At 72.6% G+C, this 82519-nt stretch carries 71 protein-coding genes (1 of these 71 cut by a window edge); 27 read left to right on the top strand and 44 right to left on the bottom strand.

The genetic code is table 11. From position 1 onward, the window contains the following. Positions 1 to 142: 142 nt before the first annotated feature. From ACIF8S_RS25080 to ACIF8S_RS25070, 3 genes are all read right to left on the bottom strand, one after another. The gene (locus ACIF8S_RS25080) at positions 143 to 1909 is read right to left on the bottom strand and encodes an NAD+ synthase (protein ID WP_400001877.1); all 1767 of its coding nucleotides are present in this window, start codon (positions 1907 to 1909) and stop codon (positions 143 to 145) included. A gap of 82 nt (positions 1910 to 1991) precedes the next feature. Continuing rightward, positions 1992 to 2627: a DUF305 domain-containing protein gene (locus ACIF8S_RS25075; RefSeq protein WP_400001875.1), complete on the bottom strand. Its 636-nt coding sequence runs from the start codon at positions 2625 to 2627 to the stop codon at positions 1992 to 1994. Next, positions 2624 to 3292 carry a DUF3105 domain-containing protein gene (locus ACIF8S_RS25070; protein ID WP_400001874.1) on the bottom strand — a complete coding sequence of 223 codons (669 nt, stop codon included), beginning with the start codon at positions 3290 to 3292 and terminating at the stop codon, positions 2624 to 2626. Before ACIF8S_RS25070 ends, ACIF8S_RS25075 begins: the two co-directional genes overlap by 4 nt. Positions 3293 to 3682: 390 nt before the next feature. Between ACIF8S_RS25070 and glnA (ACIF8S_RS25065) the strand changes: the two genes are divergently transcribed. Further along, complete coding sequence (gene glnA / locus ACIF8S_RS25065) at positions 3683 to 5044, top strand: type I glutamate--ammonia ligase (protein WP_400001872.1); 1362 nt, start codon at positions 3683 to 3685, stop codon at positions 5042 to 5044. 119 nt (positions 5045 to 5163) lie between these two features. On the opposite strand, the gene ACIF8S_RS25060 is transcribed toward glnA (ACIF8S_RS25065), so the two are convergent. Next, entirely contained in the window at positions 5164 to 5721 is a 558-nt protein-coding gene (locus ACIF8S_RS25060; RefSeq protein WP_349793377.1) for a DinB family protein, read from the bottom strand. Positions 5722 to 6040: 319 nt separating this feature from the next. On the opposite strand from ACIF8S_RS25060, the gene ACIF8S_RS25055 reads away from it, so the two are divergent. Next, a complete protein-coding gene (locus ACIF8S_RS25055; RefSeq protein ID WP_400001869.1) occupies positions 6041 to 7588 on the top strand; it encodes a polysaccharide lyase family 1 protein in 1548 nt (515 codons plus the stop codon). A 289-nt stretch (positions 7589 to 7877) separates the two neighbouring features. On the opposite strand, the gene ACIF8S_RS25050 is transcribed toward ACIF8S_RS25055, so the two are convergent. The 5 genes from ACIF8S_RS25050 to ACIF8S_RS25030 form a co-directional block, all read right to left on the bottom strand. Continuing rightward, positions 7878 to 8624, bottom strand: coding sequence for a DUF3618 domain-containing protein (locus ACIF8S_RS25050; RefSeq protein ID WP_400001867.1), 747 nt, complete (start codon positions 8622 to 8624; stop codon positions 7878 to 7880). Next, positions 8600 to 9034 carry a phage holin family protein gene (locus tag ACIF8S_RS25045; protein WP_400001866.1) on the bottom strand — a complete coding sequence of 145 codons (435 nt, stop codon included), beginning with the start codon at positions 9032 to 9034 and terminating at the stop codon, positions 8600 to 8602. The genes ACIF8S_RS25050 and ACIF8S_RS25045 overlap by 25 nt, the downstream gene beginning before the upstream one ends. A 1-nt stretch (position 9035) precedes the next feature. Beyond that, entirely contained in the window at positions 9036 to 9692 is a 657-nt protein-coding gene (locus ACIF8S_RS25040; protein ID WP_349793385.1) for a hypothetical protein, read from the bottom strand. 250 nt (positions 9693 to 9942) lie between these two features. Continuing rightward, positions 9943 to 10383, bottom strand: a complete 441-nt coding sequence (locus ACIF8S_RS25035; protein WP_400001864.1) for a VOC family protein — start codon at positions 10381 to 10383, stop codon at positions 9943 to 9945. A gap of 32 nt (positions 10384 to 10415) precedes the next feature. Continuing rightward, a complete protein-coding gene (locus tag ACIF8S_RS25030; RefSeq protein WP_349793388.1) occupies positions 10416 to 10943 on the bottom strand; it encodes a pyridoxamine 5'-phosphate oxidase family protein in 528 nt (175 codons plus the stop codon). 165 nt (positions 10944 to 11108) lie between these two features. Between ACIF8S_RS25030 and ACIF8S_RS25025 the strand changes: the two genes are divergently transcribed. Then, the gene (locus tag ACIF8S_RS25025) at positions 11109 to 14111 is read left to right on the top strand and encodes a bifunctional [glutamine synthetase] adenylyltransferase/[glutamine synthetase]-adenylyl-L-tyrosine phosphorylase (RefSeq protein ID WP_400001862.1); all 3003 of its coding nucleotides are present in this window, start codon (positions 11109 to 11111) and stop codon (positions 14109 to 14111) included. Between the two features lie 17 nt (positions 14112 to 14128). Here the strand turns inward: ACIF8S_RS25025 and ACIF8S_RS25020 are convergent, their stop codons facing one another. Both ACIF8S_RS25020 and ACIF8S_RS25015 read right to left on the bottom strand, forming a co-directional pair. Beyond that, on the bottom strand, positions 14129 to 15001 hold the full coding sequence (locus ACIF8S_RS25020; protein WP_349793392.1) for a phosphatase PAP2 family protein: 873 nt from the start codon (positions 14999 to 15001) through the stop codon (positions 14129 to 14131). Positions 15002 to 15133: 132 nt separating this feature from the next. Next, complete coding sequence (locus tag ACIF8S_RS25015) at positions 15134 to 16168, bottom strand: LacI family DNA-binding transcriptional regulator (protein ID WP_400001860.1); 1035 nt, start codon at positions 16166 to 16168, stop codon at positions 15134 to 15136. 420 nt (positions 16169 to 16588) lie between these two features. Here ACIF8S_RS25015 and ACIF8S_RS25010 point away from each other — a divergent pair, with 420 nt between their 5' ends. The 8 genes from ACIF8S_RS25010 to ACIF8S_RS24975 all read left to right on the top strand — a co-directional run bounded on the left by ACIF8S_RS25010 (position 16589) and on the right by ACIF8S_RS24975 (position 29969). Further along, on the top strand, positions 16589 to 17860 hold the full coding sequence (locus tag ACIF8S_RS25010; RefSeq protein WP_400001859.1) for an extracellular solute-binding protein: 1272 nt from the start codon (positions 16589 to 16591) through the stop codon (positions 17858 to 17860). 96 nt (positions 17861 to 17956) lie between these two features. Next, entirely contained in the window at positions 17957 to 18961 is a 1005-nt protein-coding gene (locus tag ACIF8S_RS25005; RefSeq protein ID WP_400001857.1) for a carbohydrate ABC transporter permease, read from the top strand. A 13-nt stretch (positions 18962 to 18974) separates the two neighbouring features. Further along, positions 18975 to 19889 carry a sugar ABC transporter permease gene (locus ACIF8S_RS25000; protein ID WP_400001855.1) on the top strand — a complete coding sequence of 305 codons (915 nt, stop codon included), beginning with the start codon at positions 18975 to 18977 and terminating at the stop codon, positions 19887 to 19889. A 200-nt stretch (positions 19890 to 20089) separates the two neighbouring features. Next, the gene (locus ACIF8S_RS24995) at positions 20090 to 21781 is read left to right on the top strand and encodes a glycoside hydrolase family 13 protein (protein WP_400001853.1); all 1692 of its coding nucleotides are present in this window, start codon (positions 20090 to 20092) and stop codon (positions 21779 to 21781) included. A 178-nt stretch (positions 21782 to 21959) separates the two neighbouring features. Further along, entirely contained in the window at positions 21960 to 23333 is a 1374-nt protein-coding gene (locus tag ACIF8S_RS24990) for an alpha-amylase family protein (RefSeq protein ID WP_400001852.1), read from the top strand. 147 nt (positions 23334 to 23480) lie between these two features. After that, complete coding sequence (locus ACIF8S_RS24985) at positions 23481 to 23891, top strand: hypothetical protein (RefSeq protein WP_400001850.1); 411 nt, start codon at positions 23481 to 23483, stop codon at positions 23889 to 23891. A gap of 254 nt (positions 23892 to 24145) precedes the next feature. Then, a complete protein-coding gene (gene pulA, locus ACIF8S_RS24980; protein ID WP_400001848.1) occupies positions 24146 to 29554 on the top strand; it encodes a pullulanase-type alpha-1,6-glucosidase in 5409 nt (1802 codons plus the stop codon). A 55-nt stretch (positions 29555 to 29609) separates the two neighbouring features. After that, positions 29610 to 29969 (top strand): 5-carboxymethyl-2-hydroxymuconate Delta-isomerase, encoded by a 360-nt coding sequence (locus tag ACIF8S_RS24975; protein ID WP_400001846.1) that lies wholly within the window; start codon positions 29610 to 29612, stop codon positions 29967 to 29969. A gap of 4 nt (positions 29970 to 29973) precedes the next feature. Here ACIF8S_RS24975 and ACIF8S_RS24970 read toward each other — a convergent pair whose 3' ends face one another. From ACIF8S_RS24970 to ACIF8S_RS24960, 3 genes are all read right to left on the bottom strand, one after another. Further along, entirely contained in the window at positions 29974 to 30420 is a 447-nt protein-coding gene (locus ACIF8S_RS24970; RefSeq protein WP_400001845.1) for a hypothetical protein, read from the bottom strand. Continuing rightward, positions 30417 to 31112 carry a TetR/AcrR family transcriptional regulator gene (locus tag ACIF8S_RS24965; RefSeq protein WP_400001843.1) on the bottom strand — a complete coding sequence of 232 codons (696 nt, stop codon included), beginning with the start codon at positions 31110 to 31112 and terminating at the stop codon, positions 30417 to 30419. The genes ACIF8S_RS24970 and ACIF8S_RS24965 overlap by 4 nt, the downstream gene beginning before the upstream one ends. 64 nt (positions 31113 to 31176) lie before the next feature. Continuing rightward, entirely contained in the window at positions 31177 to 33099 is a 1923-nt protein-coding gene (locus ACIF8S_RS24960) for a hypothetical protein (protein ID WP_400001841.1), read from the bottom strand. Between the two features lie 193 nt (positions 33100 to 33292). Here ACIF8S_RS24960 and ACIF8S_RS24955 point away from each other — a divergent pair, with 193 nt between their 5' ends. Next, a complete protein-coding gene (locus ACIF8S_RS24955; RefSeq protein WP_400001839.1) occupies positions 33293 to 33724 on the top strand; it encodes a hypothetical protein in 432 nt (143 codons plus the stop codon). Between the two features lie 101 nt (positions 33725 to 33825). Here ACIF8S_RS24955 and ACIF8S_RS24950 read toward each other — a convergent pair whose 3' ends face one another. The 8 genes from ACIF8S_RS24950 to ACIF8S_RS24915 form a co-directional block, all read right to left on the bottom strand. Further along, positions 33826 to 35358, bottom strand: coding sequence for a DUF1996 domain-containing protein (locus tag ACIF8S_RS24950; protein ID WP_400001838.1), 1533 nt, complete (start codon positions 35356 to 35358; stop codon positions 33826 to 33828). 213 nt (positions 35359 to 35571) lie between these two features. After that, positions 35572 to 36225, bottom strand: a complete 654-nt coding sequence (locus ACIF8S_RS24945; protein WP_400001836.1) for a response regulator — start codon at positions 36223 to 36225, stop codon at positions 35572 to 35574. Beyond that, positions 36114 to 37475: a sensor histidine kinase gene (locus ACIF8S_RS24940; protein ID WP_400001834.1), complete on the bottom strand. Its 1362-nt coding sequence runs from the start codon at positions 37473 to 37475 to the stop codon at positions 36114 to 36116. Before ACIF8S_RS24940 ends, ACIF8S_RS24945 begins: the two co-directional genes overlap by 112 nt. A 68-nt stretch (positions 37476 to 37543) precedes the next feature. After that, positions 37544 to 38554, bottom strand: coding sequence for an NAD-dependent epimerase/dehydratase family protein (locus ACIF8S_RS24935; protein ID WP_400001833.1), 1011 nt, complete (start codon positions 38552 to 38554; stop codon positions 37544 to 37546). A 130-nt stretch (positions 38555 to 38684) separates the two neighbouring features. Continuing rightward, on the bottom strand, positions 38685 to 39245 hold the full coding sequence (locus ACIF8S_RS24930) for a winged helix-turn-helix domain-containing protein (protein ID WP_400001831.1): 561 nt from the start codon (positions 39243 to 39245) through the stop codon (positions 38685 to 38687). A 280-nt stretch (positions 39246 to 39525) separates the two neighbouring features. Beyond that, the gene (gene glnII / locus ACIF8S_RS24925) at positions 39526 to 40554 is read right to left on the bottom strand and encodes a glutamine synthetase (RefSeq protein ID WP_024882676.1); all 1029 of its coding nucleotides are present in this window, start codon (positions 40552 to 40554) and stop codon (positions 39526 to 39528) included. A 335-nt stretch (positions 40555 to 40889) separates the two neighbouring features. Beyond that, positions 40890 to 41576: a hypothetical protein gene (locus ACIF8S_RS24920; RefSeq protein WP_400001829.1), complete on the bottom strand. Its 687-nt coding sequence runs from the start codon at positions 41574 to 41576 to the stop codon at positions 40890 to 40892. Positions 41577 to 41698: 122 nt separating this feature from the next. Continuing rightward, on the bottom strand, positions 41699 to 42058 hold the full coding sequence (locus tag ACIF8S_RS24915) for an arsenate reductase family protein (protein ID WP_400001828.1): 360 nt from the start codon (positions 42056 to 42058) through the stop codon (positions 41699 to 41701). 232 nt (positions 42059 to 42290) lie between these two features. On the opposite strand from ACIF8S_RS24915, the gene ACIF8S_RS24910 reads away from it, so the two are divergent. Continuing rightward, the gene (locus tag ACIF8S_RS24910) at positions 42291 to 42605 is read left to right on the top strand and encodes a hypothetical protein (protein WP_400001827.1); all 315 of its coding nucleotides are present in this window, start codon (positions 42291 to 42293) and stop codon (positions 42603 to 42605) included. Positions 42606 to 42854: 249 nt separating this feature from the next. Here the strand turns inward: ACIF8S_RS24910 and ACIF8S_RS24905 are convergent, their stop codons facing one another. Both ACIF8S_RS24905 and glnA (ACIF8S_RS24900) read right to left on the bottom strand, forming a co-directional pair. Further along, positions 42855 to 43118, bottom strand: coding sequence for a hypothetical protein (locus tag ACIF8S_RS24905; RefSeq protein WP_400001825.1), 264 nt, complete (start codon positions 43116 to 43118; stop codon positions 42855 to 42857). Positions 43119 to 43274: 156 nt separating this feature from the next. Then, a complete protein-coding gene (gene glnA / locus ACIF8S_RS24900; RefSeq protein WP_048456730.1) occupies positions 43275 to 44684 on the bottom strand; it encodes a type I glutamate--ammonia ligase in 1410 nt (469 codons plus the stop codon). Between the two features lie 209 nt (positions 44685 to 44893). Between glnA (ACIF8S_RS24900) and ACIF8S_RS24895 the strand changes: the two genes are divergently transcribed. After that, the gene (locus ACIF8S_RS24895; protein WP_024882663.1) at positions 44894 to 45361 is read left to right on the top strand and encodes an RDD family protein; all 468 of its coding nucleotides are present in this window, start codon (positions 44894 to 44896) and stop codon (positions 45359 to 45361) included. A gap of 136 nt (positions 45362 to 45497) precedes the next feature. Here the strand turns inward: ACIF8S_RS24895 and ACIF8S_RS24890 are convergent, their stop codons facing one another. From ACIF8S_RS24890 to lipB, 4 genes are all read right to left on the bottom strand, one after another. Further along, positions 45498 to 46202, bottom strand: coding sequence for a DUF4191 domain-containing protein (locus tag ACIF8S_RS24890; RefSeq protein ID WP_349793438.1), 705 nt, complete (start codon positions 46200 to 46202; stop codon positions 45498 to 45500). 58 nt (positions 46203 to 46260) lie between these two features. Beyond that, positions 46261 to 46461: a hypothetical protein gene (locus ACIF8S_RS24885; RefSeq protein ID WP_349793854.1), complete on the bottom strand. Its 201-nt coding sequence runs from the start codon at positions 46459 to 46461 to the stop codon at positions 46261 to 46263. Positions 46462 to 46751: 290 nt separating this feature from the next. Beyond that, a complete protein-coding gene (lipA, locus tag ACIF8S_RS24880) occupies positions 46752 to 47717 on the bottom strand; it encodes a lipoyl synthase (protein WP_215215437.1) in 966 nt (321 codons plus the stop codon). Positions 47718 to 47893: 176 nt separating this feature from the next. After that, entirely contained in the window at positions 47894 to 48691 is a 798-nt protein-coding gene (gene lipB, locus ACIF8S_RS24875; RefSeq protein ID WP_400001822.1) for a lipoyl(octanoyl) transferase LipB, read from the bottom strand. A gap of 262 nt (positions 48692 to 48953) precedes the next feature. On the opposite strand from lipB, the gene ACIF8S_RS24870 reads away from it, so the two are divergent. Then, complete coding sequence (locus tag ACIF8S_RS24870) at positions 48954 to 50414, top strand: regulator (protein ID WP_400001821.1); 1461 nt, start codon at positions 48954 to 48956, stop codon at positions 50412 to 50414. A gap of 619 nt (positions 50415 to 51033) precedes the next feature. Here the strand turns inward: ACIF8S_RS24870 and ACIF8S_RS24865 are convergent. Both ACIF8S_RS24865 and ACIF8S_RS24860 read right to left on the bottom strand, forming a co-directional pair. Further along, entirely contained in the window at positions 51034 to 52440 is a 1407-nt protein-coding gene (locus ACIF8S_RS24865; RefSeq protein WP_400001820.1) for an NAD(P)/FAD-dependent oxidoreductase, read from the bottom strand. A 268-nt stretch (positions 52441 to 52708) separates the two neighbouring features. Next, positions 52709 to 53611: a TIGR01777 family oxidoreductase gene (locus tag ACIF8S_RS24860; protein WP_400001818.1), complete on the bottom strand. Its 903-nt coding sequence runs from the start codon at positions 53609 to 53611 to the stop codon at positions 52709 to 52711. Positions 53612 to 53675: 64 nt separating this feature from the next. On the opposite strand from ACIF8S_RS24860, the gene ACIF8S_RS24855 reads away from it, so the two are divergent. Beyond that, complete coding sequence (locus tag ACIF8S_RS24855; protein ID WP_400001815.1) at positions 53676 to 54164, top strand: GNAT family N-acetyltransferase; 489 nt, start codon at positions 53676 to 53678, stop codon at positions 54162 to 54164. A gap of 81 nt (positions 54165 to 54245) precedes the next feature. Here ACIF8S_RS24855 and ACIF8S_RS24850 read toward each other — a convergent pair whose 3' ends face one another. Then, positions 54246 to 55430, bottom strand: a complete 1185-nt coding sequence (locus tag ACIF8S_RS24850; RefSeq protein ID WP_400001813.1) for a MarP family serine protease — start codon at positions 55428 to 55430, stop codon at positions 54246 to 54248. Between the two features lie 315 nt (positions 55431 to 55745). On the opposite strand from ACIF8S_RS24850, the gene ACIF8S_RS24845 reads away from it, so the two are divergent. Together ACIF8S_RS24845 and ACIF8S_RS24840 are read left to right on the top strand one after the other, a co-directional pair. After that, a complete protein-coding gene (locus tag ACIF8S_RS24845) occupies positions 55746 to 56552 on the top strand; it encodes a peptidoglycan recognition protein (protein ID WP_400001883.1) in 807 nt (268 codons plus the stop codon). Further along, entirely contained in the window at positions 56549 to 56725 is a 177-nt protein-coding gene (locus tag ACIF8S_RS24840; protein ID WP_199785195.1) for a hypothetical protein, read from the top strand. The genes ACIF8S_RS24845 and ACIF8S_RS24840 overlap by 4 nt, the downstream gene beginning before the upstream one ends. A gap of 28 nt (positions 56726 to 56753) precedes the next feature. On the opposite strand, the gene ACIF8S_RS24835 is transcribed toward ACIF8S_RS24840, so the two are convergent. The 7 genes from ACIF8S_RS24835 to ACIF8S_RS24805 all read right to left on the bottom strand — a co-directional run bounded on the left by ACIF8S_RS24835 (position 56754) and on the right by ACIF8S_RS24805 (position 67358). Further along, positions 56754 to 57272, bottom strand: coding sequence for a DUF4240 domain-containing protein (locus ACIF8S_RS24835; RefSeq protein ID WP_349793858.1), 519 nt, complete (start codon positions 57270 to 57272; stop codon positions 56754 to 56756). 134 nt (positions 57273 to 57406) lie between these two features. Further along, complete coding sequence (locus ACIF8S_RS24830) at positions 57407 to 58393, bottom strand: helix-turn-helix transcriptional regulator (protein WP_400001811.1); 987 nt, start codon at positions 58391 to 58393, stop codon at positions 57407 to 57409. Positions 58394 to 58467: 74 nt separating this feature from the next. Next, the gene (gene aceE / locus ACIF8S_RS24825) at positions 58468 to 61173 is read right to left on the bottom strand and encodes a pyruvate dehydrogenase (acetyl-transferring), homodimeric type (RefSeq protein ID WP_400001809.1); all 2706 of its coding nucleotides are present in this window, start codon (positions 61171 to 61173) and stop codon (positions 58468 to 58470) included. A 335-nt stretch (positions 61174 to 61508) separates the two neighbouring features. Then, the gene (locus ACIF8S_RS24820; protein ID WP_024882649.1) at positions 61509 to 62132 is read right to left on the bottom strand and encodes a GntR family transcriptional regulator; all 624 of its coding nucleotides are present in this window, start codon (positions 62130 to 62132) and stop codon (positions 61509 to 61511) included. Positions 62133 to 62350: 218 nt separating this feature from the next. Further along, positions 62351 to 64141: a 2-oxoglutarate dehydrogenase, E2 component, dihydrolipoamide succinyltransferase gene (gene sucB, locus ACIF8S_RS24815; RefSeq protein WP_400001807.1), complete on the bottom strand. Its 1791-nt coding sequence runs from the start codon at positions 64139 to 64141 to the stop codon at positions 62351 to 62353. A 61-nt stretch (positions 64142 to 64202) separates the two neighbouring features. Further along, positions 64203 to 65591, bottom strand: coding sequence for a dihydrolipoyl dehydrogenase (gene lpdA, locus ACIF8S_RS24810; protein WP_400001805.1), 1389 nt, complete (start codon positions 65589 to 65591; stop codon positions 64203 to 64205). A 228-nt stretch (positions 65592 to 65819) separates the two neighbouring features. Continuing rightward, the gene (locus tag ACIF8S_RS24805; protein ID WP_400001804.1) at positions 65820 to 67358 is read right to left on the bottom strand and encodes a leucyl aminopeptidase; all 1539 of its coding nucleotides are present in this window, start codon (positions 67356 to 67358) and stop codon (positions 65820 to 65822) included. A 534-nt stretch (positions 67359 to 67892) separates the two neighbouring features. Between ACIF8S_RS24805 and ACIF8S_RS24800 the strand changes: the two genes are divergently transcribed. Further along, the gene (locus ACIF8S_RS24800; RefSeq protein WP_400001802.1) at positions 67893 to 68690 is read left to right on the top strand and encodes an endo alpha-1,4 polygalactosaminidase; all 798 of its coding nucleotides are present in this window, start codon (positions 67893 to 67895) and stop codon (positions 68688 to 68690) included. Here the strand turns inward: ACIF8S_RS24800 and ACIF8S_RS24795 are convergent. Further along, entirely contained in the window at positions 68650 to 69255 is a 606-nt protein-coding gene (locus ACIF8S_RS24795; protein ID WP_400001800.1) for an RDD family protein, read from the bottom strand. The two genes, ACIF8S_RS24800 and ACIF8S_RS24795, sit on opposite strands and share 41 nt — an antisense overlap. Before the next feature lie 83 nt (positions 69256 to 69338). Continuing rightward, on the bottom strand, positions 69339 to 70130 hold the full coding sequence (locus ACIF8S_RS24790) for an adenosylcobinamide-GDP ribazoletransferase (protein WP_400001798.1): 792 nt from the start codon (positions 70128 to 70130) through the stop codon (positions 69339 to 69341). Between the two features lie 60 nt (positions 70131 to 70190). On the opposite strand from ACIF8S_RS24790, the gene ACIF8S_RS24785 reads away from it, so the two are divergent. After that, the gene (locus ACIF8S_RS24785; RefSeq protein ID WP_400001797.1) at positions 70191 to 70952 is read left to right on the top strand and encodes a hypothetical protein; all 762 of its coding nucleotides are present in this window, start codon (positions 70191 to 70193) and stop codon (positions 70950 to 70952) included. 325 nt (positions 70953 to 71277) lie between these two features. Here ACIF8S_RS24785 and cobT read toward each other — a convergent pair whose 3' ends face one another. Beyond that, positions 71278 to 72342, bottom strand: coding sequence for a nicotinate-nucleotide--dimethylbenzimidazole phosphoribosyltransferase (cobT, locus tag ACIF8S_RS24780; protein ID WP_400001795.1), 1065 nt, complete (start codon positions 72340 to 72342; stop codon positions 71278 to 71280). Positions 72343 to 72564: 222 nt separating this feature from the next. On the opposite strand from cobT, the gene ACIF8S_RS24775 reads away from it, so the two are divergent. After that, positions 72565 to 73608 carry a class I SAM-dependent methyltransferase gene (locus ACIF8S_RS24775; RefSeq protein ID WP_400001794.1) on the top strand — a complete coding sequence of 348 codons (1044 nt, stop codon included), beginning with the start codon at positions 72565 to 72567 and terminating at the stop codon, positions 73606 to 73608. 33 nt (positions 73609 to 73641) lie between these two features. On the opposite strand, the gene ACIF8S_RS24770 is transcribed toward ACIF8S_RS24775, so the two are convergent. Continuing rightward, the gene (locus ACIF8S_RS24770; RefSeq protein WP_400001792.1) at positions 73642 to 74841 is read right to left on the bottom strand and encodes a bifunctional adenosylcobinamide kinase/adenosylcobinamide-phosphate guanylyltransferase; all 1200 of its coding nucleotides are present in this window, start codon (positions 74839 to 74841) and stop codon (positions 73642 to 73644) included. A gap of 115 nt (positions 74842 to 74956) precedes the next feature. On the opposite strand from ACIF8S_RS24770, the gene ACIF8S_RS24765 reads away from it, so the two are divergent. Next, a complete protein-coding gene (locus tag ACIF8S_RS24765) occupies positions 74957 to 75199 on the top strand; it encodes a hypothetical protein (RefSeq protein WP_400001791.1) in 243 nt (80 codons plus the stop codon). A 70-nt stretch (positions 75200 to 75269) separates the two neighbouring features. Here ACIF8S_RS24765 and ACIF8S_RS24760 read toward each other — a convergent pair whose 3' ends face one another. Next, positions 75270 to 75947, bottom strand: coding sequence for a class I SAM-dependent methyltransferase (locus ACIF8S_RS24760; protein ID WP_400001789.1), 678 nt, complete (start codon positions 75945 to 75947; stop codon positions 75270 to 75272). An 83-nt stretch (positions 75948 to 76030) separates the two neighbouring features. Then, entirely contained in the window at positions 76031 to 76630 is a 600-nt protein-coding gene (locus tag ACIF8S_RS24755; RefSeq protein ID WP_400001787.1) for a DUF3043 domain-containing protein, read from the bottom strand. A 308-nt stretch (positions 76631 to 76938) separates the two neighbouring features. Between ACIF8S_RS24755 and ACIF8S_RS24750 the strand changes: the two genes are divergently transcribed. From ACIF8S_RS24750 to ACIF8S_RS24730, 5 genes are all read left to right on the top strand, one after another. Continuing rightward, the gene (locus ACIF8S_RS24750) at positions 76939 to 77730 is read left to right on the top strand and encodes a PspA/IM30 family protein (protein WP_349793476.1); all 792 of its coding nucleotides are present in this window, start codon (positions 76939 to 76941) and stop codon (positions 77728 to 77730) included. 20 nt (positions 77731 to 77750) lie between these two features. Then, the gene (locus ACIF8S_RS24745) at positions 77751 to 78032 is read left to right on the top strand and encodes a hypothetical protein (RefSeq protein ID WP_400001786.1); all 282 of its coding nucleotides are present in this window, start codon (positions 77751 to 77753) and stop codon (positions 78030 to 78032) included. A 93-nt stretch (positions 78033 to 78125) separates the two neighbouring features. Then, positions 78126 to 79349: a sensor histidine kinase gene (locus ACIF8S_RS24740; RefSeq protein WP_400001784.1), complete on the top strand. Its 1224-nt coding sequence runs from the start codon at positions 78126 to 78128 to the stop codon at positions 79347 to 79349. 22 nt (positions 79350 to 79371) lie between these two features. Continuing rightward, positions 79372 to 80055: a response regulator gene (locus tag ACIF8S_RS24735; RefSeq protein ID WP_400001782.1), complete on the top strand. Its 684-nt coding sequence runs from the start codon at positions 79372 to 79374 to the stop codon at positions 80053 to 80055. A gap of 165 nt (positions 80056 to 80220) precedes the next feature. After that, on the top strand, positions 80221 to 82519 hold the 5' portion of the coding sequence (locus ACIF8S_RS24730; RefSeq protein ID WP_400001780.1) for an efflux RND transporter permease subunit. 839 nt of this gene lie beyond the right edge of the window; only the first 2299 of its 3138 coding nucleotides appear in the window; the start codon lies at positions 80221 to 80223; the stop codon falls past the right edge of the window.

Here is an 82519-nt window from a genome sequence, read left to right as displayed (position 1 = left end):
GGGGCGCGGGGGGGGCCCCCCCCGCGGGGGGGCCCCCCGCTCGGGGGGGGCCCCCCGGGCCGGGGGGGGGGGGCCCCCCCGGGCGGGCGGGGGGGGGGGGGGCCCCGGGGGCCCCCCCCCCCCCGCCGTCGTGCCGGTGTCCTCACACCCGCGGAGGCAGCCCCTCGCGCCAGCCGTTGGTGATGGGCAGGCGGCGGTCCTTGCCGAAGCCCTTGGGGGAGATCTTCGTGCCCGGCGGGTACTGCCGGCGCTTGTACTCCGCCCGGTCCACCATCCGCAGGGTCTTCTCGACCAGTTCACGGTCGTAGCCCGCCTCGACGATCTCGTCCGCGCCCTTGTCCCGGTCCACGTACATGGCCAGGATGGCGTCCAGCACCGGGTAGTCGGGCAGCGAGTCCGTGTCGACCTGGCCGGGCCGCAGTTCGGCGCTCGGCGGCTTGGAGATGGAGTTCTCCGGGATCGGCGGCGTCTGCCCCCGCTCCTCGGCCGCGCGGTTGCGCCACCGGGCCAGCCGGAAGACCAGGGTCTTGTAGACGTCCTTGATGGGCCCGTACGCGCCGACGGAGTCGCCGTAGAGGGTCGAGTAACCCACCGCCAGCTCGGACTTGTTGCCGGGGGCGAGGACGATGTGGCCCTCCTGGTTGGAGATGGCCATCAGCATCGTGCCGCGCAGCCGCGACTGGAGGTTCTCCTCGGCCAGGCCGGTCAGCTCCAGCGACCCCATGTACGCGTCGAACATCGGCTCGATCGCGACCGTGCGGTAGTTGAGCCCGGTGCGCCGCGCCAGCTCCGCCGCGTCGCCCTTGGAGTGCTCGGAGGAGTACTTCGACGGCATCGACACGCCGTACACGTTCTCCGGGCCCACCGCGTCGCAGGCGATCGCGGCGACCAGCGCCGAGTCGATGCCCCCGGACAGCCCGATCAGCACCGACCGGAAGCCGTTCTTCTCGACGTACGCCCGCAGGCCCACGACCAGCGCGGAGTAGACCTCCTCGTCGTCGTCGAGACGCTCGGCGTAGCCGCCGGTGTGCTCCGGCTCGTACGCGGGGACGGGCTCCTCGGACAGCACCACCCGCTCGATGCGCAGCCCGTCGTCCACCACGCCCTCCGGCGCGTCGGCCGCGGCGGCCGGCAGGTCGAGGTCGACCACCAGGCAGGTCTCGGAGAACTGCGGCGCACGGGCCACGACCTCACCGGCGCGGTCGACGACGATCGAGTCGCCGTCGAAGACGAGGTCGTCCTGCCCGCCCATCATCGCCAGGTACGCGGTGGTGCAGCCGGCCTCCTGGGCCCGCTTGCGCACCAGTTCCAGCCGCGTGTCGTCCTTGTCCCGCTCGTACGGCGAGGCGTTGACGGACAGCAGCAGCCCGGCGCCCGCCGAGCGCGCGGCAGGCACCCGGCCGCCGTCCTGCCACAGGTCCTCGCAGATGGCGAGGGCGACGTCGACCCCGCGCACCCGCACCACCGGCAGGGTGTCACCGGGCACGAAGTACCGGAACTCGTCGAAGACGCCGTAGTTCGGCAGGTGGTGCTTGGCGAAGCTCAGCGCCACCTCACCCCCGTACAGCACGGCCGCGGCGTTGCGCGGCGCGCCCGCGGGCTGCCCGTACCTGGGCTGGGCGGCGGCGCTGCGGTCGAGGTAGCCGACCACCACCGGCAGGTCGCCGAAGCCCTCCTCGGCGAGGCGCGCGGCGAGGGCGCGCAGGGACGCCCGGGAAGCCTCCACGAAGGACGACCGCAGGGCGAGGTCCTCGACGGGATACCCGGTCAGCGCCATCTCCGGGAACGCCACGAGATGCGCCCCCTGCCCGGCGGAGTGCCGGGTCCAGCGGACAATCGTTTCGGCGTTGCCGGCGAGGTCGCCGACGCTCGAGTCGATCTGATTCAGGGCGAGTCGTAGTTGAGGCACGCGGCCAGTGTAATCGTCAGAGCGACGCGATGTGCGGTGCGTGCGTCCGGGCCGCCGTACGACGCCTCGCCGGCCCCGGCCGTCACGGGCGTGCGGACGCCCCCCGGGCCTTCAGCATCCCCGCCATCAGGCGGATCTCCGACTCCTGCCCCTCGACCATCCCGCGGGCGAGCCGCCGTTCGGCCCCCACCTCGCAGGCGCGCACGCACCCCTGGGCCATGTGCACCCCGCCCCGGTGATGGGCCGTCATCAGCTGGAGGTAGAAGACCTCGGCCTGCCTGCCGTCCAGCCGGCCCAGCCGTGCCATCTCCGCGTCGGTCGCCATGCCCGGCATCAGCGCGCCGTCCTCGCCGGCCGCCGCGTCGCCCATCCCCATCCAGGTCATGGGCGGGTCGGCGGACACCTTGGGCAGCTCCCAGAGGTCGAGCCAGCCCAGCAGCATGCCGCGCTGGTTGGCCTGGGTCTGGGCGATGTCGTAGGCGAGCCGCCGGACCTCCTCGTCGTCGGTGCGGTCGCGCACCACGTACGACATCTCCACGGCCTGCTGGTGGTGCACGGCCATGTCCCGGGCGAACCCGGCGTCCGCGGAGTCCGCGCCCGGGACCGCGGCCGGGGAGGATCCCTCGTCCCCGGCCGCCGCGGCGACCGTCCACCCGACGGCCACGGCCACGGCGAGCACCGCCGCCACGGTCCCGGCCACCAGGGCGGACCGACTCACTTCGACAGCCCGTTGGTGCAGGCCGCACCCGGCTCGGGCGTCTGCTGCCCCTGCACGAACTTCTCCAGGAACGCGTCCACGGCCGGGTCGTCGGCGCCGGTCACCGTGCGCTGGTGGCCCCACGCGGTCAGCACCAGCGGGTCCTTCTGCCCGTCGACCGGGCTCATCAGCGTGTACGGCGTCTTCCTCACCTTCGCCGCCAGCGCCTCCACGTCCGGCTTCGGCGCGTCGCCGTTGTACGTCACCCACACCGCGCCGTGCTCCAGGGAGTGGACCGCGTTGGTGGCGTTGATCTCGTCCTCGTAGACGTCCCCGTCGCAGTTCATCCACACCGGGTTGTGGTCACCGCCCACGGGCGGCGTGACCGGGTAGTCCACGGCCTTGGTCACGTGGTTGCGGTCCAGCGTGCCCTTCCAGGCGCGCACGCCGTCCGCGTCCGTGACGAACGTGCCCGCGGTCTTCGCGTCGTCCGCCGCGCTGCTGCCGCCGTCGTCGTCCGACTGCGCCTGTACCAGCACCACCCCGCCGGCGACCAGGCCCGCGACGACCACCACGGAGGCGGCGACGACGAGGATCCGGTTGCGGCGGTCGCGGGCCTGCTCGGCGCGCCGCATCTCCTCTATGCGTGCCGTGCGTGACGCGCTGCTCTTCTTGGCGGAGCCCATGGAGGTGTCCTTCGGGTAGGAGAAGGTGCGGCCGGAGTGGCGATCGGGTCAGCTGATCGTAATGGCGGAGACGGGCGAGTCGTAGGGGGCGGCGACGGGGATTGGACACGTTGTGGCCCCGCTGAGGTTCCGATCACGTGGGGGTGGAGCCACAGGCGGGGGAGCCCGGCGTGCGGGGCCGTCCGCTGTCGTGGCGGACGGTCCGACCGGGCAGGATGGGCGGAGGAGCAGTGCGTCCGACGGCGCCCGCGGTCCCGTCCGGGGCCGGTCGTCCGGCCGGGCCCGGCAACGCGTATGAAACGCTGGTGTGGTGGGATGCTCGAGTGCCCTACCGTCTCCCGGGGGCCGGGAGGACGGACGGCCTGACCGGCAAGAATGGGGAAGCGGAAGATGGACAAGCAGCAGGAGTTCGTGCTCCGGACGTTGGAGGAGCGCGACATCCGGTTCGTACGCCTGTGGTTCACCGACGTCCTGGGCTTCCTCAAGTCCGTGGCCGTCGCCCCCGCCGAGCTGGAACAGGCCTTCGACGAGGGCATCGGCTTCGACGGCTCCGCGATCGAGGGCTTCGCCCGCGTGTACGAGTCCGACATGATCGCCAAGCCGGACCCGTCGACGTTCCAGATCCTGCCCTGGCGCGCCGAGGCACCCGGCACCGCCCGCATGTTCTGCGACATCCTCATGCCGGACGGCTCCCCGTCCTTCGCCGACCCGCGCTACGTCCTCAAGCGCGCGCTGGCCCGCGCCTCCGACCAGGGCTTCACCTTCTACACCCACCCGGAGATCGAGTTCTTCCTGCTGAAGGACAAGCCGGTGGACGGCAGCCGCCCGACCCCCGCGGACAACTCCGGCTACTTCGACCACACCCCGCAGAACGTCGGCATGGACTTCCGCCGCCAGGCGATCACCATGCTGGAGTCGATGGGCATCTCGGTGGAGTTCTCCCACCACGAGGGCGCCCCCGGCCAGCAGGAGATCGACCTGCGCTACGCGGACGCGCTGTCCACGGCGGACAACGTCATGACGTTCCGCCTGGTCATGAAGCAGGTGGCGCTGGAGCAGGGGGTGCAGGCGACCTTCATGCCCAAGCCGTTCTCCGAGCACCCGGGCTCGGGCATGCACACCCACCTCTCCCTCTTCGAGGGCGACCGCAACGCCTTCTACGAGTCCGGCGCCGAGTACCAGCTCTCCAAGGTCGGCCGCTCCTTCATCGCGGGCCTGCTGCGGCACTCCGCGGAGATCTCCGCGGTCACCAACCAGTGGGTCAACAGCTACAAGCGCATCTGGGGCGGTTCCGAGCGCACCGCCGGCGCCGGCGGCGAGGCCCCCTCGTACATCTGCTGGGGCCACAACAACCGCTCGGCCCTGGTCCGCGTGCCGATGTACAAGCCCGGCAAGACCGGCTCGGCCCGCGTGGAGGTCCGCTCCCTCGACGCCGGCGCCAACCCCTACCTGGCCTACGCCCTGCTCCTCGCGGCCGGCCTGAAGGGCATCGAGGAGGGCTACGAGCTCCCGCCGGGCGCCGAGGACGACGTCTGGGCCCTGTCCGACGCGGAGCGCCGCGCCCTGGGCATCGAGCCGCTGCCGCAGAACCTGGGCGAGGCGCTCAGCCTGATGGAACGCAGCGACCTGGCCGCCGAGACCCTCGGCGAGCACGTCTTCGACTTCTTCCTGCGCAACAAGAAGCAGGAGTGGGAGGCGTACCGCTCGGAGGTCACGGCCTTCGAGCTGAAGAACCTGCTGCCGGTGCTGTGAGCACGGGCTGAGGCCCGTCTCCCCGCGGAGAGCCGGACGGGGCCGGCGGTCGTCGACCGCCGGCCCCGTGGCGTCTCCCGGCCCGGTGGCGCCCCCTCACCCGGGACGGGCCCTGCCCGTCAGCCCATGGTCTTGGAGCCGTCCAGCGCCTCCCGGAGGACGTCCGCGTGGCCCGCGTGCTGGGCGGTCTCGGCGAGGATGTGCAGCAGCACCCGCCGCGCGCTCCACTCGGCCTCGCCCTCGAACCACGGCGCCTTCGGCAGCGGCCAGGAGGCGTTCAGGTCGGGCAGGCCGGCGACGACCTCCTCGGTGCGGCGGGCCACCTCCGCGTACGCGTCCAGGACGCCGGCGAGCGTCTCACCGGGCAGCATCCGGAAGCTGTCGGCCCGGCGCGCGAAGTCCTCCTCCGTCATCGCCGTGAAGTCCGGCATCGCGGACGGGCCCTCGAGGATGAAGTCCACCCAACTCCGCTCGCCCGCGGTGACGTGCTTGATCAGGCCGCCCAGGCACAGCTCGCTCTTCGTCGTCCGCATGCCCGCCTGCTCGTCGGTGAGGCCGCGGGTGGTGAACCGCAGGAAGTCGCGGTGCTTGGCGAGCGTCTCCAGCAGGTCGGCGTGCTCGCCGGTGACGGCGGGGGTCGCGGCGGACTCGTCGGTGGTCAGCTGGTTCACGGTCATGGTTTCCGCCTTCGTCGGTCAGTTAGGTGATCTCGTGCGCTGCGTGCCGTACGCGTCCGGCGCGACGAGAGACACGCTAGGAGCCATGTAGGTCGGATCCGGTCCTACTCGTGCCGTCCGCCTCGACGTCTCTCGGAGGCCTTCACTCCGTTCTCGCGCGGAACCTTGCCAGGGTGCGGCCGCTCCCTTACGGTCGCGCACACAGACAGAAAGCGCTTTCCCCGTCGATGGGTCAGGCCCACCCAGCCCACCCTTATCGACGCAACTGACATGCCCCTGACAGTTTTCATGACGGTGAACGACGAAAGGCGGAACGACCATGAGACGAGCAGTCGCCGTACGGCTCTCCGCGTTACTTGCCGCGGGAGCCCTCACGGCAGCGACCGGCGTGGCGCTGTCCAGCACCACCGCGTCCGCCGCCACCGGAGGCGTCACCGGCTACGCGACCCAGAACGGCGGGACCACCGGCGGAGCGGGTGGCCAGACGGTCCGCGCCACCACCGGCACCGCGATCCACCAGGCCCTTTGCGGCCGGGCCAGCAGCTCGACCCCGATCACCATCCAGGTCGAGGGCACCATCAACCACGGCAACACCAGCAAGGTGTCCGGCTCCAGCTGCAACACCGCCGCCGACAGGATCGAGCTGAAGCAGGTCAGCAACGTCACCATCGTGGGCGTCGGCAACGGCGCGGTCTTCGACCAGCTGGGCATCCACATCCGCGAGGCGAGCAACATCGTCATCCAGAACGTGACGGTCAGGAACGTCAAGAAGTCGGGCTCGCCCACGTCGAACGGCGGCGACGCCATCGGCATGGAAAGCGATGTCAGGAACGTCTGGGTGGACCACGTCACCCTGGAGGCGTCCGGCGGCGAGTCCGAGGGCTACGACGGCCTGTTCGACATGAAGGACAACACCCAGTACGTGACGCTGTCGTACAGCGTCCTGCGCAACTCCGGCCGCGGCGGCCTCATCGGCTCCAGCGAGAGCGACCGCTCCAACGGGTACGTGACGTTCCACCACAACCTGTACGAGAACATCGACTCCCGCGCGCCCCTGCTGCGCGGCGGCGTCGCGCACATCTACAACAACCACTACAAGCGGCTGAACGAGTCCGGCATCAACAGCCGGGCCGGTGCCCGCGCCAAGGTGGACAACAACTACTTCGAGGACTCCAAGGACGTCCTCGGCACCTTCTACACCGACGAGGCCGGCTACTGGCAGGTCGGCGGCAACGTCTTCGACAACGTCACGTGGTCCTCGCGCGGTGGCGACAACAACCCGGCGGGTCCCGACCCCACGTCGAACACGTCCGTGAGCATCCCGTACGGCTACACGCTCGACGGGGCGAACTGCGTGCCGAACGTGGTGGCGCAGACGGCGGGCGCGGGCAAGGGGCTGAAGGTCTCGGACGGCAGCTGCACCCCGCAGAACCCGGACCCGACCGACCCCGGCCCGACGGACCCGGGCGAGCCGACCGACCCCGGTCCCACCGACCCGCCCGCCGGCACCAACCTGAGCATCGGCGCGGGCGCCGACGGCTCCTCCAAGGCCTCCGGCACCAGCTACGGCAACGTGGTCGACGGCAACCCGAGCACCTACTGGTCGCCCTCCAGCACCACCGGCTCCGTGTCGGTGAAGTGGGGCTCCGCCACCACCGTCTCCAAGGTCGGCCTCCGCACCGCGTCGGGCTCGGGCACCATCGGCGCCTACCGCGTCCTCAACCACGACACGGGCGCCGTCCTCGCCTCCGGCAGTGGCGCGGGCGTGGTCAGCTTCTCGCCGGTCTCCCTGAAGAAGATCACCTTCGAGATCACCAGCGCTTCGGGCACCCCGCGCATCGCGGAGTTCGAGACGTACGCGAACTGAACGGCCCTCGGCCCCCGTCCGCGGTCTCCCGGGGCGCACGGCACCCGACGGATCCCCGTCGCACTGCGTGGAGTGGTGCGACGGGGTACCCGGGAGGCATGTTCCTCTTCTTCAGCAACAGGGCCGGCTGTCTCGGGTCGTTGGCCATCAGCCTGGCGCTCACGCTGGTCCTGATCCTGCTCTTCGCCCTCTGATCCCGCGCTCCGGACGTGCCGGACGAGCCGGACCGAACGTCTGTCCCCCGGCCGTGCGGCCGGGGGGCTGAACGTCGCACCTGTGCCGTGCCGGCTCAGCCGGCCGGGCCGGAGCGGCTCTGCGCTTCGTCCTTGAGGGTGCGTCCGGAGTCGCGCGCCTGCTCGGTCACCTCGCCGGCCTGGTCGCGTGCCTCGTCCTGCGTGGTGCGGGCCGCCTTCTGGGCGGTGTCCTTGACCTCCGTGGCCGCGCTCCGGGTGGCCTCCGCGGCGCCCTCCTTCAGGTGCTGGGCGGACTCCGTGGCTGCCTCCTTCACCGGTTCCAGCGCCTCGGCGCCGCGCTCCATCAGCTCGGACGCCTTCTGCTGCTCCTTCTCGGAGGCGGGCACCATCGAGGCGGCCAGCAGGCCGAGGCCGAAGGCGACCAGCCCGGCGGCCATCGGGTTGCCCTGCGTCTGACGCCGGGCCATCTCGGGCGTCTGCTGGACGGCCTGTCCGGCCTGTTCGGCGACCTCGCGCGCCGTACCGGCCGCACGCTCGGTGCCCTCCTGCACGGTGCCGGCCGCGGAGCCCGCCGCCGACTGCACGGTGCCGGCCGTCGAGCCGGCCGCCGACTGCACCGAACCGGCCGCCGACCGGGCGGTGCCGGCCATGCCGTGTGCCGTGTTCGAGGCCGTGCCCATGACGCGGTCACGCATGCCCGTCACCGTACGGCGCACCCTCGCCTTGCGGCGGTGGGCCATGCGACGCGGGCTGGCCCGGTCGGCGAGCCGGTCCACGTCCGCGGTCAACTGGTTCCGCGTGGCCGCTATCTCGGCCCTCATTTGGTCGGGTGACGTGCCCATTCCGCGTCCTCCTTCAGCGTCTGGACGGTGTACTCGGGCTTCGGCGAGACGGTTCGCATCCCCGCGCGGCCCTTCTGGTACAGCACGGCCCCGGCGATCGCCCACAGCGCGGCGACGATCAGCGCGGCCCAGCCCTCGTCCATCACCTGTGCCAGGCCGAACACGGCCGCCAGCGACAGGAACAGCAGGACCATGCAGCCGGCGAAACCGGCACCACCGAACATCCCGGCCGCCTTGCCGGCCTTGGTGCCCTCCTCCTTGAGCTCGGCCTTGGCCAGCTCCAGCTCCTGACGGAAGAGCACCTGAAGGTCGGAGGTGATCTGTGAGAGCAACTGGCCCGTGGACTCCTCCGGGACCACCGCCGGTTCGGCCGTGGTCCGGGCCCGGGACAGGGGTGACATCGTGGCCATCTCACACCTCCGGGAAGGTGCGGCCCGGAGTGCCGGCGGGCGGCGTGCCCAGGCTCGGCGGAGCGGACGGTGCGGGAGGCGGCGTCATCGCCGGTGTCGTCCCGGCCGGCGGTGTCAGCTCGCCCTGGCCCGGCGCCGCGTCGACCTCAGCCCGGCCGTTCCCGTCGGACTGCGACGCCGCCTGTGTCACCTTCGCCAGACGCCCCACGGCCAGTCCCGCGAGCAGCGCGCCGCCCAGGAAGGCGCCGGGGCGCCGTCGGGCGAAGCTCTGCAGGTCGGTGACGAGACCCTCGACGCCCTGCCGCTCCAGATAGTCGGCCGCACGCTGTCCCCCGTCCCCGGCCCTGGCCGCCAGGCTGCGGGCGGGGGAGTCGCTCTCGGCGTGCGCGGCCAGCTCGGTGAGATCGGTCGCCCACTGCCGCAGCGTGCCGGCGGCCCGCCGGGTCTGCCCGTCCGCCTCCTCGACGGCGCGGGTGCGCAGATCCTGGACGACCGAGCCGGCCTGGTCCCGTGCCTCGCCCACGACGGCACGTGCCTGTTCCGCCGCGGTCCCGGCGACCTGTCCGGCGGCCTGCTTGGCCTGTCCGGCCGTCGCGGAGGTCTCTGCCTTCACCTTCTCCCCGGTGCTGCCGGAGCCGGTTCGTACGGATCCACTCATCGGCGTGTTCCCCTCATGGAATGGGTGCGTGCGGCCCGTGCCCCCGTGGGCCCGGTGTGGGCCGGAGGTCGCGCTCCGGGCCATGCACGTGGCCGTCCGTTCCCTTCACGGGTGGCCCTTTGAGCCCGTTTGACACACTTTGAGGGGATCGGTGTCGGGCCGCTCCGTCACCAGGCGGCCCTCACCGGGAAACGGCGGCGGCGCCTACGGTGAAGCAGCGACGGCCACCACCGCGGAGCGGCGGCGGCGCCTACCCCTCCGCCTGGTCCGTCAGGAGCTTGTGCAAGGGCTCCGTGGCGCGGCGGCGGTACTCCTGGACCGCCCAGCCGTTGCCGTCCGGGTCGGTGAAGTGCATGAACGTGGCGCCGTCGGCGTCGGCGTAACGGACCGGCTCGGAGACGTCCAGGCCGCGCGCGACCAGCTCCGCGTGGGCCTTGTCGATGTCCGCGACGCAGAGCTGGAGGCCCTGGTATGTGCCCGGTGCCGGGGTGGGGCCGGGCGTCGTCTCCCACAGGGTGGCGCTCAGGGCGATCGAACAGCCGGAACCGGGCGGGGTCAGCTGGACGATCCGCATGCCCGGCATGACCTCCTGGTCGATGTCCACGTGGAAGCCGACCTTGTCCCGGTAGAAGTCCCGGGCCCGGTCCACGTCACTCACCGGCAGCGGAATCACTTCGAGGGTCATGTCCATGAGAGCCTCCGGCTCCTTCGTCGGGTACCGCGTCAGGCGAACCGCCACCGGGTCTGGCTGAACGGCTCACCCTTACCGAATCCGAAAACGGTGTGCGGCGCCACCGAGAACACCACGGCGCGCCCCGGTCCGTGGTGGAAATGGCCGTCACGGACCTCGAAGTGCCAGAAGTCGCCGTACTTCTCCTCCCATCCGGCGGCCAGTTCGCGCAGACGGGCGTCGTCGGTGACGCGCGTGGCCCGGCCCTCCACGACCACGTCGTACCCTCGCTCCCAGGTGTTGGTGCCGGTGGTCAGCACGACGTGCGGGTTGCCCGCCAGATTGCGGGCCTTGCGCTCGTCCGGCCCGGTGCAGAAGTGCAGCGCGCCGGCCGACCAGACGGCGGGCAGCGGCGTGACGTGCGGCCGGCCGTCGGGGCGGACCGTGGAGATCCAGAACAGCTCCGCCTCGGTGATCAGCCGCTCCACCTCGGCCCACGGCGGCGAGCCGGCCCGCGGGTCGCTGTAACGGGGGTCCAGTCGGGTCTCCGGCGTGCCGGGGGTGTCGGGAACGTCGGTCATGGGAACTCCTCGACGGTCGGACGGACGCACCGCGGCCTTGCGGTCTCCTCATCAGACCCCGCCCGGCCCCGGAAATCACCGCGGGCCACTCCGGGGCCGTGATCGCGTCCTCCGGATAGGCTCAGGGCCGTACGACCCTGATCCGAGGCACGAGGGAGGCCGGGCATGACGTCGGCGCCGGGGCGCAGGAGCAGTACCTTCACACGGCTGCTGCGGCACGGCTTCACCGATCCGTCGGACGCCGAGCGGTTCCTCGACAGCCCCGGACTGGCGCCCGTGCGCAACGACCCCGTGCTGCTGGACGCCCTCGGCGGCACCGCCGACCCCGACCTCGCGCTGCACGGCCTGGTGCGGCTGCTGGAGGCGCAGGAGACGGCCACCGCCCGCCAGGAACTGCTGGACACCGTGATAGCGGCCAAGCCGCTGCGGGACCGGCTGCTCGGGGTGCTCGGCGCCTCCGAGGCGCTCGCCGAGCACCTGGCCCGGCATCCGCGCGACTGGCAGGCGCTGGTCACCTACGAGCCGCGCGACCTGCACCCCGGCGTGGAGGAGTTCGAACGCGGCCTCGCCGACGTCACCGACCCGGTGTCGCTGCGCGTCGCCTACCGCCGCTGCCTGCTGTCCATAGCCGCCCGTGACGTCTGCGGCACCGTCGAGGTCTCCCAGACCGCCGCCGAGCTCGCCGACCTGGCCACCGCCACCCTCCGCGCGGCCCTCGCCCTGGCCGAGGCCGACGCGCCCGAGGACGCCGCGCTGTGCCGGCTCGCGGTGATCGCGATGGGCAAGTGCGGGGGCCACGAGCTGAACTACGTCTCCGACGTCGACGTCATCTTCGTCGGCGAGGCGGCCGGCGACGCCGACGAGGACAAGGCGCTGCGCGCCGCGACCCGGCTGGCCTCGCACATGATGCGGATCTGCTCGGAGACCACCGTCGAGGGCTCCATCTGGCCCGTCGACGCCAATCTGCGCCCCGAGGGCCGCAACGGCCCGCTGGTGCGCACCCTCGCCTCCCACCTCGCCTACTACCAGCGCTGGGCCAAGACCTGGGAGTTCCAGGCGCTGCTCAAGGCCCGCCCGGTGGCCGGCGACCTCGCGCTCGGCGCGGAGTACACGGCCGCGCTCAGGCCGCTGGTGTGGCAGGCGGCCGAGCGGGACAACTTCGTCGCCGACGTGCAGGAGATGCGCCGCCGGGTCGTCGCGAACATCCCCGCCGCCGAGGTCGACCGCCAGCTCAAGCTGGGCCCCGGCGGCCTGCGGGACGTGGAGTTCGCCGTGCAGCTGCTCCAGCTGGTGCACGGCCGCGCCGACCCCTCCCTGCGCAGCGGCACCACCCTCGACGCGCTGAAGGCCCTCGCCGCCGGCGGTTACGTCGGCCGGGCGGACGCCGCCCAGCTCGACGAGGCGTACCGCTTCCTGCGCTCCCTGGAGCACCGCATCCAGCTCCACCGGCTGCGCCGCACCCACCTCGTCCCCGAGGACGAGGCCGACCTGCGGCGCCTCGGCCGCTCCCTGGGGCTGCGCACAGAGCCGGTCGCCACGCTGACCCGCGAGTGGCGCCGGCACACCTCCGTGGTGCGGCGGCTGCACGAGAAGCTGTTCTACCGGCCGCTGCTGGACGCCGTCGCCGCGCTCGCCCCTGGTGAGGCCCGGCTCAGCGCCGAGGCGGCCCGCGAGCGCATGGTCGCCCTCGGGTACGCCGACCCCGCCTCGGCGCTGCGCCACCTCGAGGCCCTCGCCTCCGGCGTCACCCGCAAGGCGGCCATCCAGCGCACCCTGCTGCCCGTGCTGCTCGGCTGGTTCGCGGACTCCGCCGACCCCGACGCCGGCCTGCTGAACTTCCGCAAGGTCTCCGACGCCCTCGGCAAGACCCCCTGGTACCTGCGGCTGCTGCGCGACGAGGGCGCCGCCGCGGAGAACCTCGCCCGGGTGCTGTCCGCCGGGCGGCTCGCCCCCGACCTGCTGATGCGCGCCCCCGAGGCGGTGGCGCTGCTCGGTGACGGGGACGGCGGCGGCCTCACCCCCCGCTCCCGTGCCTCCCTGGAGCAGGAGGTCCTCGCCGCGGTCCGCCGCGCCGACAACGCCGTGCAGGGCGTCACCGCCGCCCGCGGGGTGCGCCGCCGCGAGCTGTTCCGGACGGCCGCCGCCGACATCGTCGGCTCCTACGGCACCGAGTCGCAGCCCGCCGAGGCCGACCAGGGCGCCCTGGTGGACCTGGTGGGCGGCGCCGTGTCCGACCTGACCGCCGCCACCCTCGCCGGCACGCTCCGCGCGGTGGTCCGCGAGGGCTGGGGCGACACCCTGCCCACCCGGTTCACGGTCATCGGCATGGGCCGCTTCGGCGGGCACGAACTGGGCTACGGCTCCGACGCGGACGTGCTGTTCGTGCACGAGCCGCGCGACGGCGTGGACGAGCGGGAGGCGTCCGAGGCGGCGAACAAGGTGGTCGCCGAGATGCGCAGGCTGCTCCAGGTGCCCAGCGCGGACCCGCCGCTGCTGGTCGACGCCGACCTGCGCCCGGAGGGCAAGTCGGGCCCGCTGGTGCGCACCCTCGGCTCGTACGAGGCGTACTACCGGCGCTGGGCGCTGGTGTGGGAGCGGCACGCGCTGCTGCGCGCCGAGCCCGTCGCCGGCGACGAGGAGCTGGGCCGCCGCTTCGTCGAGCTGATAGACCCGCTGCGGTACCCGGCCGGCGGGCTGGACGAGGACGCCGTACGGGAGATCCGGCGGCTGAAGGCGCGCATGGAGTCCGAGCGGCTGCCGCGCGGAGCCGACCCCAAGCTGCACGCGAAGCTGGGCCCGGGCGGACTGTCCGACGTGGAGTGGACGGTGCAGCTGCTCCAGCTGCGGCACGGCGCCGAGGTGCCGGGGCTGCGGACGACCCGCACCCGTGAGGCGCTGATCGCCGCCCGGGAGGCCGGGCTGATGTCCGAGGAGGACGCCGGCACCCTCGACGAGGCCTGGGTGCTGGCCACCCGCGTGCGCAACGCGGTGATGCTGGTCCGGGGCCGCGCGGCGGACACCTTCCCCACCGTGCCCCGGGAACTGGCCGCCGTCGGCCGCTACCTGGGCTACGGCCCCGGCCACGCGGGCGACATGCTCGACGCCTACCGCCGTACGGCCCGCCGCGCCCGGGGCGTGGTGGAGGAGCTGTTCTACGGCGGCGCGTAGCAGGCCGCGTCCGGGCGTCAGGGCTGTTTCTGCAGCGGGACGTGTTCGGGTGCCGCAGGCGCGGCCGGTTCCGGGATGCGCCGGGGGAGCGCGGAGGGGCGCCGGCCGTACCAGGCGAGCGCGACGCCGTAGCCGACGGCCAGGCACAGCACGCCGCCCACCGCGTCCAGCCAGAAGTGGTTGGCGGTGGCGACGATCACCACCAGCGTGAGTACCGGGTACACCAGGCCCAGCACCCGCACCCACGGCACCGAGGCCAGCGCGAAGAGCGTGAGCCCGCACCACAGCGACCAGCCGATGTGCATCGAGGGCATCGCCGCGTACTGGTTGGAGACGTTCTTCATGTCCCCCGAGGCCATCGAGCCCCAGGTCTGGTGGACCAGCACGGTGTCGATGAAGTTCTGGCCGTTCATCAGCCGGGGCGGGGCGAGCGGGAACAGGTAGAAGCCGACCAGGGCGAAGCCGGTGGTGACGAACAGGACCAGCCGGGTCGCCGCGTAGCGGCCGGGATGTCTGCGGTAGAGCCACACCAGCACACCCAGGGTCACCACGAAGTGCAGGGTGGCGTAGTAGTAGTTCATGCCGACGACCAGCCAGGTCACCGAGTTCACCGCGTGGTTGACGGACTCCTCGAAGGCGGTGCCGAGTTGGCCCTCCAGCCGCCAGATCAGGTCGGCGTTGCGCAGGGCCTCCGCCCGCTGTTCGGGCACCGCGTTGCGTACGAGTGAGTACGTGGCGTAACTCACCGCGATGAGCAGGATCTCGAACCACAGCCGGGGGCGGCGGGGAGCGCGGAGGCGGCGCAGGCGACCCGTCCCCGTCGTCTCCTCGACGGGGTTCGCTGCGGCCGGTTCACGGCCCTCCAGCGTCGTCACAGTCGAGTCACCCATGGGCACAGAGTCTGCCAGAAAAGACCTCTCGGTCAGATCATCCCCCGGTCGGGACCGGCCCGCATGTTCTGCCCCGGGAAGAGGCGGTCCGTCTCCTCCCCGGGAAGGGGAGGAAGGGATCCTTTCTCCGCCCTACGGACGATTGCGGTCCCCGGGTGCGGAAGCGGTCGAACCGCGCACCACCAGCTCGGGCATGAACACGAACTCGCTGTGCGGCGCGGGAGTTCCGCCGATCTCCTCCAGCAATGTGCGCACCGCGGCCTGTCCCATCGCCGGGACGGGCTTGCGGACCGTGGTCAGCGGCGGGTCGGTGAAGGCGATCAGCGGCGAGTCGTCGAAGCCGACCACCGAGATGTCGGCCGGCACCTCGAGACCGCGCTGCCGGGCCGCCCGGATCGCGCCGAGCGCCATCATGTCGCTCGCGCACACCACGGCCGTGCAGTCCCGGTCCATCAGCGCGCTGGCGGCGGCCTGACCGCCCTCCAGCGTGTACAGCGAGTGCTGGATCAGCTCCGTCTCGACCGTCTCCGCGCCGAGCCCCACCTGCTCCTGCACGGCCCGCACGAAGCCCTCTATCTTGCGCTGCACCGGCACGAACCGCTTGGGCCCGAGCGCCAGCCCGATCCGGGTGTGGCCGAGGGACGCGAGATGGGTGACCGCCAGCGCCATCGCGGCCCGGTCGTCGGGGGAGATGAACGGCGCCTGCACCTTCGGCGAGAAACCGTCCACGAGCACGAACGGCACGCCCTGGGCCCGCAGCCGCTCGTAGCGCTGCATGTCGGCGGTGGTGTCCGCGTGCAGTCCGGAGACGTAGATGATGCCGGCCACCCCGCGGTCCACCAGCATCTCGGTCAGCTCGTCCTCCGTCGACCCGCCCGGGGTCTGGGTGGCGAGCACCGGGGTGTAGCCCTGGCGGGTCAAGGCCTGGCCGATCACCTGGGCCAGCGCCGGGAAGATGGGGTTCTCCAGCTCCGGGGTGATCAGCCCGACCAGGCCCTCGCTGCGCTGCCGCAGCCGCACCGGCCGCTCGTAGCCCAGCACGTCGAGGGCGGCGAGTACGGACTGACGGGTGGTGGCGGCGACGCCCGGCTTCCCGTTCAGGACCCGGCTGACGGTCGCCTCGCTCACCCCCGCCTGAGCAGCGATATCAGCAAGCCGTGTGGTCACAGGACCGGACTGTATCTGCCGATGGTCGCCTTGCACACCGATCGGACGCCTGGTGCGCGCCGTGGGACGGCCCGTGGTGGGCTGCTGGCTCATCGCGATCCCTCAAGTCGTGGTCGGCGTCCGCTCCGCAACGGATGATTCCCCCCGGCGGCAACGGATGGCAAGTGCTTGCAGAGTCTTGCACAACTGTCCGAACCCCCGGCGTACGGGCGGATATCAGGGTCGCGTGACGGTCGAGAACGGGTCACGACGACATAACTGTCGAGGGTCCTTGCAAAACTTTTCTGCAAGGTCTTTCGGAAACGTTCCAACGCTGTTACGTTCACGTCGCCCGGCCGCCGCAACGGCGCAGTCGGCACCTCGCGGGACGGCAGACGGGGCCGTTCCCGCCTCACGGGCTTAACCCTCAAGGAGAACCTCATGCGGCGTGGCATAGCGGCCACCGCGCTGGTGGCGTCCCTCGCCCTCGCGGCGACGGCCTGCGGCGGCGACAGTGACAGCGGCGACAAGGCCGGCGGTCCGGTCACCATCACCTGGTGGGACACCTCCAACGCGACCAACGAGGCGCCGACGTACCAGGCCCTGGTCAAGGAGTTCGAGGCCGCCAACAAGGACATCAAGGTCAACTTCGTCAACGTCCCGTTCGACCAGGCGCAGAACAAGTTCGACACCGCCGCCGGTTCCAAGGGCGCCCCCGACGTGCTGCGCTCCGAGGTCGGCTGGACCCCCGCCTTCGCCAAGAAGGGCTTCTTCCTGCCGCTGGACGGCACCGAGGCCCTCGCCGAGCAGGACAAGTTCAAGTCCAACCTGCTCGAGCAGGCCAAGTACGAGGGCAAGACCTACGGCGTCCCCTTCACCACGGACACCCTCGCCTTCGTGTACAACAAGGCGCTGTTCGCCAAGGCCGGCGTCGAGGCCCCCAAGAGCTGGGACGACCTGAAGAAGGCCGCCGCCACCATCAAGGACAAGACGGGCGTCGACGGCTACTGGGGCTCCACGGCCGGCTACTACGCCCAGCCGTTCCTGTACGGCGAGGGCACCGACATGGTCGACGCCGACGCCAAGAAGATCACCATCAAGTCCGCCGAGGCCAAGAAGGCCTACGGCACCTGGCTGGACCTCTTCGAGGGCAAGGGCCTGCACAAGGCCGACGTGACCGCCGACGCCTACGCCCACATCCAGGACGCGTTCGTCAACGGCAAGGTCGCCTCGATCATCCAGGGCCCGTGGGAGATCACCAACTTCTACAAGGGCTCCGCCTTCAAGGACAAGAACAACCTCGGCATCGCCACCGTCCCGGCCGGCACCGCCGGCACGGCGGGCGCCCCGACCGGCGGCCACAACCTCTCCGTCTACGCCGGCTCCAGCAAGGAGAAGCAGGAGGCCGCGCTGAAGTTCGTGAAGTTCATGACCTCGGCCAAGGCGCAGGAGACCATCGCGCTGAAGAACTCCACGCTGCCCACGCGCGACGACGCCTACACCGACCAGGTCAAGGCCGACCCGGGCATCGCCGGCTACCAGACGGTCCTCTCGGCCGCCCAGCCGCGCCCGGCGCTGCCGGAGTACAGCTCCCTGTGGGGCCCGATGGACGACGAGCTGCCGCAGATCGCCAGCGGCAAGGAGTCCCTGGACAAGGGCCTGGACGACGCGGAGGCCGCGTTCACCAAGCTGGTGCCGGACTTCAGCAAGTAATGCCCGTACGGCCGCCGGACCCGCTTCCAGGAGGGGAGGGTCCGGCGGCCGCCGGCCTGTTGCCGTACTCCTTGATCATCCAGAAGGTGCCGAACCATGACAGTCGCCATCGACCGCGCGACCGGCAAGCGCCGCGGTGACCGCGCGCCCCGCCCCGGACCGGGCCAGCGCCTGAAGCTCTCCTACCAGAAGCACTGGTACGCCTACGCCATGATCGCGCCGGTGGCCGTCGTGCTCGGCGTCATCGTGCTGTACCCCCTGGTCTACGGCTTCTACCTCACGCTGACCGACGCGGACAGCCTCAACTCGGCGCGCACCATCGGCGTCAACGAGATCGAGGCCACCTACAAGTTCATCGGCCTCGACAACTACGCCGAGATCCTGTGGGGCGAGACCGCCTACGACCGGTTCTGGTCGCACTTCATCTGGACGATCGTGTGGACGGCCGCCTGTGTCGCCCTGCACTACGGCATCGGACTGGGCCTCGCGCTGCTGCTCAACCAGAAGCTGCGCGGGCGCACCTTCTACCGGCTGGTCCTCATCCTGCCGTGGGCCGTGCCGACCTTCGTCACCGTCTTCGGCTGGCGCTTCATGCTGGCCGACGCCGGCATCATCAACTCCGGCCTCGACTTCCTCGGCCTGCCCACCCCGGCCTGGCTGGAGGACTCCTTCTGGCAGCGGTTCGCGGCCATCATGGTCAACACCTGGTGCGGTGTGCCGTTCATGATGGTCTCCCTGCTCGGCGGACTGCAGTCCATCGACAGCACCCTCTACGAGGCGGCCGAGATGGACGGCGCGAGCGCCTGGCAGCGGTTCCGCCACGTCACCCTGCCCGGCCTGCGCTCGGTCAGCTCCACCGTGGTGCTGCTCGGCATCATCTGGACGTTCAACCAGTTCGCGATCATCTTCCTGCTGTTCGGCAACACCGCCCCGGACGCGCAGATCCTCGTGACCTGGGCCTACCAGCTCGGCTTCGGACAGCAGCCGCGCGAGTTCGCCGAGTCCGCGGCCTACGGCATGCTGCTGCTGGCCGTCCTGATCGTCTTCACGTCCTTCTACCGCCGCTGGCTGAACCGCAACGACCAGCAGCTCACGATCTGAGGCGGGAGTCTTCATGAGCACCTCGACCCTCCCCACCGCCGCCGAGGCGGACCGGCCCGCCGACGCTCCCGCGGCCGCGCCCCGCAAGGGCCGCCGGCGCGGTGAGGTCAGCCCGCTGGGCCGCCTCACCTCCCACGGCATCCTGATCGTGGCCAGCCTGATCGCGCTGTTCCCGGTCGCCTGGCTGGTGTTCCTGTCCCTCGGCCCCGACAAGGACGACTATCTGCGTCCCGGCGGCATCTGGGGCAAGATGACGCTGGACAACTACTCGTTCGTCCTGCAGAACACGAACTTCTTCGACTGGCTGAAGAGCTCGCTGATCGTCTCGCTCGGCACCACGGTCATCGGCGTCCTCGTCGCCGCCACCACCGGTTACGCCGTCTCCCGCATGCGCTTCCCGGGCTACAAGAAGTTCATGTGGGTGCTGCTGGTCACCCAGATGTTCCCGGTGGCCGTGCTGATGGTGCCGATGTACCAGATCCTCTCGGACCTGCAGCTCATCGACAGCTACCTCGGCCTGATCCTCGTGTACTGCTCCACGGCGGTGCCGTACTGCGCCTGGCTGATGAAGGGCTACTTCGACACCATCCCGTTCGAGATCGACGAGGCGGGACGCGTCGACGGACTGTCCCCGTTCGGCACGTTCGCGCGGCTGATCCTGCCGCTCGCCAAGCCGGGACTCGCGGTCGCCGCGTTCTACAGCTTCATCACCGCGTTCGGCGAGGTCGCCTTCGCCACGACGTTCATGCTCGACGACAGAAAGTACACGCTGGCGGTGGGTCTGCAGAGTTTCGTGAGTGAGCACGACGCCCAGCGGAATCTGATGGCCGCGACGGCGGTGCTGATCGCGATACCCGTGTCCGCGTTCTTCTATCTCGTGCAGAAGAACCTTGTCGCCGGCCTTACTGCCGGTGGCACCAAGGGGTAAGTCCCGGGGGACTTCTGCTGTCGGCCGGCTGCGGATTCGCCGTGGCTGGTCGCGCAGTTCCCCGCGCCCCTTCGGGGGCGCTGCCCCTCCCCGGGTCCGAGGCGGTCGCGTGGCCATCCGACCCCGCTGTCATCGCGGCCGCCTCGTTTTCTCTCCCCGCCCCCACCCGCTTCCCTGCCCGAACTCGCATCAAGGACGACATGAGCCAGCACTCCGCCGCCCCGGCCCCGACCCCCACGACCGACTCGGCCGTCGCCACCGTCGCGCGGCGCCGTGACTGGTGGCGGGACGCGGTGATCTACCAGGTGTACCCGCGCAGCTTCGCCGACAGCAACGGCGACGGCATGGGCGACCTGGAAGGCATCCGCTCCCGGCTGCCGTACCTGCGTGACCTCGGGGTGGACGCCGTGTGGCTGAGCCCCTTCTACGCCTCCCCGCAGGCCGACGCCGGCTACGACGTCGCCGACTACCGCGCCGTCGACCCGATGTTCGGCACCCTGCTGGACGCGGACGCGCTGATCCGTGACGCCCACGCGCTGGGCCTGCGGATCATCGTCGACCTCGTGCCCAATCACTCCTCCGACCAGCACGAGTGGTTCAAGCGCGCCCTCGCCGAGGGCCCCGGCTCGCCGCTGCGGGAGCGCTACCACTTCCGTCCCGGCAAGGGCGAGAACGGCGAACTCCCGCCCAACGACTGGGAGTCGATCTTCGGCGGCCCGGCCTGGACCCGGGTCACCGAGCCCGACGGCACGCCCGGCGAGTGGTACCTGCACCTCTTCGCGCCCGAGCAGCCCGACTTCAACTGGGAGCACCCGGCGGTCGGCGACGAGTTCCGCTCCATCCTCCGGTTCTGGCTGGACATGGGTGTGGACGGTTTCCGCATCGACGTCGCCCACGGCATGGTGAAGGCCGAGGGCCTGCCGGACCTGGGCTCGCACGACGAGCTGCGGATGCTGGGCAACGATGTCACCCCGTTCTTCGACCAGGACGGCGTGCACGACATCTACCGGCAGTGGCGTCTGATCCTCGACGAGTACAGCGGTGAGCGGATCTTCGTCGCCGAGGCGTGGACGCCCACCGTCGAGCGCACCGCCAACTACGTGCGCCCGGACGAGCTGCACCAGGCGTTCAACTTCCAGTACCTGGCGACCCACTGGGACGCGGCCGAGCTGCGCGGGGTCATCGACCGCACCCTCGACTCGATGCGCCCGGTCGGCGCCCCCGCCACCTGGGTGCTGTCCAACCACGACGTCACCCGGCACGCCACCCGCTTCGCCAACCCGGCCGGTCTGGGCACCCAGATCCGCGAGGCCGGCGACCGTGAGCTGGGCCTGCGCCGGGCCCGCGCGGCGACCTTGCTGATGCTGGCGCTGCCCGGCTCGGCCTACGTCTACCAGGGCGAGGAGCTCGGCCTGCCGGACGTCGTGGACCTGCCGGACGAGGTGCGCCAGGACCCGGCGTACTTCCGCGGCGCGGGCCAGGACGGTTTCCGTGACGGCTGCCGGGTGCCGATCCCGTGGACCCGCGAGGGCTCGTCGTACGGCTTCGGTGACGGCGGCAGCTGGCTCCCGCAGCCGGAGGGCTGGGGCGAGCTGAGCGTCGAGGCGCAGACCGGCCGGCCGGGCTCGACCCTGGAGATGTACCGCTCCGCGCTGGCCGTGCGCCGCGAACAGGCGGACCTGGGCGCCGGTGACGCGGTGGAGTGGCTGCCGGCGCCCGAGGGTGTGCTGGCCTTCCGCCGCGGGGACTTCGTGTGCGTCGCCAACACCACGGACGCGCCGGTGACGGTGCCCGCCCACGGACGGGTGCTGATCACCAGTGGTGACGTGGAGGAGGCGGGCGGCAAGGCCACCGTCGCGGCCGACACGACCGTGTGGTGGACGACCGTCTGACGGTCGTCAGGTCGTCCGCCCCGCAACTTTTTTCCTTCAAGTTGGTACGGCCCGCTGCCCTTTCGGGTTGCGGGCCTCTAACATCTGCGTTGCCGCAAGGTTGCTGAAGTTTTCTGCAAGAAGCTTCATCCATCTGTGGCGGTATCCCCACACCCCCTTCGATGAAGAAGGACCCCACATGGCACGCAGAACCCTTGCCGGGATCGTCGCCCTCGCGGCCGCCTCGGTTGTCATGACCCCGACTGCGGCGGAGGCCTCCCCGCCCGGCACCAAGGACGTCACCGCCGTCCTCTTCGAGTGGAACTTCGCCTCGGTCGCCCGCGAGTGCACCACCACCCTCGGCCCCGCCGGCTACGGCGCCGTGCAGGTCTCCCCGCCCGCCGAGCACATACAGGGCTCACAGTGGTGGACGTCGTACCAGCCCGTCAGCTACCGGATCGCCGGACGCCTCGGCGACCGCACCGCCTTCAAGAACATGGTCGACACGTGTCACTCGGCCGGTGTGAAGGTCGTCGTCGACACCGTCATCAACCACATGTCGGCCGGCAGTGGCACGGGCACCGGCGGCTCGTCGTACACGAAGTACAACTACCCGGGCCTGTACTCCTCCTACGACTTCGACAACTGCACGTCGGAGATCAACAACTACGGCGACCGCTGGAACGTCCAGAACTGCGAACTGGTGGGCCTCGCCGACCTCGACACCGGCGAGGAGTACGTCCGCAAGACCATCGCCGGGTACATGAACGACCTGCTCTCCCTCGGCGTGGACGGCTTCCGCGTGGACGCGGCCAAGCACATGCCGGCCGCTGACCTCGCCAACATCAAGTCCCGCCTGACCAATCCGTCGGTGTACTGGAAGCAGGAGGTCATCCACGGTGCCGGCGAGGCCGTCCAGCCCACCGAGTACACGGGCAACGGGGACGTCCAGGAGTTCCGCTACGCCTACGACCTCAAGCGCGTCTTCAACAACGAGAACCTCGCCTACCTGAAGAACTACGGCGAGGGCTGGGGCTACATGAACAGCTCCGTCGCGGGTGTCTTCGTCGACAACCACGACACCGAGCGCAACGGCTCCACGCTCAGCTACAAGGACAACGCCACCTACACCCTGGCCAACGTCTTCATGCTGGCCTGGCCCTACGGCGCCCCGGACATCAACTCCGGCTACGAGTTCACCAACCAGGACGCCGGACCGCCCAACGGCGGCCGCGTGGACGCCTGCTGGCAGAGCGGCTGGAAGTGCCAGCACAACTGGCCCGAGATCAGATCCATGGTCGGCTTCCGCAACGCCACCCGCGGCCAGGCGGTCACCAACTGGTGGGACAACGGCGGTGACGCCATCGCCTTCGGCCGGGGCAGCAAGGGCTTCGTGGCCGTCAACCACGAGTCGGGTTCCCTGACCCGCACCTACCAGACCTCCCTCCCGGCGGGCACGTACTGCAACGTGCAGAGCAACTCCCCGGTGACGGTGAACGGTTCGGGGCAGCTCACCGCGACCCTGGGCGCCCACACGGCCCTCGCCGTGTACGCCGGCAAGTCCTCCTGCTGAAGCACGACTGTGACGTCCGGCGGCCGGATCCACGGTCGCCGGACGCTAGCGTGAACGCGGGGTGATCAGGCGCCCCCGCTGGGTGAGGAGGCGCGGCGCGATCCCTCCACGCGATCGCCGGACGCGCCGCGGGGGGAGCACGTCCACATGGCTGCGAACACCACCACCCGGCGTCCCGGAGGGCGTGCGGCCGGGTGCCTTCAGGCGGTGATGGTGCCGTTGATCCTGATCGGCATCATCGCCGCGTGGAACCACTTCGACGACGACGGGTCCTCGTCCTCGTCGTCCTCCGATCCGTCGTCGTCCTCGTCCGCGTCGTCCTCGTCGGATGCGTCGTCGGACGACGCGGGTGCGGGAGGCGGCCGGCTGGTGAAGGGCGACTGCGTCGACGCCCAGGCCCAGGAGATCGCCTGCGCCAAGGCCGGCTCCGCCGACTACAAGGTCCTCGGCCTGGTCGAGACCGAGGCGGAGTGCCCGTCGGGCACCACGAACCCGCTGAAACCGACCCTGGCGATCGGCCGGCCCTACGCCGTCGTCTGCGCCACCGCCGCCGCCTGACGGTTCGTCACCGAGCGCCCGCGCGCCGCCGGTCGCCCGCCAGGTGACCGATGGCGCGCACGTCCGTGTGCCGGACTCGTCCGCCCGTGCCGGATACCTCCCGCTGGAAGTTCTTGCCGTCGGTTTCAGAAGTATTGCTGTAAGGCTTTCAACGACGATACGGTCACGCCGACGCTCCGGTGATGTGGCCGAAACAGCCCCCGCCGGGGTGTGGGGTCGGACCCAATGAGCCGTAAGCGCAAGGAGTTCACGCCTTGATACCCAGATGGCCCGCGCCCCCGGGGCGCCGCACCGCGCGGGGCCGCCGCGTCGCCGCCGTCACGGTGGCCGCGCTCGCCGCGGCACTCGTGCAGCCGGTCGCCGCCCGAGCCGCCACCCCGCCCGCGCCCCCCTCGGACGCGAAGCTCGCCTCCTCCCCGGCGCGCCACGACCTGACGCGGGAGCAGTTCTACTTCGTCCTGCCGGACCGCTTCGCCAACGGCGACCCGAAGAACGACCGCGGCGGACTGACCGGTTCGCGCCTCACCCACGGGTACGACCCCACCGACAAGGGCTTCTACCAGGGCGGCGACCTCAAGGGCCTCACCCAGAAGCTCGACTACATCAAGGGGCTCGGCACCACCGCCATCTGGATGGCGCCGATCTTCAAGAACCAGCCCGTGCAGGGCACCGGCAAGGACGCCTCCGCTGGCTACCACGGGTACTGGATCACCGACTTCACCCAGGTCGACCCGCACTTCGGCACCAACAAGGACCTCGAGACCCTCATCGACAAGGCCCACGCCAAGGGCATGAAGGTCTTCTTCGACGTCATCACCAACCACACCGCCGACGTCGTCCAGTACGAGGAGAAGTCCTCCGACTACCTCTCCAAGGGCGCCTTCCCGTACCTGACGAAGGACGGCGTGCCCTTCGACGACGCCGACTACGCCGACGGCAGGCGGACGTTCCCGCGGGTGGACACCGGTTCCTTCCCGCGCACCCCCGTCGTGCCCGCCGCGAAGAAGCGGCTCAAGGTGCCGTCCTGGCTCAACGACCCGGCGATGTACCACAACCGCGGCGACTCCACCTTCGCGGGCGAGTCCGCCGAGTACGGCGACTTCTCCGGGCTCGACGACCTGTGGACCGAGCGTCCCGAGGTCGTCGACGGCATGGAGAAGATCTACCAGCGGTGGGTCAGGGACTTCGACATCGACGGCTTCCGGATCGACACCGTGAAGCACGTGAACATGGAGTTCTGGACCCAGTGGGCCACCGCCCTCGACGCCTACGCGGCGAAGCGCGGCCGGGACGACTTCTTCATGTTCGGAGAGGTGTACTCCTCCGACACGAACGTCACCGCCCCCTACGTCACGCAGGGCCGGCTCGACGCCACCCTCGACTTCCCCTTCCAGGAGGCGGCCCGCACGTACGCCTCCCAGAGCGGCAGTGCCAAGAAGCTCGCCTCTGTCTTCGGTGACGACTACAAGTACACGACCGACAAGGCCAACGCGTACGAGCAGGTCACCTTCCTCGGCAACCACGACATGGGCCGCATCGGCACGTTCCTGAAGCAGGACAACCCGGAGGCGTCCGACGCGGAGCTGCTGAAGCGGGACATGCTCGCCAACGAGCTGATGTTCCTCAGCCGCGGCAACCCGGTCGTCTACTACGGCGACGAGCAGGGCTTCACGGGCGCCGGCGGCGACAAGGACGCCCGCCAGACCCTTTTCGCGTCCCGCACCGCCGACTACCTCGACGACGACCTGATCGGCACCGGCCGCACCCACGCCGAGGACACCTACGACACCCGCTCCCCGCTCTACCGGCAGATCAGCGCCCTCGCCACGCTCCGCAAGGCGCACCCGGCGCTGACCGACGGCGTCCAGCAGGAGCGGTACGCCGACGACGGCCCCGGCGTCTACGCCTTCTCCCGCACCGCCACCGGCAAGGACACCACCGAGTACGTCGTCGCCTTCAACAATGCCGCCGAGACCAAGAAGGCCACTTTCGCGACCGGCTCCGCCCGGACGGCCTTCAAGGGCGTCCACGGCACCGACGCGACCGTGCGCAGCGACGCCGACCGGAAGATCACCGTCTCCGTCCCGGCCCGCTCCGCGATCGTCCTCAAGGCCGCCGCCCCGCTCGGCAGGCCCGAGGCGAAGCCCACGCTCACCCTGAAGGCCCCCGAGGCGGGCGCCACCGGCACCGTCGAGGTCACCGCCGATGTCGAGGGCGGTCAGCTGAACAGAGTGGTCTTCGCCGCCCAGACCGGAAACGGGACGTGGCAGACCCTCGGCTCCGCCGACCACGCGCCGTACAAGGTCACCCACACCATCGGCGCGGACGTCCCCGCCGGTACCGCGCTGCGCTACAAGGCCGTCGTGATCGACTCGGCCGGCCGCACCGCGAGCGCCCTCGCCGCGTCCACGACCGGCACCCCGCCCGCCGAGGAGGAGCCCACCGCCGCCTCCCGCGAATACGCGATCGTCCACTACCAGCGCCCCGACGGCGACTACGACGACTGGAGCCTGTACGCCTGGGGCGACCTGGCCGACGGCGAGGCCACCGAATGGCCCGCGGGACACGCCTTCACCGGCCGCGACGCCTACGGTGCCTTCGCCTGGGTCAAGCTGAAGCCGGGCGCCTCCGACGTCGGCTTCCTGGTGGTCGACAAGGACGGCAACAAGGACGTCGCGACCGACCGCACCATCGACGTCACCCGCACCGGCGAGGTCTGGATCAAGCAGGGCGACGACACCGTCACCACTGAGCGGCCCGAGTACCCGGCGCAGGACACCACCAAGGCCGTCCTGCACTACCACCGCGCCGACGGGAACTACGACGGCTGGGGGCTGCACACCTGGACCGGTGCCGCGCACCCCACCGACTGGTCGAAGCCCCTGGAACCGGTGAAGACTGATGCCTATGGCGCTGTCTTCGAGGTGCCGCTCGCCGAGGGTGCCACCAGCCTCAGCTACATCCTCCACAAGGGCGACGAGAAGGACCTCCCGACCGACCAGTCGCTCGACCTCAAGGCGAACGGCCACGAGGTGTGGCTGGTGAGCGGGCAGGAGAAGTACCTGCTGCCGCAGCCCGCCGGGTCCGCGGCCGCCCTCGACCTGGCCACCTCCAAGGCGGTCTGGATCGACCGCTCCACCCTCGTCTGGGACGGCTCCGCCGCTGCCGCCTCCACCCAGCTCCTCACCTCCCGCACCGGCGCGGTCGCGGTCAGGGACGGCAAGCTGGACACCGGCGACGCCCGCTGGATCCGCCTGAACAAGTCGGCTCTCACCGACGCGCAGAAGGCGGAGTTCCCCCACCTCGCCGACGGCACCGCCTGGACCGTCGACCCGCGTGACCGCGACCGGGTCCGCGAGGCCCTGCGCGGCCAGGTCGTCGCCACCCAGAGGGCGGCCAACGGCGCGGTGCTCGCCGCCACCGGCGTGCAGATCGCCGGCGTCCTCGACGACCTCTACGCCGCCGGCGCCACCAAGGCGCGGCTCGGCCCGGTGTTCCAGAACAACCGGCCCACCCTGTCCGTGTGGGCGCCGACCGCGCGGAAGGTCGCCCTGGAGCTCGACGGCCGTACGGTCGCCATGCGCCGCAACGACGCCACCGGCGTCTGGTCCGTCACCGGCCCCGCCTCCTGGAAGGGCAAGGAGTACCGGTACGCGGTGACCGTGTGGGCGCCCGCCGCGGGCGAGCTCGTCACCAACAAGGTCACCGACCCGTACGCGACCGCTCTGACCACCGACTCCGAGCGCAGCCTCGTCGTCGACCTGGCCGACCGGTCCCTCCAGCCGCGCGGCTGGGACGGCTACGCCAAGCCGAAGGCCGTACCGCTCAAGGACGCGCAGATCCAGGAGCTGCACATCCGCGACTTCTCCGTCGAGGACCGCACGGCGGAGCACCGGGGCACCTACCTGGCGTTCACCGACAAGGACAGCGACGGCAGCAGGCACCTGCGCGAGCTGGCGCGGGCCGGCACCTCGTACGTGCACCTGCTGCCCGCGTTCGACATCGCCACCATCCCCGAGAGGAAGTCCGACCAGGCGACCGTCGACTGCGACCTGGCTTCCTACCCGGCCGACTCCGAGAAGCAGCAGGAGTGCGTGGCGAAGGCCGCCGCGAAGGACGCCTACAACTGGGGCTACGACCCGTACCACTACACGGTCCCCGAGGGCTCCTACGCCACCGACCCGGACGGCACCGCCCGCACGGTGGAGTTCCGCCGGATGGTGAAGGCGCTCAACGAGGACGGCCTGCGCGTGGTGATGGACGTGGTCTACAACCACACCGCCGCCCACGGCCAGGCGAAGACCTCCGTCCTCGACCGCATCGTCCCCGGCTACTACCAGCGGCTCCTCGCCGACGGCTCCGTCGCCAACAGCACCTGCTGCTCCAACACGGCGCCCGAGAACGCCATGATGGGCAAGCTCGTCGTCGACTCCATCGTCACCTGGGCCAAGGAGTACAAGGTCGACGGCTTCCGTTTCGACCTCATGGGCCACCACCCGAAGGAGAACATCCTCGCCGTCCGCAAGGCCCTCGACGCCCTCACGGTGAAGAAGGACGGTGTCGACGGCAAGAAGATCATCCTGTACGGCGAGGGCTGGAACTTCGGCGAGATCGCCGACGACGCCCGCTTCGAGCAGGCCACGCAGCAGAACATGGCCGGCACCGGCATCGCCACCTTCTCCGACCGGGCCCGTGACGCCGTGCGCGGCGGGGGCCCCTTCGACGAGGACCCCGGCGTGCAGGGCTTCGCCTCCGGCCTCTACACCGACCCCAACTCCTCGGCCGCCAACGGCACCCCGGCCGAGCAGAAGGCCCGGCTGCTGCACTACCAGGACCTCATCAAGGTGGGCCTGAGCGGCAACCTCGCCGACTACACGTTCACCGACACCGGCGGCAAGGAGGTCAAGGGCTCCCAGGTCGACTACAACGGCGCCCCCGCCGGGTACGCGGCCGCCCCCGGCGACGCCCTCGCCTACGCGGACGCGCACGACAACGAGTCGCTGTTCGACGCGCTCGCCTTCAAGCTGCCGAAGGACACCCCGGCCGCGGACCGGGCCCGCATGCAGGTCCTCGCCATGGCGACCGCCGCCCTCTCCCAGGGCCCGGCGCTCTCCCAGGCGGGCACCGACCTGCTGCGCTCCAAGTCCCTGGACCGCAACTCCTACGACAGCGGCGACTGGTTCAACGCCATCCACTGGAACTGCGCGGACGGCAACGGCATGGGCCGCGGACTGCCACCGGCCGCCGACAACAAGGACAAGTGGCCGTACGCCAAGCCGCTGCTCGGCTCGGTGACGGTGGGCTGCCCGCAGATCGAGGGCGCCTCGGCGGCCTACCGGGACCTGCTGCGGATCCGCACGACGGAGAAGGCGTTCTCCCTCGGCACGGCGGACCAGGTGCAGTCCCGGCTGTCCTTCCCGCTGTCCGGGAAGGACGAGACGCCCGGCGTCATCACCATGCGCCTCGGCGGCCTGGTCGTGGTCTTCAACGCCACGCCCGAGCGGCAGCAGCAGCGCGTCGCCGCGCTCGCCGGGACGGACCACCGCCTGCACCCGGTGCAGGCGGCCGGCGGGGACGCGGTCGTGAAGACGGCGTCGTACGCGAAGGCGACCGGCACGTTCACCGTGCCGGCCCGCACGGTCGCGGTGTTCACCACCGGCTGATCGTCCCGGCGGCTGCGGCTAGGGTGGGCCCTCCTGACCAGCACCAGGAGGGCCCATGCCGCAGATCACCGTCGACTACTCGGACAACCTGGCGGACGGGTTCGACCGGCCCGCCTTCGCGCGGGACCTGCACGACGCCGTCGTGGAGATCGCGGCGGCGAAACCGCCCGCGTGCAAGACGCGGTTCCGGCGCACCGAGGACCCGGTGGTCGGCCCCGACACCGAGGGGCACGCGCTGGTGCACGTCCACATCGCCCTGCTGGCCGGCCGCACCGACGAGACCAAGGCCCGGCTCACCGAGACGGTCCTGGAGCTGCTGCGGCAGTACGTGAAACCGGCCGGCGGGCAGATGCCGCACACCTCCGCGGAGGTCCGCGACCTCGACCCGTCCTACCGCAAGTCCGAGGGCGAGTAGGCCCTCAGGACAGGTCGCGACGGCCCAGCCACGACGGCAGCACCGGCACGCCGTCCTCGTCCCGCTCCGCGAGCTGCTCCGGCGTCGGGCGAGGAGGCGGGGGCGGTGCTTCCCCGACGGGATCCGGGGCGGGCGGCTCCCCGGCGACCGGCTCCGGCTCACTGGGCGCGGCGGAGTCCTCCAGCAGCTCCGCCACCGTGAACCGGGTGAGAAACGAGCGCCACGCCCCGTCGACGACGAGCAGGAAGCCGTCGCCGTCCCTGAGCAGACGGCGCCGGTCGTGGTTGAAGGGGTGGGCGGGCACGTACGCCCGCGCCCGTCGCTCCAGCTCCGCGAGCGCCTCCTCGCGGCTCCCCTCGACGTGCGCCACCACGGTGGCCTCCGTGTGCTTGCGTTCCCCGGAGCCCACGGTCGTCTCGACGACCAGCCCCCAGATGGCCGGCGCGGTCACTCCTGCGCCAGGGAGATCATCCGGGCGGCGAGGTCGGTGAACGGGCCGTCGCCCGGCTCCTGCTTCACCAGGCCGCGCAGCAGCGTCGCCATCTCCTCGTCCCGCGCGGCGGCGACCGCGGCCAGCGCCGCGAAGTCCTGCACCAGCTGCGCCTCCAGCTCCTCGCGGGGCACCCGCCGCCCGTCCAGCCAGATCAGCGCCGTCGACTCGACGAGCGAGATCCAGGAGCGCACCACCAGCTCCAGCCGCACCGGCGCCGGACCCACCACACCCATGTGCGCCAGCATCTGCTCGTACGCTGCCTGGCGCACCGAGTCGACCAGGGCGTTGGTGGTCGAGGAGCCCACCGCGGGGCCGCCGCGCATCAGGGCGGAGAAGCCGGGGCCGTGCTCCTCGACGAAGTCGAAGAACCGGGCCATCACGCGCCGCAGCCGCGAGCCCAGCGGACCCTCGTGCGGCTCCGTGAACCTCGACGACAGGTCCTCCGCGGCACGCCTCAACGCGGCCTCGTACAGGCTGAGTTTGCCGGGGAAGTAGTGGTAGACGAGCGGGCGCGAGATGCCGGCTCGGGACGCTATCTCGTCGATCGAGACCTCGTCGGGGGAACGGCTGCTGAACAGTTCGAGGGCCACGCCGATCAGCTGCTGCCGACGCTCCTCGACTCCCAACCTACGACGCACCCCGGTAGTCATACGAACACCTTACCGATCGATTCCGGCCTCCCACGGGCCGGACCGGACACCGGTGTTCCCCGGATCACCGCAGCCCGCCGACCGGCCCCCCGTCCTCCAGTGTGCCCTCGAGGTCCGCCCGGGCGCCCTTCTCGGCCCGCACGGACAGCAGACGGCCCTTCGCCCTGCCCTCGATCCCGCCGGTCGCCTCCACGCCGGTCACGCCGGCGCTGCCGGCCGCCAGCAGGTACCAGGCACCCTCGGCGGACTTCCACAGCACCCCGGCGAGCACCTCCGGCCGCCGCTCCCCGCACGCCGGCACGTCCTGCGCGGTCGCCGCCACCGCCCCGTACCGCGCGCCCGGCGTGTGGAACTGCGCCAGCACCCGCGCCCCGGTTCCCCGCCAGGTCTCGCCCCGGGTGCACAGCCACTCCGCCTCGCCGTCCGCGTCCGGCAGCGGCTGCTCGGCGAACGTCCAGGCGTTGACACTGCGGACGCCCGCCGAGCGCATCACTGCCAGCGAACAGGCGTACGGGGCCCAGGCGCGCAGCTCCTTCGCCCCGGAGAGGTCGCCGGCCTCACCCGGGCGCCCGGCGGTCAGCCGGGCCGGGACCAGCTCGCCCAGGTCCGTCAGCACCCGGGTACCGGTGCCGTCGGTCAGCTCCAGCGCGTTCCACGCCGTGCACGGCTCCCGCCCCACCACGGAGACGAAGGGCGCGGTCACCCCGTCGTCGAGGGCCAGGCCCATGGCACCGGAGCCCGGCTCGCGCAGGTCCCGCTCGCCCGCCTCCCGCACCCAGGGAGCCACCAGGAACCGGACGTTGCCGTCCGATCGGCTCAGCACCACCGCGCTCGCCCCGGCCCGGCCGGCGCCGTCGACCCGGGCCAGGTCAAGGGCCGCGCCCCGGGTGCCGTGCTCCGGCTCGGCGTACCGGGCGAGACGCCAGCCGTCGTACAGGATCACCACGCGGGCGCCGTCCACCGTCCCCGCGTACAGCAGTTGGGGCGGTCCGGCGGGCCCGCCGGACGGTGTGCCCGGGGTCGCCGTGGCCTTGACGCCCTCGCCCGGCCGGGCCCACACGGCGAGGGCGCGGCGCAGCAGGGCCCGGTCGCCGGTGAGCGCGCCCCGCGTCGGCCACACGGAGAAGTCGGTGCGCGCGGACGTCTTCCACGCCGAGGCGGGCGTCCGGGTCAGCTTCGCGGGGTCCAGCGCGGCCCGCGCGGCCGGATTCTGGGCGTACGGGGGAGCGGCCGGGCCGTCGGCCCCCCAGCCGTCCCCGGGCAGTGAGAGCAGCGCCCCGCACACCGCCAGCGCCGCCGCCCCGACCAGCCCGGCCTTGAGGTGCCGGCGGCGGCGCAGCAGGTCCGTCGGCCGGGCCTGCAGCGAACAGGGGTCGAACTCCGGGGAGTCCAGCAGCCGGTACGGGTCCGGGATGCCGTCGGCCTCCCGCAGCGCGGCGTCCACGTCGGTGACGCCCGCGGCGGTCAGCACCCCGCGCACGTCCCCGTCAGGGAGCCGTTCGAGGCCGCGCAGGGCGTGCGCGGCACGCGCCGGACCCGACAGCGCGGACAGCCGCTGGTCGAGGGCGAGTTCGTCGGCGCCGCCCGGCCGCGGGAACACCTTCAGCCCCCACACGTGCGGCAGCAGCGGCGGCAGCTGGGCCCGCTTCGGCAGGCCGCGGCGGTACAGCGGCAGCCCCGCCTCCAGCGCCGTACGCACCACCTGGAGCCGGACCAGCGCGTAGCCGGGGTCGCCGTCCCGGCCGGCGCTCTGCGCCGGGATCAGCGGTGCGGCGGCACGGCCCCGGGGCAGGGCGCGCTGGACCAGGGCGTGCGCGGTGAGGACCCGCCGGGTGCGGCCGAGCCGGGAGGGCAGCACGAGATAGGCCAGCCGCACGAGCCGCGGATAGTGCTCGACGAGCGCGGCCTCGGCCTGTTCGACGTCCACGACCGGTCCGGCCGGGGAGGAGGGCGCGGGGGACTGGGCGGCGGCATCCTGTGACTGCACGTTCAGCAGAACGAGCGAATCCGTGGATGGTCACCTGACCCACGCGTCCCCCCGCCCGGAGGGACCGGCGGAGGTGCTGCCGCGATTGAGCGCGGGGCGCGCCGCAGCCGTATCGAATGCCGAGGGCCCCCGGCCGGGGCTCCGTGCGGCATGTCGCCGCCCCACGATGTCGCCGTCAAGACCGGAGGAACACATGAGGGTGACCCGACCGACGCTCGCGCTGACCTGCGCCGTGGCGGCCCTGGCGCTGGCGGGCTGCGGGTCCGGCGGCACCGGTGAGGACCAGGTGCCGCCGACCGCCACCGGCAGCCTGGAACACCTGGCCGCCGAGGCGAAGTGCGACCCCGACATGCAGACCGACGCCGACACCATCCGCCAGGCGCTGTGCGGGAAGGGCGACGAGAAGTACGTCCTCGCCACCTTCTCCACCGACCGGGGTCAGCGCGAGTGGCTCAACACCGCGAAGGACTACGGGGGTTACTACCTCGTCGGCCGCAAGTGGGTCGCCGTCGGCGAGGAGAGGACGGTCGAGGCCCTGCGGTCCAGCCTCGGCGGGGATCTGGAGGAGGGGTCCGAGCACATGAACCCGGGCGGCAGCCACAACAAGGGCGGCCACCACGGCTGACCGGCCGCGCGCCGGACACACGGAAGGCCGGCGGTGGGAACTCCCGCCGCCGGCCTTCGCCCTTTCCCTCTACCGGCCGCCCTCGGCCGGGGCCCGCCCGCCTACTGGCAGTCGCGGCCGCTGTTGATGCACTCGACCATCTCGTTCATCAGGTTCTCGTCGAAGAAGTTGATGAAGTCGTTGTGGTCGGTGATCGGCTTGTGCAGCTGCTCCGGGAAGGTGTCCACCGCGTACGGGCTCACCAGCTGCCCGTTGTCGACCTGCGGGGCCGGGATGTTGTCGTACACCAGGCGGACCTGGAGCTGCGGGATGGCCTGGAAGCCGTTCGAGCAGGTGCCGTCCGCCTCGACGAAGTCGACGTGCGTGCGGTGGTTGGCACTGTCGCTGTTCTGCCCGTCCCAGCAGCTCTGGAAGCTGGTCGTGCGGACCACGCCGCTGCCCTCGGGGCAGATCGGGTACTTGTCCGTCACCTGCCGGTCCTCGAAGCCGGTGCAGCTCCAGGCGGTGTTGGCGTTGTTCAGACCGTTGGTGAAGGCCTTGGCGTCACCGGTGATGATGCGCAGCGCCCGGGGCATCGCGACCACGTCGCTCGTCCGGTTGCCGACGAACTTCAGGTTCACCTCGGTGGGCGCCACGATCTTGCCGACGTTGCCGTCCTGACCACCGCCCGGCTGGTCCTGGTCGATGTCCTGCGTGCCGTCCTGGATCCGCAGCACCGGCCAGAAGTACGACGACCGGTCGCCCTGGTTCTGGCAGGTGGTCTCGCCGTTCGCCAGGTCCTCGTCGCTCGCGAAGGCCGTGTTGGCCTGGTTGCCGACGTAGTCGTGCTGGTGCTGGGCACCGTTGCTGACGCCGGGGGCGACGATCACGTTGTCCGAGTTGCGCAGCGCGTTGTCGTTCTTGCCGCACTCGGTGGTGAAGCTGCCGGTCGAGCCGGTGTCGCCGTTCGCGGCGAGGCCGTTGGGCAGGTTGCGGGAGTTCGGCTGCACGTCCTCGATCTTGATGAAGTCGTCCGCCACGGGACCGTTGCCGGCCTGCCCGCCGTTGCCCTGGCCGCCGTCCTGGCCCCCGCCGTTCTGGCCGCCGCCGTCGTTCTGACCCCCGCCGTCGTTCTGCCCGCCGTCCTGACCGCCGCCGTTCTGGCCGCCGTCACCGCCGCCGGGCTGCTCCGCCGGCACGCCCTGGCAGCGGGCGAACCGGCCGAGGTCGCGCGCCTGGCCGCCGGCCCGCTTGATGTTGATGTTGATGCGGTCCAGGGTGGCCACGCGCTTGGACTTCAGCGGGCCGAGGATGGCGTTGTCGACGTAGTTCGCGTCGCCCGCCTGCGCCTGGCGCGTCTCGGCGAGGCGCGTGTACGCGTCGGTGATCTGACGGTCGAGCCGCGCCAGTTCCCGCGCGACGCCCCAGCGCGCCTTGCGGGGCACCTTGGTCAGCTTCTGACCGACGTCGGGACAGTTGATCGTGGCGACCCGGGCCTGCCCCGACTTGGTGGCGTTGTGCCCCCCGTTCTCCTCGTGCGCCGAGGCGTAGAAGTTGGCCCAGACCAGACCGCCCCCACCGATGGCCAGGGCCGCCGCCCCGGCTATCACCTTGGTGGCCAGCGGTGTACGGCGTTTTCTTGTGTTGCGTCCCATGGAACTCCTCTGACTTCCTTGCGGGGCATCCCATTGCGGGGCATCGAGGCGCCCGTGAGGGGAAGCGGCGCCCATGAGTACGCGGCCCGCCCCCCGGGTGTTCACCCGTCACAGGAATCGATGAGAAGTCAGTGCGGTCCCGTATGTTTCAACAGGCCCTCAGGTACCGGGAGTTGTCGGCTCCCCACCCGGCGTGAAGCCGGGCGTCATGTTTCACCGGCCGTGGTCGAGATACGCGAGAACCGCCAGCACGCGGCGGTTGTCGTCGTCCGACACCTCCAGGCCCAGTTTGGCGAAGATGTTGGCGGTGTGCTTGGCGACGGCCCGTTCCGTCACCACCAGCCGGGCCGCGACGGCCGCGTTGGTCCGCCCCTGCGCCATCAGCTCCAGCACCTCCAGCTCCCGGGGCGTCAGCCGCTCCAGCGGCCGGTCCGCGCCGGACCGCCGCGCCAGCAGCTGCTGGATCACCTGCGGGTCCATGGCCGTACCGCCCGCCGCCACCCGCCGGACCGCGTCCACGAACTGCTCCGCGTCGAACACCCGGTCCTTCAGCAGATACCCCACCCCGCCGTCGCCGTCCGCCAGCAGCTCGCGCGCGTACAGCTGCTCCACGTGCTGGGAGAGCACCAGCACCGGCAGTCCGGGGCGCTCGCGCCGGGCCCGCAGCGCGCACTGCAGCCCCTCGTCGGTCTGGGTGGGCGGCAGCCGCACGTCGACCACGGCGACGTCCGGTTCCTCCTCGGCGAGCGCCCGGGTCAGCTCCGGCCCGGACCCCACGGCCGCGACGATGTCGAAGCCGTGCGCCCCGAGCAGCCGGACGAGTCCGTCGCGCAGCAGGAAGAGGTCTTCGGCCAGCACAACACGCACGGAATCTCCATGGTGACCAGGGTGGGACCGCCCGCGGGGCTGCTGACGGCCAGGACGCCGTCGAATGTACCCAGCCGTCGCTCCACCCCGGCCAGTCCCGAACCGGCCCCGATCACCGCGCCGCCCCGCCCGTTGTCGGTGACCGTCACCCGCAGACACCCGTCGGCGTGGTGCAGGTCCACCCAGATCCGGTCCGCGCCGGAGTGCTTCACCGCGTTGGCCAGCACCTCGCTCACCGCGAAGTACGCGGCCGACTCCACCGGCGCGTCCGCCCGCCCGGGCAGCGTCACGTCCACCTCCGTGGCCACCGGCAGCCGCAGCGCCAGCGCCCGCACCGCGTCCCCGAGCCCCCGCTCGGCCAGCACCGGCGGATGGATGCCGCGCACCAGGTCCCGCAGCTCGGTCAGCGCCTCCGCGGACGACTGCCGGGTCCGCGCCAGCAGCTCCCGCGCCTGCCCCGGGTCCTTCTCGATCAGCGCCTCGATCGTCCCCAGATCCATCCCCACGGCCACCAGCCGGGCCTGCGCCCCGTCGTGCAGGTCCCGCTCGATGCGGCGCAGCTCGGCGGCCGAGGTGTCCACGGCCTCCCGCCGGGTCTCGGTCAGCACCCGCACCCGCTCGGCCAGTTCCCGGCCGCCGGAGCCCAGCACGGCCCGGGTGAGCAGGAAGTGGACGCGCAGCAGGCGCGCTGCGGTGAAGTGTCCGAGCATCAGCAGCGCCAGGGCCAGCGCGGCGGCGCCCAGCGCGGACACCTGCCCGGACACCGGCACGAAGCCGTACCACCACGGGTCCGGCAGCACCCGCCACAGCCCGGCCGCCACCGCGAACCCCTCCAGCGGGTAGACGAGCAGGGCGGCCGGCAAGAGCGCGGTGACGAAGCCGGCCGTCATGTCGACCAACAGCCAGAGCAGGTCCCGCCAGGTCGCCGGATCGCCCAGCATGCCGAAGGTCCGCGCCCACGGGTTCGCGTCCTTCGGCAGCGGCCGGTGGGCGGGCGGGATCCGCACCCCGCCCCACTCGGCCGCCAGCACCCGCCGCCAGTCCGCGAACGCCCGCACGCCCTTCAGCACGTACGGCGTGGTGACGATGCCGACGCCGACCGGGATCAGGCAGACCGACACCACGGCCGCCACGAAGCACACCACCGCCCCCGGCAGCGACACCAGCGCCAGCGCCAGTCCTCGTACCGCCGCGAGCGGGAACTCCCGCGCCGCGTTCCGTCCGTCGTGTGCGTGCGTCCCGGTGGTCATGGGCCCAGTCTCACCGTCCGCGCCGGACGGCACACTGGGTCCGGCCCCCGCCTGTGGGGTGGGGCCGGCTACACCCCCCGGGCGGTGGCCAGCACCTTCGCCTCCACCTCGGGGTCCAGCCCCTTGACCGTACGGTCGGGGCGCTGCGGTGCCGTGCCGCCGATGTCCCGCAGCCAGGCCCAGGTGTCCGCGACGGTCTCCGCGACCGGCCGGCAGCGCAGCCCGGCCGCGACCGCCCGGGAGACGTCCGCCGAGTGCAGCGCGTCGTGCAGGTCGCTGTGCGGCGGCACCCACACCGGCAGCTGGGTCCACGGCTCCACCCCGGCGTCGAGGACCACCTCGGGCGCCGTCCACCGCAGCTCGGCCGGCCCGCCGGTCACCCGCACACAGGCCTCCAGCAGCTCGCCCATGGTGGTGTGGCCCTGCGGCGACATCAGGTTGTACGGCCCGCTCAGCCCCTGCTCGGCCGCGCCGAGGATCCACTCCGCGAGGTCGCGTCCGTCGACGTACTGCAACGGCAGGTCCCGCGGGCCGGGGGCGAGCACCGGACCGCCGCGTGCCACGCGGTTCAGCCACCAGGGCAGCCGGCCGACGTTCTCGTACGGCCCGAGCAGCAGCCCGGCCCGCACCAGCAGCGAGCGGTCCGCGCCGAAGGCGTCCACGGCGGCCAGCTCGCCGCCCCGCTTGTCCCGCGCGTAGTCCGTCACGTCGGCGTCCGGGGAGGCGCCCTCCACCACGGGGGCGTCCTCGCCGTACCCGGCGGGCGGCGCCCACGTGTACACCGAGCAGCTCGACACGTACACGTACCGTCCGGCGCGGTCCCGCAGCAGCCGCGCCGCGTCCCGCACCGCGCGCGGGGCGGACGACCAGGTGTCCACGACGACGTCCCACGTGCCCGGTTCCTCGTCCAGCGCCGCCAGCCCGTCCACCTCGGTGCGGTCGCCCAGCAGCTCCCGGGTGCCCGGGGGCGCCTCGTGCCGCCCGCGGTGGAAGACGGTCACCTCCCAGTCCCGCGCGAGGGCCGCCTCGGCGACGGCCCGGCCCACGAACTCCGTACCACCCAGCAACAGAAGTCTCATACCGCCGACTCTGCCCGGCCGGGCGGCACCGGGGAACACGCTTCTGCTGTCGGCAGACCGCCGGTCCGGCGCCGTACCGCCCGCTCGGCGCCGGGCCGCCCGCCCGCTCGGCGCGGTACCGTCCGGCCGCTCAGCGCCGCACCGGCGGGACGTACTTGTAGCCGACACGGCGCACCGTGCGGATGGCGTCGCGGAACCCGGCGCCGAGCTTGCGGCGCAGCCGGGCGATGTGGACGTCGACCGTGCGCCCGTCGCCGACATGGCCGTAGCCCCACACCGTGCCCACCAGGTGGTCCCGGGTGTGCACCCGGTCCGGGTGCGCCACGAGATGGGCGAGCAGCTCGAACTCCAGGTACGTCAGGTCGAGTGGGCGGCCGTCGACCTCGGCGGTGCGCCGCACCGGGTCGACCCGGATCAGCGCGTCGTCGTCCGCGGGGCCGGCCGGCGCGGTCACCGGCTGGGGGAACGGCGGCCGCCGGCCGGCGGGGACCAGCACCAGGTAGCCGACCATCGGGGGCCGGCCGGGCAGCACGGGCACGGCGTCCGGCGGGGCGGGCAGCCAGGTGGCGCCGGGCGGCAGCAGGTCCGCGACCGTCACCGTCCCGTCCCGGTCGACGGCGCGCAGCCGGGACCCGGCGGCGGGGACGGGCGGGACGGGGGAGGGGGAGGACAGGGAAGGGGTGGTCGCCATGGGACGTCAGCTCTTTCGCGCGAAGGGTTCGTCGAGGACGTACGCGGTGCGCGGCGGCCGAAGGCCGGGAAGGAATCCGGGCGTTAAAGGGCCGGCGCGTTCGTCGCGCGACGACACACCCGGTCGAAGTCGTGGTGCTGACGGGAAGGCCAGAACGGCTCCAGGTCACGTCGACCCGTCGCGTGGTGGGTGCGGAAGCCGGCCATGGGTCCATTGAAGCAGACGGCGTGAGGGGCGCCCACCTTCCGGTGGACGCCCCTCGGACGGATCGCGGCGCGGATCAGACCTGGCCGGCCTTCTCCAGCGCGGTGCAGCAGGTGTCGACCAGCAGACGGGTCACCACGTACGGGTCGACGTTGGCGTTGGGACGGCGGTCCTCGATGTAGCCCTTGCCGTCCTTCTCGACCTGCCACGGGATGCGGACCGAGGCGCCGCGGTCCGAGACCCCGTACGAGTACTCGTTCCACGGGGCGGTCTCGTGCAGGCCGGTGAGGCGGTCGTCGATGCCTGCGCCGTAGTTCTTCACGTGGTCCAGCGGCTTGGAACCCTCACCCAGGGACTCGGCGGCCGTGATGATCGCGTCGTAGGACTCGCGCATCGCCTTGGTGGAGAAGTTGGTGTGCGCGCCGGCGCCGTTCCAGTCGCCCTTGACCGGCTTGGGGTCGAGGGTGGCGGCGACGCCGAAGTCCTCGGCGGTGCGGTAGAGCAGCCAGCGGGCCACCCACAGCTGGTCGGAGACCTCCAGCGGGGACAGCGGGCCGACCTGGAACTCCCACTGGCCGGGCATGACCTCGGCGTTGATGCCGGACAGGCCCAGACCCGCCTTCAGGCAGTTGTCCAGGTGCGCCTCGACGACCTCACGGCCGAAGATCTCGTCCGAGCCGACACCGCAGTAGTAGCCGCCCTGCGGGGCCGGGAAGCCGCCCTTGGGGAAGCCGAGCGGGTAGGCGTCCTTGAAGAAGGTGTACTCCTGCTCGATGCCGAAGATCGGCTCCTGCGCGGCGAACTTCTCGGCGACCTCGGCCAGGGCGGCGCGGGTGTTCGACTCGTGCGGCGTCATGTCCGTGTTCAGGACCTCGCACAGCACCAGGACGTCGTCGCCGCCGCGGATCGGGTCGGGACAGACGAAGACCGGCTTGAGCACGCAGTCCGAGGCGTGGCCCTTGGCCTGGTTGGTGGAGGACCCGTCGAAGCCCCAGATCGGCAGGTCGGCGCCCTTCGCGTCGTCGCCCAGGATCTTCGTCTTGGACCGCAGCTTGGCGGTCGGCTCGGTGCCGTCGATCCAGATGTACTCGGCCTTGAAGCTCACGGTCCACATCCTTCGGGGTGGGTCTGGGCGCGCTTGGTGCGGATGCTGCGGCGCTGCGGCACTGGGGCGCCGCCGTCAATGCCCCGCAGCTTGTCAACAGGCGATTTCCCGACCGTTGCCCGGGTGTGAACCCCGTGTTACCGGACGCCGGTGCGCCCGCCGCCACTCCGTGAGGGCCGAGGAGAGGGGGGCCCGGTGTATGCGATGGGACGTGAAGGGACCGCCGCTCCCGGCACGATGACCCGCCGCTCCCGGCACGATGACCCGCCGCTCCCGGCATGGGGAGGCCCGCCGCTCCCGGACGGGAACGGCGGGCCTCCGGGCGCACCAGGACCTCACCCCACCTTCTCGATCAGCGCCCTGCGGATCAGGAACTTGCCCGGCTCGCGGACCTGCTCGAAGGCGGCGTTGTTCAGCAGCGCGCAGCTGCCGGACACCGAGGTGACCTCCACCGTCGTGGACTTGTTGTTGTCCAGGTTGGTGACCTTCAGCTTCGTGCCGGCCGGGAACTGGTTGCTGGACGCGGCCGGGGCGCCGGCCTCGCCGGAGAGGGTGACGGTCGAGCCGTTGCACACCTGCTCACCGGCGGCGGCCCCGCCGCCGTCCTGGCCCGCCTGCCCGTTCTGGCCCGCCTGTCCGTCCTGGCCGCCCGCGGCGGGCTGGGACGGGGCCGGCTGCTGCGGCTGTGCGGGCCGGGAGTCCTGAGCCGACTCCCCCACCGCGCACCCGGAGGCCTCCTGCTGCAGCTGGATCTGGGCGATGACCGCCTCACGGTTGGCGATCCGCGCCTCGGACTGGGCGTCGGGGTTGGCCCGCTGGCCCGCGATGAACCGCTGGTTGTTGCCGAGCGCGGTGGCCAGCCCCTGACAGACCGTCGAGTCCGCCGCCGACTTCGTGGTGGCCGACGGCGGGCTCGCGTTCGACGTGGTCGCCATGACGAAGGCACCGCCGCCCGCCACCGTGGCGGCGCTCAGCAGCAACGCCAGCTTCTTTTTCGGGCCGAAAGTTCTCCTGCGCGACATGCGCGACTCCAAGGGGGTCGGGGGAGCGTACGCCGCTATGTACGAGATACCGAACGCAGTTGCTCAGCGGCCGGCCCAAGTCGCCCAAGTGGCCTGCGTCACAGGAGTGAGGGGGCAGGGCGTCAGCGGGACAGCGCGTCCCGTACGGCCTCCTCCGAGCGGGCCACCACCGCCGTGCCGTCGTCCGCCGTGATGATCGGCCGCTGGATCAGCTTCGGGTGCGCGGCGAGCGCCGCGATCCAGCGGTCCCGCGCGCCGGCGTCCCGCGGCCACTCCTTGAGGCCCAGTTCCTTCGCCGCCGCCTCCTGGGTCCGGGTGATGTCCCACGGCTCCAGTCCGAGCCGCTCCAGCACCTCCCGGATCTCGTCCTCGGACGGCACGTCCTCCAGGTAACGGCGGACGGTGTAGTCCGCCCCCTCCGCGTCGAGCAGGCTGATCGCGCTGCGGCACTTGGAACAGGCCGGGTTGATCCAGATCTCCATGCCGCACACGGTACGCCCGGCCGGCGCTGTTCGATTTATTCGGCTCCTCCCGTGCACCTCGCGCACCACCCGTGACGCGCTCCCAAAACCCATGCCCACCAGCGCATTTGTTGGCCGAAGCGGGCCTGCTGATTGTCAGTGCCGGGACGTAGAATGGAGGAAGTGTTCGAGGGAGTCGCCGAGGTCGCCGTGGACCCCGGCCGACCGCCCCGACCGCGACAGGAGGATGCCCGTGCCCGCTGCCGCCCTCAAGCCGAAGTCCTTGCCCACCCAGTCCACCGCGAAGCGCCCGGTGCTGCTCGAACTGCCCTGCGCGCCGGTGGAGAAGCGCCCGCTGCCCCCGGGCCGCCCGCGCGAGTGGTACGTCACCCACAACCGCAGGCTGAAGGCGATGCGCCTCGCCATCGCCCTGCTCGACTCCGGCGTCTACCTGCCCGCCCAGGCGCGGAACGAGACGATCCGCGGCGCCGCCGAGCTGATCGGCGTCCACCCGCCGTCGGACACCACCTGCCACATGGTGCGCGCGTTCATGCGCTACAACCGCTGACACCCGCGACCCGGTGCCGGGCGCTCCCGTCCCGGGGCGCCCGGCACCGCCGTGCCGTGACCGGCCACGGGCTGGGGCAGCATGGACGGCGGGGTGCCGCCCACCCCCAAGTCGCCCGGGCCGCCCGGCACTTGCGCGGTCGCGCCCGGTGGGGGAGGGAGGAGCGGATCCGGAGGGCGGTGCCCGGGGCACCGGTGCGCCCCGCGCACCTCACCGACGGTCGCCGTCGCCCGGAACGACTGACCGGGATCAGTAGGGCCCGATGTTCGCGTAGCCGAGCAGGACGATCACGGCGGCGACGCAGCCGAGGATGACGACCGTCGACACCCACGACGAGCGTCCCGGCGATCTCCGCCCACGGTGCTCCGGCTCGCCGCGGAACGGCACCGGTCCGGGCGGGTTGTCCTTCCAGCGCGCGGCGAGCATGCGGGCGCGGGCCGACGGCTCCTTGTGCTCGGCGCCGTCCGCCCATCTGAGGTCGAACTCGCGCTTGTCGTCGTCCTGCTCGGACATGCCCGTGACCTTCTCTCGAACAGCAGTGTCACACCAAGGATCCCTCCCCACCCGCCTGGAGGGAAGCATTCCGGACACACGACGCCGCCCCCGCCCCTGGACGACCAGGGACGGGGGCGGCACACGAACCGACGCGGCGCACACGCCGCGGTCCGGTCACACGTCGAAGTACAGCTCGAACTCGTGCGGGTGCGGACGCAGCTGCAGCGGGGCGATCTCGTTCTGACGCTTGTAGTCGATCCACGTCTCGATCAGGTCCGGCGTGAAGACGTCGCCCTGGAGGAGGAACTCGTGGTCGGCCTCGAGACGGTCCAGCACGGCGCCGAGGGAGGTCGGGACCTGGGCCACGTTCGCGTGCTCCTCGGGAGCCAGCTCGTAGAGGTCCTTGTCGATCGGCTCGGCCGGCTCGATCTTGTTCTTGATGCCGTCGAGGCCGGCCAGCAGCAGCGCCGAGAAGGCCAGGTACGGGTTGCCCGAGGAGTCCGGGGCGCGGAACTCGACGCGCTTGGCCTTCGGGTTCGAACCGGTGATCGGGATGCGCATCGCCGCGGAGCGGTTGCGCTGGGAGTACACCAGGTTGATCGGCGCCTCGAAGCCCGGCACCAGACGGTGGTACGAGTTCACCGTCGGGTTGGTGAAGGCCAGCAGCGACGGCGCGTGCTTGAGGATGCCGCCGATGTAGTAGCGGGCGGTGTCCGACAGGCCGGCGTAGCCCTGCTCGTCGTAGAAGAGGGGCTCGCCGCCCGCCCACAGCGACTGGTGGACGTGCATGCCGGAGCCGTTGTCACCGAAGATCGGCTTGGGCATGAAGGTCGCGGTCTTGCCGTTGCGCCAGGCGACGTTCTTCACGATGTACTTGAAGAGCTGAAGGTCGTCGGCGGCCGCGAGCAGCGTGTTGAACTTGTAGTTGATCTCGGCCTGGCCGGCGGTGCCCACCTCGTGGTGCTGGCGCTCGACCTGCAGGCCGGACCGCTCCAGCTCCAGGGAGATCTCCGCGCGCAGGTCGGCGAAGTGGTCGACCGGCGGGACCGGGAAGTAGCCGCCCTTGTAGCGGACCTTGTAACCGCGGTTGTCCTCCAGCGCACCGGTGTTCCAGGCGCCCGCCTCGGAGTCGATGTGGTAGAAGGACTCGTTCTCCGAGGTCTTGAAGCGCACGCTGTCGAACACGTAGAACTCGGCCTCGGGGCCGAAGAACGCGGTGTCGGCGATGCCGGTGGAGGCGAGGTACGCCTCGGCCTTCTTGGCCACGTTGCGCGGGTCACGGGAGTACTGCTCGCCCGTGATCGGGTCGTGGATGAAGAAGTTGATGTTGACCGTCTTGTCCCGGCGGAAGGGGTCGACCCGCGCGGTGGACAGGTCCGGCAGCAGCGCCATGTCGGACTCGTGGATGGCCTGGAAGCCGCGGATCGAGGAGCCGTCGAAGGCGAGCTCCTCGGCCGGGTCGAAGGCCGACGCCGGGATCGTGAAGTGCTGCATCACACCCGGCAGGTCGCAGAAGCGGACGTCGATGAACTTGACGTCCTCGTCCGCGATGAACTTCTTGGCCTCGTCGGCGTTCTGGAACATCCAGCTCCTCCTACTCCCGACCGTCCCGCCGGGGTGGTAGATCGTTCGTGCGGCCAGTGCGGGGGCACACGCTGCACTCGACCCTAGGGACGGGTCATTTCTCGGGCGTGACCCGTTTGTTTCGCACAAGTTAACCGGCACCTCTTCCACGGTAGCCCCGGCACACCCCGCCGTCTCCCGGTCATATCCGGTCGCAGTACCGTGGACGGGTGGACAACAGGCAAGCAATCGGATCATGGCTGTCCGGCCCGCGCGCGGCCATGGAGGAGGCCGGTGCCGACTTCGGTTACCGGGGTGAGCAGCTGGGGCTGCCGGAACAGGGACCGGGCTCGATCGCACGACCCGGCCGCAGGATCGGCGCCCTCGCCGTCGACTGGGGTCTGTGCCTGCTGATCGCATACGGTCTGTTCACCGACGGCTACGACGCCCGCACCGGCAACTGGGCGCTGCTGGTGTTCCTGGTGCTGAGCGTCCTGACCGTCGGCACGATCGGCTTCACGCCCGGCAAGCGCCTGTTCGGGCTGCGCGTGGTCGCCGTGGACAGCGGCCGGGTGCAGCCGCTGCGCGGTCTGCTGCGTTCGGCGCTGCTGTGCCTCGCGATCCCCGCCCTCGTCTGGGACCGTGACGGCCGCGGCCTGCACGACCGGCTGGCCCGCACGGTCGAGGTGCGGATCTGATCCGGCTCCGCCGGTTCACACGACGCCGACACACGACGACGCCGACAACACGACGACACCGGCACACGACGACGGGGGGCGCCGGAATCCGATTCCGGCGCCCCCCGTCGTCGTGTGTCACGTACGGGTACGGGGCTCAGCGGCCGCGCTGCCCGCCGCCCTTCGGCAGCTTCATGCCCTTGGGCATCGGCCCCTTCGGCAGCGGCATGTTGCTCATCAGGTCGCCCAGGGCGCGCAGCCGGTCGTTGGTCGCGGTGACCTGCGGGCCGGTGAGCACGCGGGGCAGCTTCAGCATCGTGGTGCGCAGCTTCTTCAGCTCCACCTGGCCCTCGCCGTTGCCCACGATCAGGTCGTGCACCGGGACGTCCGCGACGATGCGGTTCATCTTCTTCTTCTCGGCGGCCAGCAGGCTCTTCACCCGGTTCGGGTTGCCCTCGGCGACCAGCACGATGCCGGCCTTGCCGACCGCGCGGTGCACGACGTCCTGGCTGCGGTTCATCGCCACCGCCGGCGTCGTCGTCCAGCCACGGCCGATGTTGTCGAGCACGGCCGCGGCGGCGCCCGGCTGTCCCTCCATCTGACCGAAGGCCGCCCGCTCGGCCCGGCGGCCGAACACGATCGCCGTCGCGAGGAAGGCGAGCAGGAAGCCCAGGATGCCGAGATAGATGGGGTGCCCGATCAAGAAGCCGATCGCGAGGAAGACACCGAAGGTGACGATTCCGACAGCCGCGAGTACAAGACCGATCTTCTTGTCGGCCCTGCGGGTCATCTTGTAGGTCAGAGCGATCTGCTTCAGTCGCCCGGGGTTCGCAGCGTCCGCTGCGGGTTCCTTCCTCGCCATGCCATGAAGTCTACGTGTCCCCCGGAGCGCCTTCGACGGCAGTGCCGGGGTCGGACGCTCAGGGGCGGGTGAGCAGCGTCTGGTCGAGCACACGCTGCGCCTCGACCCGGTCCTTGGCGCGGCGGCGGTCCTCCAGGACCGACGTCCAGGCGTTGCGCCGGGCGGTGCGCTGGCCGCCGCTCATGAGCAGGGACTCGACGGCGCGCAGGGCGGTGGAGAGGGACGGGATGGGGGTGGCGCGGACGGGCGCGGCCTGCATGGTGACGTTCTCCCTCGGTGCCGGCGGACGGGCGGTGGCGTGCTGTGATTCCAGGCTCACTGACTGGTGTTACCAGGGCGTGACCGACCGGTCAAACAGGCATGAAGCCTCCGTGCCGGGCGCGGAACGCCGACGCGGCCCCGGCCTGTGCCCTCAGCTGGGAGGACGGCCGGGACCGCGTGCTCTCGGCCACTACCAGGCGGTAGGGCCTTGTGCGTGAATTCACAGCCTGCCGGCGGGGGTGTGGGGCACGGCCCCGCGACGGCTTCCGCCGGCTGTCGCCGTTCCGCTCAGACGGCCTGCGAGGCGACGTACGCGCCGCGCTTCTCGACGGCCATCCGGTAGAGCCGCCCGGCGCGGTACGAGGAACGGACCAGCGGGCCGGACATCACGCCGGAGAAGCCGATCTGCTCGGCCTCCTCCTTCAGCTCCACGAACTCGTGCGGCTTGACCCAGCGCTCCACGGGGTGGTGGCGCACCGAGGGCCGCAGGTACTGCGTGATGGTCACCAGCTCGCAGCCGGCGTCGTGCAGCTGCTTGAGCGCCTCGCTGACCTCCTCACGGGTCTCGCCCATGCCGAGGATCAGGTTGGACTTGGTGACCAGGCCGACGTCGCGGGCCTCGGTGATGACCTTCAGGGAGCGCTCGTAGCGGAAGCCGGGGCGGATCCGCTTGAAGATCCGGGGGACCGTCTCCACGTTGTGCGCGAAGACCTCGGGGCGCGAGGAGAAGACCTCCGCCAGCTGCTCGGGCACCGCGTTGAAGTCGGGGGCGAGCAGCTCGACCTTGGTGCGGCCCTCGGCGCGGTCCGCGGTCTGCGCGTGGATCTGGCGCACGGTCTCGGCGTACAGCCAGGCGCCGCCGTCCTCCAGGTCGTCGCGGGCGACGCCGGTGATGGTGGCGTAGTTCAGGTCCATGGTGACGACCGACTCGCCCACGCGGCGCGGCTCGTCACGGTCCAGCGCCTCGGGCTTGCCGGTGTCGATCTGGCAGAAGTCGCAGCGCCGGGTGCACTGGTCGCCGCCGATGAGGAAGGTCGCCTCGCGGTCCTCCCAGCACTCGTAGATGTTGGGGCAGCCGGCTTCCTGGCAGACGGTGTGCAGACCCTCGCTCTTGACCAGGTTCTGCATCTTGGAGTACTCGGGGCCCATTTTCGCCCGGGTCTTGATCCACTCGGGCTTGCGCTCGATGGGGGTCTGGCTGTTGCGGACCTCCAGGCGCAGCATCTTGCGTCCGTCGGGTGCGACTGCGGACACGACCGGCTCCTAGCGATTGATTCTTCGGCGTGGTCAAGCGTACGCCCGTTGATATGTATGCCCGGCGAGGGTGCCGGCCTGCCGTTGGCAGTCGCCGGCGCCCTCACACGGCCTGCTCGGCCGTGACGTGCAACGCCGGCCGCGCCCTGGTTATGCCGTGTCCCGCGGGGCCGCCGTCAGGCGGGCGTCCGCTCGATCTCGCGCGGCTTCAGCTCGGCGTTCACGAGCACGTCCGTCAGGTGCCGCTCCACGACCGGCAGCACCTCCTCGATCGTGACGTCGCGGCCCAGCTCGTTCGCCAGGGAGGCGACGCCCGCGTCGCGGATGCCGCACGGGATGATCTTGTCGAACCACTTGTTGTCGGGGTTCACGTTGAGCGCGAAGCCGTGCATCGTGACCCCCTTGGCGACCCGGATGCCGATCGCGGCGATCTTGCGGTCCTCGCGGCGCTGGCCGGCGTTGGAGGGGGCGTACTCCGGGCCGTTCAGCCGGGGGTCGAACTCGTCGTCCTTCAGCCGGGGGTCGAAGTCCAGGGAGAGCCCGCCGAGCGCCGGGCGCCGTTCGACCGGGTCGCCCAGCACCCACACCCCGCTGCGGCCCTCGACCCGGGTGGTCTCCAGGCCGAACTCCGCGCAGGTGCGGATCAGCGCCTCCTCCAGGCGGCGGACGTGCGCGACCACGTCCACCGGGCGGGGCAGCTTCTGGATCGGGTAGCCCACCAGCTGGCCGGGACCGTGCCAGGTGATCTTGCCGCCGCGGTCGACGTCGATGACGGGGGTGCCGTCGAGCGGCCGCTCGCTGTCCTCTGTGCGCCGCCCGGCGGTGTAGACGGGCGGGTGCTCGAGCAGGATGACGGTGTCGGGCACCTCGTCGGCGAACCGCGCGGCGTGCACCCGGCGCTGTTCGTCCCAGGCCACCCGGTAGTCCACGGCCTCGGCACCGAAGCCCATCCGGACGAACCGCAACTCACTCACGGCAAGCGCCTCCCTAGAAGGTCGTCAGGCGCGAAACGCACCCACGCCACTGTACGACCGTTCGACGGACCCCCAGCCGGCAGCCTTCCGTGGCCCGCTCGTCAGCTTTCGGGCAATCCTCACACGATCGGATGAATGCCGGTTGATCTCTGCGACCGGGTGTTCACTCTCCGCTACATTCGCGCCGACCACGAGGCCATAAGGGCTGCTCACAGGCAATCCGCGCACACCCACAGCCGGAAGGCAGGAGACCGCACCGCAGATGACGGAACGACCCGCGCAGCGCACCCCCAACCGACAGCTCGCCGCGCTCATCGCAGAAGCGGGGTTCTCCAACGCGGGACTCGCCCGTCGCGTGGACCAGCTCGGTCTCGAACACGGGCTCGACCTGAGATACGACAAGACCTCCGTCACCCGCTGGCTGCGCGGACAGCAGCCACGCGGCACGACCCCGGCGCTGATCGCCGAGGTCTTCACCCGGCGCCTCGGGCGCAGGCTGAGCGCCCAGGACCTGGGCCTCGACGCCTGCGCGCCCGTCTACGCGGGACTGGAGTTCGCGGCCACCCCGGAGGAGGCCGTCGACATCGTCAGCGGGCTCTGGCGCAAGGACTCCGGCAGCCACGCGGAACTCCGCAAGATCGCCTTCACCTCGGCGGGGCTGGTGGTGCCGAGCCGGGACTGGCTCATCGGCCGGCCCGACGACAAGGTGGCCCGCGCCGAGCCGGTGCGGGTGCCCGCCCAGGGGCGGGGGCCGGTGCGGCCCGTGACGCCCGCCGAACTCACCGCCCGCCGGCGCGGCGGGGCCGACCGGGGGCCCGGGTACCGGGTGTCCGGGGGTGACATCTCCGCGTTGCGCTCGGTCGGCGAGCTGTTCCGCACCCTCGACGACGCGTACGGCGGCGGGCACGCCCGCCAGGCCCTCGTGCGCTACCTGGAGCACGAGTGCGAGCCGATGCTCCGCGGGACGTACGGAGAACAGCTGGGCCGGCGGCTCTTCGCAGCCGCCGCCGACCTGACCCGGCTGGCCGGCTGGACGTCGTACGACATCGCCGCGCACGGGCTCGCCCAGCGGTACTTCGTCCAGGCGCTCCGGCTGGCCCAGGCGGCCGGCGACCGCGCGTACGGCGCCTACGTGCTCGTCACGATGAGCCGCCAGGCGGTCTACCTCGGCCACGGACGGGAGGCCGTGCAGCTCGCCCGGGTCGCCCAGCAGGGCGCGGGCGGCTCCGCCCCGCCCGCCGTCCAGGCACTGCTGCACGCCGCCGAGGCACGCGGGCACGGGGTGCTCGGGGAGGTGCGGGCCTGCACGGCCGCCCTGGTCCGCGCGGAACGCGCGCTGGACGCCGCGCGGCCCGGCGACGAGGTGCCCCACTGGGCGCGCTTCTTCGACGAGGCCCAGCTCGCCGACGAGTTCGGCCACTGCCACCGGGACCTCCAGCAGTTCCGCGCCGCCGCCCAGCACGCGGAACGGTCGCTGCAGCTGCGCGGGCCCGGGTACGCCCGCAGCCGGCTGTTCTGCCGCGTCGTCCTCGCCACCGCCCGCCTGGGTCTCGGCGAACTCGACCAGGCGTGCCAGCTGGCGGCGGAGGCGGCGGCCCAGGCGGCGGAGATGCGCTCGGTCCGCGCGGTCGAGTACGTCCGCGACTTCGAACGGCGCCTGGAGCCGTACCGCGACGCGGCCCCGGTCCGCACCTACCGCGACCGGGTCTCCACGTACGCCTGACCCGCCCGCCTCCCGGGCGGTCCACGTGGGCCCGTTCGGCCGCCGGCCACGGGGGCGGCGCGTCCGGCACCCGGCGGTGCCCGCAGGGCCGGGGGGCGCCTGCCATGCGCGGGTGGCCTCCCGGCCCGGGCAGCTCGCCGCTGTCATGCCGCGCGACCGCTGCGGCCGTGGCGCGCGACGGCCTGGCCGGGTGGACAGGTGGAAGTTGCCGCGCGGACGCGCGCGTCCAGCCCCGGGCGGTGCCCGCAGGGCCGGGGGGCGCCTGCCCGGCGCGGGTGGCCTCCCGGCCCGGGTCGCGCGACGCTGTCATGCCGCGTCACCGCCGCGCCGTGGCGCGCGCCGGCCCGGGCCGGGTCGGCCGGTGGCCGACGCGGCCACCGTGGACGCCCGCGAGGACGCACGCCTGCCGGGCCGCGTCGTCGGGCCGGGGAGTGCCGCCGCGCGCGTCTCGAGCGCGCCCGGGGCGGTGCACGACGCCGCCGGCGCGGGCGCGTGGCGTGCTGTCCCAGGCGTACGTGCCGTGCGGTGAAGCGTGTCCGCGCCCTGCGGTCAGGTCACGCGGGGCGCGGACACGGGTTCGGTGGCCGGGCGCGGGCGAGCGGGTTCGCTCGCCCTCGGGTCAGGCTGCCCGGGCTGTCGGTAAGGGGTCGGCCGTGTGGAGGGGGCGGTCGACGCCCAGGTCCGTCAGGAGGGCCGAGGCCGCCCGGTCGGCGGAGCGCAGGGCGCCCTGGACCGCGCCGCTGTCGCGGTGGTCGCCGCAGACGTACAGCCCCGCCAGCAGCCGTACCGGCCGGCGCAGGTCGTGCGGCGGACGCATCGCCGGGACCGCGTCCGCCGTGTGCCGCACCGCCAGCGTCTCCCATCGCGTCGTCGGCACCCCGTACAGCCGGGCCAGGTGCATGCGCACGGCCGTGTCGGTGTCCGCCGCGGGGGGACCGAGGACCGCCGAGGTGACCAGCGTGCGGCCGGCCGGGGCGCGGGACGGGTCGACCCGGCTCACCACGGCGGTGTGCGCCACCGGCCCGCCCCGGTCCGCGTCCAGCAGCAGCGAGGTGTCCGTGCCCGGCGCCTCGTCGGTGGTGTGGTGCACCACCGTGACCGGGTGGAAGTCCGGCACCCACAGCCCCGGCAGCAGTTCCGCCGCGGCCCGCGCGCCGGTCGCGACCAGCACGGCGGCACACCGGACCACCCCGTGCTCCGCCGTGGTCACCGACGTGGTCGACACGGAGGTGACCCGCACCCCCGTGTGCACCGTGCCCGGCGGCAGCGACCGCGCCAGGAGCTGTGGCAACGCCTCCGAGCCGCCCTCCGGCACGCACAGCCGGCCGCGCGCGAAGTCCCGCAGGGCGAGGTCCGCGGACCTGCTGGAGGTACCGAGCTCCGGGTCGCACAACAGGGCGGCCAGCAGCGGACGCAGGAAGCCGTCGACGGTGCGGACGGGCAGCCCCCGGACCGCCAGGGCCTCGGCGGCGGTCGTCTCGGGGCGGGCCAGCAGCCGTTCCACCGGCGCACCGGCCAGCCGGTCCAAGGCGGCGCCCAGACGGGCCTGGTCGAGCGCCGTGCCGAGCGGGGCGCCGGCGCGGTTACGGGGCACGGACACCTGACGCCCGGGCACCGCCACCGGCCTGCGCGGCCCCGGACGGGGGGCGCTCGCCAGGGCGCGCACTGCGTGAAGTGCGCCCCTCGCGCTCCGCGCTCCCCGTGCGCGCCGGGTGCCCGGCTGAACGCCCGCCCGATGATGTCGTCCGTCGCTGTGCAGCAGGACACCCGGTGCGAAGGGCCGCAGCACCAGGTCCTCCAGCCCTGGGGTGAGGTGGAGTTCGGGGCATGCCGTGGACAGCGGCCGTCCGACGGTGTCGAGTCGGAAGCCGTCGACCTTCTCGGTCGTCATGCGGCCGCCCACCTCATGGGCGGCTTCCAGGACGACGGTCGAGACTCCTGCGCTGGTCAGTCGTCGTGCCGCGGAGAGTCCGGCCACCCCGGCTCCCACGACGACGACGTCCGCCTGGTACGTGGGCTCAAGCACGTGCCCCTCCTCGAGGTTGCGCGGGCGCTGGAGACGTCATGCCCTCAACAGGCCCCAGGGATACCCGAGTTCGGCTCGAGGTTAGGCCGGTGATCGGTCGCCGGGTCAGTCGCGCACGGACAGAGCACGGGCGCACGACGGTCGCATACGCACCCCGCACGGACACCAATCGGTCGCAGAGGGGTCAGAAGAGGTCGCTGTCCGTTACGGCCCGGTCGCGCACGGCGCCCGGCAGGGCACGCGGATCACCGCGCACGCCCCCACACCGTCACAGCGCCGCCCTGATCGCCCCCTCGACCCCCGGGAAGGCGAAGCGGAACCCCGACTCCAGCAGCCGTGCCGGCACCACCCGCGCGCTGCCCAGCACGTCCCCGGCCATCTCCCCGAGCACCGTCCGCAGCACCGGCGCCGGCACCGCGAACACGGCCGGCCGGCGCAGCACCCTCCCCATCGCCTCGGTGACCTCACGGTTGGTCACCGGCTCCGGCGCGGTCAGGTTGAACGGCCCGGACAGCCCGTCGGTGTCCAGCAGATGACGCAGCGCCGCCACCTCGTCGTGCAGCGCGATGTACGACCAGTACTGGCGCCCGTCGCCCAGCCGCCCGCCGAGCCCCGCCCGGAACAGCGGGAACAGCCGGCCCCACGCCCCGCCACCGCCCGCCACCACGAGCCCCGTGCGCGCGAACACCGTCCGCACGCCCGCCTCGCGGGCCGGCGCCGCGGCGGCCTCCCACGCCACGCACACCTCGGGCAGGAACCCCTCACCCGGGGGCGCGCTCTCGTCCACCGCCCGGTCGCCGGTCTCGCCGTAGTAGCCGATCGCGCTGCCGCACAGGAACACCCGCGGCCGGACGTCCTCGGGGAGCCCGGCGACGGCCTCGGCGAGGGCCGTCGTGCCCCGCACCCGGCTGGACCGGATCAGCTCCTTGTAGGCGTCCGTCCAGCGCCGGTCACCGACCCCCGCACCGGCCAGGTTCACCACCGCGTCGCACCCGGCGAGCCCGGCCGCGTCCACCGTCCCCCGCTCCGGGTCCCACCGGATCTCGTCCGCCGACCGGGGCGCGCGGCGCACCAGGCGCAGCACCGTGTGCCCCTCCGCCGCCAGCGACCGCGCCAGGGCACCGCCGATCAGTCCGGACGCCCCGGCCACCGCGACACGCGCATGTTCCATGGCGTCCATCCTGCCCCTGACGCACGGGAAATCACGGCTCGAACCGGCGCGTAGAGTGACGCGCATGCCGGAACCGCTCATACGCACCGCCCGCCCCGACGACGAGGGCGACCTGGCCCGTCTGGACCACGAGACGTGGTCCCCGCTGCACGCCGTCCAGCCGCAGCCCGGGCCGGACGAGCCGTTCTTCCGGACGGCCTGCGGGCCGGACGCGCACCTCGTCGCCGAGCACGAGGGCTGCCTCGTCGGCTACGTCCGCCTCGGCCACCCGACCGAGCTGAAGTGCAACACGCACGTCCTGCAGATCCGCGGCCTCGCCGTCGCGGAGGAGGCGCGCGGCAAGGGCGCCGGCCGGGCCCTGGTGCGGGCCGCCGTGGCGGAGGCCCGCCGCCGGGGGGCCCGCCGGCTGACCCTGCGGGTCCTCGGCCACAACACGGCCGCCCGCGCGCTGTACGCGTCCGAGGGCTTCGTCGTGGAGGGCGTGCAGCCGGAGGAGTTCTTCCTCGACGGCCGGTACGTCGACGACGTGTTCATGGGCCTGCGCCTCACCTGACCGCCCCCGGGCGCCCGGCCGTGACCGTCCCCGGGCGCCCGAGCCGGGAGCGCCCCGGGCCCCCGCGGCGCGGACGTCCCGCTACGACGTCACCGGCTGCCCCGTGTCCACGGGCGTGGTCGCCTCGGCCGCCCGCGCGGCCTCGTCCGCCACCTCGTCCGCCGTCAGCACGTACCCCGTCTCGGCGTCCGAGGTGGACCGCGCGAACACCACGCCGAACACCCGGCCGTCGGTGGTCAGCAGTGGCCCGCCGGAGTTGCCCGGACGGACCGTGGAGCGGATCGAGTAGATCTCCCGGGTGACCGGGCCGTCGTTGTAGATGTTCTGCCCGCGGGCCTGCACCCGCGCCGCGACCGTCGCCGCCTGCAGGTTCAGGTCGCCGTCCTGCGGATAGCCCGCCACCACGGCCGCCTCGCCCCGCTCGGCGTCGTCGTCGAAGGCCAGGACCGGCGCCCGCAGGTCCGGTACGTACAGCACGGCCACGTCCTTCCGCGGGTCGAACAGCACCACCCGCGCCTCGTACGTCCGCCCCACGCCGCCCACGCGCACGGTGGGCTCGTCGATGCCGGCCACCACGTGCGCGTTGGTCATCACGTGCTCCCGCGCGTACACGAACCCGCTGCCCTCGCGGCCCTGCGTGCCGGCCACCCCCTCGACCTTCACGGTGCTGCGCTGCGCGGCCCGGGTCGCGGCGGCGGTGACGTTGTCCCCGGACGGCGCGGCGACCTCCGCGGTCGACTCGTTCTCGAAGGGGTTGAACACCTGCGGGAAGCCCGCCTCGGTCAGCGCCGAGGTGGCCCGGGAGAACCAGGCCGGGGTGGTGTCCGGCATCGCGTCCTGCACCGCGCCCAGCAGCCGTGAGTCCCGGATCGCCGAGGTGATCAGCGGTGACGAGGACGCGCCCAGCACGCTCGCCGCCACCCACGCCACGATCAGCACCGCCACCGCGTTGGCCGCCGCCCCGCCGACCCCGTCCGCCACCCGCAGCGGCCCCCGGTCCAGCTCACGGCGCAGCCGCAGCCCGAGCCGCCCCGCCAGTTCGTGCCCCACCACGGCCGGCAGCAGCACCGTGCACACGGCCGCCACCGTCGCCCGCGTCGTCCCCGGCGTCACCAGGTCCATCACCCACGGCAGGATCCACACGCCGACGACCGCGCCGCCCACGAAACCGGCCAGCGACACACAGCCGGCCACCAGTCCGCGCCGGTAACCGGACGCCGCATAGGCCAGGACGACCAGCATCAGCAGGATGTCGAGCAGATCCACGCACGCCGCCTTTCTCTCGGGACCACCGACCCTCCATACGGGGCCCGGGGGCCCGGTGATCAGCCACGCGCCGGCCGGACGCGGGGAGGGTGCCCGCGAGACGCGCGTGCACAGGGGAAAACGTCACGCACCGGGACGATGGTTCCACCGACTGGCAGAGCAGATCTCGCGGAGCCCGCCGACCGGACCCACAGTGGCACTATGCGTGTCCCCAGGAGACGACCGCGCGGAGCGCGGAAACCCCGCTCCCCCCGGATACCCGGCGGGCCCGGCTCCCCGCGCCTGCCCCGAGCCGTCGCGGTACCGCTCGGCTGTCTGCCGGGCGTGGCCGCGGCCGTCGCCCTGGTGCTGACCGCGTACGGCGTGGAGCGGGCCGCCGAGACCTCCGACGCCGAGGCCGTCGCCCGCCCCGCGCCCGCCTTCCAGGCGCCCCGGCCGTCCATCGTGCCGCGCTCGGTCTGGCTGGGCGACGCCGCCCGCGACCAACCCGCGCCGCGCTACGACGACCAGGTCGTCGCCGTCTTCGTCCACCACACCGACTCGCCCAACGGCTACGACTGCGCCGACGCCCCCGGCATCATCCGGGGCCTGTACGACGGGCAGACCCAGGGGCGTGACTGGGACGACCTCGGCTACAACTTCGTCGTCGACCGCTGCGGCACCGTCTACGAGGGCCGCGCGGGCGGCACCGACCGCCCCGTCACCGGCGCCCACACCCAGGGCTTCAACCACCGCACCGCCGGCATCGCCGCCCTCGGCACCTTCACCGAGGGCGTGGACGTTCCCGACGTGATGCTGCGCGCGATCGCCGCCGTGACGGCATGGAAGCTCGGCCCCTCGGGGACCGACCCGCGCGCCGAGGTCCGGCTGGTCTCCAGCAACGGCGGCAGCCGCTACGCGGCCGGCACCGCCGCGACCCTGCCCGCCGTCGCGGGACACAGCGACGGCTACATGACCGACTGCCCGGGCGCCGCCCTGCACGCGCGGCTCCCGGAGATCAGGGACCTCGCGGCCCGCCTCCAGGGCCGCGACGCCGGCACCGGCACCGACCGGGACACCGGCACCGACACAGAGCGCGTCGAACTGGAAGACGACGCACGAAACGAAGAGCTGAGCCCATGAGCGACACCCTTGACCGAAGTACCCCCTGGGCGGACGCCCTGCGCCGCCCCTGGACCGCGCTTTGCGCCGCGGCGGCGGTCGTCCTCGGCCCGGCGGCCTACACGGCCTCCGCCCTCATGCAGGCCAACGCGGCCCCCCTGCGCCACACGCAGAGCCCCCACCGGCGTCTGTGACCCCGCACCGGCGCCCGCGCGCCGCGGCTCAGGCGCGGAACCTCTCCCACAGCCGCGGATAGCGCTCGGCGAGCAGCGCCTCGTTCTCGAAGTCGAGCGGCGCGCCCTCCGGCTCCGCCGGGGCCGGAGGGAGGCCGAGGTCCGGCGCCACCGTCCCGGTGAGCTGCTCGTACGCCTCGTCCGCCGCGTAGCCCAGGTCCTCGCCGTCGCCGTCGATCTCCTCGTCGAAGTCGCCGAGCAGGTCGGCCAGCTCGTCCGGATCGTGCAGCGCCCCTTCGAACACCTCCCGGCCCTGGCCGATCAGCCAGCACCGGAAGAAGTCGAAGGCGTCGTCGCTGGCCCCGTCCAGCAGCACCCACGCGGCGCCCCACAGGTCCCAGCGGTAGGCGCGGTGGTAGCGGGCCTCGAAGTGACGGGCGAAGTCCAGGACCGCCTCCGGGTCCCGCAGCACGAGCCGCTCCACGAGCAGGTCCGCCTGCTCCTCCGGGTCGCCCTCGGCATCCTCCCGGGCGACGTCCACCAGCTCCCAGAACTCCGTCTCGTCCATCACGGAACAAGCATCGACCCAAGCACCCTCAAGGGGCGCGGGGAACTGCGCAAAAGGGGGGTCCGGGGCGCAGCCCCGGGACGGGACGGGAAGGGGCGGAGGGGGCGAAAACCTGGGCGCACCCCCACACCCGCTCACCCCCGGTACAACCGCATCAGCCTCTCCGCCTCGGAGACGAAGAACTCCCGCAGAGAGGGCGGAGCCAACACCTCCACCTCCGCCCCCAGCGAAGCCACCTGCGTCCGAGCCACCTCCTCCGACTCCACCGGCAAGGTGACGGTCACCCACTCCCCGTCCCCGGGCGCGCCCACCCCCTCCAGCACCTCCCGCGCCACCCCCGCGTCCACCGCGTACGGCAGCCGCCGCATCCCCTCCGCCGACAGCCGCACCACCACCTCCGTCCGCAGGATCGACCGCGCGAACTGCGCCGCCCGCTCCTCCCAGAACGCGGGCAGCTCGAAGTCCTCCGCCCGCTCGAACCGCTCCTCACGCGGCTCCACCGCCGTGAACCGGTCGATCCGGTACACCCGGAAGGAGTCCCGCCCCGCCACCCGCGCGCACAGGTACCAGACACCCGCCTTCAGCACGAGCCCGTACGGCTCCAGCTCCCGCTCCACCTCGTGCCGCCGTTCGCCCGACCCGCGCAGGTAGCGGGCGGTGACCCGCCGGTCGTCCCACACCGCGTCCGCCACCGCGGGCAGCAGCTCGGGCGTGCGCGGCTCGCGGAACCAGTTCGGCGCGTCCAGGTGGAAGCGCTGCGCCGCCGTACGGGAGGCGTCCCGCAGCGACGGCAGCAGCGCGGCCGACACCTTCAGCCGGGCCGCCGAGGCCGCGTCCTCCAGGCCCATCTCGCGCAGCGCCCCCGGCACCCCGGACAGGAACAGCGCCTCCGCCTCGCCGCGCGCCAGCCCCGTCAGCCGCGTCCGGTACCCGCCGACCAGCCGGTAGCCGCCGATCCGCCCCCGGTCCGCGTACACCGGGACGCCCGCCTCCGACAGGGCCTGCGCGTCCCGGGTGACCGTCCGCTCCGACACCTCCAGCTCCCGGGCCAGTTCGGCGGCGGTCATGGAGGGCCGGGACTGCAGCAGCAGCACCATCTTGATCAACCGGGCAGCACGCATGCGCCCATCATGCAAGACGCCCCCGCCACCACGCGCGGACGCGTGACGGCGGGGGCCTCCCGCGAACTGCGGCCCTACAGGCCGTACTTCTCCCGAGCCTCCTTCACCGCGGTGGCCTTCACCTCGCCGCGGCGGGCGAGCTGGGCCAGGGCCGCGACGACGATGGACTCGGCGTCGACGCCGAAGTGGCGGCGGGCCGCCTCACGGGTGTCCGACAGACCGAAGCCGTCGGCGCCCAGCGAGGAGTAGTCCTGCTCGACCCACTGCGCGATCTGGTCCGGGACCTGGCGCATGTAGTCGGAGACCGCCAGCACCGGGCCCTCGGCACCCTGGAGCGCGCGCCGGACGAACGGCACCCGGTCCTCGCCGCGCAGCAGGGCCTCGTCGGCCTCCATCGCGTCGCGGCGCAGCTCGGTCCACGAGGTGGCCGACCAGACGTCGGCGGCCACGCCCCACTCCTCGGCGAGCAGCTGCTGCGCCTTCAGCGCCCAGTGGATCGCCGTGCCGGAGCCCAGCAGCTGGATGCGCGGGGCGTTGGCGGCGGGGGACAGGCCCGCGGACTCCGCCGTGTTGAAGCGGTACAGGCCCTTGACGATGCCCTCGTCGATGCCGGCCGTCTGCGGCTTGGCGGGCTGCGGCAGCGGCTCGTTGTAGACCGTCAGGTAGTAGAAGACGTTCTGGTCCTCGTCCGGCTTCGCCTCGCCGAACATCCGGCGCAGACCCTCCTTGACGATGACACCGAGCTCGTACGCGAAGGCCGGGTCGTACGTCAGGGCGGCCGGGTTGGTCGCCGCGATGACCGGGGAGTGGCCGTCGGCGTGCTGCAGGCCCTCGCCCGTCAGCGTCGTACGGCCCGCCGTGGCGCCGACCAGGAAGCCGCGGCCGAGCTGGTCGCCGAGCTGCCACATCTGGTCGCCGGTGCGCTGCCAGCCGAACATCGAGTAGTAGATGTAGAACGGGATCATCGTCTCGCCGTGCGTCGAGTACGACGTGGAGGCGGCGACGAACTCGGCCATGGCGCCGGCCTCGGTGATCCCCTCGTTGAAGATCTGGCCGTTCTTGGCTTCCTTGTAGTACATCAGCTGGTCGCGGTCGACCGGCTCGTACGTCTGCCCCATCGGCGAGTAGATGCCGAGGGACGGGAAGAGGCTCTCCATGCCGAAGGTGCGCGCCTCGTCGGGGACGATCGGCACCCAGCGCTTGCCGGTCTCCTTGTCGCGGACCAGGTCCTTGACCAGGCGGACGAACGCCATCGTGGTGGCCACGTTCTGCGAGCCGGAGCCCTTGTCGAAGGCGGCGAACGCCTTGTCGGCGGGCTGCGGCAGCGGCGCCACCGGGTGCACGCGGCGGGCCGGCGCGGGACCGCCGAGGGCGGCGCGGCGCTCCTGGAGGTAGCGGACCTCGGGGGAGTCGGCGCCCGGGTGCACGTAGGGCACCACACCGTCGGTGAACCGCGAGTCCGGGATCGGCAGCTCGAGCCGGTCGCGCATCGCCTTGAACTCGTCCACCGTCAGCTTCTTCATCTGGTGGTTGGCGTTCTTCGAGGCGAAGCCCTCACCGAGGGTGTGGCCCTTGACGGTCTGCGCCAGGATCACGGTCGGCGCGCCCTTGTGGGACAGCGCGGCCCGGTACGCGGCGTAGACCTTGCGGGACTCGTGGCCGCCGCGGGAGACGTGGAAGCACTCGAGGATCTTGTCGTCGCTCAGCAGCTTCGCCATCTCGACAAGCGCCGGGTCCTTGCCGAAGAAGTCCTCGCGGATGTAGGCGGCGTCGCGTGTCTGGTACGTCTGCACCTGCGCGTCCGGCACCTCGCGCAGGCGGCGGACCAGCGCACCGGTGGTGTCCAGCTGGAACAGCTCGTCCCAGGCGGTGCCCCACAGGGTCTTGACGACGTTCCAGCCGGCGCCGCGGAACTGGGCCTCCAGCTCCTGCACGATCTTGAAGTTTGCGCGGACCGGACCGTCGAGGCGCTGCAGGTTGCAGTTGATGACGAAGGTCAGGTTGTCCAGCTTCTCGCGGGAGGCGAGGGTGAGCGCGGTCGTCGACTCGGGCTCGTCCATCTCGCCGTCACCGAGGAACGCCCACACGTGCGAGTCGGAGACGTCCTTGATGCCGCGGCTGGTCAGGTAGCGGTTGAAGCGCGCCTGGTAGATCGCGGAGATCGGGCCGAGGCCCATCGACACGGTGGGGAACTCCCACAGCCAGGGCAGGCGCCGCGGGTGCGGGTAGGACGGCAGGCCGTTGCCGCCGGCCTCACGCCGGAAGTTGTCGAGCTGCTCCTCGCCGATCCGGCCGTCGAGGAAGGCGCGGGCGTAGATGCCGGGGGAGGCGTGACCCTGGATGTAGAGCTGGTCGCCGGAGCCGTCCCCCTCCTTGCCGCGGAAGAAGTGGTTGAAGCCGGTCTCGTACAGCCAGGCCGCGGAGGCGAAGGTGGCGATGTGGCCGCCCACGCCGTACTTGCTGCCGCGGGTCACCATGGCCGCCGCGTTCCAGCGGTTCCACGCGGTGATCCGCGCCTCCATCGCCTCGTCGCCGTCCACGGCGGGCTCGGCGGCGGTGGGGATGGTGTTGACGTAGTCCGTCTCGAGGAGCTTCGGCAGCGCGACGCCGGCGCCCTCGGCACGCTCCAGCGTGCGGCGCATCAGGTACGCGGCACGGTGCGGCCCGGCCGCCTCGGTGACGGCGTCCAGGGAGGCCTGCCACTCGGCGGTCTCCTCGGGGTCGCGGTCCGGGAGCTGGTCGAGCTCGCTCGGCTGGATGGCGTGGGGGTCGGTCGTCATGTCGCCGCCTTCCTCAGTCGAAGGGGGTGCCCTCAGAAGGGTTCGGGGGTGCCCTTGGTCTTTGGCAGGACAGGGCTGCGGACTTCGGTGGAAGTCCGCAGGTGACAATAACTCCGTGATCGATGATCGATCAAAGGGTTGAGGGGTAAAACCTCTTGATCACGAGAAAGTCGGCACGGGGTGCCTCCGGCGGTGGCACGGGGTGACGGGATGATCTGGGCGTTTGCCCAGGTGAGGCGGGGTGTGCGCCGGTGAGCACCCGTGGGTCGGTGGGGCGTGATCGCGCAGTTCCCCGCGCCCCTTCAGGGGCGCGGGGAACTGCGCAAAACGGTCACTCAGGCGCGCGGGGCGCACCCGAGCACATGTGACTTCACCAGTTCCGCGATGCGGGGGTCGCGGCGGCGGAAGGCCGCGACCAGTTCCTCGTGCTCCTCCGCGTACGACTGCTGCACGGTGCCGAGCCACCGTATCGACAGCGCCGTGAACACCTCGATCCCCAGCCCCTCCCACGTGTGCAGCAGCACCGAGTTGCCGGCCGCCCGCACCAGCTCCCGGTGGAACCCCACCGTGTGCCGCACCTGCGCGGTCCCGTCGGCCATCCGGTCCGCCTCGTACAGCGCGGCGACGTGCGGCTCCAGCGCCGAGCAGTCCTCCGCCAGCCGCGCCGCCGCCAGCTCCGCCGCGATCGCCTCCAGACCGGCCCGCACCGGGTAGCTCTCCTCCAGGTCGGCCGCCGTCAGGTTCCGCACGCGTACGCCCTTGTTGGGCGCCGACTCGATCAGCCGCAGCGACTCCAGCTCCCGCAGCGCCTCCCGCACGGGCGTCTGGCTGACCTCCAGCTCCGTCGCGATCCGCCGCTCCACGATCCGCTCACCCGGCTGCCAGCGCCCGCTGATGATCCCTTCCAGGATGTGCTCGCGGATCTGTTCGCGCAGCGAGTGGACGACGGGCGCGGTCATGAGGGGCTCCTTAGCGGGGCCGGCGGGCCCCCGGGGGGCTTTGACGAGTAGACAATACGGCCGGGAGCCCGCCCGGGTGAGGCGCGTGGGGGCGCTTTCGCCCAGGTGAGACGAGACTTACACGCCCCGTATGACGAAGCCCCCGCCCGGAACACCACGAAGGGTTCCGGACGGGGGCACCGTGGGAGCGGGTCAGCGACCCGGGCTCACCGGTCGGTTCACAGGCCGAGCTCGACCTCGAACTCGCCGGCCTCCAGGATCGCCTTGACCGCCGTCAGGTAACGGGCCGCGTCGGCGCCGTCCACCAGGCGGTGGTCGTAGGAGAGGGTCAGGTAGGTCATGTCGCGGACGCCGATGACCGTGCCCTCCTCGGTCTCGATGACGGCCGGACGCTTGACCGTGGCACCGATGCCGAGGATCGCGACCTGGCCCGGCGGCACGATGATCGTGTCGAAGAGCGCGCCGCGCGAACCGGTGTTGGAGATGGTGAAGGTCGCGCCGGACAGCTCGTCCGGGGTGATCTTGTTGCCGCGGACCTTGCCCGCCAGCTCCGCCGTGGCCTTGGCGATACCGGCGATGTTGAGGTCGCCGGCGTTCTTGATGACCGGGGTCATCAGGCCCTTCTCGGAGTCCACCGCGATACCGATGTTCTCGGTGTCGAAGTAGGTGATGGTCCCCTCGGCCTCGTTGATCTTGGCGTTGATCGGCGCGTGGGCCTTCAGCGCCTGGGCCGCGGCCTTGACGAAGAACGGCATCGGGGAGAGCTTGACGCCCTCGCGCGCCGCGAACGCGTCCTTGGCCCGGGCGCGCAGCTTCATCAGACGGGTGACGTCGACCTCGACGACCGACGACAGCTGGGCCTGCTCGTGCAGCGCCTTGACCATGTTGTCGCCGATGACCTTGCGGATCCGCGGCATCTTCACGGTCTGGCCGCGCAGCGGGGAGGCCTCCAGCGTGGGGGCCTTCTTCGCGGCGGGCGCGGCGGCAGCGGCGGCCGGGGCCGGAGCCGCGGCCTTCGCGGCCTCGGCGGCGGCGAGCACGTCCTGCTTGCGGATACGGCCACCGACGCCGGTGCCCTTGACGGTGGACAGGTCGACGCCGTTCTCGGCGGCGAGCTTGCGCACCAGCGGGGTCACGTAGGCGCCGTCGTCCGAGGCCTGGGCGGCGGCCGGGGCCGGAGCGGCGGGCGCCTGCGGGGCCGGGGCGGGCGCCGGAGCAGGAGCGGGCGCCGGGGCGGCCGGGGCCGGAGCGGGCGCCGGAGCGGCCTGCTGCGGCGCCGGAGCCGGAGCGGCCGGAGCCGGGGCGGGCGCCGGAGCCGGGGTGGGCTCGGGCTGCGCCGGGGCGGCCGGGGCCTCCTGGGCGGGGGCGGCGGCCGGAGCGGCGCCGGCCTCGCCGATGACGGCGAGCTTCGCGCCGACCTCGGCGGTCTCGTCCTCGCCGACCACGATCTCCAGCAGGGTGCCGGACGCGGGGGCGGGGATCTCGGTGTCGACCTTGTCGGTCGACACCTCGAGCAGCGGCTCGTCGGCCTCGACGCTGTCACCGACCGACTTCAGCCAGCGGGTGACGGTGCCCTCGGTGACGGACTCGCCGAGCGCCGGCAGGACCACGTCGGTGCCCTCCGCGGAACCGCCGCCGGCCGAGGCCTCGGCGGTGGGGGCGGGGGCCGGGGCGGCCTGCTCGGTGGACGGCTGGGCCTGCGGCTGCGGCTCGGGGGCCGGCGGGGCCGCCTGCTCGGCCGCGGGCGCCGGGGCGGCGGCGGGGGCGCCGCTGCCGTCGTCGATCAGGGCCAGCTCGGCGCCGACCTCGACCGTCTCGTCCTCGGCGACCTTGATGGAGGACAGCACGCCGGAGGCAGGGGCCGGAATCTCGGTGTCGACCTTGTCGGTCGACACCTCGAGCAGCGGCTCGTCGGCCTCGACGCGCTCGCCCTCGGCCTTCAGCCAGCGGGTGACAGTGCCCTCGGTGACGCTCTCGCCGAGCGCCGGAAGGGTTACGGAAACCGCCATGGTTTCGGTTGCTCCTTAGAAGTGCGGAAGTCTGTGTCGTCGCGCCCGGTGACTGAGGGCGTCAGTCGTGGGAGTGGAGGGGCTTGCCGGCCAGGGCCAGGTGGGCCTCGCCGAGCGCCTCGTTCTGCGTCGGGTGGGCGTGCACGAGCTGGGCCACCTCGGCCGGCAGCGCCTCCCAGTTGTAGATCAGCTGGGCCTCGCCGACCTGCTCGCCCATACGGTCGCCGACCATGTGGACGCCGACCACCGCACCGTCCTTGACCTGGACGAGCTTGATCTCGCCCGCGGTCTTCAGGATCTTGCTCCTGCCGTTGCCCGCGAGGTTGTACTTCAGGGCGACGACCTTGTCCGCACCGTAGATCTCCTTGGCCTTGGCCTCGGTGATGCCGACGGAGGCGACCTCGGGGTGGCAGTACGTCACCCGCGGGACACCGTCGTAGTCGATCGGGACGGTCTTCAGACCGGCCAGACGCTCCGCCACCAGGATGCCCTCGGCGAAGCCGACGTGCGCGAGCTGGAGCGTCGGGACGAGGTCACCGACGGCAGAGATCGTCGGGACGTTGGTGCGCATGTACTCGTCGACCAGGACGTAGCCGCGGTCCATGGCGACCCCGGCCTCCTCGTAGCCCAGGCCCTGCGAGACCGGGCCGCGGCCGACGGCGACGAGCAGGACCTCGGCCTCGAACGTCTTGCCGTCCGCCAGGGTGACCCTGACGCCGTCCTGGGTGTACTCGGCCTTCTCGAAGAAGGTGCCCAGGTTGAACTTGATGCCGCGCTTGCGGAAGGCACGCTCGAGCAGCTTCGAGCTGTTCTCGTCCTCGACCGGGACGAGGTGCTTCATGCCCTCGATGACGGTGACGTCGGTGCCGAAGGACTTCCACGCGGACGCGAACTCGACCCCGATGACGCCGCCGCCCAGGACGATCGCGGACTGCGGCACGCGGTCCAGGACCAGGGCGTGGTCGGAGGAGATGATCCGGTTGCCGTCGATGTCCAGGCCCGGCAGCGACTTCGGCACGGAGCCGGTCGCCAGCAGGACGTGGCGGCCCTGGACGCGCTGGCCGTTCACGTCGACGGAGGTGGGGGAGGACAGCCGGCCCTCACCCTCGATGTAGGTGATCTTGCGGGAGGCGATCAGCCCCTGAAGACCCTTGTACAGGCCGGCGATCACGTCGTCCTTGTACTTGTGGACGGCCGCGATGTCGATGCCCTCGAAGGTGGCCTTCACACCGAACTGCTCGCTCTCGCGGGCCTGGTCGGCGATCTCGCCCGCGTGCAGCAGGGCCTTGGTGGGGATGCAGCCGTTGTGCAGGCAGGTACCGCCGACCTTGCCCTTCTCGATCAGGGCGACGTCCAGGCCCAGCTGCGCCCCGCGCAGGGCCGCGGCGTACCCACCGCTGCCACCGCCGAGGATCACTAGGTCGAAAACGGTGCTGGCGTCGTTCGCCACGTCACGTCCTCCATGCATGTGCGCCACGCCGGTCTCCAGTGACCGGTCGGCGGCTGGTGTCCGGCCGCTCTTTGTTCTCGGCCCTTCAGTGGGGCCCTGTCCTGCCGAGCCCTATCCTCGCACTTGTCGGGGCCGTACGAGACGCCGGGCCGTGGTGTGAGACGTCCCACGTCCCGGTGACGGGGCCTCGCCCTACCCGCGTGCGAGGCCCCGTCACCCGAGGATGCGTCAGCTCAGCTCGCCGTCGGCCGCGCGCTCCGCCAGCCGCACCAGCGTGCGCACGGCGGAGCCGGTACCGCCCTTGGGGGTGTAGCCGAAGGGGCCGCCCTCGTTGAAGGCCGGGCCCGCGATGTCGAGGTGGGCCCAGGTGATGCCCTCGCCGACGAACTCGCGCAGGAACAGGCCGGCGACCAGGCCGCCGCCCATCCGCTCACCCATGTTGGCGATGTCGGCGGTCGCCGACTCCATGCCCTTGCGCAGGTGGTCCGGAAGCGGCATCGGCCAGGCCGGCTCGCCCGCCTCCTCGGCGGCCTCGTGCACGACGGCGCGGAAGTCGTCGTCGTTGGCCATGATGCCGAAGGTGCGGCTGCCGAGCGCCAGCATCATGGCGCCGGTCAGGGTCGCCACGTCCACGATGGCGTCCGGCTTCTCCTGCGAGGCGGCCCACAGGGCGTCCGCCAGGACCAGCCGGCCCTCGGCGTCGGTGTTGAGCACCTCCACCGTCTTGCCGCTGAACATGCGCAGCACGTCACCCGGACGGGTCGCGGAACCGGAGGGCATGTTCTCGGCCAGCGCCAGCCAGCCGGTGACGTTGACCTCGAGGCCCAGGCGGGCGGCGGCGACGACCGCGGCGAACACCGCGGCGGCGCCGCTCATGTCGCACTTCATCGTCTCGTTGTGGCCGGCCGGCTTCAGCGAGATGCCGCCCGAGTCGTAGGTGATGCCCTTGCCGACCAGGGCGAGGTGCTTCTTCGCCTTGGACGAGGTGTACGACAGCTTCACCAGCCGCGGACCCGACGCCGAGCCGGCGCCGACGCCGAGGATGCCGCCGTAGCCGCCCTTGACGAGGGCCTTCTCGTCGAGCACCTGCACCTTGATGCCGTGCTCCTTGGCGGCCGCCTGGGCGATCGCCGCGAAGGCCTCGGGGTTGAGGTCGTTCGGCGGGGTGTTGATCAGGTCACGGGCGCGGTTGAGCTCCTCCGACACGGCGACGGCGCGCTCGACGGCCGCCTTGTACGCCTTGTCGCGGGGCTTGCCGCCGAGCAGCGCGGCCTCGGCGAGCGGGGCCTTGCCGTTCTTGCCGTTCTTCGCGTCGCCCTGGTCCTTGTAGGCGTCGAAGGAGTACGCGCCGAGCAGCACGCCCTCGGCGACCGCGCCGGCGTCGGCGGCGTCCGTCAGGGGCAGGGCGAACGCGGCCTTCTTCGTGCCGGTGAGGGCGCGGGCGGCGGCACCGGCCGCCTTGCGCAGCGCCTCGGCGGCGTAACCGGAGTCCTTGCCGGGCTGGGCGCCGAGGCCGACCGCCACCACGAGCGGCGCCTTGAAGCCGGCCGGCGCGGGGAGCTTGGTCACCTCGCCCTCGGCACCGGACGCGCCGAGGGTCTCCAGGACACCGGCCAGGTTGCCGTCGTACGCCTGGTCCACGGCCTCGGCGCCCGGGGCGACGACGGGTCCCCCGGGCTTGGACGCGGAGCCCTTGGCGACACCGATCACGATCGCGTCGGCGCGCAGGCCGGCGACCGCGGCGGTGCTGAGAGTCAGAGCAGTCACGGTGGTGAGTTCTCGCTTCCGATGTGAAGTTGCAGTGGCCGAAAGGTGTGGGTCGACCGGGCCCGGCAGCCGACCCTATGCGTGACGTCCGGGTGCGATCCCGTCGGGGCCTCCCCGGTACGGCGAACACTCGCCCCGAGCCTACGCGCGTACGCGCCCGCACTCATGGCCGGTGCACCCGCCCCCACCCCGGGTGCCCCACCGGGGCGCGGCCGATGCCACGCCCGGCCCCACGCCCACCCGGCACCCCGGCGGACACCGGGTGCCGCGCCGCGGGCAGACCCCGGGCCGGCCGGCGCGGCGCCGCCCCGTGCCCCGGACCGGGCGCCGGTCGCCGAGCCTCGCGCCGGACAGGGACGCGCGCCCGGCCGGGATCCAGCCGCGGGCGCCCGACTGCCCCGGGGCGGGCGGTGGGGGGCGTAGGCGGTGGCCGGTTCGTGTGCCCGGGAGCGGGGGGCTGGGTGATCATGGGGGTGCCGTCGGGGTGCGGCGGCACGAGTGTCTGGGGAGCGTCCGGTGAGACGAAGGTGTGGGGTGGCCGTCCTGTCGGCCCTGTTGGCGGGCCTGCTGCTGTCGGGGTGCGCCGGAGGGCAGGGGGCGGACGCGAAGCCGATCCCAGGAGCGTCGTCGGACGGGCGCTGGCAGCCGCGGCCGGGTGTCGCCTGGCAGTGGCAGCTCACCGGCCGGCTCGACACCTCCGTCGACGTCCCCGTGTACGACATCGACGGCTTCCACCACTCGAAGGAGACCGTCGCCGCGCTGCACCGTGACGGCCGCAAGGTCATCTGCTACCTGTCCACCGGGGCCTGGGAGGACTTCCGCCCGGACGCCGGCGACTTCCCGGAGTCCGTGATCGGCCGGGGCAACGGCTGGGAGGGCGAGCGCTGGCTCGACATCCGCCGTACCGACGTGCTGGAGCCGCTGATGGCCGAGCGCCTCGACATGTGCCGGGACAAGGGCTTCGACGCCGTCGAGCCGGACAACATGGACGGCTACCGCAACCGCACCGGCTTCCCGCTCACCGCCGCCGACCAGCTCCGCTACAACCGGCTGATCGCCCGGCTCGCGCACGAGCGCGGCATGGCCGTCGGCCTGAAGAACGACCTGGACCAGATCCCGGAGCTGGTCGACGACTTCGACTTCGCGGTCAACGAACAGTGCGCCCAGTACGGCGAGTGCGAGGAGCTCACCCCGTTCGTCGAGGCGGGCAAGGCCGTCCTCCACGCCGAGTACGAGCTGCCCACCGCCCGCTTCTGCGCCGACTCCCGCCGCCTGAAGCTGAGTTCGCTGCTCAAGAAGTACGAACTCGGCTCATGGCGACAGGCATGCTGAGCCGCACCCCCGTCACCGAGGTGCCGGCCACCCGGTCGGCGAGCGAGCGCCGCCGGGAGCCCAGCACCGGCAGCGCGTTCAGCAGGAACAGCACCACCGCGACCAGCCACACCAGCACCGACAGCAGGATCTCGCCCTCCACCAGCAGCACGCAGGCCACCGCGTAGACGGCGACGTCGGTGGCCGTGGTCACCGCCGCGCGCAGCGCCGCCCGCCGGGACGTGCGCGGGGTGACCTTCAGGCCGGTCAGGGCCTTGCCGAGGGTGCGCCCGGCGAGGGCGAGGCACGCCCACTGGTAGAGGAACGCCGCCACGGCCAGCAGCACGAACGCCTGCTGGACGTAGCCGACCGACTTGTCCCACAGGGACGTGCCGAGGGTGCCGGAGGCGCCGAGCACGTCACCGCGCGAGGTGAGCAGGTCGAAGCCGCCGCGCGCGGCCAGTTCGGGTACGTCCGTCACCAGGGCGGACATCCGGTTGAAGGTGAGCACCGCCAGCAGCGAGGCGACACTCACCACCAGCGCGAAGTCGGTCACCCAGGCCGTGCCACGACGCAATGCCGACATCGACGTCCCCCGTTCGCTCGTCGGTTCGCCCCACAGGCTAACGGCGCCGCACCCGCCCTCCACAGGGGAGGAGGAAGATCGTTTCAGCCCAGTGACATGACGACCAGCGCGGTCGTCGCCGCCGTCTCCGCGAGCCCGCCGAACACGTCACCGGTCACCCCGCCGAACCGCCGTACGCAGTGGCGCAGCAGCAGTTCCGCGGCGCCGGCCGCCACCAGCACCGCGAGTCCGGCGCGCAGCGCGTCGGGCGCCCCGAGGGCCGCGCCGGCGCCCGCGAGCACCCCGGTGACCAGGAGCACGGCGACCGCCGCGCCCCGCACCGGCACCACCCCCGCGACGGCCGCGCCCAGCCCCTCCGGCCGGGCGGGCGGCACGCCGGGGCGCGCGGCCAGGGTGAGGGCGAGCCGCGCCGCGACCGCCGACACGACGGCGGCGAGCGCGCCCCGGGCCCATGAGTCGTCGTACGCCTGCGCCAGCGCGGCCACCTGCGCCAGCAGCACGAGGACCAGCGTGAGCACCCCGAACGGCCCGACGTCCGACTGCTTCATGATCCGCAGGGCGTCCTCGGCGGGCTTGCCGCTGCCCAGCCCGTCCGCGGTGTCGGCCAGCCCGTCCAAGTGCAGGCCCCGGGTCAGCGCGGCGGGCACGGCGACGGAGGCCACGGCGGCGAGCAGGGGACCCGCGCCGAGGAGCAGCAGCACCAGCGCCGCGCCTGCGGCCACCACGCCCACCACCAGGCCGACCACGGGCGCGCAGAGCATGCCGGCCCGCGCGGCGGCACGGTCCCAGCGGGTGAGCCCGGCCGGGAGGACGGTGAGGGTGCCGAAGGCGAAACGGAGTCCGTCGGCGGGGGAGGCAGAAGAGGGCGCGGGCACCGGCGCAGATTACCCGGCGGTCAGCAGGGCGCCGCCCGCACCCCTGGATAAAGTGCGCATATGGGACAGTGGCTGGAGCGGAACATCATCGAGCCGGGCAAACTCCCGCTGCTTCTCGCGCTGGCGGCCTTCGTCCTGACCTTCGTGATCACCCGGATCATCACCCGTCTGATCCGGGCCGGCAAAGGCCCCTTCGGCAACGTCACCGCGGGCTCGGTCCACATCCACCACGTGGTGCCCGGCGTCATCCTCACCGTGATCGGCGGCTTCGGCTCGGTGGCGGGCGGCGGACACGGTTTCGGCTCGTACTTCAGCGCGGTGCTCTTCGGCGTCGGTACGGGACTGGTCCTGGACGAGTTCGCGCTGATCCTCCACTTGGACGACGTGTACTGGTCCGAGGCCGGGCGCAAGAGCGTGGAGATGGTGGTGCTCACGGCGGCGCTGGTGGGGCTGCTGCTGCTCGGGTTCGCGCCGTTCGGTGTCAACGACCTCTCCCAGGACGAACTGCAGAACCGCGCGAGCGCCCTCACCGGCATCGCCGTCAACTTCGGCTTCGCGCTGATCGCCCTGAGCAAGGGGAAGGTACGGATCGCGGTTTTCGGCGTGATCATCCCGCTCGTGGCGCTCGTCGGCTCCCTGCGGCTGGCCCGCCCCGGCTCGCCGTGGGCGAAACGCTTCTACCGCCGCCGGCACCGGGCCCGCGCGAGGTCCCTCCTGCGGGCCTACCGCCACGACCGCCGCTGGGCCCGCCCGGCCCGGGCACTGCAGGACTGGCTGGGCGGCAAACCGGACCCGCCCAAGCCCTTGGAACGCGCGAGGTGAGCGGGCCCCATCACGGCGAGGGACCATCGCCCCCAGGGGCGCGGGGAACTGCGCGAAACGGGAGCGAACCCACGCTGCCCCGTAAGCACGGGGAGGGACCATCACCCCTCAGGGGCGCGGGGGAACTGCGCAATACGGGAGCGAACCCACGCTGCCCCGTAAGCACGGGGAGGGACCATCACCCCTCAGGGGCGCGGGGAACTGCGCAAAACGGGAGGGCAACCCCCGCTGCCCCTTCGGGGGCTTCGCCCCCGGACCCCCTTCGCGCAGTTCCCCGCGCCCCTATAGGGGCACTCCTCACCCGCGCGTCCCGAAGGGCGTGGTTTCAGTCGCCCTTGGCGACAACCCCCCGCACCGGCAACTCAGCGGCCAGCGCCCCCGCGGCCTGCACGAAAGGCAGCGCCAGCAGCGCCCCCGTCCCTTCCCCCACCCGGACCCCCTGCGGCAGCAACGGCTCCAGCGCCATCCGGTCCAGCGCCTTCGCCTGCCCCGGCTCCCCGCTCATGTGCGACGCCAGCCACCAGTCCGGCGCCCGGAACGCCACCCGCTGCGCCACCAGCGCACACGCCGCCGTCACCACCCCGTCCAGCAGCACCGGCAGCTTCCGCACGGCGCTCTGCAGCAGGAACCCCGTCATCGCGGTGAGGTCCGCCCCGCCGACCGTCGCCAGCAGCCGCAACTGGTCACCCAGCACCGGCCGCGCCCGCCGCAGCGCGTCCCGGATCGCCGCACACTTGCGCATCCACGCCAGGTCGTCGATCGCCAGGCCGCCCCGCCCGGTCACCACCGACGCGTCCGTCCCGCACAGCGCGGCCACCAGCACGCCCGCCGCCGTCGTGCCGCCGACGCTGACGTCGCCCAGCACCACCAGATCCGTACCGGAGTCGGCCTCCTCGTCCGCCACGGTCATCCCCGCGCGGAACGCCGCCTCCGCCTCCTCCAGGGTCAGCGCGTCCTCGACGTCGATCCGCCCGCTGCCCCGCCGCACCCGGTGGCGTACGACGTCCTCGGGCAGCGACGCCGGGTCGCAGTCCAGGGACATGTCGACCACCCGCACCGGCACGTCCAGCCGCCGCGCCAGCACGGAGACCGGACGGCCGCCCTCCAGCACGTCGCGCACCAGCTCCACGGCGGTGCCCGCGGCCCGGGAGGAGACGTCCAGCTCCGCGACGCCGTGATCGCCCGCGAACAGCACCACCCGCGGCCGTCCGACCGGCCGCACCGGCACCGCGGACTGCGCCGCCGCCAGCCACTCACCCAGGTCGTCCAGGCGGCCCAGCGACCCGGGCGGGACGTCCAGGCGGGCCCGGTGCTCCTCCGCGTCACGGCGCACCCCGCCGTCCGGACGCTCGATCAGATCGGTGAAGTCGTCGAGATTAAGCGAGCTCATTCGCCGAACAGTACCGGCCCCGGTCGAACACCCCGGTGCGCCGGTCGTCCCCGCGTTCGCGGCCTCACCCCCACCACGCCACCCCGGCGGTGATCCACCCCGCGAGGCCCTCCCGTACGTAACGTTTTGCTCGGGAATGCCGGAGATCCCTCCGTCCGTCCCCGACCGTCCCCGCACGTCGCGCCACCCGCGTGCCGTACGCCCTCACGCCGGGAGCCGCCCATGTCCGCCACCGCCTCCGACACCGTGTTCCCCGCCCCGCACGGCTCCGCCCGGGTGCACGAACCGCGCCGCGCGGACTGCCCCTGGTGCGGTTCCGCGCGGCTGCGGAACCGGCTGAGGACGGGGGACCTGCGCCGGCACCGGCCGGGACTGTTCACCGTCGACGAGTGCCGCGACTGCGGGCACACCTTCCAGAACCCCCGGCTCACCGCCGAGGGCCTGGCCTTCTACCGGCGGGCCGTGCGCGGCGCCCCCCGCGACCCCGCCACCGAGCGGGTCCTCGCCCTGCACGCCGTACGGCACCGGCGCCGCGCCACCGCCCGCGCGATGCTGCCCTTCGGCGAGCCGGAGAGCTGGCTGGACGTCGGCACCGGACTCGCCCGATTCCCGCAGACCGCGCGGGAGTTCTTCCCGTACACCGCGTTCGACGGCACCGACCTCACCGTGCGCGTGGAGCGGGCCCGTGACCTCGGGCGGGTCGAGGAGGCGCACGTCGGGCCGCTGACCGACCCTGGGGTGCTGGCCCGGGTGGCCGGCCGCTACGACGTGGTCAGCCTGCTGCACCACCTGGAGCGCACCACCGACCCGCGCGCCGAACTGCACGCCGCCCTGGACGCGCTGCGCCCCGGCGGCCACCTGCTGGTCGAGACGCTCGACCCGCGCTGCGCGTACGCCGCCCTGTTCGGCCGCTGGTGGCTGCCCTACGACCAGCCGCGCCGGCTGCACCTGCTGCCCCGCCGCAACCTCCGCGAGGAACTCCTGGCGCGCGGCTGCGAGATCGTCACCGCCGGGCACCGCGCAGCGCACGTGCCGCACGACTTGGCCGGCCTGACCGCCCTCGCCCTCTCCCACGCGCTGCCCGCCCCGGACACCCCCTGGCGGGCGGTCCCGCCCTCACCGGCGCAACAGCGCCTGCGAGCGGTGCTGCTGAGCGCGGGGACCCCGCTCGTCGTCGCCGCGGCGGCGGCCGACCTGGCCCTCGCCCCCCTGGCCCGCCACACCCCGTTCGCCAACACCTACCGAGTGATCGCCCGCAAACCGTGACGGTGGGTCGGGCGACCCCACGTCGTGGGCGGCTCAGCCCCGCAGGGGCAGTGCCTGGCCCGCCACCACCAGGAGGACCTGCTCGCACTCCTGGGCGAACGCCGCGTTCAGGCGGCCCAGTTCGTCGCGGTAGCGGCGCCCGGACGCGGTGGCCGGGACGATGCCCGAGCCGACCTCGTTGGAGACCGCGACCACCGTGCGCCGGGTCTCGCGCACCGCGTCCGTCAGCGCCCGCGCCCGCTCCCGCAGGGCCCGCTCACCGCCGTCCGCCCACTCCGCGTCGTCCCACGCGCCCACCGCGTCCATCGCGTCCGTCAGCCACAGCGACAGGCAGTCGACCAGGAGGGGCGGGCCGTCGTCCTTGAGCAGCGGGACCAGATCGCAGGTCTCCACCGTGCGCCAGGAACCCGGCCGCCGCTCCTGGTGCGCGGACACCCGGGACGCCCACTCGGTGTCCCCGTTGCGCGAGCCGCCGGTCGCCACGTACAGCACCTCGGGGAACGATTCCAGGCGCCGCTCCGCCTCCACCGACTTGCCCGAACGGGCCCCGCCCAGCACCAGGGTGCGCCGCGGTACGTCCGGCACGTCCTCGTAGACGCCGACCTCCAGCGTGGTGCCGTCCGGCACGGCACGCGCCCCCGCCGCCGCCAGCCGGCGCCGCACCTCGGCGCCCGGCGGCACGTCGTGGTCCAGATGGACGGCGATCACGTCCGTGGTGGGGACCACCGCGCCTACCCCCCGCAGCCGCGCCAGCGCGTCGGGGCGCCCCAGGACGTCCAGCACCACCATCGCGTACGGCTCGGCCGGCGCCTCCAGCCCGGCCGGTGCCCCGCCGGGCGGCAGGTACAGCAGCCGCCGCCCGTCCGGACCGGTCACCGCGTACCCGGTGCCGGGCGCGTCCAGCGCCACCGCGCGCACCCGATGCCCCGTCAGCAGCGCCAACTCCCGCCCGTCCGGCACCCGTCCCGGCTGCGGCAGCCCGGCCGGCACCTCCACCGCGGGGCCGTCGTGCGGGTGCGACAGCAGCACCTGGCGCACCCCGCCCAGCGAGCGTCCCGCACGGGCGGCGGCGAAGGCCGCGCCCGGCGTCAGGTCGAGCAGCAGCGCGCCGTCCACCAGCAGCGAGGTGGCCGCCCGCGCGTCCGGGCCGAGCGCGCACGCGCACGCGGCGCAGGGACAGTCGGGGCGGGGCAGTCCCGCGGGGGCACCGGTGCCGAGCAGAGTCAGTTCCACGCCCCGATTCTCACCTTTCCCCACAGCCGATGCCCGTCCGACTACGCTCTTGGTCAGGAGCCGGACCAAGATCCGGCTTCTGTCGTGCAGTGAGCTCACACCATGGGAGGCGTACATGGCGGCATGGACGTGGCGGTTCGAGAAGGCCGACGGGACGCAGGTCGAGCCCGCGGTGCCGCCGGAGGAGTTCCCCACGCAGGGGGACGCCGAGTCCTGGATCGGGGAGCACTGGAAGGCCCTCCTGGAGGGCGGCGCCGACCAGGTGCGCCTCTCGGAGGACGGCACGGAGATCTACGGTCCGATGAGCCTCCACGCGGAGACGGAGACGGAGACCGAATCCGCCGACGACGGGGCGTGAGCCCCAAGGCGGGCCGCGGGTCACCCCGCCCCGCCGGGCGGGGACGCGTCCGCCTGCCGGGGCTGAGCCCTCAGCCCCGGACCCCGCACAGGTGCAGCAGCGAGGCGACTCCCCGGTAGGGGTCCGTCCGCCCGGCCCGGTCCTCGACCGCGAGCACCGCGTCGAGGTCGTCGGGGAGCACCAGGTCGTCCGCCACCGTGTCGGTGAAGACCCGCACGCCGTACCAGGTGTGCAGCGGCGCCCCGATCCCGGCGAGGGTCGCGGTCAGCCGCTTCAGTCCGTAGGACGCCGTGGGCGTGCAGAACGCCGCCAGCGCGCCGTCCCAGTCGCCGGACAGCCCCGCCCGCATCGCCGCGGCGTCGCCGTTGCGCACCAGCAGGGACAGCATCCCGCCGGCGGCCAGCATCCGCGCCACCCCGGCGAGCAGCGCGTCCGGCTCCTCGACGTCGTCCATGAGCACGCCATGACAGAGCACGACGTCGAAGCTGCCCGGCAGGAAGTGCACACCGGTGTCCCCGGCGTGGCCCTCGATGATGCGCATCCGCTCCCGGATGCCCTCGGGCTCACCGGCGAAGGTCTCCCGGGCGGCCGTGATCGACGCGGCGTCCTGCTCGACGCCCGTGACCTGGTGGCCGGCCCGGGCCAGCCGGAGCGCCTGCGCCCCCCGGCCCATGCCGACGTCGAGCACACGCAGCCGCCGCCCCACCGGGAAGCGCCCGACTATCTGCTCCTCCAGCTGGCGGGCCACCAGCTCCTCGCGGACGACGTCACGCAGTCCGCCGAGCCCGCTCGGCAGGCCCCGCGCCGTACCGTCCGTGAACGGCGTCGTGCTCAGGGCCGCTCCCCGCGCTTGACCTGGGGCTTGGGCAGCCGCAGCCGGCGCATCTGGAGCGTGCGCATCAGGGCGTAGGCGACCGCGCCACGCCGGTTCTCGTCCGGGAAGCGCTCGGCGAGCGTCTTCTTCAGCCGGAAGCCGGTGACGATCGAGTCGAGCACGATCATCACGATGACCACGAGCCACAGCAGCAGCGCGATGTTCTGCAGCTGCGGCACCTGGACCAGGCTCAGCACGAGGATGACCACGGCCATCGGCAGGAAGTACTCCGCGATGTTGAACCGCGAGTCCACGTAGTCGCGGGCGAACCGGCGCACCGGACCCTTGTCGCGCGCGGGCAGGTAACGCTCGTCGCCGCTGGCCAGCGCCTGGCGCTGACGCTCCAGTGCGGCACGGCGCTCCTCACGCGAACGCTTGGCCGCGTCCTTGCGCGTCATGCTGGTGTTGGCCACGCTGCGGCGCTGCGACTGGGCCGCGCTGCGCTTGGGCGTGGGGCGGCCCTTGGGGGCCTCGGGGTGACGGGGCTGCTTGGAGTCGGTCATCGTCGCCTTGTCGGCGGCGGACGCCTTCTCTTCCTTGGCACGGCTACGGAACACAAAACCCAAGGGTACGGGGTGGCCGGGGTTGGACCCCAGCCCCGCGGGGAACGATCCGGCAACACCGGACGTCTTTCCCTAGGACAGAAGGGGACGTAGCGGGGATCTTGGGGACGACCGGCAGGCCGCCCCGGGGAACCACCTACTCCTCACGCCGGACCGGGAGGGTGCTCACTCGTCCTCGGGGATGAGCGCATCCGTCCCCGAACAGTGCGGTAATGGATGCAGGGCCCGTACTGTGGGTTCTGTCGCAGGTGCTGGAGCTGGAGTCCGTCAGAAGGGGGCGCGCGAAGCCCATGAGCGGTGTCATGAAGCGTATGGGGATGATCTTCCGCGCGAAGGCGAACAAGGCCCTTGACCGGGCCGAGGACCCGCGCGAAACCCTCGATTACTCGTACCAGAAGCAGCTGGAGCTGCTCCAGAAGGTCCGCCGGGGCGTCGCCGACGTGGCGACCTCCCGCAAGCGGCTGGAGCTCCAGCTCAACCAGCTCCAGTCCCAGTCGGGCAAGCTGGAGGACCAGGGCCGCAAGGCGCTCGCGCTCGGCCGCGAGGACCTGGCGCGCGAGGCGCTCTCCCGCCGCGCCGCGCTCCAGCAGCAGGTGACGGACCTGGAGACGCAGCACGCCACGCTCCAGGGCGAGGAGGAGAAGCTGACCCTCGCGGCGCAGCGGCTCCAGGCCAAGGTGGACGCCTTCCGCACCAAGAAGGAGACCATCAAGGCCACCTACACCGCCGCGCAGGCGCAGACCCGGATCGGCGAGGCCTTCTCCGGCATCTCCGAGGAGATGGGCGACGTCGGCCTGGCGATCCAGCGCGCCGAGGACAAGACCGCCCAGCTCCAGGCGCGGGCCGGCGCGATCGACGAGCTGCTCGCCTCCGGCGCCCTCGACGACCAGTCCGGCATGCACAAGGACGACATCCAGGCCGAGCTGGACCGCCTCTCCGGCGGCACGGACGTGGAGCTGGAACTGCAGCGCATGAAGGCCGAGCTGGCCGGCGGGAGCTCCGGTGACCGGCAGGCCATCGAGGGCGGCCAGGGACAGGCGGAGCCCCAGGCCCAGCAGCAGCCGCAGGACACCCCGCGCTTCGACAAGCAGTAGCCCACGCCGAGGAGGGCGACATGATCGTACGGATCATGGGGGAGGGGCAGGTGACGCTGGCCGAGAGCCGGCTCGCCGAGCTGAACAAGCTGGACGAGGAACTGCTCGCCGAGATGGAGAACGGCGACGGTCCCGGCTTCCGCGCGACGCTCAAGGCACTGCTGGACAAGGTGCACGAGCTGGGCGAGCCGGTGCCGGACGACTCCCTGGAGCCGTCCGACCTCATCCTGCCGTCCCCCGACGCCACCCTCGAGGAGGTCCGTGGCCTCCTGACCGACGACGGCCTCATCCCGGGGACCTGAGGCGTCCCGGGAAGACCTGGTCCGAGTCGTCCGCAGAGAGGGGGGAGCCGGGGCGCGCCGCACGGGCGCCCGCCCCGGTCACCGCAAGCAGCCGTGAGCACCCTGACGCGCGCCCGGTGCCGGGCGCGGGCCCACCCCACCGCAGTGGACGCGGCGCTGGCCGTCGGCGTCCTGCTGTGCATGGTCGCGGGGTCGTTCGTCGACCCGCACGACCCCGAGGGGGTCCGCTGGGGTCTGCGCACCCCCGACCCGCTCAGCCTGGTCCTGATGACGCTCGCCGCCGCCGCGCTCGTCCTCCGGCGCCGCGCCCCTCGCACGGTGCTGGGCGTGGCCGGCGGCCTCTGCGTCGCCGAGTCCGTCACCGGCGACCCCCGCGCGCCCGTCGCCATGTGCGCGGTGATCGCCCTCTACACCGTCGCGGCCACCACCGACCGCCCCACCACCTGGCGGTTCGGCCTGCTCACCATGACCGTCCTGACCGGCACCGCGATGGCCGCGGGACCCCTGCCCTGGTACGCCCAGGAGAACCTGGCGATCTTCGCCTGGACCGGCATCGGCGCCACCGCCGGGGACGCCGTGCGCAGCCGCCGTGCCTTCGTCCAGGCCATCCGCGAGCGCGCCGAACGGGCCGAACGCACCCGGGAGGAGGAGGCCCGCCGCCGGGTCGCCGAGGAGCGGCTGCGCATCGCCCGCGACCTGCACGACGTGGTCGCCCACCACATCGCCCTGGTCAACGTCCAGGCCGGGGTCGCCGCCCACGTCATGGACAAGCGGCCCGACCAGGCCAAGGAGGCCCTCGCCCACGTCCGCGAGGCCAGCCGGCACGCGCTCGGCGAACTGCGCGCCACCGTCGGCCTGCTGCGTCAGTCCGGCGATCCGGAGGCCCCTACCGAGCCGGCCCCCGGACTCGACCGCCTCGAGGAACTCGCCGGCACCTTCCGCAACGCCGGCCTGCGCGTCGAGGTGGCCCGCGCCGACCAGGACACCGAACTGCCCGCCGCCGTCGGCCTGGCCGCCTACCGGATCGTCCAGGAGGCGCTGACCAACGTGCAGAGGCACGCCGGGACCGGCGCGCGGGCCGAGGTCAGTGTCGTGCGCGTCGGACCGCACATCGAGGTCACCGTGCTCGACGACGGCAGCGACGGGGACCACGAGCACACCCCCGGCGGCGGGCACGGCCTGCTCGGCATGCGGGAACGCGTCACCGCCCTGCGCGGCACCCTGACCACCGGCCCCCGCTACGGCGGCGGCTTCCGCGTGCATGCGATCCTGCCCGTCGAACCCCGCACCTCCACCGCCCCGGGCGGCCGCCCGTGACCGACGCCCCGCTGGAGACCGCATGACGATCCGTGTCCTGCTCGCCGACGACCAGGCCCTGCTGCGCAGCGCCTTCCGGGTGCTGGTCGACTCCGAGCCGGACATGGAGGTGGTGGGCGAGGCGTCCGACGGCGCGGAGGCGGTCCGGCTGGCGCGCGAGCACCGCCCCGACGTCGTCCTCATGGACATCCGCATGCCCGGCACCGACGGGCTCGCCGCCACCCGCGAGATCAGCGCCGACCCCGCGCTCTCCGGGGTGCGGGTGGTGATACTGACGACCTTCGAGGTCGACGACTACGTCGTGCAGTCGCTGCGGGCCGGCGCCTCCGGCTTCCTCGGCAAGGGCTCCGAACCCGGTGAGATGCTCGGCGCGGTCCGCATCGCCGCCGGGGGCGAGGCCCTGCTGTCCCCGGTGGCCACCAAGGGCCTGATCGCCCGTTTCCTCGCCCAGGAGGGCCCCTCCGGCCCCGACAGCGACCCCGAGCGCGCCGAGCGCCTTGGCTCGCTGACCGTGCGCGAGCGGGAGGTGCTCGTCCAGGTCGCGGGCGGCCACTCCAACGACGAGATCGCCGAACGCCTCGAGGTCAGCCCGCTCACCGTGAAGACACACGTCAACCGCGCCATGGCCAAGCTGGGCGCCCGCGACCGGGCCCAGCTGGTGGTGATCGCCTACGAGTCCGGGCTGGTCCGTCCGAGGGTGGACTGAGCCCGGGCGGGCGTACTGCGGCGGGAGTACGCGCCCCCGGAGAGATTGGACCTCGGGTCTACGGATCGGCCCCCCGCGATGGCTCAGGGTGTAGAGCGGGCCGGCCACTGTGCGCGCGCCCGCCTGCCGGACTTTCGCCGCTCGACGGAAAAGAGACCCTGACCCATGTCCTGGCTGTCCAGATTCAGCCTCGCGCAACGGGCGCTGATCGGACTGATGTCGATCATCGCGCTCGTCTTCGGGGCGATCGCGATTCCACAGCTGAAGCAGCAGCTCCTGCCCACCATCGAACTGCCCATGGTCTCCGTGATCGCGCCCTACCAGGGCGCCTCCCCGGACGTGGTCGAGAAGCAGGTCGTCGAGCCCATCGAGGACAGCCTGGAGGCCGTCGACGGCATCTCCGGCGTCACCTCGAAGGCGAGCGAGGGCAACGCCGTGATCATGGCGTCCTTCGACTTCGGCAACAACACCCAGCAGCTCGTCGCCGATGTGCAGCAGGCCGTGAACCGGGCCGGCCCCCGGCTGCCGTCCGGCGTGGACCCGCAGGTCGTCGCAGGCTCCACGGACGACATCCCGACCGTGGTGCTCGCCGTCACCTCCGACCAGGACCAGCAGGCCCTCGCCGACCAGCTGGACCGCACGGTGGTGCCCGCGCTGAAGGGCATCGACGGCGTCGGCCAGGTCCTGGTGGACGGCGTGCGGGACCTCCAGGTCACCGTCGTCCCCGACGCCGCGAAGCTCGCCAGGGCGGGCCTGAGCACCCAGTCGATGGCGCAGGCCCTCCAGGCCGGCGGGGCGACCGTGCCGGCGGGCTCCTTCGACGAGAACGGCGCCAACCGCACCGTCCAGGTGGGCGGCGGTTTCACCTCGGTGCGCCAGATCCAGGACCTGATGGTCACCGCCGCGCCCGGCGCGGGCAAGCCCGTCCGCCTCGGTGACGTCGCCACCGTGCGTCAGGAGGAGGCGGGCTCCGACTCCCTCACCCGCACCAACGGCAGGCCGAGCCTCGCCGTGATGGCCACCATGGACCACGACGGCAGCGCGGTCGCCATCTCCAAGGCCGTCGAGGACAAGCTGCCCGAGCTGCGCGAGGACCTCGGCGACGGCGCCACCCTCACCGTGGTCAGCGACCAGGGCCCCGCGGTGTCCAAGGCCATCGAGGGCCTGACCGTCGAGGGCGCGCTCGGCCTGCTCTTCGCCGTGCTGGTGATCCTGGTCTTCCTCGCGTCGGTCCGCTCCACGCTCGTCACCGCGGTGTCCATCCCGCTGTCGGTGGTGCTCGCGCTGATCGTGCTGTGGACCCGCGACCTGTCCCTGAACATGCTGACGCTCGGCGCCCTGACCATCGCCATCGGCCGCGTCGTGGACGACTCCATCGTCGTCCTGGAGAACATCAAGCGGCACCTCGGCTACGGCGAGGAACGCGAGGCGGCCATCATGAACGCGGTGCGCGAGGTGGCCGGCGCGGTCACCTCCGCCACGCTCACCACGGTCGCCGTGTTCCTGCCGATCGGCCTGGTCGGCGGCATGGTGGGCGAGCTGTTCGGCTCCTTCAGCCTCACCGTCACCGCCGCGCTGCTGGCGTCCCTGCTGGTGTCGCTGACGGTCGTCCCGGTGCTGTCGTACTGGTTCCTGCGGCCCCCCAAGGACACCCCGGAGGACGCCGGGCAGGCCCGCCGGCTGGCGGAGGAGAAGGAGGCCAGGAGCCGCCTGCAGCGCACCTACGTGAGCGTGCTGCGGTTCGCCACCCGGCGCCGGCTGGCCAGCGTGGCGATCGCCGTGGTCGTGCTGATCGCCACCTTCGCCATGGCGCCGCTGCTGAAGACCAACTTCTTCGACGCGGGCGAGCAGCAGGTCCTCACCGTCCAGCAGAAGCTGAAGCCCGGCACCAGCCTGGCCGCCACCGACGCCCAGGCCAAGAAGGTCGAGCGGCTGCTCGACGGCACCGAGGGCGTGCGGGACTACCAGGTGACGGTCGGCTCGTCCGGCTTCATGGCCGCCTTCGGCGGCGGCACGGACACCAACCAGGCGAGCTACCAGGTGATGCTGGAGGACTCCGCGTCCTCCGAGGACGTACGGGACAGCCTGGAGAAGGGCCTCGGCGAGCTCGACGGCATCGGCACCACCACCGTGGCGGCCGGCGACGGCTTCGGCAGCCAGGACCTGAGCGTGGTGGTCAAGGCCGCCGACGCGCAGGTGCTGCGCAAGGCGGCCGAGCAGGTGCGCGACGCGGTGGCCTCGCTGGACGACGTCACGGACGTCACCAGCGACCTCTCGCAGAGCGTGCCCCGCATCTCGGTGAAGCCCAACGACAAGGCCGCCGCGGCCGGCTTCGACGCCCAGACGCTCGGGATGGCCGTCGCCCAGTCGGTGAAGGGCACCCCGGTCGGCAAGGCGGTCCTCGACGACGCCGAGCGCGACGTCGTGATCCGCTCGGCGCGGCCCGCGACGACCGTGGACCAGC

Origin of the sequence: Streptomyces sp. NPDC085937, from assembly GCF_044540535.1 — a bacterium.
In the GTDB taxonomy this organism is placed as follows: Bacteria; Actinomycetota; Actinomycetes; order Streptomycetales; family Streptomycetaceae; genus Streptomyces.
This window is presented reverse-complemented; position numbering and strand designations above follow the sequence as displayed.

Bases quoted from the DNA above. Each gene is read 5' to 3' on its own strand.
- ACIF8S_RS25070 (WP_400001874.1), bottom strand. From the start codon at position 3,292: ATGGGCTCCGCCAAGAAGAGCAGCGCGTCACGCACGGCACGCATAGAG.
- glnA (WP_400001872.1), top strand. From the start codon at position 3,683: ATGGACAAGCAGCAGGAGTTCGTGCTCCGGACGTTGGAGGAGCGCGAC.
- ACIF8S_RS25060 (WP_349793377.1), bottom strand. From the start codon at position 5,721: ATGACCGTGAACCAGCTGACCACCGACGAGTCCGCCGCGACCCCCGCC.
- ACIF8S_RS25055 (WP_400001869.1), top strand. From the start codon at position 6,041: ATGAGACGAGCAGTCGCCGTACGGCTCTCCGCGTTACTTGCCGCGGGA.
- ACIF8S_RS25050 (WP_400001867.1), bottom strand. From the start codon at position 8,624: ATGGGCACGTCACCCGACCAAATGAGGGCCGAGATAGCGGCCACGCGG.
- ACIF8S_RS25045 (WP_400001866.1), bottom strand. From the start codon at position 9,034: ATGGCCACGATGTCACCCCTGTCCCGGGCCCGGACCACGGCCGAACCG.
- ACIF8S_RS25040 (WP_349793385.1), bottom strand. From the start codon at position 9,692: ATGAGTGGATCCGTACGAACCGGCTCCGGCAGCACCGGGGAGAAGGTG.
- ACIF8S_RS25035 (WP_400001864.1), bottom strand. From the start codon at position 10,383: ATGGACATGACCCTCGAAGTGATTCCGCTGCCGGTGAGTGACGTGGAC.
- ACIF8S_RS25030 (WP_349793388.1), bottom strand. From the start codon at position 10,943: ATGACCGACGTTCCCGACACCCCCGGCACGCCGGAGACCCGACTGGAC.
- ACIF8S_RS25025 (WP_400001862.1), top strand. From the start codon at position 11,109: ATGACGTCGGCGCCGGGGCGCAGGAGCAGTACCTTCACACGGCTGCTG.
- ACIF8S_RS25020 (WP_349793392.1), bottom strand. From the start codon at position 15,001: ATGGGTGACTCGACTGTGACGACGCTGGAGGGCCGTGAACCGGCCGCA.
- ACIF8S_RS25010 (WP_400001859.1), top strand. From the start codon at position 16,589: ATGCGGCGTGGCATAGCGGCCACCGCGCTGGTGGCGTCCCTCGCCCTC.
- ACIF8S_RS25005 (WP_400001857.1), top strand. From the start codon at position 17,957: ATGACAGTCGCCATCGACCGCGCGACCGGCAAGCGCCGCGGTGACCGC.
- ACIF8S_RS25000 (WP_400001855.1), top strand. From the start codon at position 18,975: ATGAGCACCTCGACCCTCCCCACCGCCGCCGAGGCGGACCGGCCCGCC.
- ACIF8S_RS24995 (WP_400001853.1), top strand. From the start codon at position 20,090: ATGAGCCAGCACTCCGCCGCCCCGGCCCCGACCCCCACGACCGACTCG.
- ACIF8S_RS24990 (WP_400001852.1), top strand. From the start codon at position 21,960: ATGGCACGCAGAACCCTTGCCGGGATCGTCGCCCTCGCGGCCGCCTCG.
- ACIF8S_RS24985 (WP_400001850.1), top strand. From the start codon at position 23,481: ATGGCTGCGAACACCACCACCCGGCGTCCCGGAGGGCGTGCGGCCGGG.
- ACIF8S_RS24975 (WP_400001846.1), top strand. From the start codon at position 29,610: ATGCCGCAGATCACCGTCGACTACTCGGACAACCTGGCGGACGGGTTC.
- ACIF8S_RS24965 (WP_400001843.1), bottom strand. From the start codon at position 31,112: ATGACTACCGGGGTGCGTCGTAGGTTGGGAGTCGAGGAGCGTCGGCAG.
- ACIF8S_RS24955 (WP_400001839.1), top strand. From the start codon at position 33,293: ATGAGGGTGACCCGACCGACGCTCGCGCTGACCTGCGCCGTGGCGGCC.
- ACIF8S_RS24950 (WP_400001838.1), bottom strand. From the start codon at position 35,358: ATGGGACGCAACACAAGAAAACGCCGTACACCGCTGGCCACCAAGGTG.
- ACIF8S_RS24940 (WP_400001834.1), bottom strand. From the start codon at position 37,475: ATGACCACCGGGACGCACGCACACGACGGACGGAACGCGGCGCGGGAG.
- ACIF8S_RS24935 (WP_400001833.1), bottom strand. From the start codon at position 38,554: ATGAGACTTCTGTTGCTGGGTGGTACGGAGTTCGTGGGCCGGGCCGTC.
- ACIF8S_RS24930 (WP_400001831.1), bottom strand. From the start codon at position 39,245: ATGGCGACCACCCCTTCCCTGTCCTCCCCCTCCCCCGTCCCGCCCGTC.
- ACIF8S_RS24920 (WP_400001829.1), bottom strand. From the start codon at position 41,576: ATGTCGCGCAGGAGAACTTTCGGCCCGAAAAAGAAGCTGGCGTTGCTG.
- ACIF8S_RS24915 (WP_400001828.1), bottom strand. From the start codon at position 42,058: ATGGAGATCTGGATCAACCCGGCCTGTTCCAAGTGCCGCAGCGCGATC.
- ACIF8S_RS24905 (WP_400001825.1), bottom strand. From the start codon at position 43,118: ATGTCCGAGCAGGACGACGACAAGCGCGAGTTCGACCTCAGATGGGCG.
- glnA (WP_048456730.1), bottom strand. From the start codon at position 44,684: ATGTTCCAGAACGCCGACGAGGCCAAGAAGTTCATCGCGGACGAGGAC.
- ACIF8S_RS24890 (WP_349793438.1), bottom strand. From the start codon at position 46,202: ATGGCGAGGAAGGAACCCGCAGCGGACGCTGCGAACCCCGGGCGACTG.
- ACIF8S_RS24885 (WP_349793854.1), bottom strand. From the start codon at position 46,461: ATGCAGGCCGCGCCCGTCCGCGCCACCCCCATCCCGTCCCTCTCCACC.
- ACIF8S_RS24870 (WP_400001821.1), top strand. From the start codon at position 48,954: ATGACGGAACGACCCGCGCAGCGCACCCCCAACCGACAGCTCGCCGCG.
- ACIF8S_RS24860 (WP_400001818.1), bottom strand. From the start codon at position 53,611: ATGGAACATGCGCGTGTCGCGGTGGCCGGGGCGTCCGGACTGATCGGC.
- ACIF8S_RS24855 (WP_400001815.1), top strand. From the start codon at position 53,676: ATGCCGGAACCGCTCATACGCACCGCCCGCCCCGACGACGAGGGCGAC.
- ACIF8S_RS24840 (WP_199785195.1), top strand. From the start codon at position 56,549: ATGAGCGACACCCTTGACCGAAGTACCCCCTGGGCGGACGCCCTGCGC.
- ACIF8S_RS24835 (WP_349793858.1), bottom strand. From the start codon at position 57,272: ATGGACGAGACGGAGTTCTGGGAGCTGGTGGACGTCGCCCGGGAGGAT.
- ACIF8S_RS24830 (WP_400001811.1), bottom strand. From the start codon at position 58,393: ATGCGTGCTGCCCGGTTGATCAAGATGGTGCTGCTGCTGCAGTCCCGG.
- aceE (WP_400001809.1), bottom strand. From the start codon at position 61,173: ATGACGACCGACCCCCACGCCATCCAGCCGAGCGAGCTCGACCAGCTC.
- ACIF8S_RS24820 (WP_024882649.1), bottom strand. From the start codon at position 62,132: ATGACCGCGCCCGTCGTCCACTCGCTGCGCGAACAGATCCGCGAGCAC.
- sucB (WP_400001807.1), bottom strand. From the start codon at position 64,141: ATGGCGGTTTCCGTAACCCTTCCGGCGCTCGGCGAGAGCGTCACCGAG.
- ACIF8S_RS24795 (WP_400001800.1), bottom strand. From the start codon at position 69,255: ATGTCGGCATTGCGTCGTGGCACGGCCTGGGTGACCGACTTCGCGCTG.
- ACIF8S_RS24785 (WP_400001797.1), top strand. From the start codon at position 70,191: ATGGGACAGTGGCTGGAGCGGAACATCATCGAGCCGGGCAAACTCCCG.
- cobT (WP_400001795.1), bottom strand. From the start codon at position 72,342: ATGAGCTCGCTTAATCTCGACGACTTCACCGATCTGATCGAGCGTCCG.
- ACIF8S_RS24775 (WP_400001794.1), top strand. From the start codon at position 72,565: ATGTCCGCCACCGCCTCCGACACCGTGTTCCCCGCCCCGCACGGCTCC.
- ACIF8S_RS24765 (WP_400001791.1), top strand. From the start codon at position 74,957: ATGGCGGCATGGACGTGGCGGTTCGAGAAGGCCGACGGGACGCAGGTC.
- ACIF8S_RS24750 (WP_349793476.1), top strand. From the start codon at position 76,939: ATGAAGCGTATGGGGATGATCTTCCGCGCGAAGGCGAACAAGGCCCTT.
- ACIF8S_RS24745 (WP_400001786.1), top strand. From the start codon at position 77,751: ATGATCGTACGGATCATGGGGGAGGGGCAGGTGACGCTGGCCGAGAGC.
- ACIF8S_RS24735 (WP_400001782.1), top strand. From the start codon at position 79,372: ATGACGATCCGTGTCCTGCTCGCCGACGACCAGGCCCTGCTGCGCAGC.